This window comes from Halopseudomonas salina (assembly GCF_008641105.1).
In genome coordinates, this window is the sequence record NZ_VTTI01000005.1 from 1 (window position 1) to 110,030 (window position 110,030).

101 protein-coding genes, 1 other RNA gene, 1 pseudogene and 1 riboswitch are annotated in these 110,030 nt (G+C 57.8%); of the genes and pseudogenes, 49 read left to right on the forward strand and 54 right to left on the reverse strand.

What is annotated here, in order from left to right; all coding sequences use genetic code 11:
- Positions 1–215: 215 nt before the first annotated feature.
- From FZF01_RS09335 to lptD, 10 genes are all read right to left on the reverse strand, one after another.
- The gene (locus FZF01_RS09335) at positions 216–1,769 is read right to left on the reverse strand and encodes a SpoVR family protein (RefSeq protein ID WP_150277899.1); all 1,554 of its coding nucleotides are present in this window, start codon (positions 1,767–1,769) and stop codon (positions 216–218) included.
- Entirely contained in the window at positions 1,766–3,037 is a 1,272-nt protein-coding gene (locus FZF01_RS09340; protein ID WP_150277900.1) for a YeaH/YhbH family protein, read from the reverse strand. Before FZF01_RS09340 ends, FZF01_RS09335 begins: the two co-directional genes overlap by 4 nt.
- 138 nt (positions 3,038–3,175) lie before the next feature.
- Entirely contained in the window at positions 3,176–5,098 is a 1,923-nt protein-coding gene (locus tag FZF01_RS09345; protein WP_150277901.1) for a PrkA family serine protein kinase, read from the reverse strand.
- A gap of 307 nt (positions 5,099–5,405) precedes the next feature.
- A complete protein-coding gene (gene glpE / locus FZF01_RS09350; RefSeq protein WP_150277902.1) occupies positions 5,406–5,738 on the reverse strand; it encodes a thiosulfate sulfurtransferase GlpE in 333 nt (110 codons plus the stop codon).
- 3 nt (positions 5,739–5,741) lie between these two features.
- Positions 5,742–6,554, reverse strand: coding sequence for a symmetrical bis(5'-nucleosyl)-tetraphosphatase (locus tag FZF01_RS09355; protein WP_150277903.1), 813 nt, complete (start codon positions 6,552–6,554; stop codon positions 5,742–5,744).
- 31 nt (positions 6,555–6,585) lie between these two features.
- Complete coding sequence (gene apaG, locus FZF01_RS09360; protein ID WP_150277904.1) at positions 6,586–6,969, reverse strand: Co2+/Mg2+ efflux protein ApaG; 384 nt, start codon at positions 6,967–6,969, stop codon at positions 6,586–6,588.
- Complete coding sequence (gene rsmA, locus FZF01_RS09365; RefSeq protein ID WP_150277905.1) at positions 6,966–7,781, reverse strand: 16S rRNA (adenine(1518)-N(6)/adenine(1519)-N(6))-dimethyltransferase RsmA; 816 nt, start codon at positions 7,779–7,781, stop codon at positions 6,966–6,968. The genes apaG and rsmA overlap by 4 nt, the downstream gene beginning before the upstream one ends.
- The gene (gene pdxA / locus FZF01_RS09370; RefSeq protein WP_150277906.1) at positions 7,778–8,770 is read right to left on the reverse strand and encodes a 4-hydroxythreonine-4-phosphate dehydrogenase PdxA; all 993 of its coding nucleotides are present in this window, start codon (positions 8,768–8,770) and stop codon (positions 7,778–7,780) included. Before pdxA ends, rsmA begins: the two co-directional genes overlap by 4 nt.
- The gene (locus tag FZF01_RS09375) at positions 8,770–10,059 is read right to left on the reverse strand and encodes a peptidylprolyl isomerase (RefSeq protein ID WP_223825463.1); all 1,290 of its coding nucleotides are present in this window, start codon (positions 10,057–10,059) and stop codon (positions 8,770–8,772) included. Before FZF01_RS09375 ends, pdxA begins: the two co-directional genes overlap by 1 nt.
- Entirely contained in the window at positions 10,049–12,706 is a 2,658-nt protein-coding gene (lptD, locus tag FZF01_RS09380; RefSeq protein WP_150277908.1) for an LPS-assembly protein LptD, read from the reverse strand. The genes FZF01_RS09375 and lptD overlap by 11 nt, the downstream gene beginning before the upstream one ends.
- 151 nt (positions 12,707–12,857) lie before the next feature.
- On the opposite strand from lptD, the gene FZF01_RS09385 reads away from it, so the two are divergent.
- Genes FZF01_RS09385 through djlA form a run of 3 tightly spaced genes read left to right on the forward strand, consistent with a single transcriptional unit; the run spans position 12,858 to position 15,378 of the window.
- Positions 12,858–13,874 carry an aminoglycoside phosphotransferase family protein gene (locus FZF01_RS09385; protein ID WP_223825464.1) on the forward strand — a complete coding sequence of 339 codons (1,017 nt, stop codon included), beginning with the start codon at positions 12,858–12,860 and terminating at the stop codon, positions 13,872–13,874.
- A complete protein-coding gene (gene murU / locus FZF01_RS09390) occupies positions 13,871–14,548 on the forward strand; it encodes an N-acetylmuramate alpha-1-phosphate uridylyltransferase MurU (RefSeq protein WP_150277910.1) in 678 nt (225 codons plus the stop codon). The genes FZF01_RS09385 and murU overlap by 4 nt, the downstream gene beginning before the upstream one ends.
- A gap of 5 nt (positions 14,549–14,553) precedes the next feature.
- A complete protein-coding gene (gene djlA, locus FZF01_RS09395) occupies positions 14,554–15,378 on the forward strand; it encodes a co-chaperone DjlA (protein WP_150277911.1) in 825 nt (274 codons plus the stop codon).
- Here djlA and FZF01_RS09400 read toward each other — a convergent pair.
- Positions 15,375–16,289, reverse strand: a complete 915-nt coding sequence (locus FZF01_RS09400) for a DUF3530 family protein (protein WP_150277912.1) — start codon at positions 16,287–16,289, stop codon at positions 15,375–15,377. The two genes, djlA and FZF01_RS09400, sit on opposite strands and share 4 nt — an antisense overlap.
- Before the next feature lie 96 nt (positions 16,290–16,385).
- On the opposite strand from FZF01_RS09400, the gene rpe reads away from it, so the two are divergent.
- The 8 genes and pseudogenes from rpe (at position 16,386) to FZF01_RS09440 (ending at position 23,126) form a co-directional block, all read left to right on the forward strand.
- Positions 16,386–17,060 (forward strand): ribulose-phosphate 3-epimerase, encoded by a 675-nt coding sequence (rpe, locus tag FZF01_RS09405; RefSeq protein WP_150277913.1) that lies wholly within the window; start codon positions 16,386–16,388, stop codon positions 17,058–17,060.
- Positions 17,061–17,851: pseudogene (locus tag FZF01_RS09410) on the forward strand (phosphoglycolate phosphatase).
- A 70-nt stretch (positions 17,852–17,921) separates the two neighbouring features.
- Positions 17,922–19,400, forward strand: coding sequence for an anthranilate synthase component I (gene trpE / locus FZF01_RS09415; protein WP_150277914.1), 1,479 nt, complete (start codon positions 17,922–17,924; stop codon positions 19,398–19,400).
- Positions 19,401–19,410: 10 nt separating this feature from the next.
- Positions 19,411–20,007, forward strand: coding sequence for an aminodeoxychorismate/anthranilate synthase component II (locus FZF01_RS09420; protein WP_150277915.1), 597 nt, complete (start codon positions 19,411–19,413; stop codon positions 20,005–20,007).
- Between the two features lie 18 nt (positions 20,008–20,025).
- Positions 20,026–21,072 carry an anthranilate phosphoribosyltransferase gene (trpD, locus tag FZF01_RS09425; protein ID WP_150277916.1) on the forward strand — a complete coding sequence of 349 codons (1,047 nt, stop codon included), beginning with the start codon at positions 20,026–20,028 and terminating at the stop codon, positions 21,070–21,072.
- A complete protein-coding gene (gene trpC / locus FZF01_RS09430) occupies positions 21,069–21,863 on the forward strand; it encodes an indole-3-glycerol phosphate synthase TrpC (RefSeq protein WP_150277917.1) in 795 nt (264 codons plus the stop codon). Before trpD ends, trpC begins: the two co-directional genes overlap by 4 nt.
- A 115-nt stretch (positions 21,864–21,978) precedes the next feature.
- Positions 21,979–22,554, forward strand: coding sequence for a cytochrome b (locus FZF01_RS09435; protein ID WP_150277918.1), 576 nt, complete (start codon positions 21,979–21,981; stop codon positions 22,552–22,554).
- Positions 22,551–23,126 carry a YceI family protein gene (locus tag FZF01_RS09440; protein ID WP_150277919.1) on the forward strand — a complete coding sequence of 192 codons (576 nt, stop codon included), beginning with the start codon at positions 22,551–22,553 and terminating at the stop codon, positions 23,124–23,126. Before FZF01_RS09435 ends, FZF01_RS09440 begins: the two co-directional genes overlap by 4 nt.
- Positions 23,127–23,177: 51 nt before the next feature.
- Here the strand turns inward: FZF01_RS09440 and FZF01_RS09445 are convergent, their stop codons facing one another.
- Positions 23,178–24,074 carry a LysR family transcriptional regulator gene (locus tag FZF01_RS09445; protein WP_150277920.1) on the reverse strand — a complete coding sequence of 299 codons (897 nt, stop codon included), beginning with the start codon at positions 24,072–24,074 and terminating at the stop codon, positions 23,178–23,180.
- A gap of 254 nt (positions 24,075–24,328) precedes the next feature.
- Here FZF01_RS09445 and FZF01_RS09450 point away from each other — a divergent pair, with 254 nt between their 5' ends.
- Both FZF01_RS09450 and FZF01_RS09455 read left to right on the forward strand, forming a co-directional pair.
- Positions 24,329–25,513 (forward strand): acyl-CoA dehydrogenase, encoded by a 1,185-nt coding sequence (locus FZF01_RS09450; RefSeq protein ID WP_150277921.1) that lies wholly within the window; start codon positions 24,329–24,331, stop codon positions 25,511–25,513.
- A 163-nt stretch (positions 25,514–25,676) separates the two neighbouring features.
- Positions 25,677–26,861 carry a CaiB/BaiF CoA transferase family protein gene (locus FZF01_RS09455; protein ID WP_150277922.1) on the forward strand — a complete coding sequence of 395 codons (1,185 nt, stop codon included), beginning with the start codon at positions 25,677–25,679 and terminating at the stop codon, positions 26,859–26,861.
- A 13-nt stretch (positions 26,862–26,874) separates the two neighbouring features.
- Here the strand turns inward: FZF01_RS09455 and FZF01_RS09460 are convergent, their stop codons facing one another.
- Together FZF01_RS09460 and FZF01_RS19410 are read right to left on the reverse strand one after the other, a co-directional pair.
- Complete coding sequence (locus FZF01_RS09460) at positions 26,875–27,648, reverse strand: universal stress protein (RefSeq protein ID WP_150277923.1); 774 nt, start codon at positions 27,646–27,648, stop codon at positions 26,875–26,877.
- The gene (locus FZF01_RS19410; protein WP_188434464.1) at positions 27,642–27,785 is read right to left on the reverse strand and encodes a hypothetical protein; all 144 of its coding nucleotides are present in this window, start codon (positions 27,783–27,785) and stop codon (positions 27,642–27,644) included. The genes FZF01_RS09460 and FZF01_RS19410 overlap by 7 nt, the downstream gene beginning before the upstream one ends.
- Positions 27,786–27,963: 178 nt before the next feature.
- Between FZF01_RS19410 and FZF01_RS09465 the strand changes: the two genes are divergently transcribed.
- Positions 27,964–28,203: a hypothetical protein gene (locus FZF01_RS09465; RefSeq protein WP_150277924.1), complete on the forward strand. Its 240-nt coding sequence runs from the start codon at positions 27,964–27,966 to the stop codon at positions 28,201–28,203.
- 108 nt (positions 28,204–28,311) lie between these two features.
- On the opposite strand, the gene FZF01_RS09470 is transcribed toward FZF01_RS09465, so the two are convergent.
- The 6 genes from FZF01_RS09470 to FZF01_RS09495 form a co-directional block, all read right to left on the reverse strand.
- Positions 28,312–29,853, reverse strand: a complete 1,542-nt coding sequence (locus FZF01_RS09470) for a DEAD/DEAH box helicase (protein ID WP_150277925.1) — start codon at positions 29,851–29,853, stop codon at positions 28,312–28,314.
- Positions 29,854–29,994: 141 nt separating this feature from the next.
- Positions 29,995–30,759, reverse strand: coding sequence for a substrate-binding periplasmic protein (locus FZF01_RS09475; RefSeq protein ID WP_150277926.1), 765 nt, complete (start codon positions 30,757–30,759; stop codon positions 29,995–29,997).
- Between the two features lie 34 nt (positions 30,760–30,793).
- Complete coding sequence (metF, locus tag FZF01_RS09480; RefSeq protein WP_150277927.1) at positions 30,794–31,645, reverse strand: methylenetetrahydrofolate reductase [NAD(P)H]; 852 nt, start codon at positions 31,643–31,645, stop codon at positions 30,794–30,796.
- A 233-nt stretch (positions 31,646–31,878) separates the two neighbouring features.
- A complete protein-coding gene (gene ahcY / locus FZF01_RS09485; protein WP_150277928.1) occupies positions 31,879–33,288 on the reverse strand; it encodes an adenosylhomocysteinase in 1,410 nt (469 codons plus the stop codon).
- 21 nt (positions 33,289–33,309) lie between these two features.
- Positions 33,310–33,404, reverse strand: a riboswitch (S-adenosyl-L-homocysteine riboswitch).
- A 13-nt stretch (positions 33,405–33,417) separates the two neighbouring features.
- The gene (gene metK, locus FZF01_RS09490; protein ID WP_150277929.1) at positions 33,418–34,608 is read right to left on the reverse strand and encodes a methionine adenosyltransferase; all 1,191 of its coding nucleotides are present in this window, start codon (positions 34,606–34,608) and stop codon (positions 33,418–33,420) included.
- The gene (locus tag FZF01_RS09495) at positions 34,605–35,633 is read right to left on the reverse strand and encodes an ArsR/SmtB family transcription factor (RefSeq protein ID WP_150277930.1); all 1,029 of its coding nucleotides are present in this window, start codon (positions 35,631–35,633) and stop codon (positions 34,605–34,607) included. Before FZF01_RS09495 ends, metK begins: the two co-directional genes overlap by 4 nt.
- 212 nt (positions 35,634–35,845) lie before the next feature.
- Here FZF01_RS09495 and tkt point away from each other — a divergent pair, with 212 nt between their 5' ends.
- From tkt to FZF01_RS09530, 7 genes are all read left to right on the forward strand, one after another.
- Positions 35,846–37,843, forward strand: coding sequence for a transketolase (tkt, locus tag FZF01_RS09500; RefSeq protein ID WP_150277931.1), 1,998 nt, complete (start codon positions 35,846–35,848; stop codon positions 37,841–37,843).
- Entirely contained in the window at positions 37,843–38,871 is a 1,029-nt protein-coding gene (gene epd / locus FZF01_RS09505; RefSeq protein ID WP_150277932.1) for an erythrose-4-phosphate dehydrogenase, read from the forward strand. Before tkt ends, epd begins: the two co-directional genes overlap by 1 nt.
- A gap of 29 nt (positions 38,872–38,900) precedes the next feature.
- A complete protein-coding gene (locus FZF01_RS09510; RefSeq protein ID WP_150277933.1) occupies positions 38,901–40,076 on the forward strand; it encodes a phosphoglycerate kinase in 1,176 nt (391 codons plus the stop codon).
- 120 nt (positions 40,077–40,196) lie between these two features.
- On the forward strand, positions 40,197–41,261 hold the full coding sequence (gene fba / locus FZF01_RS09515) for a class II fructose-bisphosphate aldolase (protein ID WP_150277934.1): 1,065 nt from the start codon (positions 40,197–40,199) through the stop codon (positions 41,259–41,261).
- A gap of 38 nt (positions 41,262–41,299) precedes the next feature.
- On the forward strand, positions 41,300–41,578 hold the full coding sequence (locus tag FZF01_RS09520; protein ID WP_150277935.1) for a hypothetical protein: 279 nt from the start codon (positions 41,300–41,302) through the stop codon (positions 41,576–41,578).
- A 47-nt stretch (positions 41,579–41,625) separates the two neighbouring features.
- Complete coding sequence (locus FZF01_RS09525; RefSeq protein ID WP_150277936.1) at positions 41,626–42,096, forward strand: hypothetical protein; 471 nt, start codon at positions 41,626–41,628, stop codon at positions 42,094–42,096.
- A 23-nt stretch (positions 42,097–42,119) separates the two neighbouring features.
- Positions 42,120–43,235 (forward strand): PQQ-dependent sugar dehydrogenase, encoded by a 1,116-nt coding sequence (locus FZF01_RS09530; RefSeq protein WP_308420832.1) that lies wholly within the window; start codon positions 42,120–42,122, stop codon positions 43,233–43,235.
- Positions 43,236–43,268: 33 nt separating this feature from the next.
- Here FZF01_RS09530 and FZF01_RS09535 read toward each other — a convergent pair whose 3' ends face one another.
- From FZF01_RS09535 to FZF01_RS09545, 3 genes are all read right to left on the reverse strand, one after another.
- A complete protein-coding gene (locus FZF01_RS09535) occupies positions 43,269–45,065 on the reverse strand; it encodes a diguanylate cyclase (RefSeq protein WP_188434463.1) in 1,797 nt (598 codons plus the stop codon).
- A 38-nt stretch (positions 45,066–45,103) separates the two neighbouring features.
- Positions 45,104–46,939, reverse strand: coding sequence for a diguanylate cyclase (locus FZF01_RS09540; RefSeq protein WP_188434462.1), 1,836 nt, complete (start codon positions 46,937–46,939; stop codon positions 45,104–45,106).
- A 169-nt stretch (positions 46,940–47,108) separates the two neighbouring features.
- Positions 47,109–48,170 (reverse strand): helix-turn-helix transcriptional regulator, encoded by a 1,062-nt coding sequence (locus FZF01_RS09545; protein ID WP_150277940.1) that lies wholly within the window; start codon positions 48,168–48,170, stop codon positions 47,109–47,111.
- 255 nt (positions 48,171–48,425) lie between these two features.
- On the opposite strand from FZF01_RS09545, the gene FZF01_RS09550 reads away from it, so the two are divergent.
- Positions 48,426–49,517 (forward strand): alkane 1-monooxygenase, encoded by a 1,092-nt coding sequence (locus FZF01_RS09550; protein WP_223825477.1) that lies wholly within the window; start codon positions 48,426–48,428, stop codon positions 49,515–49,517.
- Entirely contained in the window at positions 49,514–49,690 is a 177-nt protein-coding gene (locus FZF01_RS09555) for a rubredoxin (RefSeq protein WP_150277942.1), read from the forward strand. Before FZF01_RS09550 ends, FZF01_RS09555 begins: the two co-directional genes overlap by 4 nt.
- Here the strand turns inward: FZF01_RS09555 and FZF01_RS09560 are convergent.
- The 5 genes from FZF01_RS09560 to FZF01_RS09580 form a co-directional block, all read right to left on the reverse strand.
- Complete coding sequence (locus tag FZF01_RS09560; RefSeq protein WP_150277944.1) at positions 49,687–51,612, reverse strand: SLC13 family permease; 1,926 nt, start codon at positions 51,610–51,612, stop codon at positions 49,687–49,689. The genes FZF01_RS09555 and FZF01_RS09560 overlap by 4 nt on opposite strands.
- A gap of 24 nt (positions 51,613–51,636) precedes the next feature.
- The gene (gene dbpA / locus FZF01_RS09565; RefSeq protein ID WP_150277946.1) at positions 51,637–53,016 is read right to left on the reverse strand and encodes an ATP-dependent RNA helicase DbpA; all 1,380 of its coding nucleotides are present in this window, start codon (positions 53,014–53,016) and stop codon (positions 51,637–51,639) included.
- 53 nt (positions 53,017–53,069) lie between these two features.
- On the reverse strand, positions 53,070–53,234 hold the full coding sequence (locus FZF01_RS09570) for a hypothetical protein (RefSeq protein WP_188434461.1): 165 nt from the start codon (positions 53,232–53,234) through the stop codon (positions 53,070–53,072).
- A gap of 205 nt (positions 53,235–53,439) precedes the next feature.
- Positions 53,440–54,399, reverse strand: a complete 960-nt coding sequence (locus FZF01_RS09575) for a GGDEF domain-containing protein (RefSeq protein WP_150277949.1) — start codon at positions 54,397–54,399, stop codon at positions 53,440–53,442.
- 21 nt (positions 54,400–54,420) lie between these two features.
- A complete protein-coding gene (locus FZF01_RS09580; protein WP_150277951.1) occupies positions 54,421–55,425 on the reverse strand; it encodes a response regulator in 1,005 nt (334 codons plus the stop codon).
- A 210-nt stretch (positions 55,426–55,635) separates the two neighbouring features.
- Between FZF01_RS09580 and FZF01_RS09585 the strand changes: the two genes are divergently transcribed.
- Together FZF01_RS09585 and ald are read left to right on the forward strand one after the other, a co-directional pair.
- Positions 55,636–56,694 carry a GGDEF domain-containing protein gene (locus FZF01_RS09585; RefSeq protein ID WP_150277952.1) on the forward strand — a complete coding sequence of 353 codons (1,059 nt, stop codon included), beginning with the start codon at positions 55,636–55,638 and terminating at the stop codon, positions 56,692–56,694.
- Between the two features lie 111 nt (positions 56,695–56,805).
- The gene (ald, locus tag FZF01_RS09590) at positions 56,806–57,927 is read left to right on the forward strand and encodes an alanine dehydrogenase (RefSeq protein WP_150277953.1); all 1,122 of its coding nucleotides are present in this window, start codon (positions 56,806–56,808) and stop codon (positions 57,925–57,927) included.
- Here ald and FZF01_RS09595 read toward each other — a convergent pair.
- Positions 57,891–58,862 (reverse strand): acyltransferase, encoded by a 972-nt coding sequence (locus FZF01_RS09595; protein ID WP_150277955.1) that lies wholly within the window; start codon positions 58,860–58,862, stop codon positions 57,891–57,893. The genes ald and FZF01_RS09595 overlap by 37 nt on opposite strands.
- A gap of 197 nt (positions 58,863–59,059) precedes the next feature.
- Here FZF01_RS09595 and lnt point away from each other — a divergent pair, with 197 nt between their 5' ends.
- Positions 59,060–60,694: an apolipoprotein N-acyltransferase gene (gene lnt / locus FZF01_RS09600; RefSeq protein WP_150277956.1), complete on the forward strand. Its 1,635-nt coding sequence runs from the start codon at positions 59,060–59,062 to the stop codon at positions 60,692–60,694.
- Here the strand turns inward: lnt and FZF01_RS09605 are convergent.
- A complete protein-coding gene (locus tag FZF01_RS09605; RefSeq protein ID WP_150277957.1) occupies positions 60,691–61,923 on the reverse strand; it encodes a BaiN/RdsA family NAD(P)/FAD-dependent oxidoreductase in 1,233 nt (410 codons plus the stop codon). The two genes, lnt and FZF01_RS09605, sit on opposite strands and share 4 nt — an antisense overlap.
- Before the next feature lie 51 nt (positions 61,924–61,974).
- Positions 61,975–62,502, reverse strand: coding sequence for an RNA methyltransferase (locus FZF01_RS09610; RefSeq protein ID WP_150277958.1), 528 nt, complete (start codon positions 62,500–62,502; stop codon positions 61,975–61,977).
- 116 nt (positions 62,503–62,618) lie between these two features.
- On the opposite strand from FZF01_RS09610, the gene FZF01_RS09615 reads away from it, so the two are divergent.
- Both FZF01_RS09615 and FZF01_RS09620 read left to right on the forward strand, forming a co-directional pair.
- Positions 62,619–62,879 carry an RNA recognition motif domain-containing protein gene (locus FZF01_RS09615; protein WP_150277960.1) on the forward strand — a complete coding sequence of 87 codons (261 nt, stop codon included), beginning with the start codon at positions 62,619–62,621 and terminating at the stop codon, positions 62,877–62,879.
- The gene (locus FZF01_RS09620; RefSeq protein ID WP_223825465.1) at positions 62,872–63,093 is read left to right on the forward strand and encodes a VF530 family protein; all 222 of its coding nucleotides are present in this window, start codon (positions 62,872–62,874) and stop codon (positions 63,091–63,093) included. Before FZF01_RS09615 ends, FZF01_RS09620 begins: the two co-directional genes overlap by 8 nt.
- A gap of 37 nt (positions 63,094–63,130) precedes the next feature.
- Here FZF01_RS09620 and FZF01_RS09625 read toward each other — a convergent pair whose 3' ends face one another.
- From FZF01_RS09625 to FZF01_RS09650, 6 genes are all read right to left on the reverse strand, one after another.
- Positions 63,131–64,486 (reverse strand): sensor domain-containing protein, encoded by a 1,356-nt coding sequence (locus tag FZF01_RS09625; protein WP_150278188.1) that lies wholly within the window; start codon positions 64,484–64,486, stop codon positions 63,131–63,133.
- Between the two features lie 158 nt (positions 64,487–64,644).
- Positions 64,645–64,887, reverse strand: coding sequence for a DUF1289 domain-containing protein (locus FZF01_RS09630; RefSeq protein WP_150277963.1), 243 nt, complete (start codon positions 64,885–64,887; stop codon positions 64,645–64,647).
- Position 64,888: 1 nt separating this feature from the next.
- Positions 64,889–65,722 (reverse strand): metallophosphoesterase family protein, encoded by an 834-nt coding sequence (locus FZF01_RS09635; RefSeq protein WP_150277964.1) that lies wholly within the window; start codon positions 65,720–65,722, stop codon positions 64,889–64,891.
- A complete protein-coding gene (locus FZF01_RS09640; RefSeq protein WP_188434460.1) occupies positions 65,719–66,738 on the reverse strand; it encodes a diacylglycerol/lipid kinase family protein in 1,020 nt (339 codons plus the stop codon). Before FZF01_RS09640 ends, FZF01_RS09635 begins: the two co-directional genes overlap by 4 nt.
- Before the next feature lie 56 nt (positions 66,739–66,794).
- Complete coding sequence (locus tag FZF01_RS09645; protein ID WP_150277966.1) at positions 66,795–67,061, reverse strand: DksA/TraR family C4-type zinc finger protein; 267 nt, start codon at positions 67,059–67,061, stop codon at positions 66,795–66,797.
- Positions 67,062–67,165: 104 nt separating this feature from the next.
- On the reverse strand, positions 67,166–67,942 hold the full coding sequence (locus tag FZF01_RS09650; RefSeq protein WP_150277967.1) for a sulfite exporter TauE/SafE family protein: 777 nt from the start codon (positions 67,940–67,942) through the stop codon (positions 67,166–67,168).
- A 239-nt stretch (positions 67,943–68,181) separates the two neighbouring features.
- On the opposite strand from FZF01_RS09650, the gene FZF01_RS09655 reads away from it, so the two are divergent.
- The gene (locus tag FZF01_RS09655) at positions 68,182–68,331 is read left to right on the forward strand and encodes a DUF3096 domain-containing protein (RefSeq protein WP_150277968.1); all 150 of its coding nucleotides are present in this window, start codon (positions 68,182–68,184) and stop codon (positions 68,329–68,331) included.
- A 107-nt stretch (positions 68,332–68,438) separates the two neighbouring features.
- On the opposite strand, the gene FZF01_RS09660 is transcribed toward FZF01_RS09655, so the two are convergent.
- The 3 genes from FZF01_RS09660 to FZF01_RS09670 form a co-directional block, all read right to left on the reverse strand.
- Positions 68,439–68,960 carry a GNAT family N-acetyltransferase gene (locus FZF01_RS09660; RefSeq protein ID WP_150277969.1) on the reverse strand — a complete coding sequence of 174 codons (522 nt, stop codon included), beginning with the start codon at positions 68,958–68,960 and terminating at the stop codon, positions 68,439–68,441.
- Positions 68,957–70,816, reverse strand: a complete 1,860-nt coding sequence (locus tag FZF01_RS09665; protein WP_150277970.1) for a cation:proton antiporter — start codon at positions 70,814–70,816, stop codon at positions 68,957–68,959. The genes FZF01_RS09660 and FZF01_RS09665 overlap by 4 nt, the downstream gene beginning before the upstream one ends.
- A gap of 114 nt (positions 70,817–70,930) precedes the next feature.
- The gene (locus FZF01_RS09670; protein WP_150277971.1) at positions 70,931–72,337 is read right to left on the reverse strand and encodes a mechanosensitive ion channel family protein; all 1,407 of its coding nucleotides are present in this window, start codon (positions 72,335–72,337) and stop codon (positions 70,931–70,933) included.
- A 185-nt stretch (positions 72,338–72,522) separates the two neighbouring features.
- Between FZF01_RS09670 and FZF01_RS09675 the strand changes: the two genes are divergently transcribed.
- Positions 72,523–73,974: an aldehyde dehydrogenase family protein gene (locus FZF01_RS09675; RefSeq protein WP_150277972.1), complete on the forward strand. Its 1,452-nt coding sequence runs from the start codon at positions 72,523–72,525 to the stop codon at positions 73,972–73,974.
- Between the two features lie 47 nt (positions 73,975–74,021).
- Here the strand turns inward: FZF01_RS09675 and chrA are convergent, their stop codons facing one another.
- Positions 74,022–75,326: a chromate efflux transporter gene (gene chrA / locus FZF01_RS09680; RefSeq protein WP_150277973.1), complete on the reverse strand. Its 1,305-nt coding sequence runs from the start codon at positions 75,324–75,326 to the stop codon at positions 74,022–74,024.
- 188 nt (positions 75,327–75,514) lie between these two features.
- Between chrA and FZF01_RS09685 the strand changes: the two genes are divergently transcribed.
- On the forward strand, positions 75,515–75,688 hold the full coding sequence (locus tag FZF01_RS09685) for a YqaE/Pmp3 family membrane protein (protein WP_150277974.1): 174 nt from the start codon (positions 75,515–75,517) through the stop codon (positions 75,686–75,688).
- 61 nt (positions 75,689–75,749) lie between these two features.
- Here FZF01_RS09685 and FZF01_RS09690 read toward each other — a convergent pair whose 3' ends face one another.
- Complete coding sequence (locus FZF01_RS09690; RefSeq protein ID WP_150277975.1) at positions 75,750–77,927, reverse strand: malate synthase G; 2,178 nt, start codon at positions 77,925–77,927, stop codon at positions 75,750–75,752.
- Positions 77,928–78,122: 195 nt separating this feature from the next.
- Here FZF01_RS09690 and FZF01_RS09695 point away from each other — a divergent pair, with 195 nt between their 5' ends.
- On the forward strand, positions 78,123–79,055 hold the full coding sequence (locus tag FZF01_RS09695; RefSeq protein ID WP_150277977.1) for an alpha/beta hydrolase: 933 nt from the start codon (positions 78,123–78,125) through the stop codon (positions 79,053–79,055).
- 18 nt (positions 79,056–79,073) lie between these two features.
- On the opposite strand, the gene FZF01_RS09700 is transcribed toward FZF01_RS09695, so the two are convergent.
- Positions 79,074–79,823, reverse strand: coding sequence for a DUF2059 domain-containing protein (locus FZF01_RS09700; RefSeq protein ID WP_188434459.1), 750 nt, complete (start codon positions 79,821–79,823; stop codon positions 79,074–79,076).
- Positions 79,824–79,988: 165 nt separating this feature from the next.
- On the opposite strand from FZF01_RS09700, the gene FZF01_RS09705 reads away from it, so the two are divergent.
- Positions 79,989–80,624 carry a 2OG-Fe(II) oxygenase gene (locus FZF01_RS09705; RefSeq protein ID WP_150277979.1) on the forward strand — a complete coding sequence of 212 codons (636 nt, stop codon included), beginning with the start codon at positions 79,989–79,991 and terminating at the stop codon, positions 80,622–80,624.
- 26 nt (positions 80,625–80,650) lie between these two features.
- On the opposite strand, the gene serA is transcribed toward FZF01_RS09705, so the two are convergent.
- Positions 80,651–81,880, reverse strand: a complete 1,230-nt coding sequence (serA, locus tag FZF01_RS09710; RefSeq protein WP_150277980.1) for a phosphoglycerate dehydrogenase — start codon at positions 81,878–81,880, stop codon at positions 80,651–80,653.
- Between the two features lie 177 nt (positions 81,881–82,057).
- On the opposite strand from serA, the gene FZF01_RS09715 reads away from it, so the two are divergent.
- Together FZF01_RS09715 and FZF01_RS09720 are read left to right on the forward strand one after the other, a co-directional pair.
- Positions 82,058–83,449 carry an FAD-binding oxidoreductase gene (locus FZF01_RS09715; protein ID WP_150278189.1) on the forward strand — a complete coding sequence of 464 codons (1,392 nt, stop codon included), beginning with the start codon at positions 82,058–82,060 and terminating at the stop codon, positions 83,447–83,449.
- Positions 83,450–83,480: 31 nt separating this feature from the next.
- Complete coding sequence (locus FZF01_RS09720) at positions 83,481–84,149, forward strand: fumarylacetoacetate hydrolase family protein (RefSeq protein WP_150277981.1); 669 nt, start codon at positions 83,481–83,483, stop codon at positions 84,147–84,149.
- A 132-nt stretch (positions 84,150–84,281) separates the two neighbouring features.
- Here the strand turns inward: FZF01_RS09720 and rpiA are convergent, their stop codons facing one another.
- Positions 84,282–84,956 (reverse strand): ribose-5-phosphate isomerase RpiA, encoded by a 675-nt coding sequence (rpiA, locus tag FZF01_RS09725; RefSeq protein ID WP_150277982.1) that lies wholly within the window; start codon positions 84,954–84,956, stop codon positions 84,282–84,284.
- Between the two features lie 121 nt (positions 84,957–85,077).
- Between rpiA and ilvA the strand changes: the two genes are divergently transcribed.
- Positions 85,078–86,592 (forward strand): threonine ammonia-lyase, biosynthetic, encoded by a 1,515-nt coding sequence (gene ilvA, locus FZF01_RS09730; RefSeq protein WP_150277983.1) that lies wholly within the window; start codon positions 85,078–85,080, stop codon positions 86,590–86,592.
- A 333-nt stretch (positions 86,593–86,925) separates the two neighbouring features.
- Here the strand turns inward: ilvA and FZF01_RS09735 are convergent, their stop codons facing one another.
- The 4 genes from FZF01_RS09735 to FZF01_RS09750 all read right to left on the reverse strand — a co-directional run bounded on the left by FZF01_RS09735 (position 86,926) and on the right by FZF01_RS09750 (position 88,260).
- A complete protein-coding gene (locus FZF01_RS09735) occupies positions 86,926–87,528 on the reverse strand; it encodes a 5-formyltetrahydrofolate cyclo-ligase (RefSeq protein ID WP_150277984.1) in 603 nt (200 codons plus the stop codon).
- A 3-nt stretch (positions 87,529–87,531) separates the two neighbouring features.
- Positions 87,532–87,711, reverse strand: a non-coding RNA gene (gene ssrS / locus FZF01_RS09740) — 6S RNA.
- Between the two features lie 40 nt (positions 87,712–87,751).
- Positions 87,752–88,054 carry a cell division protein ZapA gene (locus tag FZF01_RS09745; RefSeq protein WP_150277985.1) on the reverse strand — a complete coding sequence of 101 codons (303 nt, stop codon included), beginning with the start codon at positions 88,052–88,054 and terminating at the stop codon, positions 87,752–87,754.
- On the reverse strand, positions 88,051–88,260 hold the full coding sequence (locus FZF01_RS09750; RefSeq protein ID WP_150278190.1) for a TIGR02449 family protein: 210 nt from the start codon (positions 88,258–88,260) through the stop codon (positions 88,051–88,053). Before FZF01_RS09750 ends, FZF01_RS09745 begins: the two co-directional genes overlap by 4 nt.
- A gap of 218 nt (positions 88,261–88,478) precedes the next feature.
- Here FZF01_RS09750 and FZF01_RS09755 point away from each other — a divergent pair, with 218 nt between their 5' ends.
- The 12 genes from FZF01_RS09755 (at position 88,479) to FZF01_RS09810 (ending at position 104,430) form a co-directional block, all read left to right on the forward strand.
- Entirely contained in the window at positions 88,479–89,051 is a 573-nt protein-coding gene (locus tag FZF01_RS09755) for a UPF0149 family protein (RefSeq protein ID WP_223825466.1), read from the forward strand.
- Between the two features lie 14 nt (positions 89,052–89,065).
- On the forward strand, positions 89,066–90,406 hold the full coding sequence (gene pepP / locus FZF01_RS09760; protein ID WP_150277986.1) for a Xaa-Pro aminopeptidase: 1,341 nt from the start codon (positions 89,066–89,068) through the stop codon (positions 90,404–90,406).
- Positions 90,407–90,411: 5 nt separating this feature from the next.
- The gene (gene ubiH / locus FZF01_RS09765; protein ID WP_150278192.1) at positions 90,412–91,608 is read left to right on the forward strand and encodes a 2-octaprenyl-6-methoxyphenyl hydroxylase; all 1,197 of its coding nucleotides are present in this window, start codon (positions 90,412–90,414) and stop codon (positions 91,606–91,608) included.
- A 43-nt stretch (positions 91,609–91,651) separates the two neighbouring features.
- Positions 91,652–92,908, forward strand: a complete 1,257-nt coding sequence (locus FZF01_RS09770; protein ID WP_150277987.1) for an FAD-dependent monooxygenase — start codon at positions 91,652–91,654, stop codon at positions 92,906–92,908.
- A gap of 68 nt (positions 92,909–92,976) precedes the next feature.
- Positions 92,977–93,978 (forward strand): extracellular solute-binding protein, encoded by a 1,002-nt coding sequence (locus FZF01_RS09775; RefSeq protein ID WP_150277988.1) that lies wholly within the window; start codon positions 92,977–92,979, stop codon positions 93,976–93,978.
- Between the two features lie 145 nt (positions 93,979–94,123).
- On the forward strand, positions 94,124–95,737 hold the full coding sequence (locus FZF01_RS09780) for an ABC transporter permease (protein WP_150278193.1): 1,614 nt from the start codon (positions 94,124–94,126) through the stop codon (positions 95,735–95,737).
- Positions 95,738–95,855: 118 nt separating this feature from the next.
- Positions 95,856–96,941, forward strand: a complete 1,086-nt coding sequence (gcvT, locus tag FZF01_RS09785; RefSeq protein WP_150277989.1) for a glycine cleavage system aminomethyltransferase GcvT — start codon at positions 95,856–95,858, stop codon at positions 96,939–96,941.
- A 30-nt stretch (positions 96,942–96,971) separates the two neighbouring features.
- On the forward strand, positions 96,972–97,352 hold the full coding sequence (gcvH, locus tag FZF01_RS09790; protein ID WP_150277990.1) for a glycine cleavage system protein GcvH: 381 nt from the start codon (positions 96,972–96,974) through the stop codon (positions 97,350–97,352).
- A 192-nt stretch (positions 97,353–97,544) separates the two neighbouring features.
- Positions 97,545–100,430 (forward strand): aminomethyl-transferring glycine dehydrogenase, encoded by a 2,886-nt coding sequence (gene gcvP, locus FZF01_RS09795; protein WP_150277991.1) that lies wholly within the window; start codon positions 97,545–97,547, stop codon positions 100,428–100,430.
- Positions 100,431–100,568: 138 nt separating this feature from the next.
- A complete protein-coding gene (gene mgtE, locus FZF01_RS09800) occupies positions 100,569–102,194 on the forward strand; it encodes a magnesium transporter (RefSeq protein ID WP_150277992.1) in 1,626 nt (541 codons plus the stop codon).
- Positions 102,195–102,369: 175 nt separating this feature from the next.
- Positions 102,370–103,455, forward strand: a complete 1,086-nt coding sequence (gene parM / locus FZF01_RS09805) for a ParM/StbA family protein (RefSeq protein WP_150277993.1) — start codon at positions 102,370–102,372, stop codon at positions 103,453–103,455.
- A 207-nt stretch (positions 103,456–103,662) separates the two neighbouring features.
- Complete coding sequence (locus FZF01_RS09810) at positions 103,663–104,430, forward strand: SDR family NAD(P)-dependent oxidoreductase (protein WP_150277994.1); 768 nt, start codon at positions 103,663–103,665, stop codon at positions 104,428–104,430.
- 13 nt (positions 104,431–104,443) lie between these two features.
- Here FZF01_RS09810 and FZF01_RS09815 read toward each other — a convergent pair whose 3' ends face one another.
- The 5 genes from FZF01_RS09815 to FZF01_RS09835 form a co-directional block, all read right to left on the reverse strand.
- Positions 104,444–104,839 carry a CBS domain-containing protein gene (locus FZF01_RS09815; protein WP_150277995.1) on the reverse strand — a complete coding sequence of 132 codons (396 nt, stop codon included), beginning with the start codon at positions 104,837–104,839 and terminating at the stop codon, positions 104,444–104,446.
- Between the two features lie 20 nt (positions 104,840–104,859).
- Positions 104,860–105,207 carry a P-II family nitrogen regulator gene (locus tag FZF01_RS09820; RefSeq protein WP_150277996.1) on the reverse strand — a complete coding sequence of 116 codons (348 nt, stop codon included), beginning with the start codon at positions 105,205–105,207 and terminating at the stop codon, positions 104,860–104,862.
- Positions 105,204–106,724: a DUF1538 domain-containing protein gene (locus FZF01_RS09825; protein WP_150277997.1), complete on the reverse strand. Its 1,521-nt coding sequence runs from the start codon at positions 106,722–106,724 to the stop codon at positions 105,204–105,206. The genes FZF01_RS09820 and FZF01_RS09825 overlap by 4 nt, the downstream gene beginning before the upstream one ends.
- A gap of 98 nt (positions 106,725–106,822) precedes the next feature.
- A complete protein-coding gene (locus FZF01_RS09830) occupies positions 106,823–107,338 on the reverse strand; it encodes a glycine cleavage system protein R (RefSeq protein WP_150277998.1) in 516 nt (171 codons plus the stop codon).
- 36 nt (positions 107,339–107,374) lie between these two features.
- Positions 107,375–108,256 (reverse strand): HDOD domain-containing protein, encoded by an 882-nt coding sequence (locus FZF01_RS09835; RefSeq protein ID WP_150277999.1) that lies wholly within the window; start codon positions 108,254–108,256, stop codon positions 107,375–107,377.
- Positions 108,257–108,373: 117 nt separating this feature from the next.
- Between FZF01_RS09835 and FZF01_RS09840 the strand changes: the two genes are divergently transcribed.
- Positions 108,374–109,567, forward strand: a complete 1,194-nt coding sequence (locus tag FZF01_RS09840) for a class I SAM-dependent rRNA methyltransferase (protein ID WP_150278000.1) — start codon at positions 108,374–108,376, stop codon at positions 109,565–109,567.
- Positions 109,568–110,030: the final 463 nt, after the last annotated feature.

Here is a 110,030-nt window from a genome sequence, read left to right on the forward strand (position 1 = left end):
GGGGACGAGTAATACGGCCAACATAGGTGTTACCTATGTGGCCGGTTTGTGGTGTTACCTATGTGACCGGCTCAACAGGGGGAGGCTTTGGCTTTGGCTTGGCTTGGATTGGATTGGATTGGATTGGTTTGGTTTGGTTTGGTTTGATTTGGTTTGGTTTGGTTTGGTTTGAAGCTTGAAGCTTGAAGCTTGAAGCTTGCCGCTTGCGGCTTCCCCTAGATCGGCGGGATGTTGAGGTCGAAGCGCGGCAGCCGGTCGCCCATGCTGTCGGCGCGCGGTGGTATGTGCAGTTCATACACTACGTCATCGCCCTCAAGACTCTGCAGATGTATATCGAAGCCCCATAACCGGTGCAGATGGCGCAGCATCTTGCTGGTGCTTTCACCCAGGGGTTTGCCGTCATGTCGCTGGTGGTGAAGGGTCAAAGAACGATCACCGCGCCGGTCGACCGACCATACCTGGATGTTGGGTTCACGGTTGCCCAGGTTGTACTGTGCGGCCAGATGCTGGCGCACAGCGCGATAGCCGCTGTCGTCATGAATTGCAGCTACTTCCAGATGATCGTCTATTTCGTCATCGGTGATCGCGAACAGTTTCATATCACGGATCACTTTGGGCGACAGAAACTGCAGAATAAAGCTCTCGTCCTTGAAGGTACGCATGGCGAACTTGAGGGTCTCCAGCCAGTCACTGCCCGCTATGTCAGGAAACCAGCGTCGATCCTCCTCGGTGGGATTTTCGCAAATGCGGCGGATGTCGGTCATCATCGCGAAACCCAGCGCATAGGGGTTAATACCGCTGTACCACTGGCTATCGAATGGAGGCTGATAGATCACACTGGTGTGCGATTGTAGAAACTCCATAATGAAGCCTTCGTTTACCTTGCCCTCGTCATACAGATGGTTGAGCAGGGTGTAATGCCAGAAAGTTGCCCAGCCCTCGTTCATCACCTGGGTCTGACGCTGCGGGTAGAAGTACTGCGCCACCTTGCGCACGATACGCACAATCTCGCGCTGCCATGGCTCCAGCAGTGGTGCATTCTTTTCAATAAAATAGAGTAGATTTTCCTGAGGTTCGCTCGGGTAGCGTGGTTCTTCATGTTGACGCTGCTGGGCTTCGGCGGACACAGGTATGGTGCGCCACAGATCGTTGACCTGGCGCTGCAGGTGCTCTTCGCGTTCCTGCTGGCGTTGACGCTCTTCTTCCGCGGAGATCGGATAGGGCCGCTTGTAGCGATCGACCCCGTAGTTCATCAAGGCATGGCAGGAGTCGAGGATATCTTCTACTGCATCGATGCCATGACGCTCCTCGCATTCATTGATGTAGTGCCGGGCAAAGACCAGGTAGTCGATGATCGCGCTGGCATCAGTCCAGCTGCGGAACAGGTAGTTGCCCTTGAAGAAGGAGTTGTGGCCATAACAGGCGTGGGCGATGACCAGCGCCTGCATGGGCATGCTGTTCTCTTCCATCAGGTAGGCAATGCAGGGGTCTGAGTTGATCACAATCTCGTAGGCCAGGCCCATCTGGCCGCGCTTGTAATTTTTTTCGGTGTGCAGAAAATGCTTGCCATAGGACCAGTGGTGATAGCCCAGAGGCATCCCGACTGAGGCATAGGCGTCCATCATCTGCTCGGCGGTGATGACCTCGATCTGATTCGGGTAGGTATCCAGCCCATACACGTCGCGGGCGATACGGCCGATCTCCCGGTCGTATTCGCGGATCAGGTCGAACGTCCATTCCGAGCCCGTGGAAATGAATTGCCGGGTCATGTGGCCATCCTTTTCTGGAAAAGTTTGCGGAATACCGGATAGATATCGTTGGTGTCCACGATCTGCTGCTGGGCAAAGCCGTCAGGGAAGTGTGCGGCGACCTGCTCGTACTCGTACCAGAGTGCCTGGTGCTCGCGCGGGGTGATTTCAACATAACAGTAATACTGCATGGCCGGCATGATCTTGCGGATCAGTAGCTCGCGGCAGATCGGCGAGTCGTCGTTCCAGTTATCGCCATCGGAGGCCTGGGCGCAATATATGTTCCATTCATTGGGGGAGTAGCGCTGCTCGACGATTTCCTGCATCAGCCGCAGCGCACTGGAAACGATGGTGCCACCGGTTTCCCGGGAGTAGAAAAATTCCTCCTCGTCGACCTCCTTGGCGCTTGTGTGATGGCGGATGAAGACGACCTCGATACGCTCGTAATTGCGCTGCAGGAACATGTACAAAAGAATATAAAAACGTTTGGCCAGGTCTTTGGTGGCCTGGGTCATTGAGCCTGAGACGTCCATCAGACAGAACATCACGGCCTTGGAGCTAGGGCTGGGTTGCTGGGAGATCAGGTTGTAGCGCAGATCGAAAGTGTCCAGAAACGGGATGCGATCGATACGCTGGCGCAGCTGTCCGATTTCCTCTTCGAGCAGGCGTATGTCGGTGAAATTGTCAGGCTGCTCCAGTTTGAGTTGTTCTAGTTCCAGTGTTGCCTCGCGCAGTCGCGATCGGCTGCCGCCACTGAGGGCGATACGCCGGGCATGGGCCGAGCGCATGGAGCGCACTATATTTATCCGCGAAGGGTTGCCCTGGCTGCTGATGCCGGCACGCACGGGCTTGAAGGTATCGGTGCCGACCAGATGTCGCTTGACCAGGTTCGGCAGTGCCAGGTCCTCGAACATGAAGTCGAGAAACTCTTCCTGGGTAATCTGGAAGACAAACTCGTCCATGCCTTCGCCATTATCGCCGGCTTGGCTGCCGCCCCCTCCGCCCCCTCCACCTTCCGGGCGGGGGATGCGATCTCCCATGCTGAACTCACGGTTGCCGGGATGCACTCCGGTATTGCGTCCACCGCGGCCATGGTGAAAGATCGGCTCGTCGATATCGCGGCCGGGGATGCTGATCTGCTCGCCATGCTCAAGATCGGTGATCGACCGTCGCCCGACCGCTTCCTCGACCGCTTTCTTGATATGGGTCTTGTAACGGCGCAGGAACCGCTGACGGTTCACCGTGCTCTTGTTTTTGCCGTTCAGGCGTCGGTCAATCACATAGCTCATGGGCCCTCCAGTTCAAGCTGCAAGCCGCAAGCTGCAAGCTTGAAGCTGGCCTTGCTGAATTCTGACACTGATGTCTGCCTGCGCCTCCGAGGCATCTTTTCGCTTGAAGCTTGCGGCTTGAAGCTTGCCGCTCGCTTTTTACTGGGCTTTGCGCACCCGCAGATACCATTCCGACAGCAGACGTACCTGTTTCTCGGTATAGCCGCGCTCGATCATGCGGCTGACGAAATCGCCGTGTTTCTTCTGGTCTTCCTTGGAGGCCTTGGCGTTGAAGCTGATGACCGGTAGCAGGTCTTCGGTGTTGGAGAACATCTTCTTCTCGATCACCATGCGCAGCTTCTCGTAGGACAGCCACGAGGGGTTGCGTCCGTTGTTCTGGGCTCGGGCGCGGAGCATGAAGTTGACTATCTCGTTACGGAAGTCCTTCGGATTGCTGATACCCGCGGGCTTTTCGATTTTTTCCAGCTCCTCGTTGAGTGCCATACGATTGAGAATCTCGCCGGTATCGGGGTCGCGGTACTCCTGATCCTGGATCCAGAAATCGGCATACATCACGTAACGATCGAAGATGTTCTGTCCGTATTCGCTGTAGGACTCCAGATAGGCGGTCTGGATTTCCTTGCCGATGAAGTCTACGTAGCGTGGCGCCAGGTATTCCTTGATGAAGCGCAGATATCGTTCGCTCACCTCGTTGGTAAACTGCTCCTGTTCGATCTGCTGCTCCAGAACATAGAGCAGGTGCACCGGGTTGGCTGCGACCTCGGTATTGTCGTAGTTGAATACGCGGGACAGAATCTTGAACGCAAAACGTGTCGACAGGCCGTTCATGCCTTCGTCCACACCGGCGTTGTCACGGTATTCCTGGATCGACTTGGCCTTGGGATCGGTATCCTTGAGGTTCTCGCCGTCATACACCCGCATTTTGGAATAGACGTTGGAGTTTTCCGGCTCCTTGAGGCGCGACAGTACGGTGAACTGGGCCAGCATCTTCAACGTGTCCGGCGCACAGTGGGCGTGGGCCAGCGAGCTCGTGGTCAGCAGTTTCTGGTAGATCTGGATTTCGTCACTGACGCGCAGGCAGTAGGGCACCTTGACGATGTAGATCCGGTCGATGAAGGCCTCGTTGTTCTTGTTGTTGCGGAAGGTGTGCCACTCGGACTCGTTGGAGTGGGCGAGGATCACGCCGTTGAACGGGATCGCACCCAGCCCCTCTGTGCTGTTGTAGTTACCCTCCTGGGTGGCGGTCAGCAGCGGATGCAGTACCTTGATCGGAGCCTTGAACATCTCCACGAATTCCATCAGGCCCTGGTTGGCCCGGCAAAGTGCGCCTGAGTAGCTGTAGGCGTCGGGGTCGTTCTGCGGGAACTCCTCAAGCTTGCGGATATCCACCTTGCCCACCAGTGCGGATATATCCTGGTTGTTCTCGTCACCCGGCTCGGTCTTGGCGATCGCAACCTGCTGCAGGATCGAGGGGTACAGTTTGACCACGCGGAACTGGCTGATGTCACCGTTGAACTCGTGCAGCCGCTTGACCGCCCAGGGCGACATGATGCTGTTCACGTAGCGGCGTGGAATGCCGTAGTCCTCCTCCAGAATGGCGCCGTCCTCCTCGGGGCTGAACAGACCAAGCGGCGACTCGAAGACCGGCGAGCCCTTGATGGCATAGAACGGCACCTGCTGCATCAGTGCCTTGAGCTTTTCGGCGAGCGAGGATTTGCCGCCACCAACCGGGCCCAGCAAGTAAAGAATCTGTTTGCGCTCTTCCAGGCCCTGGGCTGCATGACGGAAGAAGGAGACGATATGCTCGATCGCATCCTCCATCCCGTGGAAATCGGCAAAGGCAGGATAGCGTTTGATGATCTTGTTGGAAAAAATCCGCGACAGGCGTGGATCCAGCGAGGTGTCGATCAGCTCCGGCTCGCCGATCGCCTTGAGTAGACGCTCCGACGCCGTGGCATAGGTCAAGGGGTCTGCCTTGCACAGGTCGAGATACTCCTGCAGGCTGAATTCTTCCTGCCGGGTGGTTTCAAAGCGGTTCTGGAAATGGCTGAATATGCTCATGACTCGACCTCGCTAGAGCTGGAATGAGGTCTGTGGCTTCCGGGAGGTAGCCAGCCTGACGGCCGGTAGAGGGCGACGGTATAAAATGAAGCATGAATCCCCCCAGCACCAACGCAACAGGCATGGTCGGGGAGTCTGTCGAATCGGCTAGCTGGCGAGGTAGTTGCCAGAAGTGACCCGGCAGGCTCCCGTTTTGGCGGAAGCCGGCAGACCGGCTTTCAATTAATGATTGCCTTGATCACAGAATAGTTGGTTTGCTCGTAGCTGACATCGATAAATTGGAAAAAATTGTAATACCCGCCAAACATCAGGCCTCGGGATCTGGTCGGGAAATATTATCCGGGAACTGATGGCTCCAGAGTTCATAACCGCCGTCAAGGCTGAACACACGGGCAAAGCCGAGGTCAGCAAAATAGGCCGCCGCCGATTGGCTGGAATTGCCGTGATAGCAACAGACGATGAGCGGTTGTTCTCGGTCTGCAGCTGCCACAAAAGCGGGCAGGGAATTGTTGTCCAGGTGTTTGGCGCCGCCAATATGGCCAGCAGCAAAACTCTGCGGATCACGGATATCAACCACGGCGGCACCCTGGCCGATCAATTGTCTGGCCGGTTGCGGTCCGATGCGCTCAAATTCACTCATTGTTCAATCTCCACAATCGCTCTGGTGGCGCTCGCCGGTGTCCAGGTTCATCAAGGTCATGCAGTTGCCCCATACGCAGCCGCTGTCCAGGGCATGTATGCCCGGGATACCGCTCTTGGCCTCCAATGCAGCCCAGTGCCCGAAAACGACCTGAATATCCGGGTCCTTGCGGGGGTAACTGAACCAGGGAGCAAAGCCATTGGGGGCCGTGTCCTGGCCTTCCTTGGTTTTCAGATCTAGGGTGCCGTCGGCCTTGCAGAAGCGCATGCGCGTCAGGTAATTGGTAATGCTTCGCAGGCGCTCTATGCCGGTCAGGGCGGCCGACCAGCAGTCCGGCTGGTTGCCGTACATGTGCTTCAGGAACTCGCTGGAGTCGGATTTGGAGCGTAACACCGCCTCTACTTCTGCAGCATGGACCATAGCCTGAGCGACCGTCCATATGGGCGGAATCCCGGCGTGAGCCATAAAAAATCCGCGCGTGGCATCGAAGTGAGCCAGCGGGCGCTGGCGCAAATTATCCAGCAACTGAACGCGGTCATCTGCTTTCAGGATGGAGAGCAGGGTGTCTGAATTGCGCAATCGGGTGGCGTCGTGGGCCGTTGCCAGCAGATGCAGGTCGTGATTGCCCAGCACCGCAATGCAAGCGCCGCCCAGACTATCAAGAAACCTCAGAGTGCCAAGAGAATCCGGGCCGCGATTGACCAGGTCGCCGACTGACCACAGGGTGTCGCGTGACGGATTGAAGTCGACTCTTTCCAGCAGGGTCTTCAAGGGTCCGAGGCAACCCTGGAGGTCGCCGACAGCGTAGGTTGTCATGCAATGGGCCTGTATGGTGCGCCAATGGGCTTCAGTTAAGGGCGTTGGGTTTGGCCAGCCTGAATAGCGCAATGGGTGCCTGGAAGCTGTGGCCATCTGTGGCGCGCATGCCGTAGCTGCCCTCCATCGAGCCGACCGGTGTCTCCAGCAGGCAACCACTTGTGTAAGTGTAGGTGGCAGATGGTTCAATCAACGGTTGCTCGCCGATGACGCCGGGTCCTTTGACCTCCTGGACCTTGCCGTTGCCATCGATGATCTTCCAGTGCCGGTCCAGCAATTGTGCCGGTACATTGCCACTGTTGCGGATGTGGATAGTGTAAGCAAAAGCATACCGGCTGGCGTGTGGATCGGACTGTTCGCTAAGATACCGGGTGTCGACGCTAATGCTGATGTCGTAGACAGGTGAGCCGCTCATGCCTGGGCATCCTCTGTGGCTTGCCGCGCCAGACGGTTGGCCAGGCGAACAAAGCCTGCCAGGTCAACCTGCTCGGGTCGCAGGGTGGGGTCCAGATCTTCGGCAATGATGTCTGCTTCGCTCAGCAGGGGCTTGAGCGTGTTGCGCAGCGTCTTGCGGCGCTGATTGAAAGCCTCTCTCACTACCAGTTCCAGCATGGCCGGATCCTCGGCAGGGTGTGGTAACTGTGCATGAGGGGTGAGGCGCACGATTGCCGAATCGACCTTGGGTGCTGGCTTGAAAGCACCGGGACCGACGTCGAAAAGATGCTCAACCTGGCAGTGGTACTGCACCATGATCCCCAAGCGTCCGTAATGATTCATGCCCGCACCAGCGGCAAGGCGTTGAACCACCTCTTTTTGCAGCATGAAGTGCATGTCGCCTATGCAGTCGGACTGCTTGAGAAGGTGAAACATCAGCGGGGTAGATATGTTGTAGGGCAGGTTGCCGACCACGCGGAGCTTTTCCCCGGCTGGCGCCAACTGGCTGAAATCGAACTTGAGGGCATCGCCCTTGTGCAGCTCAAAGCGTGTGTTGGCGCCAAAGCGGGCAAGCAGTAAAGGGTGCAGGTCGTGATCGAGCTCTACCACATCAAGCCGGGCGCCACTTTCAAGCAACCCTTCGGTAATCGCGCCCTGACCAGGGCCGATTTCCACAAGGTGTTGCCCCTCCCGGGGCGCCACGGCGCGCAGGATATTATTGATGACGCCTGGATCGTGTAGAAAGTTCTGACCGAAGCGTTTGCGAGCCCGGTGTGGTGCAAAATCGCTCATGCGGCCTCCCTTGCTTCGATCATCGTGATCGCCGTGTCCAGGGCAACCCGAAGGCTGCCTGGATTGGCTTTGCCGCTGCCGGCGAGATCGAGTGCGGTGCCGTGGTCGACCGAGGTGCGGATGATCGGCATGCCCAGAGTGATGTTCACCGCGTTGCCAAAGCCCATATGCTTGAGCACAGGCAGGCCCTGGTCGTGGTACATGGCGAGTACCGCATCGGCACGCTCCAGGTGCTTGGGCGTAAATAAAGTGTCTGCTGGCAAGGGGCCTTCCAGATGCATGCCCTGGGCGCGTAAACGCTCCAGAACGGGAATGAGGGTATCAATTTCTTCGCGGCCCATATGGCCGCCTTCGCCCGCGTGGGGGTTCAGACCACAAACCAGTATGCGCGGTTCCGCGATACCGAATTTGTTTTTCAGGTCGGCGTGGAGGATGTGCAGAACACGCTCGAGCAAAGACTGATCAATGGCGTCAGCCACCTCCCGCAACGGCAGGTGAGTTGTAGCCAATGCGACTCGAAGGCCGGGGCAGGCGAGCATCATCACCACCTGTGTGCTACCTGTCTGAGCGGCAAAAAACTCGGTATGGCCAGAAAACACCACGCCGGCGTCATTGATTACACCCTTATGCACCGGCGCGGTGACTACTGCGGCAAACTGACCGTCCAGACAGCCGCGGCCTGCGAGCTCCAGCGTGCTCAGTACATAGGTAGCATTGGCCGGGTTGAGGACGCCGGGCTGACAGGTCTCGGGCATTTTTACCGGCAGCACACTCAGTTGACCTGCAGCCTGTGGCTGGGGCAGGGCATCTGGATCAAAGGGCTTGAACTGGACGTTCAGGCCCAGCATGCGCGCGCGCTCAGCCAGCAGGCCAGGGTCGGCAATCACCACGCGCTCATGGGGGCAAGCCTGCATGGCTAGCATCAGACACAGATCGGGGCCGATGCCCGCGGGTTCGCCAGGCGTCAATGCTATGGCTTTGCAGGTCACTAGATGAGGATCTCGACATAGGCTTCGTCGCGAATTTCCATCAACCAGGTCTGCAACTCCGAGTCATACTTTCGTTCCTGCAACAGATTGGCTGCCTGCTGCTTGCGCATATCGTCAGTCATATCGACGCTGCGCTTACCCTCGACCTGCAGGATATGCCAGCCAAACTGGGATTCGAAGGGGCGAGAAACCTGACCCTCTTCGATAGAGGTCATGACTTCGCGGAATTCGGTCACCATTGTTTCGGGCATTACCCAGTCCAGCGAGCCGCCGTTAAGGGCTGAGCCTGGATCCTCGGAGAAGCCGCGAGCCAGTTTGGCAAAGGATTCGCCCGCCTGGATGCGCTCGTACAGGCGCTGCGACAATTTTGCGGTTTCTTCGGGGCTGCGGATTTCGCTTGGTTTGACCAATATGTGGCGAACGCTATATTCCTCGACCAGTTGCTCGCTTGCGCCGCGCTTGTCCTGGACCTGCAGAATGTGGAAGCCCACTGGTGAGCGCAGTGGCTCGGTCACTTCGCCGGGGTCCAGCGGGGCTATCGCACTGGCGAATGGGCCGGGTATTTCACTCGTCTTGCGCCAGCCAAGCTCACCACCTTCTAAAGCGGTATCGTCAGTGGAGCGGCTGACTGCCAGGGAGCTGAAATCAGCACCTTCGCGCAGCTCCTGATATATCTCTGCAGCCGTTTCGCCAATGCTCTGCACTTCGTCCTGGCTGGCACCCTCGGGTACCGGCAGTACGATCATCGCTAGACGATACTCGGGGGCAGTCTGCATCCGGCCGGCTTCGGAGTTGAGAAAATTGCGTATCTCCTGCTCGCTCACCTGAATGCGCTCGGCCACCCGACGTTGACGTACGCGGTTGATGATCATTTCACGGCGGATCTGCTCGCGGGCCTGTTCGTAGCTGATGCCGTCACGCTCGAGGGCAGCACGAAACTCCTCGATGGTAACGCCATTTCGCGCGGCCAATTGCTGCATGGTCTGGTTGAGGCTGGCATCGTCAATACGAATGCCGGCCCGCTCACCCATTTGCAGTTGAATGCTTTCGAGCACTAGCCGGTCGATAACCTGCTCGCGAAGGACGTCCTCTGGAGGCATCTGGACGCCACCCTGCTGCAGCTGGTCGCGAACGGCGGCCATGCGTTCAGTCACCTGGCTGGCCATCACCACGTCGTTATCGACAATGGCGGCTACGCGGTCGAGTGGAACAACCTGAGCCTGCACTGCACTGCTCAGTAAAAAGCTGGCGCACAGGCCGAGGAATGCTGTTTGTAACTTAGAAACCATTGTTTTCACGCTCTCTGTAACCAGGTATGCCTTCATCGAGAAGACTTTCAACACGGTTGCCTGTGACGCTGCCGAGGCCCTTGAGCACAATCTGCAGGAATATGCCGGTATTGCCTGTGTCATTGGCAACGGACTCGCGTTCGTTGTAGTCGAGCCAGTAGCGATTGATGAATCGCAGCTTCCAACAGCAGCTGTCGTATTCAAGACCACCAAAAGCTTCCAGGGTTCTGTCGCCGGCAAAATCATGCTGCCAACGTCCGATCACGCTCCATTGTGGGTTCAGCGGCCACATGAACGACAGGTCGGATTGATCGATCCGTTGATCCAGGTCGCTCAGGAAGTTACCGGTAAGAGAGTCAAAAGTATTGATTCGATTGCGGTAACGGTAGCCTGCGTTGAATACCTTTCCGTTGCCGGGCTGATAGTTCGCGATCAGACTGCCTGCGCCGTTCCTGCTGTTGTCCGGGTCCCATAAAACGTTGCCGCGCACGCGCCATGCCTGGTTGATCCGGTACATGGCTTCGGCGGCATAAGCTGATGACGACTCTGTTTCGTCCTCTGCCGAGGTGCCCTGATTGTCGAGTAGTTGAACACGACGGTCCTCGAAATAAAAGACCTGGCCCAGGCTGGCACGGGCACGTTCCAGACCATTTGTTTCCAGGGCTCGGCTGGTCACGCCGAGGGCCAGCTGGTTGGCATCACCGGTACGGTCATTGCCGCTGAAGCGGTCATCGCGGAACAGCGAATTATAGCTGAAGGTATTCGCGTTGGTATCAAACAGCGGCTGATCGCTCTGGTCCTTGTAGGGGGCATAAAGGTAGAACGCCCGGGGTTCCAGGGTTTGACGCAGGCTATTGCCGAACCAGCTGGTGTCGCGGTCGAAGTACAGGCCCGCGTCCAGACTGGCTACCGGAATGGTGCTGGAAGGGTTGGTATCAGCGCCGTCGTAATCGAACGGGTCAGCGGCTCGATCATCAAATTCCAGGTCGTAATACACTGACTGCACACGCGCGCCAGGGGTTACAAAAGCCCAGCTGTTGCGCCACGGGTAGCTGATGGCCGGGCTGACGCTGACACGATGCCCCGTCGCACGTTGCAGGCCAACCAGGTTTTCATCCGGCTCGGCAAAGGTAATGCCGTCCTCACCGGTAATGGTGCCGTTCTCCAGATCCCGGTCGAAGTAGCTGTACTCTGCGCGGTAATCGAGCTTGAAGCCGGAGCCGGCAAGATAGTTACTGCCATTCAGGCGCAACTGCGGGAGCCGCTGGTAAGGCGTGAGTGAGGCAATGGTGGCCAGCTCGTAGGCGTGCAGGGTGCCACGCAGGCTCCAGCTGTCGCCGCGGTAGGTGACAGCCGCTCTCTGATTGACGAAGGTGCCACTGCGGGTGTCCAGGGAGCTGTTCAGATCCTGGAAGTAAAACGGATCGCTGATGTTGGTGTAGTCGACCTCGGTCACGATTCTGCTGGCCAAACCGCCCTCATGGTTGACGCCGTAGAGCCAGCGGTTCTCGTCGTACTCGCGGTCATCCAGAAAGCTGGCGCTGAGCACCGTTAGCTCGTCCGGACGCATGTAGCGGAAGTCGCCTTCCATTTGCAGTCCGCGACGGGACATCAGCCGCGGGTAGAGGGTCGCGTCATAGTTGGGCGCTAGGTTGAAATAATAGGGCGTGACCAGTTCGGTGCCGTTGTCCGTGGAGTTGCTCATGCTGGGCGCCAGCAAACCGGTCTGGCGGCGGTCATCCAGTGGGAAATACAGATATGGCGTATAGAATACCGGCACATCCTTGACCCGCAGGGTCACGTGCCTTGCTTCACCCCAGCCTTTTTCCCGATCCAGCTCGATGTCATCGCTGTGCAAAGCCCAGGTATTTTCCCCCGGCTCACAGGTGGTATAGGTGCCTTCGGTCAGCACGATCACGGCATCATCGCGGCGCATCAGCTTGGCTGCAGTGCCCCGGGCACGCGCGTCGTGGACTACATAGTTTACCTGGTCGATGCGTGCTTCACCGCTATCAATCTGCATGCTTGCCTTGTCACCGGTGACCAGAACGCCCTGATCGCGCAAGCGCACGTTGCCGTCTAGCAGGATCTGGTTGTTCGGCTGGTCAAAGCTGGCGAGATTGGACTGCGCCTGCAGGCGACCCTGGCTCAGCAGAACGTCGCCCTCCAGCGTGCCGGTCTGGGTGCCCTGTTCAAAGCGACTGGAGTCAGCGCTGGCGTAGATCGGCAACTGGTCGAACGGAGTGGCATCATCACGCCCTTCCCGGGGCGGCTCCACGTAGGCTCCACCGCAGTAGGAGGCAATCTGGGCACGCTGCTCGTCGTTGAGCTGGTCGCGGGGGACCCAGTCCATCTCGGCGGCGGGCAGGGACGCCGAGCGTGCCGGCCTTGCAGGGGCCGTTTGCACGACTGCTTCACGGCGGTCCTGTGTGGGCTCGGGTGCGGGGTCTGCTACGGTGGGCCTGACTGGTCGCGGCGGCAGGTTGGCTGGCGCGGCTGTGGGCTCGCAGCTCCAGCCGGTGCCATCGGCACTGGGGCGACAATCGACCTGTGTATTGGCCAGACTGGTCAGGGGCTGAGTTATCAGCAGACCGCTGACCAGCAGCAGGGGGAAAGCGGGACGAAACGGAGGAGTTCGGTTGGCCATATTGTAGTTATCCGGGCTTCCAGTCGGTTGTTGCGCGCGACGGCTTGTGCGTGGTGAATGCAATATGCATGCTGCGTGTATCCAGCAAGATAAGGGATAATAAAGCATTGTGTGACGCCAGAGCCAGCGTCGGTCGGTACAGGATGGAATGATGGATTCAAGATGGGTGTTACTCAAGGCCTGGTTGCCTTCGGTATTGGGCCAGGCGTATCAGGCGCAGGGGTGGGGCGAGGTGGGTGAAGGTCGGCTCGAGCCAGCCAGCGCGGATGCCAGTTTTCGTCGGTATTTCCGCTGGACGGACGGCGCCCACAGCCTGATCGTCATGGATGCGCCGCCGGACCAGGAAGATTCTCGACCCTTTGTACGGATCGCTGGCTTGCTGGACGACGCAGGCGTGCGCACACCGCAAATCTTCGCCAGCGATCTCGATCAGGGTCTGTTACTGCTTGAAGACATGGGGGCCAGCACCTACCTGCAGACGATTCAGGCAGGTGTGGAGGAAGAAGAGCTGGAGCGCATGTTCGATACCGCCGTGAACACCTTGGTTCGCTGGCAGCTCAGCAGCCGGCCCGGGGTGTTACCCGAATATGATGAGGCGGTACTTCGGCGGGAGCTGCAGCTGTTCCCCGACTGGTTTGTGACTCGGGTAAAAGGCCGCGATCTGACTGCCGGTGAGTTTGAGGATTGGGTGTCGTTGTGCCGATTGCTGCTCGACAGCATCCTGGCGGAAAACCGTGTTTTCGTGCATCGGGACTACATGCCCCGCAACCTGATGAGTGGTTCGGGTGATCCCGGGGTGCTGGATTTCCAGGACGCCTTGTACGGCCCGGTCAGTTATGACGTCACTTCGCTGTTTGCCGATGCGTTCTTCAATCTGCCGCCTGTGCGCCGTGAGGCCTGGCTGGAGCGATACTGGCAGCGGGCATGGGACGCTGGTGTTGGCGTACCGGACAACTTTTCAACCTTCCTCGATCAGTCTCGATTGATGGGCGTGCAGCGACACCTCAAGGTGCTGGGTATCTTTGCCCGCATTTGTCACCGTGATGGCAAGCCCCACTACCTGACCGACGCGCCGCGTTTCATCAACTACCTGCATGAGGCCTGTTCCCGGGATGCGCGCCTGGCCCCGCTGCAGCGCCTGCTGGGCAGTCTGGAGATGCCTGCATGAAAGCAATGATTCTTGCAGCAGGTAAAGGCGAGCGCATGCGCCCCTTGACCCTGCACACCCCCAAGCCGCTGCTCCCGGTTGCGGGCAAGCCACTGATTTTCTGGCACCTGGAGGCTCTATCGCGGGCAGGGTTCAAAGATCTGGTAATCAATCATGCCTGGCTGGGAGAGCAGCTGGTAGCGGCGCTGGGCGACGGCGCCGCGCTGGATCTAAGAATATGCTGGTCTGCCGAAGACGAACCCCTGGAAACCGGTGGAGGCATACAGCGCGCGCTTCCCTTGCTTGGCGATGAGCCCTTCGTGCTGGTAAACGGTGATATCTGGACCACCTTCAGCTTTGACCAACTGAGTCTGCCAGTCGGCAAACTGGCGCACCTGGTGTTGGTGGATAATCCTGCCCATAAGGCCGTAGGCGACTTCAGTCTGCATGACGGCCAGGTGGCTAACCCGGCAAGCTCGGGGGAGTATCCACCGGTTTTGACCTACTCGGGCATAGCGGTTCTCAGCCCCCGGCTGTTTGCCGAGCAGAAAGCTGGCGCTTATGCACTTGCGCCTTTGCTGCGTGAGGCGGCAGAGCAGGGGCTGGTCAGCGGCGAATATTTCGCCGGTGACTGGCTGGACGTAGGAACCCCGGAGCGTCTGAGCGAGGCTGACCGCCTGGCTGGAGGGATCTGAGCCCTATGCTTTGGCCAATGACTGTCGCCGGTGCCCTGCTCGGTGCGTGGGTGGGCGATGTGCCCGGTGCGATTCTCGGCGCAGTACTTGGCCACGCGCTGGATCGACATTGGCGACTCAAGCGCTGGTCTGAACTACCGGTGCGTGTTCGTCAGACCTTTGCTGCAGAACGGGTCAGCTTTGAGCAGATTCTTTTCCTGTGCCTGGGGCGCATCGCCAAGTGCGAAGGTCGAGTGATCCCCGAGCACCTGCAGCTGGCGCGGGACCTAATGCAGCAGTATCGCCTGGATGAAGAGGGGCGTATTCGTGCGATGCGCTGGTTCAATGAGGGCAAGGAGGCTGGTGACAGGCTGGATGGGATGGTGCGCAAGCTTTTGCGCAGCGAGCCGGAACGCAGTGCTGAATTGCTCGACTGTTGCTGGCGAATGGCGTTGGCCGATGGCAGTCTGGGTGGCCGCGAACGGCAACTGCTTGACCAGTGGGCCAGCAAGGCTGGTGTCGGCAACGCTGAACAGCAGCGAATGCATCAGCGTCACCAACGCCAACGCACCGATCGCACGCAACGCACAGATCGAACTGATCGACGCAAGCGGCAGGCGCCGGTCACCAGTCGAGACAGTCTCAAGGATGCGGCACTGCTACTGGAGGTTGACCTTGATGCCAGTCCGGAGGAAATCAAGCGCGCCTACCGTCGCCAGATGAGCCGGCATCATCCGGACAAGTCGATGGCGCGGGGCGACGGTGAAAAAGAACAGAATAGTGCCGGCGAGCGAATTCACCGGATCCAGGATGCCTACGAGCGCCTCAAGCGTTACCGTGGTTTTCGCTAGGGCTGCTGCGGGGGTATATTCTTTTCCAGCCAGCCCTGAATCCGTTTGGCAAGCATGCGCTGGCCCAGTTCCGATTGATCCTGTTTGATCAGCAGCAGTTGGTCATAGCGTTGGTTGGCCAGGCGTTGGGCGTTCAACTTCCGATCTTGTGCCTGCTCGCGGCTGACCTGATCCGTGCCATCGAATATCTCGTAAGCCGGCTTTTGCCACAGGGCCAGCAGGCCATCCAGTTGGGCGTGTCGCTCAGGGCTGTAGGTTGGTGGCCGGGACTGCATCAGAATCAGCGCGGCAGCTTCTGTCCGGGGGGAGGCGTCCGCTGCCGTGGCCTGCAATACCCAGAATGCGGCTTCGCCGCGACCCAATAGCACCAGGGTTTCAGTGCCCTCTGCCTGCAGAGCCTGGGCGGCCACATTGATTCGCCCAGTGGTGCGTTCCGCTGTTTCAGCCAGCATTCCATTGTTGGCCGCTTCATCCAGAGCTGGGTCAAGCCGTGGTGTTTCCGGCAACGTAATCGCCAGGGTGTGCCAGCCCTGACTGCTTAGATAGCGGCGCGCCGGGCCGATCAGCTCTGGCCAGTCGGCATGTTCGTTTTGATCAGCTATCAGCATGATGCCCCCGCGGGGCTGCGGCTGTGCTGCAGGCAGAAATAAACCCAGAAAGGCATCCTCACCTGACTCCAGCTGGCGAAGCTGTGCAGTCGGCAGCTTTCTGTGCAGGGCTTGTTCCTGGTTCTGGGCCCGGGAGATATCCGCTTCAGGCTGTTCATCCGGTTGCGCTGTCGCTGGTTCGGCAGGGGTTTCCGTAAGTTGCTCTGTCTGATTTGTCGGCGACTCGGCGTCCTGGGATAGCACCGCTGGCGCCTGCAGAGTAAAGGCAAGGCACATGCATGCTAGTAGAATCGGATGGCGCATCGGAAGGTACCCGTGTGGGATAAAGTGCCAGTATAACAGCGCATAAGCGGCCTGCTGGGGTAGACTAGGCCATCCGTTTTAACCCCGAGGTCCGTTATGTCTGACTATGCGATTGCCCCCTCCATACTCTCCGCCGATTTCGCCCGCCTGGGCGAAGAGGTCGACAAGGTGCTGGCCGCTGGTGCCGACATCGTACATTTCGATGTGATGGATAATCACTATGTGCCGAATCTGACAATCGGTCCGATGGTCTGCAGTGCGCTGCGCAAATACGGCATCACTGCGCCGATCGATGTGCATTTGATGGTCAAACCGGTAGATCGCATTATCGGTGATTTCCTCGAGGCGGGAGCCTCGTATATCACCTTCCACCCCGAGGCCAGCGAACATATTGATCGCTCTTTGCAGTTGATTCGGGAAGGTGGCGCCAAGGCGGGTCTGGTATTCAACCCGGCAACCTCCCTGGACAGCTTGAAGTACGTAATGGACAAGGTCGACATGGTGTTGCTGATGAGCGTAAACCCCGGTTTCGGTGGGCAGAAGTTCATCCCCGGCACCCTGGACAAGTTGCGCGAAGCCCGTGCGCTGATCGACGCCAGTGGACGGAGTATTCGGCTGGAAGTGGACGGGGGCGTCAATGTGCAGAACATTCGCCAGGTTGCAGAGGCTGGCGCGGATACCTTTGTAGCCGGCTCTGCCATATTCAACCAGCCTGATTACAGGGCCGTAATAGATCAGATGCGCGCCGAGCTGGCCCTGGTGAGGCGCTGAGTGAGCCAGCTTCGGCATATGTTTGAGGGTCGGCTGCCGACCCTGGTGATCTTTGATCTGGACGGAACGCTGCTTGACTCCGTGCCTGACCTTGCTGCTGCAGTCGACACCATGCTCGCTCTGCGTGGGCGCCCACCCGCGGGGGTAGAAAGAGTCAAGGACTGGGTGGGCAATGGCTCGGAAGTACTGGTGCGCCGGGCCCTGGCAGGCAGCCTTGAGTATGCGGGAGTAGAAGATGCAGAGGCTGCGCCGGCACACCAGGATTTCCTTCAGGCCTATGCCGGAGAGCATCATCTCACCCGGGTTTATTCCGGCGTACAACCCCTGCTCGAGTGGTTGCAGCAGGAGGGTGTGACGATGGCGATTGCGACCAATAAGCCCGAACGCTTTGTTGCTCCGCTTTTGCAGGAAAAAAACCTGGGCAGGTATTTTCGCTGGCTGGTAGGTGGCGATACGCTCGCTGCGCAAAAGCCTGATCCGGCTGCGCTGCACTGGATCATGGAGCTGGCTGGTGTGACGGCGAACGAAACACTCTTCATTGGTGACTCACGCAACGACGTGATCGCCGCCAGAGCGGCTGGCGTGAAGGTCGTTGCGGTCAGTTATGGCTACAACCATGGCGAGCCCATAGCCGCGCAAAACCCGGATTTGCTGGTTGATTCACTGGACGCGCTCATATAGTCTTTCAGCCTGACTTTAGACCCTTTCGAGACGGATCAGCCGTGTTTGTCAGCAACCGCAAACTGATGAGAGTGATCAAGGCGCTCGCCCGCTGGCGTTGGCGCACCTGATTCTGCCTGCCTGCGCTCGGCGCGGGCCTTCTCCGTTTGTGTGACAATTACCCGCCCCATGAGGCTGATCATGACCCAAGACGATTTTTTACGCCTGGCTGACCAGGGCTTCAACCGTGTACCCGTGGTACGTGAAGTGCTGGCCGACCTGGACACCCCGCTGTCCACCTACCTGAAATTGGCCGACGCGCCATACTCCTATCTGCTCGAGTCCGTGCAGGGCGGTGAAAAATGGGGACGCTACTCCATTCTGGGGCTGCCGGCCCGCACGGTATTACGTGTTTACGGGCACAGCGCCCGGGTGCTGGTCGATGATGTGGAGACCGAACGCCATGAGTGCGATGATCCGCTGGCCTTTGTCGAAGAATTCAAGGCGCGCTACAAGGTCCCGAGCATCCCCGGCCTGCCCCGCTTCAACGGCGGTCTGGTGGGCTACTTCGGTTATGACTGTGTGCGCTATGTCGAACCGCGTCTGGCCCATTGCCCCAACCCTGACCCCTTGAACAACCCTGACATCCTGTTGATGGTGTCCGATGAGGTTGTGGTATTCGACAACCTGGCCGGGAAGCTGCATGCGATCGTTCTGGCCGACCCCTCAGTCGAGAATGCTTTTGACCAGGCCAACAAGCGCCTGGAGGAGCTTCTGGACAAGCTGCGTCAGCCGCTGGCCCAGCGCCGTCCCCTGTCGCTGGATAATCCGCCTGACCGTGATCTGGATTACCGCGCCAGTTTTACCCGCGAGGATTACGAGCGAGCCGTGGATACGGTCAAGGAATACATTCTGGCCGGTGATTGCATGCAAGTAGTGCCCTCCCAGCGCATGAGCATCGACTTCGCTGCCGAACCGATCGATCTGTATCGCGCGCTGCGTAGCCAGAATCCGACGCCTTATATGTATTTCTTCAATTTTGGTGATTTTCACGTGGTGGGCAGCTCACCGGAAGTGCTGGTACGGGTCGAGGACGGCGAAGTCACCGTGCGTCCGATCGCCGGCACGCGCCCGCGCGGCGTCACGGAAGAGGATGACCTGGCGCTGGAACGCGATCTGTTGGCCGACCACAAAGAGATTGCCGAGCACTTGATGTTGATTGATCTGGGGCGTAACGACGTGGGTCGTGTAGCCAAGATCGGCCAGGTCAAGGTTACGGAAAAGATGGTAATCGAGCGCTATTCCAACGTGATGCACATCGTCTCCAACGTGAAGGGCCAATTGCTTGAAGAGCTGAACGCGATGGACGCGCTACGCGCTATTTTGCCCGCCGGCACCTTGTCCGGTGCGCCGAAGATCCGTGCGATGGAAATTATCGATGAACTGGAGCCGGTCAAACGCGGCGTCTACGGCGGCGCGGTGGGTTACTGGGCCTGGAACGGCAATATGGACACCGCGATCGCAATCCGTACAGCGGTAATCAAGAACGGTGAGCTGCACGTGCAGGCCGGCGGCGGTATCGTCGCCGACTCCGTGCCGGCGCTGGAATGGGAAGAGACGATCAACAAGCGTCGTGCGATGTTCCGGGCCGTAGCCCTGGCTGAACAGTCGGTAGAGTGAGGAGCACCCTATGTTACTGATGATCGATAATTACGACTCCTTCACCTACAACGTGGTGCAGTACCTGGGAGAGCTGGGTGCAGAGGTCAAGGTGATCCGCAACGACGAGATGAATGTCGGGCAGATCGAAGCACTGCAGCCGGAGCGCATAGTTATTTCTCCCGGTCCCTGCACGCCGAATGAAGCAGGGGTCTCTGTCGAGGTTCTCAGGCATTTTGCCGGGAAGTTGCCGATTCTCGGTATCTGTCTGGGTCACCAGGCGATCGGCCAGGCTTTTGGTGGCGATGTGGTACGTGCTCGCCAGGTGATGCACGGCAAGACCAGTCCGGTTTTCCACGAATTCCAGGGTGTATTTGCCGGTCTGGCCAACCCTCTGGTGGTTACCCGCTATCATTCATTGGTGGTGAGCCGAGAAACCTTGCCCGATTGCCTGGAAATCACCGCCTGGACGCAGCACGAGGATGGTTCAGTGGATGAGATCATGGGTGTGCGCCATCGCGAACACATGATCGAGGGCGTGCAGTTCCACCCCGAGTCCATTCTCACCGAGCAAGGCCACGAATTGCTCGCCAATTTTCTCAAGCAGCAGGGCGGCCAGCGCGGCTGAACAAGACAGGGAGTATCTATGGATATCAGGACGGCACTGGCTCGAGTCGTTGATCACATTGACCTGGGCACCGAAGAAATGCGCGAGGTGATGCGCTCCATCATGACCGGCCAATGCACTGACGCGCAGATAGGCGCCTTTCTGGTCGGTCTGCGCATGAAGGGCGAGAGCATTGACGAGATTACCGGTGCCGCCATGGTGATGCGTGAGTTGGCATCGGGTGTGGTTGTTACCGGCGACCGGGTGGTAGATACCTGCGGCACCGGTGGAGATGGTGCCAATATTTTCAACGTCTCCACTGCGGCCGCTTTGGTGGTTGCCGCTGCCGGAGGCAAAGTAGCCAAGCACGGCAATCGCGCAGTATCGGGCAAAAGCGGCAGTGCTGATCTGCTGGAGATCGCGGGAGTGAATCTGAACCTCACGCCTGAGCAGGTCAGTCGCTGTGTGGAGGCGGTAGGGGTCGGCTTCATGTTTGCCCCAGCGCACCACAGCGCCATGAAATATGCGGTAGGCCCGCGCAAGGAGCTCGGTCTGCGCACCCTGTTCAATATGCTCGGGCCGATGACCAACCCGGCCGGTGTGCGCCATCAGGTGATCGGCGTGTTTACCGACCGGCTGTGCCGACCCATGACCGAGGTGCTCAAGCGTCTGGGCAGCGAACATGTGCTGGTGGTGAGCGCCCGCGATGGCCTCGATGAGGTCAGCCTGGCAGCGCCAACCCATGTCGCGGAGCTGAAGAACGGCGAGATACTCGAGTACGATATCAGTCCCGAGGATCTGGGCATTGCCAGCCGCAGCCTGATCGGTCTGAGCGTCGAAGACGCGGCGGGCTCTCTGGCGCTGATTAATGATGCCCTGGGTAAGCGCAAGACCGAGGCGGGCGAGAAAGCCGCTGACATGATTATTCTCAATGCCGGTGCCGCTTTGTACGCCTGTGACCAGGCGGCAACCTTTCTCGAGGGGGTGCAGTTGGCGTCCGATGCCTTGCACTCCGGCCTGGCCCGGGAAAAGCTCAATGAGCTGATTGCCTTTACCGATATCTTCCGCGAGGACAGCGCCCAGTGAGTATTCCTACCATTTTGCAGAACATCATTGCCCGCAAGCATGAGGAAGTGGCGGAACGTAAAGGTCGTCTTTCGCTGGCCGATCTGGAGCGCACAGCCGCCAGCGCCGATGCACCACGTGGATTTGCTGCTGCGATGCAGCGAGCTGCTGCAGCGCAGCGGCCAGCGGTGATTGCCGAGGTCAAGAAAGCCTCTCCAAGCAAGGGCGTGTTACGTGAACACTTCGATCCGGCCGAGATCGCAGCAAGCTATGAGCAGGGCGGCGCGGTCTGCCTCTCTGTCCTGACCGATATCGATTTTTTCCAGGGCAGCGATGACTATCTGCGCCAGGCCCGTGCGGCCTGCAGTCTGCCGGTGATCCGCAAGGATTTTCTGATTGATCCGTACCAGGTGGTCGAGGCGCGTGCCATGGGTGCCGACTGCGTGCTGTTGATCGCCTCTGTGCTGGATGATGCGCAGCTGGCGGACCTGGCTGCTGTGGCCCGTGAGCAACAGCTCGATGTGCTGGTAGAAGTGCATGACGAGACCGAGTTGGTGCGCGCCCTGAAGCTCGACACGCCCCTGATAGGTATAAACAATCGCAATTTGCATACTTTTGAAGTCACCCTGGACACCACTCTGGAGCTGCTACCCCAAGTGCCCACTGATCGGCTACTGATCACGGAAAGTGGCATTCTCAGTCGTGCTGATGTGGAATTGATGCTAGCCCATGAAGTGTATGGGTTCCTGGTCGGGGAAGCCTTCATGCGTGCGTCGAACCCAGGTGGCGAGCTGAAGCGATTGTTCTTCTGAGTCCAATGGCGTTGCTGAAGTATCTATTATACTGATTGTTTCCAACTGAATATTGCGCTTTCAGTTTGCCTGGACCGATGTGAGAATCATTCCACAATAACTCGGGATCGGCAGTATGCAAGTAAGGAACACAAAAGAGACCTATGGTCTTGTCGCGGTCGTTTTGCACTGGGTCATTGGGCTGGGGGTGATAGGTATTGCCATCCTTGGGCTGTGGATGACCGGTCTGGATTACTACAGCAACTGGTACCAGCGCGCGCCTTTCTGGCATAAAAGTATCGGAATAACGCTCGCTGCTCTTATTGTCCTGCGCCTGTTCTGGCGCCTGGCCAATCCGAAACCGGTTCCCTTGCCGCATCACAAAGGCTGGGAAATCAATCTGGCCAGAGTGATTCACTGCCTGCTCTACGTTCTTCTGTTCATCATTGTTACCAGTGGGTACCTGATCTCCACCGCCAAGGGTCGAGGTGTCAGCGTATTCGGCTGGTTTGAAGTGCCTGCACTGATTACCGGTTTGCCTTCGCAGGCTGACCGTGCCGGCTTCGTGCATTACTGGCTGGGCGTTACCTTGCTTGGGTTGGTTGCGTTGCACGCCCTGGGCGCCCTCAAGCACCATTTTCTGGATCACGATAGTACCTTGCGGCGCATGCTAGGCATGCGGCCGCGCTCAACCGAGGAGAAAAAACCATGAAGAAAGTGATTGCTGGTATAGCCCTGAGCGGATTGGTCGCCCTGAGCGGCGGATTGCAGGCCGCTGAATACGCGATCGACAAGGAAGGCCAGCATGCCTTTATCAACTTCAAGATCAGCCACCTGGGCTACAGCTGGTTATATGGCGGTTTCAACGACTTTGATGGCTCCTTCAGCTGGGATGCGGACAAGCCCGAAGAGAGCTCCGTCAATGTGGTCATCAACACTGCCAGCGTGGACTCCAATCATGCCGAGCGGGACAAGCACCTGCGCAGTGATGACTTCCTGAGTGTCGACGACCATCCCCAGGCTACGTTCAAGTCCACGTCCGTGGAAATGACCGGTGATGAAACTGCAAACATTACAGGTGATCTGACGCTTAACGGGGTTACTCGGCCGGTAGTGCTTGCCGCTCAGTTCATCGGCGAGGGCGAGGACCCATGGGGTGGCTATCGCGCAGGCTTTGCCGGGACTACTACATTGAAACTGACCGACTTTGATATCACCAAGGATCTTGGGCCTGCTTCCCAGGAAGTGGAGTTGATTCTCAGTGTTGAAGGTGTTCGTCAGTAATCATGCCCGAACACAAGCCGGAGACCCGCTCAGGTCGCCAGGTTGTGCATTTCAGGTCGCCCGGTAACGGGCGGCCTCTTCGACTATCCAGTCCCTGAATGCCTGCAATGTAGCGGATTCTGCCTTACGCTCTGGTATGACCAGATGGTAGGCATGATCGCTGTCAAAGCTGTGGGCGCAAGGTGTGATCAGGCGGCCGCTGTCCAGCTCATCCCGAATCAGGAACGGCGGAATCAATGCCACCCCCATCCCGTGAATTGCCGCCTTGGCAAGCATCGAGAACAATTCCAGGCGGGTGCCGTTCAGATCGTGTTCTATCCGCATATCCAACGAACCGAACCATTGCCTCCAGGCATAGGGGCGGGTGGTCTGTTGCAGTAACGGCAGTTCTGCAATCTGCACAGGCTCCAAATGAGTGTGCGGAGCTATCAGGTCGGGGCTGCAGACGGGTATTGGTGATTCCTGCATCAGAAAATGTGCTTCGGTACCCGACCAGTCGCCATCACCAAAATAGATGGCAGCGTCGAATTCGGTATCGGCAAACAGGAATGGACGCGTGCGGTTGGTCAGGTTTACCGATACGTGCGGATGTTTCGTCAGAAAATCCCCCAGACGGGGTAGCAGCCACTGGGTGCTGAAGGTGGGGACTGCAGCCAGCTCCAGGGTTGCGGTGCCCTGGTTCCCCATTACGGAGAGCGTATCCCGCTCGACCGCATCCAGCCTGCTGCTGATGCGTCTACTATAGGTTTGTCCGGCCTCGGTCAGCTTCACTCCACGGCGGGTACGACGAAACAACTGCACATCGAGAAATTCTTCCAGATTGGCAATCTGGCGGCATACTGCACTCTGTGTCAGCGAGAGTTCCTCTGCGGCCTTGGTAAAACTTTCATGCCGGGCAGAGGACTCGAAACAAACCAGAGCCTGGGTCGGGGGGATCTTGCGGCGCATGTTAACTCCTCTGGAGCAGCGGCAACCTACAAGTTACAAGCTGCAAGTTGGTCGTGCAGTTACGAATCGGCGCGTTAGGCACGAACAAGCTTCACTTGCAGCTTGACGCTTGTAGCTTGAAGCTGTTTTTCGGAGTTCCAAAATAGCACAGGTAGCTGAAAAAAAGGCGTTTGCTGCCAGGGCTCTTCAGGTCTAGTCTGTACCCATCCACGGCGCTTGACGCGTTTCTGTCCCTACATCTTTACGGAGCTCACATGGCCGACTCAAAAGCACAATTCAACTGGATTGATCCCCTACTGCTTGAGCAGCAGCTCACTGAAGAAGAGCGCATGGTGCGTGATTCAGCCGCTTCCTATTGTCAGGAGAAGCTGATGCCGCGTGTGCTCGAGTCGTTTCGTCACGAACAGACCGACGCTTCTATCTTCCGTGAAATGGGTGAGCTTGGTCTACTCGGTGCCACTATCCCCGAGCAGTACGGCGGGAGCGGCTTGAATTACGTCTGCTACGGCCTGATCGCCCGTGAAGTGGAGCGGGTCGATTCCGGTTACCGCTCGATGATGAGCGTGCAGTCTTCCCTGGTCATGGTGCCGATCAACGAGTTTGGCAGCGAGGAGCAGAAGCAGAAATACCTGCCCAAGTTGGCCAGTGGCGAGTACATCGGTTGTTTCGGTCTGACCGAGCCAGATCACGGCTCCGACCCGGGTTCGATGGTCACTCGTGCGAAGAAGGTTGATGGTGGTTATAAGTTGAACGGTGCCAAGATGTGGATCACCAACAGCCCTATTGCCGATGTGTTTGTGGTCTGGGGCAAGACCGAAGATGACGTGATCCGCGGCTTTATTCTGGAGAAGGGTTGGAAAGGCCTGAGCGCTCCGGCAATCAAGGGTAAGGTGGGTCTGCGTACATCCATCACCGGCCAGATCGTGATGGAAGACGTATTCGTTCCGGAAGAAAACCTGATGCCCGGCGTAACCGGTCTGAAAGGGCCTTTCACTTGCCTTAACTCTGCCCGTTACGGCATATCCTGGGGCGCCCTGGGAGCCGCTGAATTCTGCTGGCACACCGCGCGCCAATACACCCTGGACCGTAAGCAGTTTGGCCGCCCGCTGGCGCAGACTCAGCTGATCCAGAAGAAACTGGCCGACATGCAGACTGAAATCACCATGGCGCTGCAGGGCTGTCTGCGCCTGGGTCGCATGAAAGATGAAGGCACTGCAGCGGTGGAAATCACTTCGATGATGAAGCGCAATTCCTGCGGCAAGTCCCTGGACATTGCTCGGGTGGCCCGCGATATGCTTGGCGGTAACGGCATCTCCGATGAGTATGGCGTGATCCGTCATGTGGTCAATCTGGAAGTGGTGAACACCTATGAAGGTACCCACGATGTGCACGCGCTGATTCTGGGTCGGGCACAAACGGGTTTGCAGGCGTTCTTCTAAGACATAGCTGCAAGCTACAAGCCATAAGCGGCAAGTCAAACCGAGCAGGTGGACTTGCCGTTTTTGTATAGGGCTACTCAATGACGTGTTCAGATACCTCGACAACAGATCGTATGGGCCACTTGTTGCTTGCAGCTCGGGGCTTAAACCGAGGACTGCACGCATGAGCGCATTGTCTGGCCTGCGTGTCCTCGACCTCTCCCGCGTTCTTGCTGGCCCATGGGCTGGGCAGCTGCTGGCTGATCTGGGCGCAGATGTGGTCAAGATCGAGCGGCCTGGATCTGGGGATGATACCCGAGCCTGGGGACCGCCCTACCTTCAGGATACAGAGGGGCGGGATACATCCGAGGCAGCGTATTTTCTGTGTGCCAATCGCAACAAGCGTTCGATGGCAATCGATTTCACCCAGCCTGCCGGTCAGGAAACCATACGGCAGCTCGTTGCTGAGGCTGATGTGTTAATCGAGAACTTCAAGGTAGGCGGCTTGGCAGCCTATGGCCTGGATTATGCGAGCCTGAAGGCGCTCAATCCGCGGCTGATCTATTGCTCGATCACCGGTTTTGGGCAGAACGGTCCCTACGCCGAACGAGCTGGATATGACTTCATGATCCAGGCGATAGGTGGATTGATGAGCGTGACGGGGCGCGCCGATGACGAGCCCGGTGCGGGGCCAGTCAAGGTGGGTGTGGCCGTTACCGATATTCTGACCGGTCTCTATGCGAGCAATGCAGTGCTCGCGGCACTGGCAGAGCGCGAGCGAAGCGGTTTGGGTCAGCATATCGACCTGGCGTTGCTTGACGTTCAGGTAGCCTGTATGGCCAACCAGAGTCTCAACTACCTGACAACCGGGCAGGCGCCAGCTCGCATGGGTAATGCCCACCCCAATATTGTGCCTTATCAGGATTTCCCCAGTGCTGATGGCGACTTCATACTCACTGTGGGCAATGATGGTCAGTTCCGGCGCTTCTGTGAGGTAGCGGGGTATCCGGAATGGGCGGATGATTCGCGCTTTGCGACAAACGCCCAGCGGGTAGGTAATCGCAAGATTCTGATTCCGCTGATTCGACAGGTAACCGTATTTCGCTCCACAGAGCAGTGGATGGCTGACCTCGGCGCTGCGGGTGTGCCCTGCGGACCGATCAATAATCTGCAACAGGTTTTTGAAGATCCTCAAGTCCGTGCCCGTGGGTTAAGGATTACGATGGATCATGCGCTATCCGGACAGGTTGATCTGGTTGCCAATCCCATAAGACTGTCGCGCACTCCTGTGCGGTATCGCTCGGCGCCGCCTTTGCTTGATCAGCACGCCGCGCAAGTGCGGCGTGACTGGCTTGGCAGCGCCGATTAGGGTGGCAGGCTGATCAGGGTATAAGCATGACCGGATTGTGGCTCTCACGGGCAACGTATTCGGCAACGCTGCCTAGCGGCAGTTCGTTGATGGGTGTGGCGCCGCGCTTGCCCATGAGGAGTAGGGTAACTTCTTCACGTTGAGCGGCCTTCGCCACTTCCTTGCCAGGCGTTCCCTTGAGACGCTGCACCGAGACGTTGCTGTGATCGCTGCAGAGGCCATCGAGCAAGCTGTTGGCATCGTTGTCGCCTTCGTCTACCCAAACGACCAGTCCCTGGTTACCCCTGCCCATTAACTCCCGGAAAAACCTCTCGGCATGCTGCCCGGAGTTTGAGCCATCTGTTGCGAGCATTATGCCGCCGTCAGGCTCGGCTACCTTGCTGTCCATAGGCAAGATCAACAGGGGGATTCGCGTCATCCGCGCCAGATTCAATGCAATGTTGCCGCGAAACAGATCGCGGCCGGACGAATGGCTTCGGTTGAGGGCCACCACCACATCGGCTCCCACTTTCCGTGCCGCATTCAGTAGCTCCGATGCCGGGAAGCCGTGGTGTAGCCGATAATCCACAGACATGCCCGAGTCATTGGATATTTGCTCGGCAAGGTTTTTCAGTCGTCCTTCGATTGCACCATCGCTGTCTTCGATGTGCTGGCGTTTGTGGGTCTCAATTACATGGACCAGGGTTACCCGGGTCAGACCGAGTAGTTTGGCAATCACAGGAAGATGATCCAGGGTTCTCTCCCAGCCTTCGGAATAATCTACGCTCAACAGACAGTGTTTCAGCATGGAAAAACTCCTTTGATCAGGGCTATCGGGCCACGGCGCAGCAGTTCTGGTTCAGGTTCTTGGGAATGAATATCGGCTGTAGACGAGATCAGGCAGGGCAATGTAACCATGCTGCTCAGCCGGGTACGATGCTTCATGCGGGGACTCCCTGTCGTTAGGGGCTTTCTGAGACTATAGTCCGTGGGGCGGTTGCCAGCCAGGTTGCGTCGACCTTCATGGGTCTGTAACGGGGTGCGTCGGTAGGCTGGCGCTCCCGATAGTGGAGCTATACTGCAGTGGTTGGAACCTGTATCCATAATGAATGAGGAGCCAGATATGAAGCGTTTAACGCTGTTTTTTGCGGCTGCGGTGATCAGCACGCCGTTGTTTGCGATGCATTGTCCCGCGGATATGGCCAAGATCGATGCCCAGTTGCAGAGCAATCCGCCCTCCGACCCTGCGGTTCTCGAACAGGTTCAGAGTCTGCGTGCCGAGGGACAGGAGCTGCATGAAGCAGGAAAGCATGGCCAATCGGTCGAGGTGCTTGGTCAGGCCATGGAGCTGCTCGAAGGCTGAGGTAGTGAAGTTCTACAGATCTGCTGGCTGGGTGAGTACACATTGTCTGTCAGAAACTAAAAAGCGGGCCTGATCTCAGGCCCGCTTTTTTGTGTTGCAAATACAGATCTAGCGGCCAAACAGCGCCGGCTTCTCACGCTGAGGGCGATTGCCTGCAGGTTTGCGCGGCGCATCGGATGCCGGTGTGCTTGGTGCCATCCGGTTGCCCAGAGCCTGGTGACGGCGCTCTTCGCTCACGCTGTCCTGTGGTTCGCTGTTAGGGCGGGCGGCACGGGGTGGCTGATTGCTGCGCGGCCGATCAGTGCGGGGGCGGTCGCTACGCGGCTTTTCGCTGCGGGGTTTATCGCTACGGGGTTGGTCGCCACGCGGCTTGTCACTCCGCGGCTTGTCGCCCCGGGTCTGTTGAGTCCGGGCTGCGCCACCGGCCGGACGTTGGCCCCGGCCGCTGGAAGGGGCGCCACGGGCGCGCTCCGGGCGGTCGCTGTTCATCTCGCTCTGGGCTGGCGGCTCGAAACCTTCCAGGCTGCCTTCCTCGATTTTCTGCTTGGTCATCCGCTCGATATCGCGCAGAAGCTTCTCTTCGTCAGGGCTGACCAGTGATACTGCGCCGCCGCTACGGCCGGCACGGCCGGTACGACCGATCCGGTGTACATAGTCTTCCGAGACGTTTGGCAGTTCGAAGTTGACCACATGTGGCAACTGATCGATATCCAGGCCGCGGGCGGCGATATCGGTTGCGACCAGAATACGCAGCTTGTTCGCCTTGAAATCGGCCAGTGCCTTGGTGCGGGCGCTCTGGCTCTTGTTGCCGTGGATAGCTGCGGCTGGCAGACCGTTCTTGTCCAGGTACTCGGCCAGGCGGTTGGCGCCATGCTTGGTGCGGGTGAATACCAGGACCTGCTCCCAGGCACCCATGGTAATCAGGTGCGCAACCAGCGCGCGCTTGTGACCTGCCGGTACGCGGTACACGGTCTGCGAAATGCGCTCGACTGTCGTGTTGGGCGGCGTTACCTGAATGCGGGCCGGGTTGTTCAGCAGTTTGTTCGCCAGGTCGGTAATGTCCTTGGAGAAGGTGGCCGAGAACAGCAGGCTTTGACGCTGAGTTGGCAGTTTGGCAATGACCTTCTTCACGTCGTGCACAAAACCCATGTCGAGCATGCGGTCCGCTTCGTCCAGTACCAGGATTTCGACCTTGGACAGATCCACTGCGCGCTGCCCGACTAGATCGAGCAAGCGGCCGGGGCAGGCTACCAGTACGTCCAGACCCGGTGCGATAGCCTTCATCTGGGGATTGGCGCCTACACCGCCGAATACACAAGCCGTTTTCATTGGCAGCTCGCCGCCGTAGGTACGAAAGCTTTCGTGCACCTGGGCCGCGAGTTCGCGCGTGGGGGTCAGAACCAGTACGCGAACCTGTTTCGGCGCGCGACGCTGGGCTGCGTCAGCCTGGCCGCCCGGGTACAGTTTCTCGATAATCGGCAGTGCAAAGCCTGCTGTCTTGCCGGTACCTGTCTGGGCGGCAACCATCAGGTCGCGACCTTCGAGCACTGCGGGGATGGCCTGGGCCTGTACGGGGGTTGGTTTGGTATAACCAGTGGCTGCAACGGCGCGCACTAGCACGTCGGACAAGCCGAGAGTAGCAAAGGACATTCAGATATTCCTGTGATGGCCGTTTGCGGAGCTGATTTGCCCGTGCGGCCGATGATGAAAAAATTGAAGGAGCGAGAGTCTAGCAGAAACCGGACTGAACTGCAGCTAAAACCTCGAACCGCGGTTTTGCGGCACACGCCTTCAGTGTGTCAGGGTAAGAGTGCCGTCGTTTACTGCCAGACGATACCTTTGCAGGATTTGTTCATACTCTTCGGTGTGCTTGAAAGCTCTAAGGGCCTGGGAGAATGCCTGGGCTGGCTCCTGCCATCGGGGCGCCTGGTGGAAAGCCAGGTAGAAATTACTTTGACTCAAGGGTAGTGGATGGTAGCCGACCTGTTCAGTGATGCCCAGGATGCTGCTAGTGTAGAGCCCGACCGGGCGGCTCATTGCAACCATGTCTACCCGGCCTCGTAACAGCTTCTGGAAGTTGGCAGCAAAGCTGGGGGCGGGCTCGCGAAAAAAGGTATCTGAAGCAATGAAGTCATCGTTGTTGTAGAGGTACCCGGGGGATACGCCGATAACCAGCCCCGTCAGATCATTGAGACTGTCGAACGCGAAGGGTCGGCGACTGTCATGGAAGAGTACCGTCTCATGACTGGACAGTGGCTCGCTGGTGAACAGGAACCTGGCCAGATAATCCGGGTGAGGAGCAATATCCAGTACGGCATCGGCTGTGCCTTTCTCTACGTCCTGCAAGACTCGCCGCCATGGTTTGAGCTCCCATTCCACCTGATAGCCAAGTTGAGCTAGCAGGTGCTCGGTAATTTCCTTGTCAGCACCTTTGATAATGCCGTCTTCGACGTATACGAAAGGAGGCCACTCTTCAGTGACTATGCGCAGGGATTCCGCCCACGCTACGCTCATCGTCGTTAATGACGCGAGAAATAGACATATTTGCAGCTTCATCACTGGCAGCACTCCTTGACGGGCGAGCTTCGGCTCAGCTCCCGCGCAGATTCCGCCACACGGCAAGGCTGGGTTCAGCCTGATTGAGAGTATAAAAGTGCAGACTTGGTGCTCCGCCGTCAATTAGCCGTTGGCATAACTGGGTTATTACTTCGTTCCCAAAAGCTGCGATGCTCTCACTGTCATCACCGTAGGATTCCAGCTGTTTGCGTATCCAGCGGGGGATTTCTGCGCCACAGGCGTCGGAGAATCGTGCCAGCTTGCTGTAATTGGTGATCGGCATAATGCCCGGCACTATGGGTATGTCTACCCCAGCCTTGCGTACCCGCTCAACAAAATGAAAGTAGCAGTCAGCGGTGAAGAAGTACTGGGTGATGGCGCTATTGGCGCCCGATTTGGCCTTGCGGATAAAGTTCTCAAGGTCCGCCTCAAAATGTCGAGCCTGGGGGTGAGCTTCGGGATAGGCGGCCACTTCAATGTGGAAGTGATCACCGGTTTCATTGCGGATGAATTCCACCAGCTCGTTGGCATATCGCAACTCGCCGGAGGCTTGCCCCATGCCTGAGGGTAGATCGCCGCGAAGCGCGACGATACGCTTGATGCCGGACTCCCGGTACAGGTTCAGCAGGTTGCGCAGGTCTTCCTTGCTGTCGCCGACGCAGGATAAATGCGGTGCGGTGGGTACCTGGACCTCCTGGTCAAGTTGCAATACGGTCTTCAAGGTGCCATCGCGGGTCGATCCGCCCGCACCGTAGGTCACCGAAAAGAACTCGGGATTTTCAGCAGCCAGCACTTTTCCGGCAGCGATCAGCTTCTGGTGCCCGGCCTCGGTCTTGGTCGGGAAGAACTCGAAGCTGACCGGAGCCTTGCTTGTAGTATGTGTCATGTCGTTCCTGCCCTTATTGATGTGGGCTTTTTTGAATGGTTGTTGGCTGAAGGCTGAAGGCTGAAAGCTTGAAGTGATCCGAGTTGAGGCACTGTTTACCGTCAGGCACTAACAAGTGCTTGTCGGGCAGGAGACAAAACCCACACCGTTCAGCTTTCAGCTTTCAACTAAAAGTAGAGGGTGCTGGCTGCACCCTCCACTTGCCGCTTGTAGCTTACCGCTTGCCGCTTCGTTTAATAACGATAGTCTTCCGGCTTGAAAGGTCCTTCAACAGCGACGCCGATGTAGTCGGCTTGCTTGCTGGTCAATTTGGTAATCACGCCACCGAAGCCCTTGACCATTTCCAGCGCGACTTCTTCGTCCAGTTTCTTGGGCAGCACTTCTACGCGGAGCAGTTCGGCTTTCTGTTCGGTCGACAGTTTGGCATAACCCTGACCAAACAGGTGGATCTGGGCCAGCACCTGGTTGGCGAAAGAGCCATCCATGATTCGGCTTGGGTGGCCGGTGGCGTTGCCCAGGTTGACCAGACGACCTTCGGCCAGCAGGATCAGGTAGTCATCGTTGGCCGCATCGAAGTTGTCCTTGCCGGTGCGGTGCAGCTTGTGTACCTGCGGCTTGACCTCTTCCCAGTGCCAGTTGGCGCGGGTGTAGGCGGTGTCGATTTCATTGTCGAAGTGGCCGATGTTGCAGACGATGGCGCGCTTCTTGAGGGCGTTGAGCATGTTGGCATCACACACGTTGACGTTACCGGTGGTGGTTACCAGCAGGTCGGTGCGTCCGAGCACCGCGGTGTTGATGCAAGCGGGAGTGCCGTCGTTGATGCCGTCATTGAACGGTGAAACCAGCTCGAAGCCGTCCATGCAGGCCTGCATCGCACAGATGGGATCGACTTCAGTAACCTTGACGATCATGCCTTCCTGACGCAGGGACTGGGCCGAACCCTTGCCCACATCGCCATAGCCGATAACCAGTGCCTGCTTACCGGACAGCAGGTGGTCGGTGGCCCGCTTGATGGCGTCGTTGAGGCTATGACGGCAGCCGTATTTGTTGTCGTTCTTGCTCTTGGTCACCGAGTCGTTAACGTTGATTGCCGGGATCTTCAGCGTGCCTTTCTTGAGCATCTCCAGCAGGCGATGTACGCCAGTGGTGGTCTCTTCGGTGACGCCGTGAATCTTGTCGAGCATTTGCGGGTACTTGTCATGCAGGATGCCGGTCAGGTCGCCGCCATCGTCCAGTACCATGTTGGCGTCCCATGGCTTGCCACCGTGCAGGATGGTTTGCTCGATGCACCACTCGTACTCGTCTTCGGTTTCGCCTTTCCAGGCAAACACCGGAATACCCGCGGCGGCTATGGCTGCGGCAGCGTGATCCTGGGTAGAGAAAATGTTGCAGGATGACCAGCGGACTTCAGCGCCAAGCTCGATCAGGGTTTCGATCAGTACGGCGGTCTGAATGGTCATGTGGATGCAGCCAATGATCCTGGCACCCTTGAGTGGTTGCTCGGCCTTGTATTTGCGGCGCATGGCCATCAGCGCAGGCATTTCCGATTCAGCGATGATGATTTCACGGCGACCGTAGTCAGCCAGATTGATGTCGGCAACTTTATAGTCGTTGAAACCGGCGGGTTTGATTACAGCACTCATGCGATTACTCCATTCGTAGTTAGCGAATGGGCGCGGTTACGTGTTTAGTGACACCATCCGAGCCTGACGACCTGTTGGCAGTAAGTTGCCTGGTCGCTGCAGCGCCCCTCGGATGGGGTCAGAATCTGTTTACAATCCGGCGTCGGCTTTCAGGGCCTCGGCGCGGTCGGTTTTTTCCCAGGGGAAAGTAATGAAGGTATCGCCATTCACGGTGACTTCCTCTGGCGTGCGGCCAAAGTGACCGTAAGCCGCGGTTGCCCGGTACATCGGATGCAAAAGATCGAGCATGCGCGTAATGGCATAGGGGCGCAGGTCGAAGTGCTCGCGCACCAGCTTGATGATCTTGTCATCGCTGATCTTGCCAGTGCCAAAGGTGTTGATCGACATCGATGTCGGCTGGGCTACGCCGATTGCGTAGGAAACCTGGATTTCACAGCGCTCGGCCAGGCCGGCGGCGACAATGTTCTTGGCCACATAGCGGCCGGCATAGGCGGCACTGCGGTCAACCTTGGACGGATCCTTGCCGGAAAATGCGCCGCCACCGTGGCGCGCCATGCCGCCGTAGGTGTCGACGATGATTTTCCGGCCGGTAAGGCCGCAATCGCCCACCGGGCCGCCGATCACGAACTTGCCGGTCGGGTTGATATGATATTGAGTGTCGGCATGCAGCAATTCGGCCGGGAGCACATGGCGGATGATGTTCTCCATCACGGCTTCGCGCAGGTCGTTGAGGCTGATTTCCGGATTGTGCTGGGTCGATAGCACGATCGCGTCTATGCCCACCACCTTGCCATTGTCGTAGCGGCAGGTGACCTGGGATTTTGCGTCCGGGCGTAACCATGGCAGGGTGCCATTCTTGCGGATTTCAGACTGACGCTCGACCAGGCGATGGGCGAAGGTGACCGGAGCTGGCATCAGTACGTCGGTTTCGTTGCTGGCATAGCCGAACATCAGGCCCTGATCGCCCGCGCCTTGATCCTCGGGCTTCTGCCGATCCACGCCCTGGGCAATATCCGGAGACTGTTTGCCGATGATGTTGATTACGCCGCAGGTATCGCCGTCGTAACCGACATCGGACGAGGTATAGCCCACGTCCTTGATCACGTTGCGCACCAGGTCCTCGAGGTCGACCCAGGCGCTGGTAGTCACTTCACCACCCACAATGGCGACACCGGTTTTCACCATGGTTTCACAGGCAACGCGCGCGTGTTTGTCTTCGCTGATGATGGCGTCGAGCACGGCATCGGAAATCTGGTCAGCCAGCTTGTCCGGATGGCCTTCGGAGACCGATTCGGAGGTGAATAACGAGTAATCGCTCATGGTGCCATCCTTCCTGTTGATAATTCATTTGTTGAGAATTCGGGGGTGAAATACTGCTGTACCTGTATCTGGAATCCGTTGCGCAGCCCTATATAGAGGCTGCCGCCCGCCGTCAGGCCGGCGCCAGCTGCCCAGTGACTCAGGTCTTCCTGATCGAAGCCGAGCCAGAGATCGCCGCAGGTATCGCGTACCCAGCTCTGGTCATGGCTGCACAGCTCGGTCAGGATCAGGCTGCCACCGGGCTTGAGCAGGCGGGTGAAGCGCTTCATGGCCTCCGCTGGCGCTGGCATGTGATGCAGCACCATGTTGCACACCACGCAATCGGCCAAGGGTAGTGATGGTTGCGCTGCCAATGCGTCTGCAAGCAGACATTCCACATTGTCCAGACCGGCCTCGGCACATTGTTGACGCGCGCGGTCGAGCATGGAGGCGGCGTTATCCATGCCGATTACCCGGTCGAAGCGGGTTGCCAGTTCCGGCAGGAATCCGCCTTCACCCGGGCCGACCTCTATGGCCAGTTCCCGTGCGGGCAGCCGCAGGCCGTCGATCAGTGCCAACAATGGCTCGCGATAGAGGCCGAAGTGCGCAATCAGGTCCTGCTGCGCGGGTGTGCCTTCAGCGAAGCGGGCGAAGAACTGGCGGGACATCTCTGCCCGCTGGCCATGAATTACCGCAATTGACTGCTGCAGGCCGATGCCAAGAGGCAGATCGTCCAGGCCGCAAAGCAGCCTTTCATGCACGCCCGACCAGTGGCTTGAGACATCAGGCAGGCTGCGTCGATAGAAGATCGAGTTCCCCTCGCGCCGAGTGCTGACCAGGCCGGCGTTGGCAAGTACCTTGAGATGGTGGCTCATGCCGGACTGACGCATGGCAAAGATTTGTGCCAGCTCCAGCACACCGAACGAATCGTTGCGCAATGCGCGAAGAATATCCAGACGCAAAGCATCACCGGTGGCCTTGCAGAAGGCTGCCAGTTGATCGGTAAGGCTGGGAGGTTGCGGCGCAAGCTGCGCAATTTGTGTCATGCCGGCAGTTTAGGGGTGCGACCGGAATCGTGCAAGATCTATATCAAAATAGTTTGATATAGGGCGGAGTCGACCGAAGGGCGCCCTACGGATCAATCCACCTCGGGGTTTTCATTGCCCGCCGACGCTGTTTGCGCGAAAATGCCGGGCCTTGCAACTAGCCGGTGATTATCCGCTGGCCAGCCAATCTGTCAGCCTCACAGGAGTTACCCATGCCCAGCCGTCGTGATCGAGCCAATGCCATTCGTGCCCTCAGCATGGATGCAGTGCAGAAAGCCAATAGCGGCCACCCCGGTGCGCCCATGGGTATGGCTGACATAGCCGAAGTTCTGTGGCGTGACTATATGAAGCACAATCCGATCAATCCCCAGTGGGCGGATCGCGATCGATTTGTGCTGTCCAACGGCCATGGTTCGATGTTGATCTACTCTCTGCTGCACCTTACAGGCTATGACTTGCCGATCGACGAGCTGAAGAACTTCCGCAAGCTGCACAGCAAGACCCCGGGTCACCCCGAATATGGCTATACGCCCGGTGTGGAAACCACAACCGGGCCGCTGGGTCAGGGGCTGGCCAATGCGGTAGGTTTCGCACTGGCCGAGAAGATCATGGCTGCCCAGTTCAACCGCCCCGGACATGACGTGGTCGATCACCACACCTATGTTTTCATGGGTGATGGCTGCCTGATGGAAGGCATTTCCCATGAGGTCTGCTCGCTGGCCGGCACCCTGGGTTTGAACAAGTTGATCGGCTTTTATGACGACAACGGCATTTCCATCGACGGCGAAGTGCATGGCTGGTTTACCGACGACACACCCAAGCGCTTCGAGTCCTACGGCTGGCTGGTCATTCGCAACGTCAACGGTCACGACGCCGACGAGATCAAGACTGCGATCGAGACTGCACGCAAGAGCGACAAGCCGACCCTGATCTGCTGCAAGACCATCATTGGCTTCGGCTCGCCTAACAAGCAGGGCAAGGAAGAGTCCCACGGCGCTGCTCTGGGTGAAGACGAAATCGCACTGACGCGGGAAAAACTGGGCTGGAAACACGGTCCCTTCGAGGTTCCCGCGGACATCTATGCCGAGTGGGATGCCCGCCAGTCCGGCAGCCAGGCTGAGCAGCAGTGGGATCAGCGCTTCGCCGCCTACCAGTCGGAATTCCCGGAACTCGCCGCCGAATTCCTGCGCCGTATGGCCGGTGAGTTGCCGGAGGATTTCTCCGAGAAAGCCGCGGCATACATTCGTGATGTGGCAGACAAGGGTGAGTCGATCGCCAGCCGCAAGGCTAGTCAGAACAGCCTGAACGCCTTTGGTCCGTTGCTTCCCGAGTTGCTGGGCGGCTCTGCAGATCTGGCCGGCTCCAATCTGACGCTGTGGAAAGGTTGCAAGGGCGTCAGCAAGGAAGACGCAGCAGGCAACTACATGTATTACGGGGTGCGCGAATTTGGTATGAGCGCGATCATGAACGGTGTCGCACTGCACGGCGGCCTGATTCCCTACGGCGCTACCTTCCTGATGTTCATGGAATACGCGCGCAATGCGGTGCGCATGTCGGCGCTGATGAAGGTCCGGGTGCTCTATGTATTTACCCACGACTCGATCGGTCTGGGTGAAGACGGTCCGACGCACCAGCCGGTCGAGCAGCTAACCAGTCTGCGCACCACGCCAAACCTCGACACCTGGCGTCCGGCCGATACCGTCGAGGCGGCCGTGGCCTGGAAATGCTCGATCGAGCGCAAGGGTGGCCCAAGCGCCCTGATTTTTTCGCGTCAGAATCTGCCGCATCAATTACGTGACAATGAAACCGAGGCAGCAATCGCCCGCGGTGGTTATGTACTCAAGGCCTGCGAGGGTGAGCCGCAATTGATTCTGATTGCCACCGGTTCTGAAGTCGGCCTGGCCATGCAGGCCCATGCCAAGCTGACCGAGCAGGGTTATCGGGTACGTGTGGTTTCCATGCCCTGTACCAGCGTATTCGACCAGCAGGACGCCGAGTACCGTCAGGCGGTGTTGCCCCTGGAAGTAGGGGCACGTATCGCGATTGAAGCTGGTCACGCCGACTTCTGGTACAAGTATGTGGGTCTGGACGGTCGGGTCATCGGCATGAACAGCTTTGGTGAATCGGCTCCGGCTGCGGCCTTGTTCGAAGAGTTCGGCTTTACTGTAGACAATATTCTTGCCGCAGCCGATGAGCTGCTCGAGGAGTGATGCCACAGCGCGCGCCCTTTCGCATTGCTATCAACGGTTACGGCCGGATAGGGCGCTGCGTTCTGCGCGCGCTGCATGAGCGTGGGGGCGAGGGTATGCAGATCGTGGCACTCAATGATCTGGCCGATCACGCCAGTATCGAGTACCTGACCCGTTTCGATTCGACCCATGGCCGATTTCCGGGAGCGGTGTCGTTCGAGGGTCAGCACTTGCAGGTAGATAATCAGTCTATCCAGGTGTTACGCCAGTCCGAGCCTGAGGGTGTTGACTGGCGTGCACTGGATATCGACATGCTGCTGGAATGTTCCGGGCAGTATACGACCCGCGATCAAGCGCTGCGCTTTACCCATGCAGGCATTCCTCGCGTACTGTTCTCCCAGCCCATGGTCAACGCCGAAGCTGTTGACGCCACCATTGTGTTTGGGGTCAACCAGGATCAACTGGACGACAACGCGCGACTGGTTTCAAACGCATCCTGCACCACCAACTGCAGTGTGCCGGTTCTGAAGCTGCTCGATGAAGAGATAGGTCTGGATTTTGTGTCGATCACCACTATCCACTCGGCGATGAACGATCAGCCGGTCATTGACGCCTATCACCATGATGACCTGCGTCGCACTCGCTCTGCATTTCAGTCGATGATCCCGGTTTCCACCGGCCTAGCCCGTGGCATTGAACGACTATTGCCGGAACTGTCGGGCCGGATCCAGGCCAAAGCGATACGTGTGCCCACGGTCAATGTGTCGGCGCTGGACATCACGCTGCAAACTCGACGTGATACTTCTGCGGAGGAGATCAATCGTCTGCTCGAGGGCGCTGCCCGGGGCACCTATCGTGGGCTGCTTGACTATACCGAGCTGCCCCATGCCAGTTGCGACTTTAATCATGACCCCCACTCGGCGATTGTGGATGGGAGTCAGACGCGTGTTTCCGGTCCACGGATGGTTAACCTGTTGATTTGGTTCGACAACGAATGGGGCTTTGCCAACAGGATGATCGATGTGGCCGGCTACTGGCTGAGAAAGTGAATATTGTCTTTTAAATCAAGGAGTCGGTAATGAGCGTATTGACGATGGGCGAGCTGGATCTCAAAGGTCAGCGGGTGTTAATTCGCGAGGATCTCAATGTGCCGGTCAAGGATGGCAAAGTGCAAAGTGACGCGCGCATCCTGGCGGCACTACCAACAATCAGACAGGCTCTGGACAAGGGCGCTGCAGTGATGATCTGTTCACACCTGGGGCGTCCCGAGGAGGGTGTGTTCACTGAAGCCGACAGCCTGGCGCCGGTGGCGGCTTACCTATCCAAGGCCCTGAGCCGCGACGTACCGCTAGTCACCGATTATCTGGCTGGCGTCGAAGTAGAGCCGGGCCAGGTCGTTCTGCTCGAGAATGTGCGTTTCAACCGCGGCGAGAAGAAGAATGACGATGAGCTGGCGCAGCAATATGCTGCGCTATGCGATATTTTCGTCATGGATGCCTTTGGCACCGCGCACCGCGCCCAGGGGTCGACCCATGGCGTCGCCAAGTTTGCCCGCGTGGCCTGCGCAGGCCCGCTGCTTGCAGCCGAGCTGGACGCGCTGGGCAAGGCCCTTAAAGAGCCGGCCCGGCCGATGGCGGCGATCGTTGCCGGCTCCAAGGTCTCGACCAAGCTGGACGTGCTCAACGCCCTGTCGGAAAAATGTGATCAGTTGATTGTCGGTGGCGGTATCGCCAATACCTTTCTGGCTGCTGCCGGTTATCCGGTCGGTAAATCACTGCATGAGGCGGATCTTCTGGACACCGCCCGGGATATAGCAAAACGCGTCAGCGTGCCTTTGCCGACCGACGTGGTGGTGGCCAAGGCGTTCGCCGAGGATGCCGAGGCGACCGTCAAGCTGGTTGACGATGTGGCCGATGATGACATGATTCTCGATATTGGCCCGCAAACGGCCAGGCACTTCGCCGAACTACTGAAATCTGCCGGGACTATCCTCTGGAATGGCCCGGTGGGCGTATTCGAGTTCGATCAGTTTGGCGAAGGCACTCGTGCCCTGGCGTTGGCGATTGCCGAAAGCCCGGCCTTTTCCATTGCCGGCGGTGGAGACACCCTGGCAGCCATCGACAAATACGGCGTGGCCGACCGCATATCCTATATTTCTACCGGTGGCGGTGCCTTCCTGGAGTTTGTCGAGGGTAAGGTACTGCCTGCAGTTCAGGTACTCGAAGAAGCTGCCCGAAGCGCGACTGACTTTTAATCTAAAGACACCCGCAGCGCGGACTGTTCCCAGTCCAGCGCTGCTGACAACTTGCAGCCATCCGCGTGGTGCGGCAGGCTAATATTCAACATTTGCACGATTTAGTTCAGGAGAACATTCATGGCTCTTATCAGTATGCGCCAGATGCTGGATCACGCGGCCGAGTACGGCTATGGAGTGCCCGCTTTCAATATCAACAACCTCGAACAGATGCGCGCAATCATGGAAGCGGCCGACAAGACCGATTCACCGGTCATTGTCCAGGCTTCAGCCGGTGCCCGCAAATACGCTGGTGCGCCGTTTCTGCGTCACCTGATTCTGGCGGCTATCGAAGAATTCCCGCACATCCCTGTTGTGATGCACCAGGACCATGGCACCACGCCGGCAATCTGTCAGCGCTCCATTCAGCTGGGTTTTTCCTCAGTGATGATGGACGGCTCGCTGTGTGAGCTGGGCAAGAATCCGACTGACTATGATTACAACGTCGATGTGACGCGCCGTACGGTCGAAATGGCTCACGCCTGTGGGGTATCAGTGGAAGGCGAACTCGGTTGTCTGGGTAGCCTGGAGACGGGGCAGGCTGGTGAGGAGGATGGCATTGGCGCGACCGGTATTCTGGATCACAGCCAGATGCTGACCGACCCGGAAGAGGCGGCTGATTTCGTCAAGCGCACTCACGTTGACGCGTTGGCTATTGCGATCGGTACCAGTCATGGTGCCTACAAGTTCACCAAGCCGCCCACCGGTGACACCCTGGCAATCGACCAGATCAAGGCGATCCACGCGCGCATTCCCGATACTCATCTGGTCATGCACGGCTCTTCTTCGGTCCCACAGGAGTGGCTGGCGATCATCAATCAGTATGGTGGCGACATCAAGGAAACCTACGGGGTTCCGGTCGAGGAAATCGTTGAAGGTATCAAGCATGGTGTGCGCAAGGTGAACATCGATACTGACCTTCGGTTGGCGTCCACTGGTGCAATGCGTCGACATATGGCTCAGAATCCGAGCGAATTCGATCCACGCAAATTCTTTGCAGAAACCGTCAAGGCCATGCGTGATGTATGCATCGCCCGCTATGAGGCGTTTGGCGCCGCAGGCAATGCATCGAAGATCAAACCAGTGAGCCTGGAGGTCATGTATCAACGTTATGCGACCGGTGAGCTGGATCCGAAGATCAACTAAATCCGTCTACTGGGTAGTGTCTGCTGCAAGGAGTAACCATGCGAGCCCCTGAAGAAGAGCCAGATGAAATTTTTGCCCGGGAGCGCCTGGTTGAGGCGGTTGAGAATCAGCTTGCAGCCGACCAGCCACCCTCTGCTCAGGCTACCCTTAACAAGCTCACGCTGGTGGGTTATGCGCGAGAGGAGAGCATTGAGCTGATGGCCAGCGTACTGGCCCACAGTATCGGAGTCATGCTCGATAACGACGCACCCTTTGACATGTCTGCTTACGAGCAGGCTTTGCGTAACCTGCCCGAGCTGCCTGAAACTACTGATTAACAACAGAGCGGCGCCGGGCCTGCACAACAAGAACAGGAACACGATCGATGTTATTGACGATCTTGCGGGTAGTTTTTTTCTTTTTCGTTAGTGTGTTGGTGGCTACCGCTCTGGGGACTATCGCACAAACCCAGATCAACCTTTGGGAGCTCCAGCAGCTGGGGGTTTCGATACCCTGGTCGGAGCGATTGACAGTCACCTTGCGCGACCTAGGTGGCTTCACGCCCTTTTTTGGTGCGATGGTAGCAGCGGCCTTTATTGTGGCGTTACCAGCGGCCCATGGCCTCGGAAAGATCTTCAAACCCTGGCGCTGGCTATTGTTTTTTCTCGCTGGCGGGGTGGGCATATGGGTGGCGTGCCTGGTTGCCAACTACGTCCTGCCGATGCCGACTTTTATCGCGGCCACGCGTGAAACTCCGGGCCTGCTGATCGTCGCGGCATCGGTAGGTGTTGGTAGCTGGCTGTTCGGAAGGTTCACTCGTCCACCGGCCCGACGCGGTTTGCGCGTTCTGGGTTGACACCTTCCATGGGAGATTTGAGCATGAAGAGCAAGAGCATGTTATTGACTGCGACCGTGGCGATGGCTTTTGCCGGCGCTGCACAGGCAGTCGACTACCAGATTGAAACCGTAGCCGAGGGGCTTGAGTTTCCCTGGTCCCTGGCATTCCTACCCGATGGCGGGATGTTGGTGACCGAACGGCCCGGCCGTCTGCGGCATATCAATGCCCAGGGAGAATTGCAGGACGCAGCAATCGAGGGTGTTCCCGAAGCTTTTGTCAGTGGCCAGGCTGGGCTGTTTGAAGTCGCATTGGACCCCGATTATGCGAACAACAAGCGCATCTTCCTCAGTTATGCCTGCGGCACTCTTGAAGCCAACCATACGTGTCTGAGCAGTGCCACCTTCTCCGAGGCTGGTCTGCAGGACGTGGATGAGATTTTCCGTGTACAGCCTGCCAAGACGGGCAGCGCCCACTACGGCGGGCGCGTGGCTTTTTTGCCGGACAACACCCTGCTGCTGACCCTGGGCGATGGTTTTGATTATCGCGAAGAAGCGCAAAAAACGAGCAGTCACATAGGTTCGATCGTACGCTTGAACCGTGACGGCTCGGTGCCCGAAGATAACCCCTTTGCAGGTGGGGGTGATGCGTTGCCGGAGCTCTACAGCATCGGCCATCGCAATGTGCAGGCGATTGTATATGATGCGCAGAATGATCGAGTCCTTGCCCATGAGCATGGCCCGCGCGGCGGCGACGAGCTGAATCTGATCGAGCCAGGCAATAATTATGGCTGGCCCAAGATTACTTTTGGTGTGGATTACAACGGTTCCACCATCAGCCCCTATACCTCTTTGCCGGGGCTCGAGCAGCCGATGTTGCAATGGACACCCTCGATTGCTCCATCGGGTATGACACTCTATCGAGGCGAGCAATTTCCTGCCTGGAAGGATAGCCTGATGATCTCGACGCTGGCAGCGCGGAACGTCCGCAGAGTCGAGTTGGACGGTAATGAAGTGATGGCTCAGGAGACACTGTTCGATGAATTGGGCAGCCGCTTCCGTGACGTTCGTACCGGCCCGGACGGCGCGCTGTATCTACTTACTGACGCCGCGGCTGGCCAGGTTCTGCGTGTCGTTCCGGGGGCTGTTTCGGCGCAGTGATTCAGATGTACAGTGGCTCCTTACATCGGTTGTTCAGGCAACCGGTTCGGAGTTGTGAAAACTGACGCCGCCCCGGCCGCTGGTTTTGCGTGAATAACGGGCCGAGTCGGCCTGCCTCAGCAGCAGCGGCAGATCCAGGTCTGCGGCGTGGGACAGAGTAACACCGATGTTGATCCCTACAGAGATGCTCTGATCTTCCAGTTCAATGCTGGGCGCCAGGGCATCAAGCAATCTCTCTGCAATTATCTGTGCCTGTTGTGAATCTGCGACGTCATCGGCTACCAGAACAAACTCGTCACCCCCGAGGCGCGCGACAAAATCAGTCTCCCGGGCAGTGCTGGACAACCGCTGCGCAATGACACAGAGAATCTTGTCTTCGGTATCATCCCCCAACTGATCATGCAGCTGTCTGAATCCATCGAGGTCTACAAGCATGACCGCAAGGGGGGCCGGTCGTCGTCTGCTACGGCGTAGTGCATGGTTGATATGCCGATCGAGCGCAGCGCGGTTGGGTATGCCCGTGAGGGGGTCTTCCAGAGCGGCATTCTGTAGCTTCAGGTTAGCTTCATTGCGCTGGCGCGTAGCTTCCTGTAACTGCTGTTGCGTCTGTTCTTGGGCGTTGGTCAAGCGCTTGATCTGAACGTCTCCCGCATCCAGCTGGGCTCTGTTCTGTGAGTGTGTTCGCCAGGCTAGCGCCATCGAAATGACCAGCATGCTCGCGGCGCTGCAACTCTGGATAGCCAGATCGGCAAGTAGATAGGTCGGTACGAGGCCGGTTGCTCTGAGAGCAAACAGACCAATGCCGGAAGCGATCAGTACTGCGCCCAGCAGGAAAGGTCTGGCTGAGGGTAGCCGCAAGCGAACGGCACGCACAAGACAGATAGCGGCAAAGACAGTGCTTGTAATCGCCAGCCAGGGTATCGCACGGCTGACCCAGCTCGCGGAGACAAACAGGCTTGCCAGGGCCAGTACCACACTGATGATAGCCAACACATCAAAGAGTACGCGCCAGGTGCTCGCCTGTGTCCTGTCGAGGAAAAGGTTGCGCAATAGCAGCAAGGCACAGCCATTTGCAGCGGTCAGGCCAAAAGGCAGCAGCCGGGTACCCCATTCGCCGGCTTCGGGCCACAGATACCGGGCCCCAAGTCCGGAAAAAGCCACTACGCCAAGCGCGAACAAGACCAGGTGTGAGCCATACAGAAGGTAGTTCTGATCGCGCAACACTCCAGCTACCAGCAGATGGTAAAGACCCAGGCCCAGCAGTAGTCCACAGTAGAGTGCAACCATTGCTGTGCTGCTGACGCTATGACTGGCGAAGGCTGAGCGTGACCAGAGCTGACTTGTCACACCGAGACTGCCCGCTGATTCAGCTCGGAGATACAGAGTGGCCTGTTCTCCGGGTGCCATCTGGAGCATGAATACTGCATTGCGGTGCGGAAAGTCGCGTTCGGATAAGGGCACTCCCAGGCCGCTTATTCGTTCAGGTTGGCCCTCGCGGTAAAGGGTCACCCTGCTCAGGGAGGAATAGGGGAAATACAGATGCCAGAGGGTCTCTTGCTGCGCAACGGACTGCACATTGATCTTCATCCAGAGGGCGTCGGAGCTGTAACCGAAATGCATATTGCTGTAGTTGGATGCAGCAGTCCATGCCCCTGCGCCGGAAAGAATTTGCTCGAATGTTGTCTGCGCATCGGTGCGTCTGAGCTCTAGCCAGGGCTGCAGATCCAGGGTTTGTTCGCTACCTTGAAGCTGCAGAACACGCGATTCGGGTTGCGCAACGGTCCAGCACGCCCAGCTCAGGAGAAGCAGGCTGCAGAGTGCGAAGACCAAGCGCCCGGTGATGCATCGACTCCTTTGTCGCAGGGCCCTCATGCCTTGATTTTCTCGGGCGGGGAGGCGGTATGCAAGACAACACCGTGTCGGCCGCTTCGTTTGCGTTGGTACATGGCCTGGTCTGCCTGGCGCATCAGAGTCTCTATATCGGGCTCGACCCCGTTGCTCAGGCTGATGCCCACGCTTGCGCCAACGCTGACACTGACGCCCTCCAGCTCCAGCGGCATACTCATGACATCGAGTAGTCGTTGCCCCTGTTGCAGGGCGTCTTCCTGATCGGCGATTCCTTCACTGATCAGGATGAACTCATCGCCACCAAGCCGGGCCACCAGGTCGGTCTGCCTGGCGCAGCCGGAAAGACGCGAAGCGATACCAACCAGCACCTGGTCTCCTACATCGTGGCCCAGCTCGTCGTTTATCGCCTTGAAGCCGTCAAGGTCAATCAGTACCAACGCAAGTAATTCGCCTCGCCGGGCTGTGCGTTGCATCGCCTGGGGCAAATGGCGGCCAAGGGCGCTGCGGTTGCCCAGTCCGGTCAGAGGGTCCTGCATGGCCAGCAGCTCCAGCCGCTTGTTGGCCTCTGCCAGCGCTTCGGTGCGTTCCGCTACGCGCAGTGCCAGAATACGCTCCTGGTGGACCAGGGACTGGACTACCTGTTTCTGGGCCGATAGCGCCTGCAATTGAGCCTGCTCCTTGAGACGCTTGAGCTCGTTGAAGCGTGCAGCCAGACCGAGGGAAAGGAGAAGCATCTCCACAGCCGAACCGATCTGCATCGCATTGACGGTAACAAAGTTGGAGGGTATCAGGCCGAAATTGCGCAGCCCCAGCAACATGCCGCCTACCAGCAGCATCAGCCAGGCGATTACAAATATGCGTGCACCCGGTATGCCCTTGACGACGCAGATCATGCCGGCGGTGAAAAGTACCAGGGTGGTCAGCAGCCCGGTGACCGACATCAATTGCAAAGCGGGCTGAATGGGGATGATCAGTGTGGTCAGCGTCGCCAGCATCGCCATCCATGCAAATATGGCCAGGAACGAATCCAGTAGTGGTGTTCGCCGAGCGGTATCCAGGAATGACCGGGCGAAGAGCACACCCACCGCGGCGGATAGACTGAGGCTGAAAGGCAGGATGCGGTTGCCATGCTCGCCAAGGTTGGGCCAGATGAACTGGGCCCCTAGTCCGTTGATTGCAGCAACTCCGGCACCGAAGGCAACTACGAAGCAGACATACAGCACGAAGGAGCGCTCACGCAAGACGGCAAACAACAGCAGGTTGTAAATGGCCAGCGCCAGCAACATGCCGAAGTAGGTCGCCAGGATGGCATAGCTTGCCTGGCTGTTTTCATAGAAGTGCTCCGCTTGCCACAACTGGGCATCCAGCGTCAGACTACCCTCTGAATGTGCGGCGACGAATAGCGTGCGGCTTTCACCGGGCTCCAGATACAGCTTGAAGATTGGATTGCGATGCTTCATGTCCCGCTGCTGGTATGGCAGCGTGTCACCCTGATGCTGGATGACGGTACCGTCTGCCCCTACGTTATACAGGGTAACCCTGTCCAGAGACGGGTAACGCATTTCGAGAATCCAGTCGGTACGGCGGTCGGCCGTGGACGTCACGGTCGCCTTCAACCAGAGACGGTCGCGGGTGTAGCTGAAATTAAGACCTTCTCGTTGGGAAGCAGGTTGAAACAGGGAGGGTTGCTCCATTACCTGGTCAGGTAGAAGCTGGCGTTCCTGGTCACGGAAGTAGCTTACATGGGGCTGCAGATCAGAAATTACCCGAGTCGCATTATCGACTATCAGGGGCGCTGAGGCCTGAGCGGTGGTGCCTGTGAGCAGGAATAGCCAGATCAACGCGAAACAACGCATTGCTGAGCCGCGCAGGCCCCTGGAGGGTCGAACGTGCGTTAAAAGGACCATATGCGAAGTGTGACCTGAATCCCTGGTGTTTCATCATCGGTGGCCGGCTTGTTCTGCCTGACGGGTTGATACCTTGATCGGTATCGGCTGTGATTTGAATGGCTTTATCCAGCCACGACTATAGGTCTGTGCTGGTGCTGGCGTCAAATTCTGCAGTTGACCGTTGAGCCTGCTGACGGAAGCCCCGTGGCGTGACTCCCAGCCAGCGGCGGAAGGTTCGACTGAAATTGGTTGGATCCAGATAGCCCAGGCGCTCTGCCACATTCTCGATACTCAGGCTGGTCTGTGAGAGAAGCCAGCAGGCCAGGTCACAACGCACATCGTCGAGCAAGGTCTGATAGCGAACACCCTCGTCGCTTAGGTGACGAATAAGCGTGCGCGGGGCCATATGCTCCTGGGCGGCCATTTGCTCCAGGGTCGGATATTGACTGTCGCAACTCAGTAAGCGTTTTTTTATACGTTCGCTCAGGGAACCACCGCGGACCAAGCGTTGAAGCTGGTTTTCGCAGTCACGCAGAGCCAGTCTGTGGGCTTCAGGATCTGCCGCCAGACAGGGGCTTTCCAGGTAGCCGGCCGGCATCTCGAGCCGTAACTGATCGCTACCGAACCTGACTGTCCCGGCTACCTGACGATAGGCAGCAGACCAGTCTGTCTCGGCCATGGGCCAGTGCAGGATCAGATCCTGATACACGGGTAGTCCGGTGGCAGTTTCGAGCAGGCGCAGAACGCCGGTAGTGAAGTGCCCCAGCAGGTACTCGCGCAGCTCCGGCAGAATCAGGCGCTCGTCGAGGACCAGCATCGTTGTGTGCTCCGGGTCGATTCTGAAGGCGGCGATGTTCTGGCGCAAACTGGAGTACCGATTGATAACCCCCACAGCCGCCCGGACGTTGCTGGTCAGAATGCTGGCGTAGCCGGCTGCGCCATGGGCGGAGACGTCGGTGTGCCGGCCCACTTCGATACCCAACCACGGACATTGACTGAGCGAGAGCGCATGCAGCACCAGGCGATGCATCTGGTCGAAGCTCAGAAAGTGATTGTCGTGGTGCAGGTTGTTCCAGTCGAGACGGGTTCCTTCCAGAATGCGGCTGTCGGAGAACCCGCGACGCCGCAGCTCGGCACAGATAAGACGGGCATATACGGGATGAATCGAGGGGCTGAGCCAGAGCTGCTGGTTGAACATGGGCCGGACCGAAGAAAGGATCAGTTGTCACAATATGACGATTTATTGCCCGTTGCAACGGTAGGCGGCCTGCCAGGCGGGGAGGATGATCATCAAGCAATCGTCGAATAACCGTCATAACAATAAAAGGTATTCAAGATGAATAGCTCGGCCTCTGTGTCTCCGGCATCTTCAGCTTACGTCGACAGAAAACGGCATCTATGGTTATTTTCTCTGCTGGTGCCCTGTATAGCGCTTATCGGTCCACTCATGTACATGTTTGTGTCGCCCAATCTCTTGTGGTTATGGTTGCCGACACTGTTCAGTTATCTGGTGATTCCCTTACTGGATGCGATCATCGGGGAGGACCAGAGTAACCCGCCGGAGGAAGCTGTTCCGGCACTCGAGGAAGACCGATTTTACCGTTACGTTACCTATGCCCTGGTGCCTGTTCTCTGGGCCAGCTTCCTGGTCAGCGTGATCTTCGTAGGTACGCATGAGCTGCCCTGGCACGGCGTTCTAGCGGTGATACTTGCTGCCGGTGGCACTCTTGGCTATGGCCTTAACCTTGGCCATGAAATGGGCCACAAGAAAACCTCACTCGAGCGCTGGCTGGCCAAGATTACCCTGGCTCTGGGTTTTTATGGCCACTTTTTTGTCGAGCACAACCGTGGGCACCACCGCGATGTAGCGACTCCGGTTGATCCGGCGTCCTCACGCATGGGCGAAAGTATCTACCGCTTTGTTTTCCGGGAAATGCCAGGTGCATTTTTTCGTGCCTGGGATCTTGAGGCCGAACGCCTCGAGCGCTGTGGCAAGTCGGTATGGAGTCTGGAGAATGAGATTATTCAGCCGGCCCTTATAAGTCTCGTGCTCTATGGCACACTGATCGCGTTCCTCGGCGTACAGATGATACCTGTGTTGCTGCTGATTGCATTCTGGGGTGCATTCCAGCTTACCCAGGCTAACTACATCGAACACTACGGGCTTTTGCGCAAGCTGCAGGCCAACGGCCGATATGAGCGCTGCCAGCCGCACCATTCATGGAACAGCAATCATCTGTTTTCCAACTGGGCCCTGTTCCATTTGCAACGCCACTCCGATCATCACGCACATCCGACGCGTCGCTATCAGTCGCTGCGTGATTTTCCCGATCTGCCGCGGCTGCCCAGTGGCTATTTCGGGATGTATGCGATTGCCTATGTGCCGGCGATCTGGTTCAAGGTGATGGACAAGCGCCTGCTTGATGCGGTCGATCGAGATCCGTCACGCATCAATTTCGAACCGGCCAAGCGTGATCGGTTGATGCGCCGCTACCGGCTTGGGGATGCGCAGGAGACAACGACGGGCGCCGGGGTGGCAGCATGAGCCGCTACCTGTGTCCTGAATGTGGATATGTATATGACGAAGCCGCAGGCGATGCCCATATGGGTTTCGCCGCAGGCACCGCCTGGTCCGAGTTGCCGGAAGATTTCGTCTGTCCCGATTGTGCGATCAGTTACAAGGACGACTTCACCCGGAGTGATGAAGGCGCGGTCTAGAGCGGCCATACCCAAAGCAGCATGGGTACGCTGACCGCGACAACGAGTATCGCCAGTGGAAGCCCCAGCGGCCAGTAGTCGCCAAATCGGAAGCCGCCCGGGCCCAGAATCAACGTGTTGTTCTGGTGCCCGATGGGCGTCAGGAAAGCGCAGGAGGCGCCAATAGCGACGGCCATCAGAAAGCTGTCGGGATTGACTTCCAGTTGATGCGCGATACCGATTGCGATCGGGCACATGATCGCCGCCGTGGCGGCATTATTCATGAAGCTCGACAAGATCAGCGTCACCACCAGCATGAGGCTAAGGGCGATGACTGGATTGCCCTGGGCCAGTTGCTCGAGCAGTGAGCGCGCCAACAGATCCGCGGCCCCCGTAGTTGCCATCGCATCTGCCAGTGGCATCAGGGCGCCGAGCAAAACGATGATAGGCCAGTCGACAGCCTCATAGATGCGGCGCATGGGCAGGACGCGTGTGAGCATATAGCCGACGACCCCCAACACGAACGCGATCGCTGTCGGCAGGACCCCGAGAGCTGCGAGCAGCACTGCAGCCAGCATGATGCCCAGGGCGGTATAGGCTTTCTTCCGATCGGGAATCAGGATGGCTCGCTGGGCGAGGGGTATACAGCCCATGTCATTGGCAAAATGGCTGATCGCATCGGGCGTGCCCTGCATCAGGAGCACATCCCCTGCCTGCAAATCAGTCCAGCGCAATCGTCGGATCGAGCGGTGGCCCTGACGGGAAATTGCCAGCAGATTGACCGAGAACCGGGTGCGGATCCTCACATCCGTAGCGCTACGTCCGGTGAGTAACGACGTCGGCTGTACCAGCAGCTCCTGTATGGTGATCTCGTCTGCCTGAGCGTTGCTTTTCTCGTTCTCTTTGTTCTTTTCGTCCTTGCTCGCTTCCCTGATCTCTTGATCGTTCTCGCCCTCGTCCTCAGATACCGATATCTGAGCATCAGTCTTGGATTCTGCCTCGGCTTTAGCCTCTGTCTCGGCGTCGTCGTCCGTGTCCTCCTCGATCGGCTCACTTGGAACATCTTCTTCCAGCTTCAGGCCCAGTCGTGTCAGAGCGGGGCCCAGTGCTTCCGGCTCTGATTCCAGTACCAGGATATCTCCGGCCTGAAGTCGCTGACCGGCGCGCGGCGCGGTGACCCGGAAGTCGTTGTGTACCAGGCCGACGATCTGGGTGTCGGCGTCCAGGCGCTCCTCGACTTCGCCCAGCCGCTGGCCAACGACTTTGGAATCCCTGCCGATGCGCACTTCCGTGATATAGGTGCCGGTATCGAAGCTACCCGCATCCGAACGGGTTCTCTTGGGCACCAGCCAACGCCCGGCGAGGACGGTAAAGAGTATGCCGGCCAGGGCGACGGCGATCCCCACCGGGGCGAAATCGAACATGGCGAAGGGGCCCTGTGCATCTTCGGCCCGGAACCCGGAAACGATCAGGTTTGGCGGCGTACCTATCAAGGTGGTCATGCCACCGAGAATGGTGCCGAAAGCCAGGGGCATGAGCACTTGTCCAGGCTGGATATTCTGCTTGGCGGCAAGCTGAATGGCGATCGGCATCAGCAGTGCCATGGCGCCGACATTGTTCATGAAGGCCGAGAGAAAGGCGCCGAGCAGCATCAAAGCAGCAATGCCCAGGGCCGGTCCGCCGCCGGTAGGGAGAATGCGCTGGGCCAGGGCATCCACCGCGCCAGTTGTCTGCAGGCCGAAACTGAGTATGAGCACCGCGGCCACGGTGATCACCGCGGGATGGCCGAATCCTTCGAATGCCGACTCGGCCGGCACCAGTCCGAGAATCACGCAGGCCAGGAGTGCGGCCAGGGCTACCAGGTCATACCGCCACCGGTCCCAGAGGAAAAGACCAACGGTCACCAACAGTACGACGAAGAACAAAACCTGATCGAGACTCACTATCCAGACTCCTGTAAGCGTGTGTCAGAGCAGCCGGATTTTGAATCGACGACCCTTTATCTTTCCCTGCTCCAGTCGCTGATGGGCGGTGGGGGCGAGATCCCTTTTGACGGCTACCAGTGCCTGGTAGTCGGTGATACTGATCTTGCCGATCGCATCGGCCGGTAGGCCGGCGTCGCCAGTGAGTGCGCCCAGCAGGTCGCCAGGTCTAACCTTGTCCTTGCGCCCACCGGCCACCGCCAGCGTGCGCATAGGTGCAATTAACGGCGTATCCAGACCCGCAGGCAACTGTGCGATCGGGTGCCATTCCAGGGGCTGGCCGCGAGCGGCTTCGATTGCATTGGCCCGCCCGCCTTCAGACGGGGCGACCAGGCTCAACGCCAGGCCGGGTTCCCCAGCACGTCCGCTGCGACCGATGCGGTGAGTATGGACCGCCGGGTCCGGGGAGAGTTCGACATTGATCACCGCAGCGACGCCGGCAATATCGATCCCCCGGGCGGCCACATCGGTAGCCACCAGTACGCTGCAGCTCTGATTGGCGAACAGAGCGAGTACTTCGTCCCGTTCCCGCTGTTCCATGTCGCCGTGCAGCGTCAGTGCACTGATTTTGTGAGCCTGCAAATGTTTGAGAACATCCTGGCACTGCTGGCGGGTATGGCAAAACGCGATACAGGGTTGCAGGCGTTCAGCGGCAAGGAGTCTGACTACCGATTGCAGGCGCTCACCAGGGGTAATTTCGTAGAAGCGCTGGGTAATCGGATTTTCCGGCTCGGTCTCTTCAATGCTGATACGTTGTGGTGACTGCATGAAGCGACCGGCAAGCGCTTCGATTGACGGGGGGTAGGTTGCCGAAAACAATAGGGTCTGCCGTCGCTTGGGTGCCAGCTCAATGATTGCGCTGATCGCATCAAAGAATCCCATGTCGAGCATCCGGTCTGCTTCATCGAGTACCAGGCAGTTGAGGCCTTTGAGCTCCAGAGTGCCGCGGTCCAGGTGATCCTTTATACGTCCGGGTGTCCCAACCACCACGTGGGCTCCCTGTTCGAGGGAGGCGGCTTGGGGACCAAAAGGCGTACCGCCGCAGAGCGTAACGATCTTGATATTGGGCATGCCACTGGCCATAGTGCGTAATGCGGTTGCGGTCTGCGCGGCGAGCTCCCGCGTGGGGCTCAGGACCAGCGCCTGACAGCCAAGAAAGGCCGGGTTCAACGGCACCAGAAGGCCGATGCCAAAGGCTGCGGTCTTGCCGCTACCGGTGCGCGACTGAGCTATGAGGTCGTTGCCGGTGAGGATCACCGGGAGCGCTTGCGCCTGTACCTGCGTCATCTCCTTGAAACCAAGATGCTCAAGGGTTTGCAGGAGTGCGGTGGGCAGAGACAGGCTGGAAAAGGAAGTCGATTGCACTGGCGGCACCTGATGCTTGATGGCCGCTCAGTGTAGCAGAATGGTCTATGGCGTCAGCGCTTGATTCTGGACTTGCGAAACCCTCCGTGGCTAGTGAAAGAGCCGGTATCGCCGAAAATCGAGAAACGCGTTGCACGGAAAAACGCCGTTGCGCGGGAAACATGATAGCTGCGCGCCTTGTTATACGCCCAGATCCAACCGCGGCTGTTACTGCTCATGATAATCACTCCATGATGACCATTGGTTTCGGTGTTCAAGATAGTACGGGCAGGATGTGACAAGGTAACGTCAGAGGGGAAAGGCTTGACTCTTCTTGTGTCTGTTTATTGGCACATCCTGTTCGAGCGCATATTACGTCAATGGCCCGGCGTAAGAAAAGGAAACATTTTGTTTCGCATCCAGATTGTCGATAACTGACGTGAATTAGTCATTTTCGGCAACAGATGTGCGATTTCGTCCATTTTCCTTGGACTGATACAAAGCCTTGTCAGCAGCCTCGATCAATTGGGTGTGATTGAGCATGGCATCATTCAGTTCGGCGACGCCCAGGCTGATGGTGACATGCAGGATCATGTTTTCGTGGGGGATCTTCAGCGCTGCTATGGCTTTGCGCAAGCGCTCGGCAAACTGATAGGCGCCATCTTCGGGGGTGTCGGGAAGGAGCACGGCAAATTCTTCCCCACCGTATCTGCCGGCGAAGTCGGTTTCCCTGGCAAATAGCCGGGTAAGTCGGGCTACCTCGCGTATCACTTCATCACCTAGTTGGTGACCATAGGTATCGTTGAAATTCTTGAAGTGGTCTATGTCAAACATCAACAGACTTGCGGGGTGCTCGTACCGCTGATGGCGGGAAAATTCCTGCTCCAGGCACTGCTCCCAGTAACGACGATTGAGCAGACCGGTGAGTCCGTCACGCAGGGCAAGTTCCTGAAGTTGGTTGTTGGCCGACTCCAGCTGTCGCTTGTTGACCGCGACACTGGTTACGTCGTAAATGATCAGGCATACATGATCGCTGACGCCACTGGTGCTGCGCAGGGGGAGGATAGTGACATTCTGGTACATCTCGTCCGCCAGGCCAGTGATTGGCTGATAGCTCTTGAAATGCACCAGGTTGGGCCGCTGCTCCCAGATTGTGAACGCCCGGGTTCCCAGCATGACGGCAGTTTCCACTTTGCGACTGAACCAGTTACGTTCGATCTCGGGGAATACGTCGAACAGGGTCCGGCCAGCAACCTCATCTGCGCCCAGTCCGGAGTGGTTCTCCATGAAGCTGTTCCAGACATCGATCTGATAATCGCGATCCATGACAACCACGCCGACATCGATGCTCTGGACCACATCCAGAAGCCAGTGAAGTTCAGTGATGTCAAACTGGGCGGGCATGTTCCTGTCCTTTTGATGCGTTCAATTGATCATGAAGTCGAGTTTTTCGCGCAGCCGGGGTACGGAGTCCTCGGTGAACAGCAGTAGCAGGTCGAAATGAATATCCAGGTCTTCCAGTCCGTAGCTGATTTCCACGGCGAGAGTGCGTTTCCAGCGGCGTTGATTGATGCGTACCAGATCCTCAATCGGGCAGTGTTGCCCGAGTACCAATGGATGACTCTGCGACAGACTGATATTAAGCTGTTCCGACAGACCATTGAGACAGGCGCCTATTATGATGCTGGCAAGATCAAGGAGCATTTCCAGTCTTGCAGACTCATCCTCCTGGGTCTCGAGAAGCTTGGCGACGTCGTTGATTTCGGCATCATGGAAAATCAATAGCGCCTCGCCCGCAATACCGCCACCGATATATCCCTGGCATATCGCAGTCAGGCTCTGACCGCGCTGGGCATCAGCCAGCGTCATGTGCAGTTCACCGACTTCCAGAATATTGACGTTTGGAATCGGGAGCTGAATAAATACACCGAGCACCTTGCTCAGCAGGTTGGCGGCCCGCCCCATGGCAATGTTGGTCACTTCACGGAAAGCGTCGCGGAAGGAGACATTGGGCAAGTCGGAGAATTCGGAGGTATGCTCAGCGGCTGCTGGAGTGAGGGGGATCTCGACTCCGAGCGCATTCAAAGCGTCGGCCAGTTGCATGGGGTCAGCCGGCTTCTTGATGAACGCCTTGGCACCAAGTGCCTTGGCTCGCCGAACCGCTTCATCCTGAACGTCGCCGGAGACGACTATAACCTCCGCTTGCAAGCCTTCTTCGCGCAACCGGGCAAGTACTCCGAAGCCATCGAGCTCAGGCATGGTCAGGTCGAGCAAAACGATTTGGCCAGCGCCCTGGCGGATGGCTTCTAGGCCTTCGATTCCGTTGGTCGCCTGGGTTATCCGCAACGGCCAGTTTGATGGCAGTGACCGGATAAGCTGCTTGCGCGCCATGTTCGAATCGTCGCACACCAGCAATGGTATGGTGCTCACATCCACTATCCTTGTTACATTGGGCGATTTAAATGAACTTGTCGCTAATTGGCGCTTGCCTGGAGCAGGCATTTGGCCATACTTTGCGCAAGAATGCCAAAACGCGGAGTTATTGAGAAGCGATTGAGCGGAAAAGTCGAGCCTTTTTTCGCGTGCCTCGAAAAGTGGCATGCCGCCGGGTAATAAGCAAGCCGATTCAGGAGTGAACGGATGAAGGTGGGATTGGAAACCGACCAACAACACAGACGCCTGGTGCTCAAGGCGCTGTTATGGATGACGGTGGCGGCAGGCAGTCTCTTCGCGAGCCTGAATATCGGCCGCGAGCTATGGCTTCTGGCCGCCGGCGAAGCCTTTTTTGTTCTGTTTGCCCTTTCTATATTGCGTATTGTGGATCGCACCGAGCATCTGAAGTGGGTGATGATCGCCTATCTTGTACCGTTTTTTTCCTTGATGGTGCTGGCCATGCTGCTTCCGGGTACGTCCAGCACGGTTTTTGCCTGGATCCAGACCATTCCCATAATCTGCTACCTGTTGCTGGGCCTGCGCGGCGGGTTCTGGATGTCTCTTGTCTTCATCAGTCTGGGGGTGAGCGCGTTCAGTTATCATTTCGGCGCCCAGGAATCGTTACTTACCATGATGATGCTGGCGAACGTGGCGATCAGCAGTATGGCCATTATGCTCTTTTCGCATATTTACGAGCGCAGCCGCATAAAGAATGAAGCGCGGCTCATCGAGCTGGCGAGTACCGATAATCTGACCGGGCTGGCAAACCGTATGAAGCTTGCGGAAGTGCTTGAGCGCGAGCGCAGCCATGCAATGCGCGATAACAAGCCGTTGTCATTGATCATGCTTGATGTGGACTACTTCAAGCGCATCAATGACCAGTTCGGACACGAAGCGGGAGACCGAGCCCTACGCCATCTGGCCTCTGTACTCTCCAGCCGATTGCGGGAAACTGACTTGCTTTGCCGGCTCGGTGGAGAAGAGTTTGCCGTGTTATTGCCTGGCGCCGCGTTGGAGCAGGCAGCTGACCTGGCAAATGACTTGCGTCGGCACCTGAGTAAACGTCCTCTGGAGCTGGGCTCTGGCCAACAGACCATGACATTCAGTGCCGGAGTGGCAACGCTGGGAGAGGATGGTCAGAGTCTTGACCAACTCATGCAAACGGCTGATCGCCGTATGTACGAAGCCAAAGCCGCAGGCCGTGATCAGGTTGTTGCTGCGGGACAGCAGTATCCCCTGAAGGCGCCGGATCCGCTCCTGTCTTGACTCGTCTGTAGTTAATAACGCACATCCGTAAAATAAAATTGAATATGTGTTGAGCTCTTCTACACTCAATATCGGGTCGACGGTCCCGACCGTGAGATTGAGGAGAGTGTTATGCGCATCGGTGTTCCGCGGGAAATCAAGAATCATGAGTACAGGGTGGGGCTCACCCCTACGGCGGTAGCCGAGCTGGTCCGTCATGGGCATGAGGTGCGGGTGGAATATGAGGCAGGGGCCGCCATCGGCTTTGCCGACAGTGATTACCTTGCAGCCGGGGCTCGGATGGCAGGCGTCGAAGAGGTGTTCAGCCAGAGCGAAATGATCGTCAAGGTCAAGGAGCCGCAGGAAGTTGAGCGGGGCCGGCTGGGGCCGCAGCATGTGTTGTTTACCTACCTTCACCTGGCGCCGGACCGCCCCCAGACCAAAGGTCTTCTGGCCTCCGGTGCGTTGTGCATAGCCTATGAAACAGTTACCGATAGCCGCGGTGGTTTGCCCTTGCTGGCGCCCATGTCGGAAGTGGCTGGGCGGATGGCGGTGCAGGCCGGAGCGGGTTGTCTGGAAAAGGCGCGTGGCGGGCGTGGCGTGCTGCTTGGTGGCGTGCCCGGAGTACCCAGGGGGAAAGTGGTGATTCTCGGTGGCGGTGTAGTTGGCAGTAATGCGTTGGCCATGGCGGTTGGTCTGGGAGCGGATGTAACCGTGCTGGACAAGAATCCTGACGTGCTTCGACAGCTGGATGCACGCTATGGCAATCGCATCAACACGCTATATTCCACCGCGGGCACCTTGGAAGAGCAGCTGTTGGGGGCTGACCTGGTCGTCGGTGCTGTCCTGGTGCCGGGCGCTGCTGCGCCCAAATTGATCAGCAAGGACCTGGTGTCACGCATGCAGGCCGGAGCGGTATTGGTGGATGTGGCCATCGATCAGGGGGGCTGCGCTGAAACATCCCGTGCCACCACCCATGCTGATCCTACCTTTATTATTGATGGGGTGGTGCATTACTGCGTTGCCAACATGCCCGGGGCCGTGGCGCGCACAGCGACCCAGGCTCTGAACAATGCCACGCTGCCATTCGTGCTGGCGCTTGCCAACAAGGGAGCGAAACGTGCCCTTGAGGAGGACGCACATCTGCGGCAGGGGCTTAACGTGGCGGCGGGGAAGCTTGCCAATGTCAGCGTAGGCGAGGCTTTGGGTATGCCGGCTCAATCCCCTGACGTCGTTCTGGCATCACTTTCCTGATTGATTGCGGCAGGCATTTGCGTCTGGTTCGTCTTTGAGCTGTAAGGCAAAAGCTCGGCATGTAGTTGCTCAATGCGCTCGTCTTTCGTCTGCCACAAATCATTAACCCATTTCTGGAACCGGTTCCGGAACTGGACATCATTCTGGTAGTCCCCGGCGAACAGTTCAGGGGCGAGCTCGACCTGGCGTATGTCTATCACCACTCGATCCACCCTGCCGCTCAACAGCGCCCAGAATCCAGGGGGCTTGCCCTGCGGGTAGACAATGGTGACGTCGAGCAACGAGCGCATCTGCTCGCCCAGAGCTGCCATGACAAAAGCCACTCCTCCTGACTTGGGTTTCAGCAGATGCCGGTACGGAGAGTTCTGCGCTCGATGCTTGGCTGGTGTCAGGCGCGTTCCCTCAAGATAATTGACGATAGTGACGGGAAGCTTGTTGAACTTGCGGCAGGCGCGCCGGGTAATTTCCAGGTCCTTGCCCTGGTCTTCCGGGAATCTGGCGAGATGAGCCTTGCTGTACCGTTTCATGAATGGGTAGTCCAATGCCCAGAAGGCAAGACCAAGAAACGGGATCCATACCAGCTCACGTTTAAGAAAGAACTTGAAGTAGGGCGTTTTGCGGTTGAAAGCCTGCAGCAGCGCAGGAATATCGACCCACGACTGGTGATTGGAAATGACCAGGTAGGAATGTTGGGGTGCCAGTACACCCTCACAACGAATATCCCATTGGGTGCCAGTCATCCGGTTGATCGTGGCGTTGACGCCCGCGGCCCAGGTTTCCGCGATCCACATCACAATACGGGAGCAGTGCCGTTGGAAACCCCTCAGGGGTATGGCAACCTTGAGCAGTCCTACGACCAGCATTGGTCCGATGCCAATCAGCGTATTGAACAGAATAATCAGACACGTCAACGTGCCGGTTAACCAGTGTGGCATGTAGCTGTTTCCAATCCGTGACGTTTGAAGAATAACGTCTTTTGTCGGCGCTGACAGCCCCGAGGTTTCAAAGGCAGTGTGATATCACCCGTTAAGGCGATTGCCCGTATTCGGGGTTCTCCTTAACGTGTCTGATCAAGAATCTGTAAGCGCAATTGCAGTTGATCTGTACAGGCGTGCCCTGGAGCTCCTATTCCATGTCCCGGCAATTCATTTTTTCACAGGCCATAGACGACGCCTCTGTGCGTGCAGACTCGCGGTCAAGGGTGTTGCCGCTGCTGCTGCGACTCGTGCTTGCGATCACTGCCGGCGTCCTGGTGGGGATTCCCTGGTTGAGCCCGGCGCTATTCTGGACCGCCTGGCTTGGCTGGGTCCCTTTGTTGTTTGCGCTGCGCCATGCCGGCCTTTGGGGCACCCTGATCGTAGGCTGGACCGCAGGCACCGTCTGCTTCGCCATAGCCAGCCACTGGATGCTGAATTTTGTCGGCCATCTCGATGATTATTCTGCTTTGCTGACAGTGCTGCTGAGCCTGGGCTTCTGGGTCTATGCTGGCCTGGCTCTGGGTCTGGGCTGTCTGTTGTTTCGCTGGCTGACCCTGCACCTGCAGGGTTGGGAGCTGTTGAGCTTTCCGTTGAGCCTGGTCAGCGTGATGGCACTCTATCCGCTACTGTTCCAGACCCACTTCGCCGAGGCCCAGGCTGAATTTCTGACCGGGCTGCAGGGGGTCGATCTGTTAGGTGCCAAAGGCCTGGATATGATGATGCTGCTGTGCAGCGTACTCATCTACCGTGTCCTTACAGGGTCCTCGCGTATGCACGCCTGGCGAGCCAACGCACTGGCGGTGTTCGTTTTGCTGTGCTGGTTTGCCTACGGCGCCTTCAGTGTGGCGCATTGGGACGCGCAAATGGAGGATTGGCAGGTTCGCCGTATTGGTCTCGTGCAACCCAACGATGCGGTCTCCTTGAAAGTGCCTGAGCCGCCCAAGGGTTTCAGTCGTGAAAATCCCGAAGAAATGGCTGCAACGCTAAGGCTGGCCCAGGCCGGTGCTCAATTGGTTATCTGGCCCGAAGCGCGTTACAAGGGTTACTTTGACCATTTCAGCGTGCGACAGGCCTATTCCAAAGCGTTGGCTCAGAACGGCGTGGGACTGGTTTTTCATGATGCTGAAAAGCGTTGGAAAGACGGCGAGGAGGTCTTCTACAACACGGTTATGCATATTGACCGACAAGGCAATGAGGTGGGTCAGTACCGTAAGATGCGCAGAATGCCTTTCGGCGAATACCGTCCCGCGTTCTTCAGCCTGCCGGGCCTGGACTGGCTGACGACGCAGCTGTTTGGAGAGTTTCTGCGGCCCCTTGCAGCGGGCTTGGAGCATGCTGAGTTCGCCGTGGATGGCATGCGCCTGGTACCCAAGGTGTGTTACGAAACAGCGTTTCCTGCAGATGTGGCCGATGCTATCGGAAATGATGGGGCGGGCAAGGTGCTGCTGTTCGTTTCACAGGACAACTGGTTTGGCGAGACTACGCAGCCGTTTCAACATCGTGCGATGTCAGTCGTGCGCGGGGTGGAAAATCGGGTGCCGATGATACATTTGATTAATAATGGCCCGTCGATTGTGGCCGCGCCCAATGGTCGGGTTCTGGCTTCGACATCGGCCTTTTCCCGGGCGGAACTGATGGCTGACCTGCGTTTTTCACCCACTGCCGGTGGCAGTTTGTACAGCCGTTATCCGGGTATCGTTGAGTGGCTGATATACGGAGTTCTCGCAGGGCTATGCATCGCCGCAATTCTGTCTGGTCGCCGCCGCTCAGGGATCGAGGTGGAGCGTTAAACGAAAAGTCCTGCGGTGTGGCCTGATGACCAGGCCCACTGGAAGTTGAAGCCACCCAGGTGGCCGGTGACATCCAGTACCTCACCAATGAAGTAAAGGCCGGGCTGCTGTTTGGCCTCCAGGGTTTTTGAGCTGATGCCGCTCGTATCCACACCGCCCAGAGTCACTTCCGCCGTGCGGTAGCCTTCGGTCCCGGACGGCTTGAGGGTCCAGCCGTTGAGCTGTTGGCCGATCTGCTCAAGCTGGCGGTCGCCCATTTCCGCTAATGGCAGGTCCTGTGATTGTGGCCACCAGAGGGTTTGCAGCTCCGCTATCAGGGATTTGGGTAGTTTTTGTCCAAGCAGAGTACGCAAGCGGCTTTTAGCCTGTTGCTGCTTGGCCAGAATCAGCCACTGATCCGCAGCCACGCCTGGCATAAGGTCTATCAGTAGCGGGTCGCCAGGGAACCAGTAGTTGGAGATCTGTAACATGGCGGGGCCGCTCATGCCGCGATGGGTAAACAGCATGTTTTCGGTAAAGCTTCTCCCGTTGCATGTTGCCGTGACCTCTACTGCCAGGCCGCTGAGACGCTCACACATCAACTTAGTGGTGTCACTGAACATGAACGGCACCAGCCCCGCACGCCGCTCCGTCACAGGGAGGCCAAACTGCCTGGCTATTTCGTAGCCGACACCGCTGCCGCCGAGAGTTGGAACCGAAAGGGCTCCGGTTGCCACCACCAGTGAAGTGCATGTCAGCTTTCTTTGTATGCCGGCCTGGTCCAGGGTCAGGCTGTAACGCGATGGCCCGGCTTGCAGCGCCTCAACATGGCCAAGGGTGCAGTGGGTCTGTATTTCGACCCCGGCCCGGTCGCATTCCTTGAGCAGCATATTGACAATATCCTTGGCTGAATCCAGACAGAACAGCTGACTGTGGCTGCGCTCTTCGTAGGCAATGCCATGCTGCTCTACCAGGGCAATAAAGTCCCACTGGGTGTAGCGGCTAAGGGCGGATTTGCAGAAATGGGGGTTGGCGGAGAGGAAGTTATCGGCCTCGACGAAATGGTTGGTAAAGTTGCAGCGTCCGCCACCGGACATGAGAATCTTCTTGCCGACCTTGTTGGCTTTTTCCAGTACCAGTACTCGACGTCCCCGCTGGGCCGCAGTGAATGCGCATAGCAACCCCGAAGCGCCTGCTCCTAGAACGATGACATCATATGGTTGAGCAGGGGGGCGAGCTGATTGTGACACGTGATATCCATCGACAATGGCGTTTTAGTATAACCCCTAATGCTCAGGGGTTCAGGGCCTCTCAGGGGCTTTCGATGCTTTTACCCGCACGCGATTGTTTGCGTCCCGGCTCTCGCGTATCAACTGATCGCTGCCTGAGGCATTAGCCGACTTTGCCATACGGTCGTATAGCACCACGTTAACGGTCGCCGCGAGGTTCATGCAGCCGAAGGTCGGAACGTAGACGACCGCATAGGCACGGTCAATCAGGGCCTGCTCGAGGCTGCCATCCTCAGGACCAAATACATACAGCGCTTTATCAGGGTGGTCGAAATCAGGCAGGGCAGTGGCGCCCTCAACCAGCTCTACGCAGACTACTTTCACTTCTGCAGACAAACCGCTGAGCATATCCTTTACAGGTAGTAGCGGAATGCGTGATGCGACTCCCTTGGTATCGGTATTAAAGCGTGCCGCGCGATCATAACGCTGGCCAGTATAACGAACGGTGTCGGCGCCGTAGCAGCCAGCAGCGCGCATGACAGCGCCGACATTGGTTGGGCTCTTGGGGTTGACCAGGCCGATGCATATTGAGAGATTCATAGGGTCGGATTCGTGGGACATCGGCAGCCGTTGGTCGGGGAGTAAAATGCGCTCGACGTGCCGCCAGGGCCGACAGGATGTATAGTGCGCTGATCGAATTCTAGCACGGTAATCCCATGAAACTACTGATCCGCAATCTGTCTCGCACAACCACTGAAACTGAAATGCGCAATCTGTTCGAAGCGCACGGCCTGGTGCAATCCTGTGTCCTGGTAATGGACAAGCAAACCGGCGGGTCCAAGGGTTTTGGTTTTGTCGAGATGCCCCGTCACGATGACGCCAAGGCGGCGATCAAGGCCTTGAATAACCTGGAAGTTGCTGGAAGCCGTATTCGTGTCAAGCGTGATGAGTCCGAAGAGGCTGGCAAGGGTGCCTGAGCAACACGGGCACGATCCGCTGCACGGCTTGACCCTGAAGCGGATACTCGAGGAGCTGGTAGAGACCTACGGCTGGGAGGAGCTTGGACGGCGTATACGCATCAATTGCTTCATGACCGATCCGAGCATCGCGTCCAGTCTGAAATTCTTGCGCAAGACACCCTGGGCCCGCGAAAAGGTAGAAGCTCTCTATGTGGAGACGCAGTACTCCTGAGCGGTGCAGGCGCTGTCTGGCCTAGCGTACAGATAGTTCAAGATGGATCGAGTGTGGGTGAATCCGGGGTTGAGTCGGCGACGCGCTGTGCACGATTGCCCCCCAACCGTTTGGCTCGATACATTGCGCTGTCTGCGAGGTCCAGCAGTTGTTTTTCTTCATCCGCGTCATCGGGGTAAAGCGCGATGCCGATGCTCGGAATAATGATCAGCTCCAGTCCCGCGAGAATGAGGGGCAGATTCAGTGCCTCGCGGATTTTGTCGGCGATAACATGGGCCTGCTGCGGTTGATCGAGAGCCTCGAGCAGTATCACGAACTCATCCCCGCCGATGCGCGATACCGTGTCCGATTCACGGACACAGCGTATAACCCGGTCCGCCACAGCCTTGAGCAGTTGATCGCCAATGGCATGGCCATGGGTATCGTTAACCAGTTTGAACTTGTCCAGGTCCAGGTACAGCACCGCTGCCTTGCCCTTTTCGCGTCGTGCTCTGGCCAGCGCAGTGTTGATCCGATCGCTAAGCAGTGCTCGGTTTGGCAGGCTGGTCAGTTGGTCATAGCGGGACAGGTACTCCAGGCGTTCGCGCATACTGGCTCGGTGAATGGCGGCGGCGATCTGGGTTGAGATGTAATGCAGTAACTGCTGATCTTTATCACTGTAGGCAGGCGCTGACCGTCGGTTCTGAATGACCAGTGCACCGTGAATTCCCTCGATTGTTGCCAGGGGCACTGCCAGCCAGTCCAGGCTGCGATCGCTGACATTCTGCGTGGTGCCGGATATGACGGCTGCACCGCGCTTGGCTTCCAGGCGGATCGGCTGGCCACTTCGAATGACGGCATTGCTCAATGTCAGGGTGTCGGCATTGGCCGAATCCGAGTACGGACTCTTCTCGTCTGCACTGTAAGGAAAGTGGGTTTTGCCATCCTGTGGGTTGTGCAGGGCAATGCAGAAGACGCTGGCCGGCAGCAAGCCGCCAATGATTTCGTGGATATTGCGAAAGAGTATAGGCAGATTTGCTGCGTTGGAAGCGGCCTCGGAGATCGCATACACCGCAGCTTGCATGGCTTCGGTGTGTTTGCGTTCGGTAATGTCGTGGGCCACTGCAACACGTAACTGGTCCTTCTCCGACCAGTTCGCGGACCACATGATATGAGCCACGCTACCGTCTTTGCGAATATAGCGGTTCTCGAAATGGTTGGTCAGGCGGCCAAGCATGACTTCACGGGCAATGGCCACGGTGGCGTCCAGGTCATCAGGGTGGACCAGGTCAAGAATCGCCCTGCCGATCATCTCCTGGGGCTGGTAGCCGAAAATCCTTTCACAAGCGCCGCTGACATAAACGAGCCGCCCTGCCGCATCCACGACACATATCGCATCGAGTAGCAAGTCCATCACTGCGGGGGAGAGCTGAAAGCTGCGTCCTTGCTCAGCGCCTGCCGTTCCGTGTTCTGTTTTTTTCAACGGCTGCCTCCCTGAAACTACTGAGCCTGAAGTAGGAAAGATACCTCAGGCATCAGGCAGAGTCCCGGAAAATGCATCAAATTGAGGCATTACTGACTGTCCTTGCGCTTTTTTTCAGCCTTGCGGTACAGCGCTCGCAGTGCTTTGGATTCTTTGCTGGCGCCGCTGCCATGGGACGCCAGGATGCGGTGCCAGACAGCCTGTTTCTGTTCTGGTGAAAGACGTTTCCAGGATTTCTTTTCCTCGTGCGTACGCCCGCATGCCTTGCAGATCTGATACTTGTTGAAGTCGCACAAATCTATACAGGGTTTTTTGGTAATGGGCTCGCTCATGTCACTCCTTCTTGTTTACAGGCTCAACCTTCCGGCTGATAGCCAGAGTGTCAGTGTGGGAGACAATAAAGAGGTCCTCTTCTGCCTTGTAGTCCCACCTCTCGACTTGGCAGCTGTGCTGGCCCTGCTCGCAGGTATGTCTGATCAGGTTGACCGAGTTGGGGATGCTGCCGCGCACCCGGGTTGACAGGGCTGTACCAGCCTGTGCGGTCCAGCCGCTGCGGCCTGAATCGCCGTGCCGACCATGCAGAGGCCAGACATAGGGCAGGTGAATATGGCCGCCTACCAGCAGATCCAGCCCCGCATCGACCCATCGCGGTACAGCTTCTTCGTGGCCAATCAGCAGGTTGGTCAGGTCGGACTGTTCGCGGGCGCGTACAGGGTGGTGCTGCATAACCATGCGCAACTGTTCAGGCCTGGCCTGGCCAAGCCTGGCTGCAACACGCTCGATTTGCGCCTTATTGACCGCTCCGTCCTTGTGCCGGGAGGGGCGCGATGTATTAAGGCAGAGAACCAGTAATCCAGCGCTTTCGTATACGGGTTCCAGTTCGTTGCCAAAGGCGCGCCTGTAATTACCGTACGGGTTGAATGCCCGTGCGAAAAGATTGAATAGGGGTATGTCGTGGTTGCCTGGTACTGCGAGTACCGGAGCGGGCAACTGTGTCACAAAATCCTGCGCTGCGGCGAATTGCGCTCGGCGTGCCCGTTGGGTGATGTCGCCGGACAGTAGAATGACTTCGGGTTGCTGCTCTCGGGCGAGGCGCAGCAGTGCACTCATCACGCGCGGCTGTTCAGTGCCGAAATGCGGATCGGATATTTGCAGTACGCAGGTCATTCACGCTCTCGCTTGGAAGGGTCCCGAGGCACCAGCAAGGGTAATTTGTCAGGAGCCACACGAAATGTCAGAGGGGCGCTCATCCAGCAGATTTCGCCATCCATCGCCACCTTGAGGCGCTTGCGGCTGCGACGTGGCCGCACTGTCATGGTATCGAAACCGAAACTGATCACATTTTCTGCATCTCCCAGCCGCCTTAAAAGTCCCCGGATCAGCAGGCCATAAAGCGCCATGGTGCCGCGTGATCGGGACGTCATTGCAACGAGATGGTGACGCTCGATCTCGTCCACCTGATCAAACCCCAGCTGCTCGAGCTGCAGGGCGTTGTTGCCGACCACGATGGTAGGCGTGGTCAGATGGCGTCGGGGCTGGCCTTCAAGATCAATCTGCACGTTCAGGGAGCGGTGTGCATGCATCAGAGTCACCAGGGCTGACCACAGCGCGATCAACCGACTCCGCCCGTAGCGGCGCTTGTAGGCTTCCCGGTCTTCGAGCAATTGTGGATATAGCCCCAGACTTGCGTTGACCAGAAAGGTGCGGCCGTTGAGCATCCCGATATCCACCGGTTGGATGACTGCATCCAGCAGGCAGGCCAGCGCCGCTTCGGTGTCCTGTGAAATGCCGTAAGTACGACCAAAGTAGTTGAAAGTGCCCTGGGGCAGAATACCAAATGGCACCCCGCTGCCTAGCACGACCTCGCTTACCGCGCTCAGGGTACCGTCACCCCCGACTGCCACAACAATGCCATTTTGCTCGATGGCAAGTTGCAGGGCCCGTTTGGCGGTGGCAATCAACTGCGAGGCATCGTCCACAGGCATCAGCTCAAAGCGTCTGCCAGCCCGGGCAAGCGTAATTTCAATGGTCTCGCGTGTTTCGGCTGCGTCGCGGCTTCCCGAGCCGTTGTTCATTACCAGGAAAAAGGGTTCAGTACCGGTCAGTGACCTTGTCGGGTCAAGATTCTTTACTGCCGGTGCACCGGCCTCTGCTGGGGAGTAGTCCTGACAGGGTTTCGACATGCTGAGTGAATGATCCATGGCTGAAAGGACGTTGGAGCCTGTTTGGCCGGGGAGGTTCAACGCAGCTGACTATCCTTGCTTCCCCGGCGGTTGTAGCTCGAGTCGCCGGCTTCGGCCCTGTCATGTGCCTCCTGGCAGTTCACGCACAGATGTACGCCTGGGACCGCCTTGCGGCGAGCCTCCGGAATCTGCACTTCGCATTCCTCGCAGTGCGTCAGGCTCACGCCTTTCGGCAACTTGTTACGCGCCCGCTGTACCGCTTCATCCACTGTATCGTCTATCTGGTCCTGCACCGCTCCATCCTGAGCCCATCCGGTTGCCATGGCTGTCTCCACATTTCTGTGCGCTGCCGACCCTGATTGCCTGCAGCTGCTTTATCAACAGCATAGACGCTTTACCAGGTCGTTGCCGGGTACCGCACCCTGCCTCAGGCAGCCAACATCGTCCAAATGCCAACCAGGCTCACGGCCAGCAATACGCTGCCCAGGACGCGGAAAAATACTGGTGTTTCGGCATGCATGATGTGCGCATGTGCCCGCAGACCGATCACATGGCCGACTGCCGCGCAGGGTAGCAGCCATAGATGATGGATCAGCTGCAAATCGACTCCGGCATACAGAAACGCAGCCATCTTGATGGTGACCAGAATAAACCAGAGGGCAAACAGGGTATCGCGGAACTGCTCTTTGGCCAGGTGCTGGGCGGCCACAGCAATGATCAACGGCGCGCCAATCAGCGAGGTGCCACTGACATAACCGCCAAGCATCAGAAAGCAGGTATCTACTACGCGGCTGCGGCTGCGAAAGGGGCGGTTGGTGATATACGATAGGGAGTAGGCGGCCACGATCACGAAGATGATGATGCTCATGATGTTGCCCGGGAGCGTCAACAGGCCGAGCACGCCGATCATTTTGGGGACAATCATGATACCCAGCATGCGCCCCAGATATCGCCAGTCGACCGTTCCGCCGTTACGGCGTAGTTCTGGTGCCTGCCGGCGATTATTCAGCGCGATGGTCAGCGACGAGAAAAACAGCAGGTGCATTGCGATAAGCGGCAGAAAAACCAGGGGGTCGTTATGCACCAGCAACAGGAAGGGCAGTGAGAGCACCGCGCCGCCAAACCCCAGCCCTGAACGGACGAAGCCGCTCCAGACGAAAATCAGACCGATAAGCGCGTATTGATAGGGTAACAGCTCGGCCATAAAACACATCTCGAGACAGGGCGGCTTGCCAGTGTAAACCCTAACCCGGGTCAGGATCTCGGCAAACGCCTGGAAGGCTTCGCAGGGTTGGTCCCGGATCACCAGCGAAAACGCTGGCTGGTCTTGTGTTGAGCAAATGCGGATGCCGGGCATGGAACTAAAGGATCAATTGCAGGTCAAATATGCAGCGCAAGTATGCGCCAAGCCGAACCGGTCTGATCCCTCCGCAGGAGCACTTCATGAATATCGCATTGACGCCCTTGATCTCCCTTATTGCCGGCATCCTGATTCTGGTAGTTCCCCGTTTGCTGAATTACATCGTGGCAATCTATCTGATCATTATCGGTCTGGTAGGTATCTTCGGTGGTGGATTCAATCTGCGCATGTAGAATCGGTAGGCCGGCCGGGTTTCCGGTCGGCTATTTGCCTTTGCCGCGCTATCTCCTGGTGCGGTTGCTTCGGTTAAACCTGGTGCTGCTGATCAGTCCTCCTTGAGTCATTTAACGTCCAGTTTCTTTTCCCAGAACATTGCCTTGCCCAGCTGTGGATCGAGTTCATATCCGTTGAAACCAAAAGCGCGATAGGCTGACTGGGCAACCGTATTGCCTTCAAGGACCTCCAGAGTCATCTTGCAGCAGCCCAGCTCGCGGGCCAGTGCTTCTGCTTCTTCGAACATCATCCTGCTCAGGCCTTTGCCGCGGTGTTGCGCGGCCACAACAACGTCATGAATATTCAGCAGAGGGCGGCAGGCGAAGGTTGAAAAGCCTTCAAAGCAGTTTGTCAGTCCGGCCGGCTGACCATCAACCAGCGCCAGAATGACGTGGGCGGTATCGCGCTTGCGCAATTCGCTTATTAGATTCTCGCGTGTACTGGCGGCTAGAGGGGCACCGCCCCCCATCGGATCGCGCGCATACTGATCGAGCAAAGTGATAATGCCAAGGGCATGCTCTGGGGAATCGAGATCAGCTCTGACAATCTGTATGGTGAAATTGCCGCGCGCTGGCTGTGAGGAGGTCATGGTATTTTTTTCTCCCTGGAGTCGTCGGTCATCGTGGTTTGCGCTACCTTTTTGGCTTCCTCATTCTTGGGCGGGGTCAGGCTCAGTACCTGCCAGCCCGGCTTGGGATCCAGCGTGCCCTCGTCGACAAAAACCTCTAGCCGGCCCTTGGGTGATATGGCGAACAACGGCACTACCTTGCCTTCATGCAGTTGCGCAAGATTGGTGAAATCAAATTCTTCGCTCAACTTGGTGGTGCGTATTTCCCAACCTTTGCTGAGCAGGCTGGCCAGCTTGCTGTAGCTCATGCCCTTGTCAAACAGCGTATGGCCGCGATGTTCGGTACCCAGTTTGTGTTTTTCGGCCGTATCGGTTTCGGTTGTCGACAGCAGGGTATATACCTTTTTGGCGCCAAACTCGCTGCCATAGCGCATGCTGGCCACCACATTGATTCCCAGGCTGGGGGAAAGCGCAAGTAATCGGCCTACACCCACCAGGTCCAGATGCTGGTCGGCATAGGCCGAAACGGCATTGCCATAGAATGTTTCCAGGCCCTCCATTCTTGCATCGCGAATATGCTCCCACTGGGTGTCGGTCAGCACCACGCGTACACCCTGCTTATGCAGTGCGCGGGCAATGCTTCTTGCTACGGGATTGGCTCCTACCACCAGGAAGCCTGCGGCTGCTGGCTCAGCGACTTTCAGTAGCCGGGCGAGGCCCCGTGAAGTAGCGCTTTGCAGCACCACCGTGCCGATGATGATGGAAAACGTCAGTGGTACAAGAATGCCTGCGTCGACCTGTCCCGCTTCCTCCAGGCGAATCGCGAACAGGGCGGATACCGCCGCTGCAACGATGCCGCGCGGAGCAATCCAGGAGAGCAGAGATTTTTCCTGCCAGGTCAGGCTGGATCCGATGGAAGAGATCCATATGGAGGCAGGACGGGCAATCAGTTGCATGACCAACAGCAAAAGGAGAGGGGTCCATCCCAGGGCAAGAATATCGTCGAGAGTCAGTCTTGCCGCCAGCAGAATGAACAGGCCGGAAATCAGTACAACGCTGAGGTTCTCCTTGAAGTTGAGAATCTCGTTGATATGCAGGTCCTTCTTGTTGGCAAGCCACATACCCATCAGTGTCACTGCCAGCAGACCCGACTCGTGGGCTAGAGAGTCGGAAATACTGAAGGCGGCGAAAACCACGGAGAGCGTCGCCAGATTCTGCAGATAATGTGGTACCCAGCCGCGCTTGAGAACGAAGCCCAGGAACCAGCCACCGGCGATGCCAAGAATAGTGCCAACCGCAATAATCTCGAGGAACGCAAGCAGACCATGGGCAACTCCCGCGCTTTGACTCTGGGCCACTATAAACTCGTAAACCACAACTACCAGCAGGGCGCCGATAGGATCGATGAGGATGCCTTCCCAGCGCAGGATGTTGGATATGTTGCGATTGGGTCTGACGGTGCGCAACATCGGTACGATTACGGTAGGGCCGGTGACCACCGCCAGTGCGCCGAAGAGGATGCTCAGCTCCCAGCCGACGCCGATCAGAAAATGGGTGGCAATGGCCACGATCAGCCAGGTAATACCTGCGCCCAGGGTGATCAGACGCTGCACCACCGCTTTCTGGCTGCGTATTTCGCTCATGTTGAGCGTCAGGCTGCCCTCGAAGAGAATGATCGCCACGGAGAGACTGATCAACGGAAACAGTAGATCACCAAAAAGCTGGTCCGGGTCGATAACGGATGTAAAGGGCCCGAGTACGATGCCGGCGGCGAGTAGAAACAGAATGGCGGGGAGCTTGACGCGCCATGCCAGCCATTGGCAACCAAACGAAATGAGGCCAATGACCGCGATGCTCAGACTTGCCGATAACAACATAGGTGTTCCTTGGGTGCGCGAATCAGCCCACGAGTTTAGCGGCAGTGCTACCTATGTCCAGCGTTGCCAGGCGACGGAAGTCATTGATCGATACCGAATTAATGTGTTCACAGGTCAGTCTGCGGCTGGGGGGAGTTTGTCTTCACCGGCGGCGGAGTCGGTAGCCGGCCGTGAACGATCATCCGGATCGGGCTTGCGCTGGGTCAGGCCTTCAGCGGAAATGATATGCAGATCCCGTTGCGGGAAAGGAAACTCGATGCCGTTCTGGTGAAACAGATCCCAGATCGCCAGGCGTACCTTGCTGGCCACATTGACCAGTCCCTGCTGCGGATCGCTTACCCAGATGCGTAGCTCGAAATCCACTGAGGAGTCGCCGAACCCTGACAGGTGAGCCTGTGGCGCATGTATGCCATCGCGCAATATTCGGGGCTGGGTCAAAGCAGCTTCGACCATTAACTCGATTGCCCGGTGTACATTCGAGCGATAGGAAATGCCAACCTCTATTTTCAATCGTACGGCAGTGTCGGAGTAGCTCCAGTTGATCACCTGTTCGGTAATCAGGTTTTCGTTAGGGATCAGATATTCCTTGCCGTCACGGGTGGCTACAGTGGTGTACCGTGCGCCCATTTGCCTGATCCAGCCGTAGGCGTCGCCAATCTCTATTACATCGCCGGGTTTCAGTGACCGATCCAGAAGCAGGATGATGCCGCTGAACAGGTTGGAAACGATCTTCTGCAGGCCGAAACCGAGGCCGATGCCCAGCGCGCCGGAAAAGACTGCCAGGGCCGTCAGGTTGACGCCGACAAAGGTTAGCGCCACCACGACGGCCACCAGATACAGCACAATACGCAGTACTTTGCCGATCAGGACACGCGCTGCAGGTGTCACTCCCTCCAGATAAATCAGTCGGCTGTCTACCAGACGAGCGACCAGGCTCGATAGCCAGATAAACAGGGTCAGCAACAGGATGCCATTGATGAAGCCCATCAGTGACAGCCGCATTTCACCGATATTGAACGCGATGGAATCAAGCAGATCCAGAAATGCCTGTAGCCAGCCGAGAATGGCCAGCGCTGCTACGAACCAGACAACGGCGGTAATGAGCTTTGCCCACCCAGGCTGGCGCAGAAAGCTGGTGGCCAGCCGTATGACTACCCAGGCCGTAAGCAGGTTTGCTGCAATGCGCAGCAGCTCGCCGTCCAGCCCTGCCGATTGACTCGCGCCGTGGGCGATCCAGGCCAGTAACGCGCCCATGCCGGAGCTGGCCACCAGCAGCAGCCGATGCAGCGTATGACGCATGCCGGGTAGCAGCGTTTCACGTGCCAGTATGGTGTCGACACGCGGCACCATTACCCGGCGCAGCGCAAAGCTGGCTAGCAGAATGCTCACCAACACCAGAGCCTCAATCAGCGTACCGCTAGTAAGCAGATGGTTCTCGGCCCAGCTGCCTACCACTTCGATGCTTTGCTCGATGGTAATGGGTGGTATGTCTAAAGGGTCCGAACTTTTTTCTTGGGCCATACACTCAGTGCAGCACCTATACCCGTTGTTGTCGAGGCGAAGCGCATGAGGCAGGCCGCCCCGCCCCGCTGACACCCTGGGTTAGAAGAGCCGGGTTGCTGGGCTAGAGTATGGGCGTCCATACTGACACCAAGTCCGCAATGGCGGTCTTCTAAAATAAAAACAAGCAATCAAGGAGTACCATCATGGCTTTCATCGAGCGTGAAGCTCTGGTTTTTTCCGATGAGGTGGCGATTGCCGAACTGCAGAAGGTGTTCGCTCTGCAGAAAAAGGCTTTTCTGGCCAATACCTCACCCACCCTCAATGAGCGGCTTGCACTGCTCCAGGCACTTGCCGATATGATGCTCAATTACCGTATCCGGATTCAGGAGGCGGTTGCTTCAGACTTTGGCTCCCACCCCGCTCAATTCTCCGACCTTGTAGAGTGCCTTGGTGTGGCTGGTCGGGCGAAGTTTGTTGCCGAGCGCCTTGCTGAGTGGGTCAAGCCGCATGCACGGGAGGTCGACCCGGCGCTGTTCGGCAATGCGCGGGCTTATGTCCAGCAGCAGCCCAAGGGTGTTGTGGGTAACATGGTGCCATGGAATTTCCCATTCGATATCGGCATCGGCCCGGTCGTGGAAATGCTCGCGGCAGGCAATAGGGTTATCGTCAAACCTTCAGATCTGACCCCGGCTTGCAGTGAGCTGACGCTGGAAATGATCAGAGCGACCTTCGATCAGGATCAGGTGGCGGCTGTGGCTGGCGGTATCGAGTTGGCCAAGCATTTTCCGACCCTTGAATGGGATCATCTGATGTACACCGGCAGCACCGAGGTGGGTCGGCTGGTAGCGGTTGCGGCCGCGCAGAATCTGACGCCGGTCACTCTGGAGCTGGGCGGCAAGTGTCCGGCCCTGGTCGCTGAGGACGGCATAAATTATGCCACCATCGAGCAGATCATCGGTTGCAAGACCATCAAGAACGGGCAGATGTGTGTGACCGTGGACTACGTTCTGATACCCGAGGCGCATCGAGACCATCTCGTTGATTTGCTGCGTCAGAGGCTGGAATCCACTGTGCCTGATTACGCCAAACATAAGGATGTTACCGGGATTATCAATGAGCGGCACATGGATCGATTGCAGCGCTACCTCGATGACGCCAGCGAAAAGGGCGCAACACTATTGTCGATCGGTGGCGAATCGGACCGCGCGACGCGTCGCATGCCATTGACGCTGGTGCTCGATCCCAGCGATGACATGGAGGTAATGCGTAACGAGATCTTCGGTCCGATTCTGCCGATCAAGACCTACCGTACCCTGGATGAGGCAATCGATTACATCAATGCCCATGATCGGCCACTGGGAATTTACGTATTTACCGAAACACCTTCGAGTGCTCAGCAAATTCTCGACAGGACTGTGTCCGGTGGCGCTTGCGTAAATGCTGCGGCAATGCATGCAGCCCTGCCTTCGTTGCCCTTTGGGGGTATTGGCAAGAGTGGTACTGGCCGACACCATGGGCTAGAGGGATTTCTTGAATTTTCCAACCCTCGGGCAGTGTTTGAACGTGGCAATGAGGACCTGATCGCAGCAATGTATGCGCCCTACGGGGAACTTGCTGATGCGGTCATTAGCGGTGCATTGGAGAGCGATCACTAGGTCTTTCCATTTGGCTGAAAGACTGATGCAGCTCTGGAGTGGGCGTTCTAACCGACTGCCGGTGCGAGGAGCGTCCACCCAATTCCCAGCGCCGCGCAGATGCCCAGTAGGGGTAGCATGCGCATTTTCAATACAAAGGTCATTACACAGGCGGCCAGAGTGATGCCCAGCAGGGGCAAGTCTAAGCTGGCTGGTTGCGGGATCAGCAAATCAAGCCCATGGCGCGTAATACGATGGTTTTCTGCAAAGAGCGCATTGAGGGCAAACCACAACGCCAGGTTGGCGATCACGCCGACAACTGCGGCGGTTATGGCGGCCAGGGCCGCGGACAGTGCGCGGTGCCCACGCAGCTTCTCCACATAGGGCGCGCCGGCAAATATCCAGAAAAAACATGGCAGGAAGGTAACCCAGAGCGTTAATAGAGCGCCAGCGGTCGCAGCCAGCAGGCTGGGTTGAGGTAATCCTTCGCGATATCCTGCAAGAAAGCCGACAAATTGGGTAACCAGAATAAGGGGTCCCGGCGTCGTCTCGGCCATCGCCAGACCATCCAGCATCTCCCCGGGCTGCAGCCAATGGTAGTGCTCCACGCCCTGCTGGGCCACATAGGTAAGCACCGCATAGGCACCGCCAAAGGTGATCAGCGCCATTTTCGAGAAGAATGAGGCGATCTGGGTAAACACGTTTTCGCTGCCCAGAAGTCCATGGAATCCGAGCAGGGTGCCGGCCCAGAGCAACATGCAGATGATGGCAGCGGTGCGGGTTCCCGGGCGTACCTGGACGATCATTTCTGCTGTATGTAACACGCCGTCATTGGCTGGGAACAAGCGGGCTCCCAGGTAGCCGAGCAGGCCCGCACCGATGACCACCAGCGGGAACGCGAGACCAAACACGAAGAGAGCAATAAAGGCGGCGGCGGCCAGCAGGGGCTTGACTGTGCCTCTTAGTGTGCGCGCCGCAATGCGTAGTAGTGCCTGAACAACAATGGCCAGCACCGCGGCTTTGAGTCCGAAAAACAAGCCCTCTACCAGGGTCAGATCGCCGAGCAGAACGTATAGCCAGGACAACGCCAGAATGGCTGCTGCGCCGGGCAGGATAAACAGCAGGCCGGCGATCAGGCCGCCGCGCACGCCATGCAGCAGCCAGCCGACATAGGTTGCCAACTGCTGAGCCTCCGGGCCGGGCAGCAGCATGCAGTAATTGAGTGCGTGGAGGAAACGCGCTTCGTCCAACCAACCCTTTTCCTCGACGATGATCCTGTGCATCAGCGCAATCTGGCCCGCAGGGCCGCCGAAGCTCAACAGGCCGATACGCCACCAGATAACTATTGCTTCGTGAAACGGTATTTGCGCCATGGGGAAATTGAACCTGTATATGCGTTTGCTTGTCTGTAGCTTATGGCTGGCATTTAGGGCTGAGCTTAACGCAACGATAGTGCATTGACTGTTGCAGTTGAGCTGGCACGGGATCTTCCGTTGCCCTGCCAGGTTACCAATCAGCGTTCAGGCTGAAATTCATATCAAATGCAAATAGAGGACATACCATGGCAGTTACAGCGACCGATCCGATCAAGATCCTTTTCGCGATACTCTTGCCGCCCCTCGGCGTATTCATGGAAGTGGGCTTCAAAGGTCACTTCTGGTTGAACATTCTGCTTACGCTGTTTGGTTTCATTCCGGGCATCATCCATGCCCTGTACGTGATCCTCAAGCACTGAGCATGTTGTTCGAGAGTGTGTAAAAAAACCCGGCCTGAGCCGGGTTTTTTATTGCTGCTGATCAGCAGCCGTAGCGGGCCTTGAACTCGCGGCGACGGCGGTGCAGAACCGGCTCGGTGTAACCGTTTGGCTGTACTGTGCCTTCAACACACAACTCGACTGCTGCCTGGAAGGCGATGCTGTCATCGAAGTTCGGTGCCATTGGTTTGTAGGCCGGGTCGTGCTCGTTCTGGCGGTCAACCACGCTGGCCATGCGCTGCATGGTTTCCATCACCTGCTCCTTGGTGCAGATACCATGGCGAAGCCAGTTGGCGATGTGCTGGCTGGAAATGCGCAGCGTAGCGCGGTCTTCCATCAGGCCTACATCGTTGATGTCGGGTACCTTCGAGCAACCGACGCCGTGATCGATCCAGCGCACGACGTAACCCAGAATACCTTGGGCATTGTTGTCCAGTTCCTGCTGGATTTCTTCAGCGGACCAGTCGGTCCGTTCTGCCAGCGGGATGGTCAGGATGTCGTCTACTGACGCGGGCTGGCGCTTGGCCAGTTCATCCTGACGCTCGCTCACGTTGACCTTGTGGTAATGCAGGGCGTGCAGTGTTGCTGCAGTGGGAGAAGGCACCCATGCAGTGTTGGCGCCGGCCATTGGGTGGCCGATCTTCTGCTCGAGCATCGCAGCCATAAGGTCAGGCATGGCCCACATACCCTTGCCGATCTGCGCCCGACCCTTGAGCCCGGTAGCCAGGCCGATATCCACGTTGCTGTTCTCGTAGGCGGCAATCCACTTGGCGCCCTTGATCTCGCCCTTGCGAATGAATGCGCCGGCTTCCATGGAGGTATGAATTTCGTCACCGGTGCGGTCAAGAAACCCGGTATTGATGAAGGCCACTCGCTCGCTGGCCGCCTTGATACAGGCTTTGAGGTTGACCGTGGTGCGGCGCTCTTCGTCCATGATGCCAACTTTCAGCGTGTTGCGCTGCATACCCAGCATGTCTTCCACTCGTCCGAACAGCTCGGTAGTGAAGGCGACTTCCTCGGGGCCATGCATCTTCGGCTTGACGATATAGACTGAACCGGTACGCGTGTTCTTGCGCGTGGTGTTACCGTTGAGGTTGTGCAGGGCAATCAGACTGGTGATCGCGCCGTCCATGATGCCTTCTGGGGTTTCGTTGCCGTCCTTGTCGAGAATGGCATTGTTGGTCATCAGGTGACCCACGTTGCGTACGAACAGCAATGAGCGGCCATGCAGGGTCAGGGTGGAACCATCGGCACGGGTGTAATCACGATCCGGGTTCATCGTGCGGGTGAAACTGCTGCCGCCCTTGGCAACACTTTCTGCCAGATCGCCCTTCATCAGGCCGAGCCAGTTGCTGTAAATGACGGTCTTGTCATCAGCATCTACTGCCGCGACTGAGTCTTCACAGTCCATGATGGTTGTCAGGGCAGACTCCATCAGCAGGTCTTTCACGCCGGCGGCGTCGGTCTGTCCCACATTGCTGGTCGGGTCGATCTGGATTTCGAAATGCAGGCCGTTGTGCTTGAGGAGTACGCCCTGTGGCTGGCCCGGCTCACCGGTAAAGCCGATGAACTGCGCAGTATCCTTGAGGCCGGTCTGGGCGCCATTCTTCAGGGTGACGACCAGTTTGCCGTTCTCGATCACGTAGCTTGTAGAGTCTACGTGGGAACCTTCGGCCAGTGGTGCTGCCTCATCTAGGAACCCGCGTGCCAGCGCAATGACCTTGTTACCGCGAATTTCGTTATAGCCAGGGCCCTTGGTGGCGCCGTCGGCCTCGGAAATCGCATCGGTACCATACAGGGCGTCGTACAATGAACCCCAGCGAGCGTTTGCCGCGTTGAGCGCAAAGCGGGCATTCATGACCGGCACAACCAGCTGCGGGCCAGCGAGGGTCGCGATTTCTTCGTCGACATTGCTGGTGGTGGCCTGGAAGTCGTCCGGTTCGGGCAGCAGGTAACCGATCTCCTGCAGGAAAGCCTTGTATGCAACGGCGTCGTGGGCCTGGCCGGCACGTTTCTGGTGCCAGGCATCGATTTGCGCCTGCAGATCGTCGCGCTTGGCGAGCAGCGCCTTGTTCTTTGGTGCCAGATCGTTGATAAGGGCTTCGAAACCTGTCCAGAAGGAGGCGGTATCGACGCCAGAGCCGGGAATGGCCTGATGATTGATAAAGTCGTGAAGTACCCTGGCAACCTGGAGGCCGCCAACTTGGACGCGTTCAGTCATGGAAAACCCTCACTCTGCTGACAACCTTCGCGAACGTGCGTAGGTCGTGGAATTTGGAGACGCGGTATGTTACACGATGATCGATTGCAAATCATGTTCAGGACGTGGAATTGTGTCGCGGTCCATGTCGTTAAAAGATAAATGTAGCCGACTTCTTGGTAACCAATACTCACCTTTTGATCAGTTGAGAAGTGAATGGATCAGGTTTTTTTGGATGTGCTGGTCGAGCAATTGCCAGAGTTGGAGCCTGGGCGAAAGCTGGACGAATCTGCGCGACGTTATGCGTCTTACTACGGCATCGACTTCAGTGATCGTGCGCCTCAGCATCTGGGCCGCATCCAGGTCGACGAATTTGCCGTGGCGGTGCAGGTCTGGTTGCCGCCGCAGGCTAGGGGCACCCTCATTATCCTGCATGGATATTACGACCACATGGGTCTGTATCGCCACCTGATAGATTGGGCTCTGCAGCGGGGGCTGGCGGTCATGGCGTTTGATCTGCCGGGCCATGGCCTGTCCAGTGGTGAGCGGGCCAGCATTGATTGCTTCCTGCGTTATCAGAAAGTGCTCGACGAGGTATTGATACATGCCTCTGGCTGGGGTCTGCCTGCGCCCTGGCACCTGTTGGGGCAGAGCACGGGTGGTGCAATTCTGATCGACAAGCTCCTGCATGGCCCGCTGCCTGAAGAGTTGGGGCGCACGGTGCTGATGGCGCCGTTGGTCAGGCCTCGCAAATGGGGCGTGTCGCAGGTCAGCTTGCGCCTGCTGGGGGGCTTCGTGCAGCAATTGGGTCGCCGTTTTACCGAGAATTCCACCGATCAGGCGTTTCTTGACTTCATCCGCGAGCGCGATCCCCTGCAGGCGCAGTTTCTGCCCGTTGCCTGGGTGCAGGCGTTGGAGAAGTGGATACCCCGGATCGAGCAGGCGAGCCCCAGCGGGCTCAGCCCGCTGATTGTACAGGGTCAGTTGGATGGCACTGTGGACTGGCAGCACAACATGCGTGTGCTTGAGCAGAAATTCGATAGGCCGCAGGTTTTTTATCTCCCCGAGGCTCGCCACCACCTGGCAAACGAGGACGAGCTGATTCGTCGTCAATATCTTGCGTGGCTGGCGCGGCAGCTGGATATCTGAACCGGGCCAGTCGCCTTTTCAGGGGTTCAGTGCATCCTTGGTCGCCTGTGTCATGGCCTGGTACGTCGCCACGCCAGCTGCGGTCTGGGTCCATTGCAGGTACTGCTCAAGCTCCTGGTCGTTGAGGTCGCGATACACATAGGCAAGGGTGTTCGGCAGATCGGGCGCCATCTGACTGCGTATATTTTCCCGGCGCGCACTGACCAGATCTACCGGGACCTGGAACAGGCCGCCCAGCAGCTCGTTGGCGCTGTCGGTCGCAAGATTGGCGAGGGCCATCGAGACTTCGACCCCTACCTCCAGCGCGGGGAGGGTAGAGCCCAGTTGGCGCAGCAATGTGTAACGCTGGGGCTCAATCTGCTGCTGGGCAACACCGCGTTGCATTTCCTTGACTGCCGCAGGGGCGGTTGCCTGGGTTTCCAGTGCAACGACCTTGCGACCCAGTGGGCTGCGATAAAACTCAATGGCCTCTTCGTGGGCAGCATCGGGCAGCGATACCGCAAGGCGGCTGCGAGCACGGTCCTGCATGGCTTGTGCCTCGAAGCGCTGATTGCTCTTGTTGACCAGGCTGGCGTGTACATTGGCGGGTAGCTGCTGGGCATAGCGTTGTTGCGCGGCGCTCAGGGCGCTCTGGAAATGCCGTTGGTGGGTTGCCATACCCGACAGATCATAGAGCTGTTCGGGCGCTTGAGCCCTCACGCTCATGGCGATGAGAGCGACACTGATCAGCAGCGTCATGGCCAGCAGGTGTATCGATTTGAGGCGCATAGGTTCTCGCATTGGGGGGTTGGGGTTAATCCAGGCTATTTGCCGGACTTGTCGTGCCAGCGGCACAGGATACAATGCGTCGTCTGGCAGCCTGATTCGTCAAACTGGGTCCGGGCGTCAGGTTTTCCTAGCGTAGCATTAAACGCAACATTCGAGTTCATAACCATGTCCGAGTTCCCGCTTGCCCTGGGCGATTGCTTCGAGCGTATCGCCGATGATCTGGTGGCCCGTCGCTGGTCCGTTCAGGAACAGGCGTTGTCCGATAAGCTTGTCGGGCAACTTGGCGCGGTCTGTCGGCAGCTATGGCATCGGGACGATCTGACCCCGGCGGCGGTAGGTCCAGCGGGAGAAGAACTGATCATTCCCTCGATCCGGGGTGACTACACGCGCTGGCTCGATGATTGCCCGCCAACGGCGGCTGGAGCGGCTTTTCTGCAGGTCATGGATGATCTGCGTGCGGCGCTTAATCGCAATCTCTTCGTCGGGCTCGATAGTTTTGAGACCCATTACGCACTCTATCCCCCTGGTGCGGGATATCGTAAGCATCTGGACCGGTTCAAGGGAAGCCCCCTGCGACAGGTGTCGGTCGTGGCTTATCTGAATCAGGCCTGGCAGCCTGGAGACGGTGGGGAATTGCGGCTGCATCTGGAAGAGGGCATGCACGACGTCGCACCGCGGGGCGGTACCCTGGTGGTGTTCATGAGTGACAGTGTTGTGCATGAGGTGCTACCCGCTAACAGGGAACGGGCCAGTCTGGTGGGGTGGTTTCGCCGAAGACCGGACAATCCGCTATTGCGTTAGCAGATTACCGGTCTGTTACTGGCGGATCAGAACAGTACGCGGGCACGGATGGTGCCCTTGACCTGCTGGGCCTTTTCCAATGCCAGCTCGGAGGCGTCGGCGGACACGTCGATCACTACGTAGCCGACCTTTTCGTTGGTCTGCAGGAACTGACCACAGATGTTGATGTTGTTCTCGGCAAATACACGGTTGATCTCGCTCATCACGCCGGGCACGTTCTGGTGAATGTGCAACAGGCGGTGCATGCCGGGATGTGAAGGCAATGCGACCTCCGGGAAGTTGACCGACGTGATGGAGGTGCCGTTGTCGCTGTAGCGCACCAGCTTTTCAGCCACTTCCAGGCCGATATTGGCCTGTGCTTCCAGCGTCGAGCCGCCAATGTGGGGCGTGAGGATGCAGTTGTCGAACTCGCGCAGCGGGCTGACAAACTCTTCCTTGTTGGAGCGTGGCTCGACCGGAAATACGTCGATAGCCGCACCATTGAGGTGCTTGTCGCGCAGCGCGCCGGCTAGCGCGTCGATGTCCACCACGGTGCCGCGGGCAGCATTGATCAGGATCCCGCCGGGCTTGATTGCGCGGATTTCCTTCTCGCCCATCATCCACTTGGTTGCAGCGGTTTCCGGTACGTGAAGGGTCACGATGTCGCACATACCCAGAAGTTCGTTCAGCGAGCCGATCTGGACAGCATTGCCCAATGGCAGCTTGGTAACCACGTCGTAGAAGAACACCTGCATACCCAGGCCTTCAGCCAGCACGGACAGCTGTGTCCCGATCGAGCCATAACCGACGATACCCAGTTTCTTGCCGCGGATTTCATAGGAGTTCTCGGCGCTCTTGATCCAGCCGCCACGGTGACAGGACGCATTCTTTTCGGGTATGCCACGCAGCAGCAGGATTGCTTCGGCCAATACCAGCTCAGCTACTGAACGGGTATTGGAGAAGGGGGCATTGAATACCGCCACGCCCATTTCCATTGCTGCAGTCAGGTCTACCTGGTTGGTGCCAATGCAGAAGCAGCCGACCGCGACCAGTTTGTGGGCGTGGCTGAAGATCTCGGCAGTCAACTGGGTGCGCGAGCGGATGCCGATAAAGTGGGCTTCGGCAATCGCTTCCTTGAGTTGCTCTTCGGGCAGGGACCCGACGTGGTACTCGATATTGGTGTACCCGGCAGCCTTCAGTGTGTCGACGGCAGTCTGGTGGACGCCCTCGAGGAGCAGAAACTTGATCTTGCTTTTGTCCAGCGAGGTTTTGTTCATGGTGTCGGATACCCGCAATGCTGTTTAAGATAAGCCTTCAGGATTCTGTGACGCTTTTTGTCGCAGCAAGAGTCCTGTTTCGGAAGCCGCGTATGCTAGCATAATCTCCCTTTTTTGATGCCTGTACCTGTATGAAAAGTCTTCAGGTGCAGCATGAATTCCGTTCGAGAGCCGCCCATGACCCCAGATGCCATTATCAATACCCTGAAAACGCTGGTAGATGCCGACAAGGTGCGCACCGACGCGGAGTCGTTGAATACCTGGGGCAAGGACTGGACCAAGCATTTCGAGCCCGCGCCGCTGGCGATCGTCTTTCCCAAAAGCGCCGAACAGGTACAGGCGCTGGTCAGATTTGCCAATGAGCAGAAGCTGGCTCTGGTGCCCTCCGGGGGACGTACGGGACTTTCCGCCGCCGCAGTGGCGGCCAACGGAGAAATAGTTGTCTCCTTTGACTACATGAATCAGATCACCGAGTTCAACGAGTTTGACCGCACTGTTGTCTGCCAGCCCGGAGTCGTCACCGCTCAGCTGCAGCAGTTCGCCGAAGACAAGGGCCTGTATTATCCGGTGGACTTTGCCTCCGCCGGGTCCAGCCAGATTGGCGGCAACATCGGCACCAATGCCGGTGGTATCAAGGTGATTCGCTACGGTATGACCCGCAACTGGGTGGCTGGCCTCAAGGTGGTTACCGGCACGGGCGAATTGCTGGAGCTGAACAAGGATCTGATCAAGAACGCCACGGGCTATGATCTGCGCCAGTTGTTTATCGGCGCAGAGGGCACCTTGGGGTTTGTTGTCGAGGCGACCATGAAGCTGGAGCGCGCGCCGCGCAACCTGACAGCCATGGTGCTGGGCACCCCGGATTTTGATTCGATCATGCCGGTGTTGCACGCTTTCCAGAACCGGATCGACCTGACTGCTTTCGAGTTTTTCTCCGACAAGGCCATGGCCAAGATCATGGGGCGCGGTGATGTACCCGCGCCATTCGAAACCGATTGCGCTTTTTATGCGTTGCTTGAATTCGAGGCGCTGAACGAAGATGTCGCCAACGATGCTCTGGCCACCTTCGAGCATTGTGTCGAGCAGGGCTGGGTACTGGACGGGGTGATGAGTCAGAGCGAGCAGCAACTGCAGAATCTATGGAAGCTGCGCGAGTTTATCTCAGAGACCATCTCGCACTGGACTCCCTACAAGAACGATATTTCGGTCACCGTGGGCAAGGTGCCGGCCTTTTTGCACGATATCGATGCGATTGTGGCCGAACATTATCCGGATTTCGAAATTGTCTGGTTTGGTCATATAGGTGACGGCAATCTGCACCTGAATATCCTCAAGCCGGAAGCACTGTCCAAGGATGAATTCTTCAGTCGCTGCGCCAGCGTCAACAAGTGGGTGTTTGAGATCGTGCAGAAGTATAACGGTTCGATATCCGCCGAACATGGTGTTGGCATGACCAAGCGCGATTATCTGAGCTATAGCCGCAGCGAAGCTGAAATTGCGGTGATGAAGTCGATCAAGCAGGTGTTCGACCCGAATGGCATCATGAACCCGGGCAAGATTTTCCCCTGACTCTGCCGCTTACAGTCCATTAGGAGTGCCTATGTCCTATCAACACCGTTTCGCCGATGGTTCTCCTGTTGATCTGCCTGTGGGCAAGGTCGTGTGTGTGGGGCGCAACTATGCTGAACATGCTAAAGAGCTCAACAATCCGATACCCACCGAGCCACTGCTATTTATCAAGCCCTCGACGTCGATCGTGGCTCTGGGCGAACCGATACCGCTGGTGCCATCGCGCGGACCGGTGCACTACGAGACAGAAATTGCTCTTCTGATCGGTAGCCCCCTGACGGGAGCGGTGAATGAGACGCAGGCAAAAAATGCGATTGCCGGCGTGGGGTTGGCGCTGGATCTGACCCTGAGAGAACTGCAGGATCAGCTGAAAGCCAAGGGCCACCCCTGGGAGCGGGCAAAGGCTTTCGACGGCGCCTGCCCCTTATCGGAGTTCGTTCCGGCGGCCCTGACTCCGGCGCTTGATGATATTGGCATGCAGCTGAAAATCAACGCAGAGGTGCGCCAGCTGGGTAATAGTTCGCAGATGATCACCCCCATCATTACCCTGCTACAGCAGATAGCAGCCGTGTTCACGCTCTTGCCCGGCGATGTTGTCATTACCGGTACGCCAGCGGGCGTGGGTAAATTGCAGGCAGGTGATTTTTTAAATCTGTCGATCCCGGGTCTTCTGGAACAATCAGCCCAAGTGGTCGCCTGAAAAAGCTTTCCGGTCACCGTCAAGCGCTTTCAGGCAGGCTAAGTCGCAATCCTGCCGACATGCTCAACGGGATTCTGGTATTGAAAACTGTCCTCGCGTTGTTCATTTTGCGCCCGCCCATTAGCTATTCGTTCAGGCCCGTTTCAGTGTTTTCACCCCTTCGGCGGTGCCCAGCAGCAATATGTCGGCCGGTCGGGCTGCAAACAGTCCGTTGCACACCACGCCGACGATAGCGTTGAGTTGTTCTTCCAGTTTGCGCGGGTCGTGAATCTGCATGTTGTGCACATCCAGAATCACATTGCCGTTATCAGTGATCACCCCTTCGCGGTAGACCGGATCGCCACCCAGTTTGACTATTTCTCGCGCCACGTGACTACGGGCCATTGGAATCACTTCCACGGGTAATGGAAATTCGCCGAGGGTGTCTACCAGTTTGCTGGCATCGGCGATGCAGATAAAGGTGCGCGCTACTGCGGCAACGATCTTTTCCCGGGTCAGGGCTGCGCCGCCACCTTTGATCAGTTCCAGATGCTTGTTTGCCTCGTCGGCGCCATCCACGTAATAGTCGAGCCTGCCAACACTATTTAAGTCGTGTACCTGAATGCCATGCTGGCGCAGCCGCTCGGCCGTGGCTTCAGAGCTGGCCACTGCGCCATCGAAAAACCCCTTGTGTTTTGCCAGGGCATCAATGAAAAAGTTGGCTGTCGAGCCGGTGCCTATACCTATCACGCTGCTGTCTTCCAGGTCCGGCAGTAAAATATCTACGGCGGCTTGGCCGACGGCCTGTTTCAATTCATCCTGGGACATGGTGATACCTCTGGGTGATATTCGAAGTGGCAAATTATACGCGCCAGGGTGAGGCGGCGTGTAGTCGCAGGCCGGTCGATTCGCTAGACTGCTGGTTTTCCCCGGAACAAGCCGAAGCCCCATGCTGGAAACCTACGTCAAGAAGATCCTCAGCTCCCGCGTTTACGATGTCGCGGTGGAGACCCCGATTCATGCCGCACCTTTCCTGTCTGAGCGGCTGGACAATACGGTTCTGCTCAAACGTGAAGACCTGCAACCGGTGTTTTCGTTCAAGATTCGTGGGGCCTATAACAAGCTGGCGCTGCTCACCGACGAACAACGTGCCTGCGGCGTGGTAACGGCCTCGGCAGGCAACCATGCTCAGGGCCTGGCCTACGCCGCCCGTCACCTGGGGGTCAAGGCCACTATTGTGATGCCGCGTACCACACCGGAAATCAAAGTGCGTGCTGTGCGTGCACGCGGCGCCAAGGTCGTGCTGCACGGTGATGCCTTTGATGAGGCGTTGGCCTATTCGCAGAAGCTGATCAAGGAAAAGGGGCTGGTATACATCCATCCCTTCGATGACCCCGATACTATCGCTGGCCAGGGTACTATCGCGATGGAAATCCTGCGTCAACACCAGGGGCAACTGGACGCGATTTTTGTGCCGGTTGGCGGTGGCGGTCTGATCGCCGGTATCGCGGCTTATGTCAAATACCTGCGTCCCGAAATCCGCGTCATCGGCGTGGAGCCAGCGGATGCGGCCTGTCTTCAGGCCGCGATGGCGGCTGATGAGCGCGTGGTTTTAAGTCAGGTAGGCTTGTTTGCTGATGGAGTGGCGGTTGCGCAGATAGGCCAACATACCTTTGAGGTCTGTCGTCATCATGTGGATGAGGTGATTACTGTATCTACCGACGAGATGTGCGCTGCAATAAAGGATATCTACGATGACACCCGGTCGATTTGTGAGCCGGCTGGCTGTCTCGGGGTCGCGGGTATCAAGAAATACGTCGAGCGCGAGGGGTGTAGTGGCAGGGTGTTCATAGCCATTGACTCCGGTGCCAACGTCAATTTCGATCGCCTGCGCCATGTCGCCGAGCGTGCCGAAATCGGTGAAAAGCGCGAAGCGTTGTTGGCTGTGACCATTCCGGAGAAGCCGGGTAGCTTCAAGGCATTCTGTCAGGCCATTGGCAAGCGCTCGATTACCGAGTTCAACTACCGCTATCACGACAACGCGCAGGCGCACATCTTTGTTGGCGTCCAGACCCATCCGGAACTCGATCCCCGTGATGCGCTGGTAGCCATGCTGGCGGATCAGGGATTTCCGGTGTTGGACCTGACTGATAACGAGCTGGCCAAACTGCATATCCGCCACATGGTAGGGGGGCACTGCGAGCAGGTTACCGACGAGGTGGTCTACCGCTTCGAGTTTCCGGAGCGCCCAGGCGCGTTGTTCAATTTCCTCAACAAGCTGGGTGGGCGCTGGAATATCTCTATGTTCCACTACCGTAATCACGGGGCTGCCTACGGTCGGGTCGTGGTGGGGCTGCAGGTAGCCGAGGCCGAGAGACATAAAGTACCGGAGATTCTGGACAGTATTGGCTACATGTACTGGGATGAAACTGACAACCCTGCCTACAAACTGTATCTGGCCTGAATGCCGACCTTCGACGCTTTTTTCAGCCAGATTTGACATAGGTCCGGGCAGGGGCTAAAAAAGAACTTGATTCATGGTTCTCTTTTGTCTCGCTCGCTGACTTCACATGATATTGCGGTCTGCTGAGTCGGGCTTCATCTGTGCTTGCACCTACAAAACAACGATTCGAATAATAATAATGTACTGAATTTGGGGGTAATTGTGCGGCGTAAACCTGATTTGCTCTGGGTATTGATCATTGTTTTTGGCCTTGGGGTTGTGACTACTGGCTACACCCAGGGCTTTCTGGAAAGCAGGCCTGCGAGCGAGCGCAGTCAGCAATAGCAATAGCAATCAGGGCCTTGCGACCATGATGCATTCTGCGTCGCTCACGATGCCGTCAAGCGGTATGTCCCAGGGCGCAACCGGTAAAAAGTCCACTTTCTGACATTTGTGTGCGAGTCCAATCAGGCTGGGCGCAAACCAGGTCTGCCTTCTGCGCAGATAGGCAAAGGTCCGGTCATAGAAACCTCCGCCCATTCCCAGGCGGTTACCTTGCTGGTCATATCCCACCAATGGCATCAACACCATATCCAGTCGCCATGGCCGTGTCTGGCCGCTAGCCCTGGCCCTGGGTTCGGCGATACCAAACCGATTGCGTGTCCATTGCTGGTGCTTGTGGATGCGCTGGAACTTCATGCTGTTGCGTGGCCATCCGCTCACCACGGGCAGGTAGCAGGCCTTGCCCATGCGGCAAGCGTGGCGCAAAAGCAGCGCGGGATCTATCTCGCCATCGTTTGCCAGATAGAAAGCAATATGGCGACTGCGTATGAACAGCGGGTGCTGTGCCAGCATCCGGAAAAGCTTGCGGCTGGCAACATGCTGCTGGGAGGGGGTCAGTGCCCGGCGTGCGGAACGCAGATCCTTGCGTAGCGCCTTACGTCGGGTTGGAGTCATGTGAGAGTCCCCGGAGATGCCGCTGCCGGGTTAGCCCTTGAACCCGAAAGTTCAAGGTGGGGGACACGGCACTGTCTCAGGCTTTCCGTCATGCGGACATGCACACTGACAGTGGCGCGTGGCCTCCTTCTACAGGAGTATCGGCTCAGGGACATCACCGACTGGCAAACATCCCAGGGACAGAAGAGACTATACAGAAAAGTGCGCACTAATTCACTGCCGATCAGGATTGATGGCGCGAAAGTGCCTGATCAAGGCGGCTGACAAGATCGCCGATCTGCTGTTGCTGCCGATCCAGTTCGCCGTCCTGTTTGCGGCTACCGGTCAGCATCTCGTGGCTGATATTGAGCGCGGCCATAACGGCTATGCGCTCCACGCCGATAACTTTGCCGCTGTTGCGGATGTCCCGCATGGTGCTATCCAGGTGTCGGGCAGCCTGCTCCAGATTGCTGCGTTCTTCGGGAGGGCAGCTGACCCGGTATTCCTTGTCGAGAATGTTCAGGGTGACGGTCGTGGCGGTGCTCATGCATCATGCTCCAGGGATTTGAGACGCGATATCATGGCTTCGACCTTCTGACGGGCCAGATCGTTCTTTTCAATTAACTGCATCCGCTCTTCTCTCCAGGATTTTTCCTGTAATTGCAGATGCTGATTCTGCTGCTGGAGGCGGTCGCACAAGTCGATCAGTTGGGCCACTTTCAGTGTCAGGGTATTGATGTCGGGTGCTTCCATTTTCGCCATTCTGTCTTCCCGGTGTTGGGCAACTATAGAGTGGCGCCGCAAGCCGGTCAAACCTGTGTCAGGCAGATGCCCGGGTCCCGGCTTGATGCCTGAGGTTCGCTGCGCTGGACCCTGCCCGCGCGGGGCAGTAGATTACGCAACATATATGCTCCGCCGCCGCAGTCATCTGCTTTTATACTGTCCTGGTAAAACCCTGGAGGCTCCGATTTATGGCACTCATGCCAGCTGTATTCGATTTTGACCGTTATGCTCAACTGTTCACTGATCTGGGCGCGGCAGCTTTTCCTGCCGAATTACATGGCCACCTGGTAGGGCGGTTGTCGGCCGGTGCCCGTTATGATCATGGCACCTGGCTGAACGTAGCCCAGGAATTACTCGATACCCGAGGCACCCTCTCCGAGGCTGGCAAGGTTCAACTTATCCTGTTACACGATGCCAGCCTGGCGGAGCTGACCGGAACCGGCTTCGATATCACACTGTTGTTGCCGGACGACGGCGCGACCGTCGACAGGCGCACCCAGGCGCTGGGCCAGTGGTGCGAAGGATTTCTTGGTGGTTTCGGACTGGTCGAGCGCAACAACGAACTAAGCGAGGAAGCGGATAGCGCCCTGCGTGACTTTGCTGCCATTGCTCAGGTGCAGACTGATCTGGAGGAATCGGAAGCCAATGAAGTGGATTACATGGAAGTAATGGAGTACGTGCGCATGGCGGTGCTGATGCTCTTCAGTGAGTGCCAGCCCGCTTCCGACAGCGAGACCAAGCCCCCGGCATCATTGCACTGACATCAGAGGTAGGCATGCACATATCCAGACAGGAATACGCCCGACGCCGCAAGGCGCTCATGGCGCAGATGGAGCCCAACAGCATCGCAGTGCTGCCTGCCGCTCCGATGCGCGTGCGCAACCGGGATGTGGAATACCAATACCGTCAGGACAGCGACTTTCAGTACCTGACCGGCTTTCCCGAGCCTGAAGCGGTGGCAGTGCTCATCCCAGGGCGAGAGCATGGCGAATATGTGATTTTCTGCCGCGAGAAGGACAAGGAGCGGGAGCTCTGGGACGGTTATCGCGCGGGGCAGGATGGCGCGGCTACGGAGTACGGAGCGGATGATGCCTTTCCGATTGCCGATGTAGACGACATTTTGCCGGGACTGATCGAGGGTCGCGAGCGAGTGTATTACGCCATGGGCGCCAATCCGGACTTCGACCGCCGATTGACCAACTGGATCAATGTCATTCGCAGCAAGGCTCGACTCGGCGCCACTCCGCCGAATGAATTCGTCGCTCTGGATCATCTGCTGCATGATATGCGTTTGTACAAGAGTGCGGCCGAGGTCAAGGTGATGCGTGAGGCGGCGCAGATCTCTGCCAAGGCGCACACGCGGGCCATGCAGGTATGCCGGCCGGGAAGCTGGGAATACCAGCTGGAGGCTGAGTTACAGCATACCTTCATGCGCCATGGAAGCCGTTATCCGGCCTATTCCTCTATTGTTGCTGCGGGCCGAAACGGGTGCATCCTGCATTACACCGAAAATAATGCGCAGATTCGCGACGGTGATCTGGTGTTGATAGACGCCGGGTGCGAACTGGACTGTTACGCAAGTGATATCACTCGCACCTTTCCCGCCAATGGACGCTTTACTGCCGAGCAGCGCGCCATTTATGACATTGTGCTTGAGGCTCAGGCGGCGGCGTTCGAGGTGATTGCTCCAGGCCGCAACTGGAACGAAGCGCACGAGGCAACGGTACGAGTGATTACCTCGGGGCTGGTTGATCTGGGTTTGCTGCAGGGCGACGTCGACGAGCTGATTGCCGGCGAGGGCTACAAACGCTTCTATATGCACCGCGCCGGGCACTGGCTGGGTATGGACGTGCATGACGTGGGTGACTACCGTGTGGGTGGCGCCTGGAGAGAGCTTGAAGCCGGTATGGTGATGACCGTTGAGCCTGGGATATATATCGCCCCTGACGACGAGACGGTGCCACGCAAGTGGCGGGGCATTGGCATCCGGATTGAAGATGACGTGCTGGTGACCAAAGCAGGTTGCGATGTGCTTAGCGCGGACGTGATCAAGGATCCGGATGAAATCGAGGCCTTGATGGCCAGTTCACATGAAGACGCAGGGGCGCTTGCGTGAACACCATGGTTAGCAGTGATCTGACCATTGTCGGCGGTGGCATGGTAGGCGCCTGCCTGGCGCTGGCTCTGCAGAGTTGTGCGCGCCAGGCCGGCTGGCGTATTCGTTTGATTGAAGCCCAGCCACCAGGCGTCGGCCAGGTCCAGCCCAGCTATGACGCGCGCTCAACGGCTTTATCACATGGCAGCCGCCTGCTTCTGGAGCGACTCGGCGTATGGTCGCAGCTGGCGCCGAACGTCGAGCCTATCCGGCAAATCCACGTGTCTGATCGTGGCCACCCGGGTGTAACCCGGCTATACGCGGACAAGGAGCGCGTGCCGGCGCTGGGTTATGTGGTGGAAAATGCCAGGCTCGGCGAAGTACTGCTGGCTGCGCTGGATTACCAGACAGTTGAATGGATTGCCCCGGCCCGGGCCACATCCGCCAGGGCAATACCGGGGGGCTACTCACTGGAGATCGATGTTGACGGATCGAGCACTGTGCTGGAAACCGATCTGCTGGTGCTGGCCGACGGTGGGCGTTCCGGCTTGCTTGATCAACTGGGTGTGCACCGGGATGTCAGCCCTTATGGTCAGACGGCGATCATCGCCAATATCACCACCGCTCTGGGTCATGGCTCGGTGGCCTACGAACGCTTTACCGAATCCGGCCCGCTGGCGCTTTTACCGCTCGCTGGGCAGCGCAGCGCGCTTGTCTGGACCTTGCCGGAAGAGCAGGCTGAGGATATTGCTGCCCTGCCGGAGTCGGCGTTTCTCGCAGCGTTGCAGCGGGCCTTTGGTTTTCGCATGGGTGCATTGACGCGGGCAGGTTCGCGAGCTTCCTATCCGCTCAAGCTGACCGAGGCTCAGGAGCAGGTCCGCGCGCATCTGGTGGTACTTGGCAACGCTGCCCATAGCCTGCACCCCATTGCTGGTCAGGGCTTCAACCTGTCTCTGCGCGATACGGTAGCCCTGGCAGACAAGCTGATTGCTGCTCAAGGTTGCCGCAGGCCCCTGGGTGACCTGGCTGTATTGCAGGACTACCTGGACAGCCAGCGCGCCGATCAGCGGATGACCGTGGCATTCAGTGATTATCTGACCCGCCTGTTCAGCAATCGCCAACCAATGCTGACCCTGGGCCGTAATCTTGGTCTGCTCGGTCTGGATTTGCTGCCGCCGGCGCGACGCATGTTCGCGAGACAGGCGATGGGACTGAAGATCTGATTGCTTAGATCGCTTTGCAGTAAAGTTATTCGAGGTGGGTTTCATGCCGCAAGACTATGATTTGATAATTGTTGGTGCCGGCATGGTGGGCGCAACGCTGGCATTGGCCCTGGCTGATACGGAGTTGAACATTGCGCTGGTTGATGCTCTGCCGCTGCAGGCCAAGGTAGCCGAATCGTCACAAACCGTTTCTGGTTACGACCCGCGCGTGAGCGCGCTCAGCGCCGCGTCCGAGCGCATATTCACACAACTGGGTGTATGGCCGCTGATTGATAGTGCGCGTCGCTGTGCCTATCAGCACATGTGTGTTTGGGACGCCGAGGGCACCGGTGAAATCCGATTTGATGCCAATGCTCTCAATGAAAGCCGTCTTGGGCACATCGTGGAGAATACGGGTATACAGCAAGCATTGCTGCGCAGGCTTGAGCAGACTTGCGTGAATATGCTCGGCGAGCGCAGGATCGAAACCCTGGTACGCGAGGAGGCCGGCTGGCGGGTCAAACTGGTTGGCGGCGAGGCCCTGCGTGCCCCATTGGTGGTGGCCGCCGATGGGGCGCGCTCCAAGGTGCGTGAGCTTGCCGGGTTTGCGCTCCGGGAGTGGGATTATCTGCACCATGCAATCGTCACCACCGTGCAGGTGGCCGAGCCGCACCAGAACACCGCGTGGCAACGGTTTCTGCCGACCGGTCCTCTAGCCTTTCTGCCTCTTCCAGACCAGGCAGGGGCGCACTACTGCTCGCTAGTCTGGTCGTTGTTGCCCGAAGCAGCAGACCGGGTCATGGCGCTGGATGATGCGACCTTCGCGCTGGAGGTCGGTGCGGCTATAGAGGGTAGGCTTGGACAGGTCGTCGCAGTGGATCCGCGGCACCGTATCGAGCTGCGGCAACGTCATGCCAAGACCTACGCGATGCAGGGGCTGGTGCTGGTGGGGGATGCGGCGCATACCATCCACCCGCTGGCAGGGCAGGGAGTGAACCTGGGGCTGCTTGATGCAGCTGAACTCAATGATGTCCTGCGTGCGGCAATTCAGCGCGGTGAGCCGCTGGCTGACCTGGCTGTTTTACAACGCTACGAACGCAGGCGCATGGGTGCGAACCTCGGCATGATGGCGGCGATGGAAGGCTTCGAACGGCTCTTTCATGCTGATGCGCTGCCGCTACGCTGGCTGCGCAATGCGGGCATGCAATGGCTGGATCAGCAGGGGAAGCTTAAATCTGTGGTCATACGCAGGGCGATGGGGCTCGACGGTGACCTGCCTTCCCTGGCAGGGGATCCTGAGCTGAACAGAGAGAGCAGCTGAACCCTGTTGCTATTCTAAATTCGAATCATTAACATCTAGGCTTTGCTTACTATCGAGAGGCCTAGTCCATGTCCGTCATTCGTTCCGTTACTGCGCTGAGTCTGGCTTTGACCACCTTCGGCAGCATTGCCCAGGCCAAGGAGTTGGTCGTCTATTCTGCACGTCAGGATCATCTGATCCAGCCAGTTTTTGACCTCTACACCAAAGAAACCGGCGTAAAGATCAACTTCATCACGGACAAGGAAGCACCCCTTTTGGCGCGTTTGCAGGCCGAAGGCAAGAACACGCCGGCTGACATGCTGATCACTGTGGATGCTGGCAACCTCTGGCAGGCTGAGCAGCAGGGCGTGCTGCGGGAAGTGAAATCGGATGTGATCGAAGAAAATATTCCGGCTCAGTATCGAGCCGAAAGCGGCAAATGGGTTGGCCTTTCGCTCCGCGCGCGCACTATTGTCTATTCGACCGAACGGGTCGATCCCGCCGAGTTGAGTACTTACGAGGCGCTGGCCGACGACAGCTGGAAAGGTCGGGTATGCCTGCGTACGTCGAAGAAGGTCTATAACCAGTCCCTGACAGCTACCATGATCGAAACCCTGGGCGAAGAGCGCACCGGCGAGGTCATAACAGGTTGGGTGAATAACCTGGCCACGCCCGTTTTCCCCGACGACACCTCTCTGATCCAGTCAATCGACGCAGGTCAGTGTGATGTGGGGATCGTCAATACCTACTACTTTGGTCGTCTGCAGAAAACCGAACCGGATCTCAAGGCGGCGTTGTTCTGGCCGAACCAGGAAGACCGTGGTGTGCACGTCAACATTTCGGGAGCTGGTGTAACAATGCACTCCAAGCAGCCCGAGGAGGCGATAAAGCTTCTAGAGTGGATGACTACACCTGCGGCGCAAGAGGTATTTGCCGAGGTCAACCAGGAATTCCCGGCCAACGAGAGTGTTAAACCTTCGGACGAGGTGGCAGCCTGGGGTGAGTTCAAGGCGGACCAGATCAATGTCGAGGTCGCAGGGCGCTTGCAGGCCGAGGCCATCATGCTGATGGATCGTCAGGGCTGGAAGTGAGCTGATCTGCAGCGCTGGCCGAAGCCATAGCTGTTTTTTCCCGATATACTGCACGCCCGGCCCAGCGCCGGGCGTTTGCATTTTTCCGGCACGCTGACATCCGGCGAGCCTGTCACCAGCCCCAGGAGCATATGTGCCTCAGGTCATGATCAGCAAAATGCCTTACTGGCGCGCGGTGGCTTATGGCTCGGCTGCGCTGGTGGTGATGCCGTTGCTGGTGCTGGTGCTCAGTTGGCAGAGCATAGATGCCCCTATTTGGGCGCACCTGTTGCAGACCCAGTTGCTCCAGTTGATTGGCAATACTCTGACGCTGGTTGCCGGGGTTGGGGTAGGCGTGATTGTGCTGGGAGTGAGCCTGGCCTGGCTGACCAGCATGTGCGAATTCCCCGGGCGACGCTGGCTGGACTGGGCGCTGATGTTACCCTTCGCGATTCCGGCCTACGTGCTGGCATTTGTAATGATCGGGTTGCTGGATTTCTCCGGTCCCGTGCAAACGCTATTGCGTGACTGGTTGGGTAATGATTTCCGAATGGTATCCATCCGCTCCACCGGTGGTGTCATCCTCGTTCTGGTACTGGTTTTCTATCCCTATGTCTATCTGCTTGCCCGCAGCGCCTTTATGGCTCAGGGGCGCGGTCTGATGGAAGCGGCCCGTGTGCTGGGACAGACACCATGGCAGGGCTTCAGCAAGATTGCGCTACCCATGGCGCGGCCGGCCATAGGCGCAGGGGCCGCGTTGGCGATCATGGAGACACTGGCTGATTTCGGTGCGGTATCCGTTTTTAACTATGACACCTTCACCACGGCGATTTACAAGACCTGGTATGGCTTCTTCAGCTTGCAGACAGCCACCCAACTGGCCAGTGTGTTATTGCTTTTTGTCTTTCTGGCGCTGTTTGCCGAACGCAGGGCTCAGGGCAGTAAGCGATTCCCTGGGGTTGATCGGCCAAGGCCCGGCGCAATATACAGGTTGCGCGGGATCAAGGCGTGGCTGGCAAGTGTTTATTGTCTGCTGGTGCTGTCCATCGCCTTCATCATTCCGGTTAGCCAGCTGGTCTACTGGTTGCTCGAAGGTGGCATGGCGCACCTTGACAGTCGCTATTGGTCGCTGATTCGCAACACCCTGATGCTAGGTGCCATGGCAGCCGTTCTGACTGTCAGCCTGGGGATTCTCCTCGCCCTGGCCCGTCGGTTGCAGCCCATCAAACGCGTACGTACTGCAGTAGCGGTGTCGAATCTGGGTTATGCCCTGCCCGGATCGGTGCTGGCGGTGGGTATCATGTTTGCGTTCAGCTGGATCGATAATGCCTTCTTGATTCCGCTGCGAGGCTGGCTGGGCGCCGAACAACCTACGCCCTTGCTGCTCGGTAGCCTGTTTGCGCTATTGCTGGCCTATCTCATACGCTTCATGGCTGTAGCTTACGGCCCCCTGGATACGTCCCTTGCGCGCATAAAGCCCTCGTTACCAGAGGCCGCCCAGAGCCTTGGGCAGTCGGGTTGGGCAGTCCTGCGGCGCATCTATCTGCCTCTGCTGTTGCCGGGCATTCTCAGTGCAGGGTTGCTGGTCTTCGTCGATGTGCTCAAGGAGATGCCTGCTACATTGCTGATGCGCCCCTTCGGTTGGGATACCTTGGCCGTGCGCATTCACGGGCTGACTACCGAGGGTAACTGGGAGCGGGCGGCGTTGCCGGCCCTGACGCTGGTACTGGTGGGGCTGCTTCCGGTCATAGTGCTGATCAGGCGTTCCGCGCGGCGATAGCATTGCCGGGATCCTCGGCTCTGGCTTCTATCAATTGTCACCAAAGGCTGCACAGTAGGCTTATTTCTGGCTACAATTCACAGCCTGACACTCCTCCCAGTATCAAGGAATAGGCCACATGGGTTTGCGCACTCCGCTTTATGAGCAGCACCTGGCCGCCGGCGCCAAGATGGTTGATTTTGGCGGGTGGGACATGCCGTTGAATTACGGCTCACAGATGGAAGAACATCATCACGTACGCCGCGATGTAGGCATGTTTGACGTGTCTCACATGACGGTAGTCGATGTGGCGGGTACCGAAGCCAAGGCGTTTCTGAGATATCTGCTGGCCAACGATGTGGAAAAGCTGACCACTGCCGGCAAGGCACTGTACAGCGGCATGCTCAACGAGAACGGTGGGGTGGTCGACGATCTGATCGTCTACCTTTGCAGGGATGGCTACCGGTTGGTGGTGAATGCGGCCACCCGGGACAAGGATATAGCGTGGATGAATAGCCAGGCAGAGGGTTATGCGGTGACCCTGCAGGAGCGTGATGACCTGGCTATGATCGCCGTGCAGGGCCCGCGTGCCATAGATGTCGCGGCCTCCGTAGTCAGTGATGCCTGCGCTGCGCTGATCGGCGACCTCAAGCCCTTTCAGGGGCTACCCAGCGGCGACTGGTTCATTGGCCGCACAGGCTATACCGGTGAAGACGGTCTTGAAGTCATCTTGCCCGCCGATCAGGCAGCTGGTTTCTGGAACGCGTTGTTGGCGGCAGGTAGTCACCCCTGTGGCCTGGCGGCGCGTGATACGCTGCGGCTCGAGGCTGGCATGAATCTGTACGGTGTAGATATGGACGAGAGTGTGTCACCACTGGCTGCCAACATGGCCTGGACGATCGCCTGGGAGCCTGCTGAGCGTAACTTCATTGGTCGCAAGGCGCTCGAGGCCCAACGTGCAGCCGCAGATCAGCCCAAGCAGGTCGGGTTGGTGATGGCCGAGCGAGCTGTGCTGCGTGGTCATCAAAAAGTCCTGGTCGACGGTATCGGCGAGGGCGAAATCACCAGCGGCACTTTTTCTCCCACGCTGGGATGCTCCATAGCACTGGCCCGCGTGCCACGTGAGACGGGCGATAGCGTTCAGGTCGAAATCCGTGGCAAATTGCTGAGTGCGCGGGTCGTCAGGCCAGGCTTCGTGCGTAACGGCAAAGCCGTATTCGAATAACTTTCAGATCATTTTTCCGAGGACAGCCCCATGAGCAATACTCCCGCCGAGCTGCGTTATACATCGAGCCACGAATGGACCCGCCAGGAAGCTGATGGCTCCATCACGGTCGGTATTACCGATCATGCTCAGGATCTTTTGGGCGATGTCGTCTTTGTCGAATTGCCGGAAGTTGGGCGCGAAGTGAGTGCGGGCCAGGAATGCGCCGTGGTCGAGTCAGTCAAGGCTGCCTCCGATATCTATGCTCCGGTCAGCGGCGAAGTCATTGCGGTCAATGAGGCGCTCACCGAAAGCCCTGAACTGGTTAACAGCGAGCCCTATGCCGGTGCCTGGTTCTTCAAAGTCAAACCCAGCGACGCTGCCGAGTTGGACAAGTTGATGGATGCCGACGCTTACAGCGCGTCGATCTGAGTCCCCGCGGAGTTGCCAGCAAGGCGGCTCCGCTCGACTGTATGTGCTGACAAGTTATTGATGCTGGCTGGCGCCGACGCTGTGATCCGTGTCGCTCCGATGAGCCGAACCCTATAGCCCAGCCTCCTTCGCGAGGCATGCGGGGCCATTCTGGTCCAACCTATCGCATTTCAATCTTTGACAGGTATTTCCATGAGCCACACGCCAAGTCTCCACGATCTGGAACAGACAGATGCCTTCTTGCGCCGCCACATTGGTCCGGATGCCGCTGAACAGCAGGCAATGCTGGATGCCCTGGGCGTCGAATCGCTGGATGCGCTGATTGGGCAGACAGTTCCACGCACTATCCTGCGCGAGGAATTGCTGGATATTCAGGGGCCGCGCAGCGAGGCTGAGGTATTGGCGTATCTCAAGGAAATAGCGGGTCGCAACCAGATATTTACCTCCTGTATTGGTATGGGGTATCACAACACGCTGACCCCTACGGTGATATTGCGCAATGTGCTGGAGAATCCGGGCTGGTACACGGCTTACACGCCTTATCAGCCGGAAATTGCCCAGGGCCGGTTGGAGGCGCTGCTGAATTTCCAGCAGGTTTCCATCGATCTGACAGGCATGGAGCTGGCCAGCGCATCTCTGCTGGATGAGGCGACTGCAGCGGCCGAGGCCATGGCGTTGGCCAAGCGCGTAGCCAAGAGCAAGAGCAATCTGTTCTTCGTTGACCATGATTGCCACCCGCAGACAATCTCGGTCGTGCGCACCCGTGCCGAAGCCTTCGGTTTTGATCTGGTGGTGGACGACGTATCTACCCTCGCCAAGCATGATGTTTTCGGTGCTCTTTTCCAGTATCCCGACACCTGGGGCGAGATTCGCGATCTCAAGCCGTTGATCGATGAGGTACATTCCAAACAGGGCCTGGCCTGTGTAGCGGCTGATCTGCTCAGCCTGGTGCTGCTGACCCCCCCGGGTGAGCTGGGAGCAGACGTGGTGTTTGGTTCTGCACAGCGTTTCGGGGTACCGATGGGCTATGGCGGTCCTCACGCGGCATTCTTTGCTACCCGCGATGCCTATAAGCGAGCCATGCCCGGCCGGATCATCGGTGTGTCTGTCGATGCTCGCGGTAACCGTGCTCTGCGTATGGCGCTGCAGACCCGTGAGCAACATATTCGGCGGGAAAAGGCCAACTCGAACATCTGTACTGCTCAGGTGCTGCTGGCCAACATGGCCAGCTTCTACGCTGTATATCACGGGCCCGAGGGGCTGCGAACCATTGCCGAACGAACTCACCGGTTGACTTCAATTCTCGCCATTGGTCTGGAGGCCGCTGGCTTCCAACGGCGCAACGCGACTTTCTTCGACACCCTGACCCTCGAGGTTCCCGGACAGGCAAGAGCCATTGTCGAGCGGGCACGGGCGGCCAGAATCAACCTGCGGTTGATTGATGGCGATAGTCTGGGGATCAGTCTGGATGAAAGCAGCACCCGCACCACAGTCGAGACTTTGCTGGCTGTTTTCGCGGACGAGCAGCCGCTGCAGGCGATCGAGGTGCTGGATGCCAAGGTGGCTGGCAAGGACGTCGGTATCCCTGCCGGCCTGCGTCGCCAGTCGGCCTTTCTCACCCACCCGGTATTCAACAGTTATCACTCCGAAACCGAGATGCTGCGGTATATCAAGTCGCTTGAAAACAAGGATCTGGCCCTGAACCATGCCATGATTCCGCTGGGCTCTTGCACCATGAAATTGAATGCCACCACCGAGATGATTCCGGTTACCTGGCCCGAATTTGGTCAGATTCACCCCTTCGTACCCTTGGCCCAGGCCGAGGGCTATAAGGTGATGATCGATGAGCTCGAGGAAATGCTGAGGCAGATCACCGGTTTCGATGCCATTTGCATGCAGCCCAACTCGGGTGCTCAGGGTGAATATGCCGGTTTGTTGGCAATTCGCAATTTCCATGAGGCCAACGGCGACGAGCACCGCAATGTGTGCCTGATTCCGACCTCTGCCCACGGTACCAATCCGGCATCGGCCATGATGGCCAGCATGCGTGTGGTTCTGGTGGGGTGCGATAACCAGGGCAACGTGGATATTGCCGACCTGCGCCAGAAGGCTGAAGACAATGCCGACAACCTGTCCTGCCTGATGATTACCTATCCGTCTACCCACGGGGTGTATGAGGAAGGTATACGCGAGATCTGCGATATCGTTCACCAGCACGGTGGGCAGGTCTACATGGACGGTGCCAACCTGAATGCGCAGGTAGGTCTGACCCGTCCGGCGGATATCGGCGCCGACGTCTCGCACATGAATCTGCACAAGACGTTCTGTATTCCCCACGGTGGTGGCGGTCCCGGCATGGGTCCCATCGGTGTCCGGGCACACCTGGCGCCCTATGTTGCCAATCACCCGGTAGTGCCGCTGGACGGCCCCAACCCGGAGAATGGTGCTGTTAGTGCAGCGCCCTGGGGCAGTGCCAGTATTTTACCGATCAGTTGGACCTACATTGCGTTGATGGGCGCAGCCGGCCTGCGCCAAGCAACCGAGGTGGCGATTCTCAATGCCAACTATCTTGCCAAACGCTTGGGTGAGGCGTATCCGATTCTCTACAGCGGTGCGAACGGCCGGGTTGCCCATGAATGCATTATTGATATTCGGCCGCTCAAGGCGGCAAGCGGCATCAGCGAAGAGGATGTTGCCAAGCGCTTGATGGATTTTGGCTTTCACGCGCCGACCATGTCGTTCCCGGTTGCCGGTACGCTGATGATTGAGCCCACCGAGAGCGAGTCCAAAGCCGAACTGGATCGTTTTGTCGACGCAATGCTGACTATTCGTAACGAAATCAGCCGGGTTGAGCAGGGTGAATGGAGCGCTGAAGACAACCCGCTGCATCACGCTCCGCACACGCTCGCCGATATCACCGGTGACTGGGATCGCGCATACTCGCGGCAACAGGCGGTTTTTCCGCAACCCTGGGTGGCAGCCAACAAGTTCTGGCCAAGCGTGAACCGGATAGACAATGTTTACGGTGACCGCAATCTGTTTTGTGCCTGCCCACCGATCGAAAGCTACGAGGACTGAGACTCCTGCGCGCCCCGGCGCCGACAATGGGCGAGCCTTGCAGGCCCGCCTTCGCCGCTGCAGAGCTGTTGCAGCTTCAAACGGTGCGCAAACTGCGTCCGGGCCTGGCCGGATGCAAGACAGGAGTTGGCAATTGCTATGACTGACGATACCCGCAACTCGATTCATACCGGCCAGGACGCGATTGTCGAAGCCCTTGGCAAAGGCAAGCTCAAGCGCGTGCGCAAGCTGGTGCGGCCGATGCACCCGGGTAAACTGGCGAGTCTGCTTGAGGCTCTGGAGCCGGATCAGCGTCAGACCGTATGGCAGCAGGTTGCCGACGAAGATGAAGCCGCGGTGCTGCGCCATCTCGACCCGCAAATGGCTGCGACTCTGCACCGCGACAGCGATCATGGTGACGTTGATGCTGACCTGCACGATCAAGAAGAAAACGTCTTCACTCATATCGGCAGCGTTCGTGACGCTCTCCAGGCCGGGAAGTACAAGCGCGTAGGCAAGGTCTTCAGGCACATGCATCCGGCCAAAGCCGCCGGTCTGCTTGAAGCCCTGCCACCGGATGAACGCAGTGCGGTCTGGGAGACGCTCGACAGCGAACGTTCGGGCAAGGTGCTGGTCCATCTGCACGAGGAGGTCAGGGCCAAGTTGGCCCTGGAAATGGACGATGAGGAGCTGGTTGCCGCTGCGCGCAAGCTCGACCTCGATGATCTTGTCGATCTGATTCAGGCCTTGCCAAGTGGCTCGGGGCGTCAACTGCTGCTGTCGATGGATGAGCAGAAACGCAAACAGATTGCCGAAATGCTGTCCTATCACGAGGACTCGGCCGGCGGTCTGATGAACGTGGACCATATTTCGGTGCGTGCGGACGTGCGGATCGGCTCGGTATTGCGTTATCTGAGATTGCTGGAAGATCTGCCTGACCACACCGACAAGGTCATGGTCGTGGATCGCAAGAATCGCTACCTGGGCGTATTGCGCCTGAGCCGAATGGTGACCAGCCTGCCGGAGGCCAAGGTCAGCGAAGTGATGGATGATGAGTTCAAGCCGATCAGTGTCGAGTCCTCGAGTCACGAAGTCGCGCGCCTGTTCGAAGATCTCGACATGCTGTCCGCCGGTGTAGTCGATGGTGATGGTCTTTTATTGGGGCGCATTACGGTTGATGACGTGATGGATATCATTCGTGAAGACTCGGAACGGGCCATGATGAACATGGCAGGTCTGGACGAAGAAGCTGACATGTTCGCCCCGATTCTCACCAGTACCCGGCGCCGCTCGGTCTGGCTGGGCATCAATCTGATTACAGCCTTTCTTGCTGCATGGGTCATAGGCCAGTTCCAGGGGACGCTTGAACAGATTGTGGCGCTCGCGGTACTGATGCCGATTGTTGCCAGCATGGGAGGTATTGCCGGCAGTCAGACCCTGACGCTGGTCATCCGTGGTCTGGCACTTGGGCAGGTGGTGGGCGGCAACGCACGGGTGCTCTTGATCAAGGAGCTGGGCATTGGATTGCTTAACGGGGTGTTGTGGGCTCTGGTGGTCGCTGCCCTGGCGATTCTCTGGTTCGGGAGTTGGCAGATCGGTGGGATCATAGGCGCGGCGATTCTGCTCAACCTTGTCTGTGCAGCCCTCGCGGGACTGGTAATTCCCCTTGTTTTGCGGCGTTTTGGTATTGATCCGGCCCTGGCTGGTGGGGTTATTCTTACCACTGTCACCGACGTGGTGGGTTTCTTTGCTTTCCTCGGTTTGGCGACGTTACTGCTGATCTGAGCGCCGCGATACAATATTCCGTATGTCAGCCTGGGCTGGCATACTCCGTCACACAGGCTGGATGGTCCGCGATTGCCGGGTTGGGTTCTTTCTGGGTTAAGCTTGCATATCTTCGGGAACGGACGCAGCCGGACTTCGTGCGGCGCTCACATTTGAATGGATTGGGGAGAGTGACATGGCAGAGGTAACACTGGTCGTCGATGACAACGGGTATGCAGATCACAAGCTGGCCTGGCTCGACGCCGAAGGGAAGATCCAGACCCTCAAGGTACCGACGATTATCGGTACTGATCGGCTGAGCTCAAACAGCGGCGAGACCGTCGACCGTTACCGGGCTGATGGGGTGGATTACACCTGCAAACCTTCCGTGCGTTCCCCGATAAATCTGCGTAACGCCAATTACCCTGCTTCAGTCGAGAACCGCGTGCTTGTCACCCACGCGCTGCGCAAGGCCAAACTACTCAACAAGCCTCTGCACCTGGGAGTAACTCTGTCCTTTCGCGATTATTTTTCCGAGCAGGGCAACCAGATAACCGAGAACAAGGTAGCCACTATTGCCAATTTCAATGGCAGTAAAGGCACGGTTGAGGTTATTGGCAGTGATGACAAGCTGAACATTGACCAGGTCGACTGCTATTCCGAAGCCCTGTCCGCCTTCTTCGATTTTGTACTTGATGACGAAGGTGAGTTCACCGATGCGGCAAAGTACACCAAAGGTGACGTGGCGATAATCGATATTGGTGGCTCCACCACCGACGTGGTGAACCTGATTGTCGATGACAGCATCACTATCAACAATACCTATTCTGGTACCGACAAGGTCGGCGTGCTGGATCTCAAATTTGCCCTGGAAAAGGCCATCAAGCAGGAGCTCATCGATCTGGGGTTGCTGGAAAACTCCCATGATGCCGAGATTCCACCCAATCTGGTCAGCGAAGTACTGGAAACAGGTTCCACTTTCTATGCAGGTGAAGTGCGCAATTTCGAAGTGTTGCGTGACGACGTAGCTTGTTCGGTAGCGACCAAAATCATTAACAACGTCAAGTCCCGACTCGGCTCCATCGGTATTTACCGCGCCATTATCATTACCGGGGGCGGGTCGGTGGTGTTCCACCACTGGCTGACCCAGGCATTCCCCAATCCGGTCATGCTGGATGAGTTCTCCAACGCTCGAGGCGCGCTCAAGTTCATGCGTAATGTGGCTGCTGCAAAGGCGAAAGGCAAACCCTCGAAGGCTTCAGCCAAACAGCTGGAAGTCTGACGCCTTCGCCGGCGTCCTGCCTGGGCGTCGGCGTCTCAGGGTATTTGCAACTGTATGTTTCCCTGCTCTGATGTGGTTCGTGATTACGCTAAGGTAATGGCTCGATCACAGCAGGAGACATCCTCGATGCTATTTATAAAGATGCTAGCTGCTCCGACCAGAGCAGCGGCTGGTTTTTGGGTCGCGCTGACGACAGGTGCGCTGGCCATGCTGATAGCACAGTTCAGCCTTGCCGAGCAGGCGCCTACCTCCCCCCAATACCACGACAAAGTCGCCATTGTGACCGGTAGCAGCTATGGACTGGGCCACGAGCTTGCACTCCTGGGTGCAGAAAAAGGCATGAAATTGGTGCTGGCAGACATTCGCCCTGACCAATCCGAGACGTTGGCCGAACAGATTCGAGCGAAGGGTGGTCAGGCCATCGTGGTTGAAGTGGATCTCGCCGATGCCAAACAGCGGCCTGATGTGATCGAGGCGGCGATGGATGAATTCGGTCGAATCGATTATCTGTTCAACAACGCTGGCTATTCCTATCTGGCCACTCTGGAGCAGATGGACAGCGTGGAAGCCCACCGTCTTTTCGAAGTCAACTACTGGGCCTACGCCGATCTGGCGCAGCGGGTCATTCCCATCATGCGCAAGCAGGGCGGCGGTACCATCGTCAATGTCTCCTCGATCCTGGGCATGCGGGCCGCGCCTGCAAATCTGGGGCATTACGCAGCCACCAAACATGCGCTCCATGGCCTGTTTCAGAGCGTTGCACAGGAAGTTCAGGGAGATAACATCAGCGTATTTCTGGCTGCTCCCGGTGGTATGAAAACCAAAATCAGTCAGCACTCCACCGGGCCTATGGCCGATCCCGAAAACGACCGCGCAGCCAATTGGGAAGACCCAGCGATTGCCGCAAAGGATATCTTCGAGAACATGCAGGGTGAGGCCGTGATCTTCAATCCGGGTTACGTCGGGCGACAGTAGCCGGGTCGGCCGCCTAATCCATTGCGTCGGCCATCTCCAGGATCGCGCTGACAATATCGTTCATGGTGATGATCCCGACCAGTTCGTTGGCATTGGTTACCAGAATGCGGTGGATGCCCATGGTCACCATCAGGCGTGCCACATGCTTTACAGCCAGCTCGCGCGAAACGATCAGCGCGGGCTTGCTGCAGATGTCGTAAACGTTGATCAGATCAATATCGCCTTCCTCGGCCACAATGGTCTTGAGAATGTCGTTATAGGTCAGCAAACCATAGGCATCGTGCTCGTTGTTCTTGTTGACCACCAACGACTTTATATTGTGTTCACGCATTTTCAGCATCGCCTCTCGCACAGTGGCAAATGCCGAGATGGTGATCACGCTGGTTTTCATGATGTCCTTCACCAACATGGCAGGGCTCCTTGGAAGCTTCAGATGTCTTTGCGAATCAGTTGTTCGAACTGCTCTACCTGGGTGGGGTCGATACCGGCGATATGATCCAGCGGCAGGGTGAAAACTACGCCTCGACTGTCGTTGTTCAGATCCAGATCCCGCACCAGGCGTTTCATCACCTGCAGCGAGAGTTTCTTTTCCAGTACCAGAATCAGTACCGACTGACTGCCTTCATAGGTCAGGCCGAAGAATGTCTTTTTCTGCTCCGCCCCTAGCCCGCGTCCGTTGAGGATGGTTATCCCTCCGGCGCCTGCGGCCTTGGCGCTCTTTATGGCTGTTTCTTCCAGATCTTCGGCCAGAATGGCTACCAGAACCGAGAATTTCATTGTGCATCTCCTCCAGCGGGTTTGAGCCGCTCCATCACGATAGCGTAGAGCAGAACAGTAACAATCGGGAATATCGACGCGAAGGCAATCAGCCCGAAGCCATCAATCAGCGCGCTGCGGCCTTCGATCTGGGTGGCGAGTCCAATTCCCAGTGCAGTGACCAGGGGCACCGTGACTTCAGAAGTTGTCACCCCGCCCAGGTCAAAGGCGAGCGGCACGATGAAGCGCGGTGCGAGCCAGGTCAGGAATATCACCAGAGCGTATCCGCCCATGATGTAGTAGTGGATGGAGTCGCCGGTAATGATCCGGTGCACCCCTATGGCGATGCCGATGGCAACGCCCAAAGCGACCAGCAATCGAATATGCTTTGCATTCAGCTTGCCGTGGGCAGCCTCCTCGGCCTGACCGCCAATCGCGATCAGTGCCGGCTCGGCCATCGTAGTGGCAAAACCGATGGCCAATGCGAACAGGTAGACGTAAACCAGGGTATCTAGCCCGATCAATTGTTCTGCCATGCTGCGGCCAATCGGAAACAGGCCGAGCTTCAGTCCAATGACAAATGCATACAGGCCCAGAATAACCATCGCAAAGCCCATGATGACTCGACGCACGTAGGGAAGAGGCTTGCGGATCACTGCATACTGGAAAAACAGAATCACGATGATGATGGGCAGAACGTCGCGCAGCATCATGAGCAGGTCGATCAGCATGCCCACCAGCACAGAGCCGGATGTCTTCGTTATGATCTCTGCCGTGTCGCCCGCTTGCAGGGCGATATTGGACGCGGCCTCAACAGCGGCCTCAACGGGAAACAGGGTATAGACAACGATTCCGTAAAATTGCACCGCTATCATCGGCACCATGACGGCGAGAGCCACCAGGCCGAATCCATGGGCCAGCGGATTGCGCCCTTTGATTGATGCCGCCAGACCAATACCCAGTGCAGCGATGAGCGGAACAGTGACAATATTGGTGGTTACCCCTCCGGAGTCGTAGGCCAGACCCACGATCTCCTCGGGAGCAAAGAAGGTCACGCAACTGACCAGTAGATAACCAATGATCATGTACCAGTGCAGGGGATGACCAAGCAGGGTGCGCAGCACGCCGAGTGCTACCACCAGTCCGACCGAGAGGGCTATGAGTAGGCGCAGGGTTAGCCCCTTGATTCTCCCATCGCTGATGTCTTCTGCCTGCTCAGCGACCGCAATCAGAGCGGGTTCAGCAATCACCGAGGAAAACCCCAGGCAAAACCCGAAGCCCATCAGCAACGGCAGAGAACCACGCCTGGCAAAGGCGTTCGACAGGCTTTTGCCTACCGGGAAAACACCCAGCTCCAGCCCCTGCAGAAAAACGGCTACGCCAAAAATGACCACGGCAAGACCCAGCAACATCTCGGTGAGCCCATTTGGTAACTCCCGGATCACTGCCGCCTGAAACACACCCACCACCAGGATGATTGGTAATAGGTTGCCAAAAGCGTGCCGCAGGTTGTACCAGAAGGTATGCAGGTGATTCATTCGAGGCGTTTCCAGGCGCTTTGCAGTTATCGTGTCAGGCTAGCGAAATCATTGCGACTGGGTGCTGACCTCGATCAATCAAGTACCTGCAATACTGATCAGCGCTCCTGTGTAAGCTCCACCATCAGGTCGTCGGCCAGGTTCTCCAGGTCATTGCGTAATGCCTCGAGATCGGTCTGGGGGTGAATGCCGAGACGGGCGCTGGCCTTGAACAGCAGATCTGCACTCATGGGGGCCGGACTGCACTCGGTTTCCAGCTGCTCTACATTGACGCCGTTGCGCGCCAGGACCTGTGATACTTCATGCACGATGCCGGGGCGATCGTTACCCAGCAGGGTCAGGTGCAGTATTTCCAGTTCGGGCTCATCTGCCTGACCGCTGACCGCAACCTGAACGTTAATGCCCAGGCTGGTCAGTCCGTCAAGGTCTATACGTAATCCTTCGACCTTCTCTGGCGCGATGTCGACCCGCAGAATGCCCGCGAACTGACCGGCCATGCGTGCCATACGGCTTTCCAGCCAATTACCGCCGTGGCGATTTATAACCTGGGCGATGCTTTCCACCAGGCCTGACTTGTCGGCGGAAATTACCGTGATAACGAGGGGTGTCGACATGCATTACTCCTTGAAGCAGTGTTTGAGACGTTGCGTTCAATCCTGATAATACCGGCCCTCGCCGGTCACCATCATTTCACGGCAATTGATCTCCAGATTTTCGTAATCGTATTCGGTCAGGCCAACATATTCGAGAATCTCGTGGCCTACCGCGTTCCATTCATGGTCAACAGCCTGGTTGGCCAGCACACGATGAGCCTGACAGATATGCTCTGCCATCTTCAGAATTGCCAGCAGGTTTTTCAGCCCCGGATCGTAGTCGTCCTGAGTAAAGATCTGTTCCACATTGTGATGACTGGCAATGGCTTCACACAGGTGTTTGGGAAGCAGCCAGGATTTGGCAGTAAAGTATCCAACCACTGCGTGGTTGGTGTTGAGCCGCTGGTTCTCTACATCAACAATACGTTGCCCTGCCTGGGAGTAGGACTCCTCCATTACTTCAATGTAATAGGGGAAGCGCCTCAGCATCAGGGGAATGCCACAATTGTGGAACAGCCCCAGGGCATAGGCTTCATCCGGTTCGATACAGCCAATTTTTTTTGCCAGGGTCATGCATGTCATCGCAATGTCCTGGGCGCTGTCCCAAAAGCGATTGAGGTTGACGATGTTTTCATCGGTCATCTCACTCCGTATGGACTGGGCGTTGATGATGTTGATCACTCGCTTTACACCCAACAGGTTTACCGCCTGCTGAATTGAGGAGATCCGGTTTGCCAGCCCGAAAAAAGGCGAATTGACCACCTTCAGCAAGCTTCCCGAGAGCCCTGGGTCCTGGCTGATAAGCCGAGCAATCACCTTCAAATCCGGGTCAGGCATCACCTGTTCCATCTGCAGGTCCACCATGATCTGGGGCTGTGGCGGCACACTGATGCCCTGCAGGGCACGCCTTATCTGCTCTTCCGAAAGATCGTCTATCATGCAAGCTGGTCCGATATCATGCTGGATATTCGAGTTTAGCCGCAGACTGCCGGACTGGACAGCCTGTATACTGCCCGCCCGGTGGAATTCACTGCCGACTGAAAGAGGAGCTCCCCGATGACACTGCCCAGCCTGCGTCTGAAATCCAATAGCGACCGCCGTATCAAGGCCGGACACTTGTGGGTTTTCAGTAACGAAGTGGATACCGCGCAGACGCCTCTGACAGCCTTTGAACCGGGCCAGGAAGTGCAACTCGAAAGCGCCACTGGCAAACCCTTTGGTCTCGTCACCATGAGCCCGACCAATCTTATTTGTGCGCGTATGCACAGCCGCGATACCGGCACGCTCCTGAACAAGTCATTGCTTGTGCACCGTATTCAGGTCGCGCTCAGCCTGCGTGAAAAACTTTTCGACAAGCCGTTCTACCGCCTGGTCTACGGCGATGCAGACCTGCTACCGGGGCTCGTGGTAGACCGCTTTGGGGACTATCTTGTGGTGCAGATCGCCACCCCCGGTATGGAGCGGGTGCGCGGCGAGATCGTCGAGGCCCTGGTTCAGGTACTCAAGCCAGCGGGTGTGCTTTTCAAGAATGATAGCGGTGCGCGCAGCGCCGAAAACTTGCCCTCCTATGTGGAAGCAGCCCACGGCGATGTGCCCAAGCGCGTGGCCCTGGAAGAAAACGGAGTGCAGTTCGAGGCGCCGGTATGGGAAGGGCAGAAGACCGGCTGGTTCTACGATCACCGCATGAACCGCGCACGCCTGGCACCCTACGTGAAGGGCAAGCGGGTGCTCGACCTATACAGCTACATTGGCGGCTGGGGCGTGCAGGCAGCAGCCTTCGGCGCCAGCGAAGTCATGTGCGTTGACAGTTCTGCGCCGGCGCTGGACCTAGTCGAACATAACGCGGGCCTTAATGGCGTCGCGGACCGCATGTCAGTCGTTGAAGGCGACGTGATGGATGCCCTGCGCGAGCTCAAATCGGCGGGCGAGAAGTTCGACGTGGTCATCGCTGATCCGCCAGCCTTCATCAAGAAGCGCAAAGATCAACGCAACGGCGAAGCTGCCTATCGCCGCCTGAACGAACAGGCCATCAGGCTGCTTAACAAGGACGGTATCCTGGTCTCGGCATCCTGCTCCATGCACCTGGCGGAAGAGACGTTGCGCGACATCCTGCTGGCCTCCAGTCGGCACCTGGATCGTCACCTGGTCATCACTGAACGCGGCTTCCAGGGCCCAGACCACCCATTGCATCCCGCAATCCCTGAGACTGGCTACATCAAGTCGCTGTTCTGCAGGGTTTTGCCGGTCTGAAGCACCCGTAACAGGTTTTGCTTTTGCTTTTGGACAGCAAACCCCGCATCACTCCGATGTCGGCTGAGCGCCCAGCCTGGTGGGGTGGAGAAAGTGTCTGAAACAGGGACGTTTCTGACAAGCCTCCATGGATGGATTCCCGGCGGCTTTCGGAACCCTGCCAGGCTGGGCGCCTTGAGCCCCAGGCTCGCCATCGAGAAAAACCGTTTCTTAAATACCGAGCAAGCAGATGCAGGCCGTGAGTCCACGCCGACACGCTGCAAGTACGTCCCTGTAGGCTCGACGCTGGCATCCCTGCCAGCGACGGTCGGCTTAGTCCTCTCGTCCTGCGTCTGCAGCTAGCTCATCATTTGCCGGCGAGAAAAGCAAAACCACTAAAAGCGTTCATCAAAAAACGGTGTTTGTTTTTGCCCTTGGACAGCAAACCCCGCATCACTCCGATGTCGGTTGAGCGCACAGCCTG

Excerpts from the sequence above, each read along its gene's own strand:
- FZF01_RS09475 (WP_150277926.1), bottom strand. The coding sequence starts at position 30,759 with ATGAAGCTGCAAATATGTCTATTTCTCGCGTCATTAACGACGATGAGC.
- murU (WP_150277910.1), top strand. The coding sequence starts at position 13,871 with ATGAAAGCAATGATTCTTGCAGCAGGTAAAGGCGAGCGCATGCGCCCC.
- FZF01_RS09700 (WP_188434459.1), bottom strand. The coding sequence starts at position 79,823 with ATGCGCCTCAAATCGATACACCTGCTGGCCATGACGCTGCTGATCAGT.
- FZF01_RS09635 (WP_150277964.1), bottom strand. The coding sequence starts at position 65,722 with ATGACCTGCGTACTGCAAATATCCGATCCGCATTTCGGCACTGAACAG.
- FZF01_RS09750 (WP_150278190.1), bottom strand. The coding sequence starts at position 88,260 with ATGGAAGCACCCGACATCAATACCCTGACACTGAAAGTGGCCCAACTG.
- FZF01_RS09625 (WP_150278188.1), bottom strand. The coding sequence starts at position 64,486 with ATGGACTTGCTACTCGATGCGATATGTGTCGTGGATGCGGCAGGGCGG.
- FZF01_RS09755 (WP_223825466.1), top strand. The coding sequence starts at position 88,479 with ATGGCACTCATGCCAGCTGTATTCGATTTTGACCGTTATGCTCAACTG.
- gcvP (WP_150277991.1), top strand. The coding sequence starts at position 97,545 with ATGAGCCACACGCCAAGTCTCCACGATCTGGAACAGACAGATGCCTTC.
- FZF01_RS09770 (WP_150277987.1), top strand. The coding sequence starts at position 91,652 with ATGCCGCAAGACTATGATTTGATAATTGTTGGTGCCGGCATGGTGGGC.
- FZF01_RS19410 (WP_188434464.1), bottom strand. The coding sequence starts at position 27,785 with ATGAAGCATCGTACCCGGCTGAGCAGCATGGTTACATTGCCCTGCCTG.
- FZF01_RS09455 (WP_150277922.1), top strand. The coding sequence starts at position 25,677 with ATGAGCGCATTGTCTGGCCTGCGTGTCCTCGACCTCTCCCGCGTTCTT.
- FZF01_RS09375 (WP_223825463.1), bottom strand. The coding sequence starts at position 10,059 with ATGGTTTCTAAGTTACAAACAGCATTCCTCGGCCTGTGCGCCAGCTTT.
- FZF01_RS09650 (WP_150277967.1), bottom strand. The coding sequence starts at position 67,942 with ATGGCCGAGCTGTTACCCTATCAATACGCGCTTATCGGTCTGATTTTC.
- rsmA (WP_150277905.1), bottom strand. The coding sequence starts at position 7,781 with ATGAGCGATTTTGCACCACACCGGGCTCGCAAACGCTTCGGTCAGAAC.
- FZF01_RS09685 (WP_150277974.1), top strand. The coding sequence starts at position 75,515 with ATGGCAGTTACAGCGACCGATCCGATCAAGATCCTTTTCGCGATACTC.
- FZF01_RS09575 (WP_150277949.1), bottom strand. The coding sequence starts at position 54,399 with ATGCCCGCCCAGTTTGACATCACTGAACTTCACTGGCTTCTGGATGTG.
- gcvH (WP_150277990.1), top strand. The coding sequence starts at position 96,972 with ATGAGCAATACTCCCGCCGAGCTGCGTTATACATCGAGCCACGAATGG.
- FZF01_RS09355 (WP_150277903.1), bottom strand. The coding sequence starts at position 6,554 with ATGACAACCTACGCTGTCGGCGACCTCCAGGGTTGCCTCGGACCCTTG.
- ahcY (WP_150277928.1), bottom strand. The coding sequence starts at position 33,288 with ATGAGTGCTGTAATCAAACCCGCCGGTTTCAACGACTATAAAGTTGCC.
- FZF01_RS09440 (WP_150277919.1), top strand. The coding sequence starts at position 22,551 with ATGAAGAAAGTGATTGCTGGTATAGCCCTGAGCGGATTGGTCGCCCTG.
- FZF01_RS09460 (WP_150277923.1), bottom strand. The coding sequence starts at position 27,648 with ATGCTGAAACACTGTCTGTTGAGCGTAGATTATTCCGAAGGCTGGGAG.
- chrA (WP_150277973.1), bottom strand. The coding sequence starts at position 75,326 with ATGGCGCAAATACCGTTTCACGAAGCAATAGTTATCTGGTGGCGTATC.
- fba (WP_150277934.1), top strand. The coding sequence starts at position 40,197 with ATGGCTCTTATCAGTATGCGCCAGATGCTGGATCACGCGGCCGAGTAC.
- FZF01_RS09705 (WP_150277979.1), top strand. The coding sequence starts at position 79,989 with ATGTCCGAGTTCCCGCTTGCCCTGGGCGATTGCTTCGAGCGTATCGCC.
- pepP (WP_150277986.1), top strand. The coding sequence starts at position 89,066 with ATGCACATATCCAGACAGGAATACGCCCGACGCCGCAAGGCGCTCATG.
- FZF01_RS09470 (WP_150277925.1), bottom strand. The coding sequence starts at position 29,853 with ATGTCCTTTGCTACTCTCGGCTTGTCCGACGTGCTAGTGCGCGCCGTT.
- parM (WP_150277993.1), top strand. The coding sequence starts at position 102,370 with ATGGCAGAGGTAACACTGGTCGTCGATGACAACGGGTATGCAGATCAC.
- FZF01_RS09655 (WP_150277968.1), top strand. The coding sequence starts at position 68,182 with ATGAATATCGCATTGACGCCCTTGATCTCCCTTATTGCCGGCATCCTG.
- FZF01_RS09660 (WP_150277969.1), bottom strand. The coding sequence starts at position 68,960 with ATGACCTCCTCACAGCCAGCGCGCGGCAATTTCACCATACAGATTGTC.
- FZF01_RS09610 (WP_150277958.1), bottom strand. The coding sequence starts at position 62,502 with ATGAATCTCTCAATATGCATCGGCCTGGTCAACCCCAAGAGCCCAACC.
- FZF01_RS09775 (WP_150277988.1), top strand. The coding sequence starts at position 92,977 with ATGTCCGTCATTCGTTCCGTTACTGCGCTGAGTCTGGCTTTGACCACC.
- FZF01_RS09815 (WP_150277995.1), bottom strand. The coding sequence starts at position 104,839 with ATGTTGGTGAAGGACATCATGAAAACCAGCGTGATCACCATCTCGGCA.
- FZF01_RS09465 (WP_150277924.1), top strand. The coding sequence starts at position 27,964 with ATGAAGCGTTTAACGCTGTTTTTTGCGGCTGCGGTGATCAGCACGCCG.
- metK (WP_150277929.1), bottom strand. The coding sequence starts at position 34,608 with ATGAGCGATTACTCGTTATTCACCTCCGAATCGGTCTCCGAAGGCCAT.
- FZF01_RS09835 (WP_150277999.1), bottom strand. The coding sequence starts at position 108,256 with ATGATAGACGATCTTTCGGAAGAGCAGATAAGGCGTGCCCTGCAGGGC.
- FZF01_RS09780 (WP_150278193.1), top strand. The coding sequence starts at position 94,124 with ATGATCAGCAAAATGCCTTACTGGCGCGCGGTGGCTTATGGCTCGGCT.
- FZF01_RS09735 (WP_150277984.1), bottom strand. The coding sequence starts at position 87,528 with ATGACTCCAACCCGACGTAAGGCGCTACGCAAGGATCTGCGTTCCGCA.
- FZF01_RS09825 (WP_150277997.1), bottom strand. The coding sequence starts at position 106,724 with ATGAATCACCTGCATACCTTCTGGTACAACCTGCGGCACGCTTTTGGC.
- FZF01_RS09520 (WP_150277935.1), top strand. The coding sequence starts at position 41,300 with ATGCGAGCCCCTGAAGAAGAGCCAGATGAAATTTTTGCCCGGGAGCGC.
- FZF01_RS09745 (WP_150277985.1), bottom strand. The coding sequence starts at position 88,054 with ATGAGCACCGCCACGACCGTCACCCTGAACATTCTCGACAAGGAATAC.
- FZF01_RS09720 (WP_150277981.1), top strand. The coding sequence starts at position 83,481 with ATGTCCTATCAACACCGTTTCGCCGATGGTTCTCCTGTTGATCTGCCT.
- FZF01_RS09385 (WP_223825464.1), top strand. The coding sequence starts at position 12,858 with ATGGATTCAAGATGGGTGTTACTCAAGGCCTGGTTGCCTTCGGTATTG.
- FZF01_RS09630 (WP_150277963.1), bottom strand. The coding sequence starts at position 64,887 with ATGAGCGAGCCCATTACCAAAAAACCCTGTATAGATTTGTGCGACTTC.
- FZF01_RS09820 (WP_150277996.1), bottom strand. The coding sequence starts at position 105,207 with ATGAAATTCTCGGTTCTGGTAGCCATTCTGGCCGAAGATCTGGAAGAA.
- rpe (WP_150277913.1), top strand. The coding sequence starts at position 16,386 with ATGTCTGACTATGCGATTGCCCCCTCCATACTCTCCGCCGATTTCGCC.
- FZF01_RS09830 (WP_150277998.1), bottom strand. The coding sequence starts at position 107,338 with ATGTCGACACCCCTCGTTATCACGGTAATTTCCGCCGACAAGTCAGGC.
- ilvA (WP_150277983.1), top strand. The coding sequence starts at position 85,078 with ATGCTGGAAACCTACGTCAAGAAGATCCTCAGCTCCCGCGTTTACGAT.
- rpiA (WP_150277982.1), bottom strand. The coding sequence starts at position 84,956 with ATGTCCCAGGATGAATTGAAACAGGCCGTCGGCCAAGCCGCCGTAGAT.
- FZF01_RS09530 (WP_308420832.1), top strand. The coding sequence starts at position 42,120 with ATGAAGAGCAAGAGCATGTTATTGACTGCGACCGTGGCGATGGCTTTT.
- FZF01_RS09695 (WP_150277977.1), top strand. The coding sequence starts at position 78,123 with ATGGATCAGGTTTTTTTGGATGTGCTGGTCGAGCAATTGCCAGAGTTG.
- trpD (WP_150277916.1), top strand. The coding sequence starts at position 20,026 with ATGGATATCAGGACGGCACTGGCTCGAGTCGTTGATCACATTGACCTG.
- FZF01_RS09495 (WP_150277930.1), bottom strand. The coding sequence starts at position 35,633 with ATGACACAAATTGCGCAGCTTGCGCCGCAACCTCCCAGCCTTACCGAT.
- FZF01_RS09675 (WP_150277972.1), top strand. The coding sequence starts at position 72,523 with ATGGCTTTCATCGAGCGTGAAGCTCTGGTTTTTTCCGATGAGGTGGCG.
- FZF01_RS09445 (WP_150277920.1), bottom strand. The coding sequence starts at position 24,074 with ATGCGCCGCAAGATCCCCCCGACCCAGGCTCTGGTTTGTTTCGAGTCC.
- FZF01_RS09715 (WP_150278189.1), top strand. The coding sequence starts at position 82,058 with ATGACCCCAGATGCCATTATCAATACCCTGAAAACGCTGGTAGATGCC.
- FZF01_RS09345 (WP_150277901.1), bottom strand. The coding sequence starts at position 5,098 with ATGAGCATATTCAGCCATTTCCAGAACCGCTTTGAAACCACCCGGCAG.
- ubiH (WP_150278192.1), top strand. The coding sequence starts at position 90,412 with ATGGTTAGCAGTGATCTGACCATTGTCGGCGGTGGCATGGTAGGCGCC.
- FZF01_RS09670 (WP_150277971.1), bottom strand. The coding sequence starts at position 72,337 with ATGGCCCAAGAAAAAAGTTCGGACCCTTTAGACATACCACCCATTACC.
- FZF01_RS09585 (WP_150277952.1), top strand. The coding sequence starts at position 55,636 with ATGAAGGTGGGATTGGAAACCGACCAACAACACAGACGCCTGGTGCTC.
- FZF01_RS09400 (WP_150277912.1), bottom strand. The coding sequence starts at position 16,289 with ATGCGCCATCCGATTCTACTAGCATGCATGTGCCTTGCCTTTACTCTG.
- FZF01_RS09595 (WP_150277955.1), bottom strand. The coding sequence starts at position 58,862 with ATGCCACACTGGTTAACCGGCACGTTGACGTGTCTGATTATTCTGTTC.
- FZF01_RS09540 (WP_188434462.1), bottom strand. The coding sequence starts at position 46,939 with ATGCGTTGTTTCGCGTTGATCTGGCTATTCCTGCTCACAGGCACCACC.
- trpE (WP_150277914.1), top strand. The coding sequence starts at position 17,922 with ATGACCCAAGACGATTTTTTACGCCTGGCTGACCAGGGCTTCAACCGT.
- mgtE (WP_150277992.1), top strand. The coding sequence starts at position 100,569 with ATGACTGACGATACCCGCAACTCGATTCATACCGGCCAGGACGCGATT.
- FZF01_RS09525 (WP_150277936.1), top strand. The coding sequence starts at position 41,626 with ATGTTATTGACGATCTTGCGGGTAGTTTTTTTCTTTTTCGTTAGTGTG.
- FZF01_RS09665 (WP_150277970.1), bottom strand. The coding sequence starts at position 70,816 with ATGTTGTTATCGGCAAGTCTGAGCATCGCGGTCATTGGCCTCATTTCG.
- metF (WP_150277927.1), bottom strand. The coding sequence starts at position 31,645 with ATGACACATACTACAAGCAAGGCTCCGGTCAGCTTCGAGTTCTTCCCG.
- gcvT (WP_150277989.1), top strand. The coding sequence starts at position 95,856 with ATGGGTTTGCGCACTCCGCTTTATGAGCAGCACCTGGCCGCCGGCGCC.
- FZF01_RS09435 (WP_150277918.1), top strand. The coding sequence starts at position 21,979 with ATGCAAGTAAGGAACACAAAAGAGACCTATGGTCTTGTCGCGGTCGTT.
- FZF01_RS09555 (WP_150277942.1), top strand. The coding sequence starts at position 49,514 with ATGAGCCGCTACCTGTGTCCTGAATGTGGATATGTATATGACGAAGCC.
- FZF01_RS09690 (WP_150277975.1), bottom strand. The coding sequence starts at position 77,927 with ATGACTGAACGCGTCCAAGTTGGCGGCCTCCAGGTTGCCAGGGTACTT.
- FZF01_RS09450 (WP_150277921.1), top strand. The coding sequence starts at position 24,329 with ATGGCCGACTCAAAAGCACAATTCAACTGGATTGATCCCCTACTGCTT.
- serA (WP_150277980.1), bottom strand. The coding sequence starts at position 81,880 with ATGAACAAAACCTCGCTGGACAAAAGCAAGATCAAGTTTCTGCTCCTC.
- ald (WP_150277953.1), top strand. The coding sequence starts at position 56,806 with ATGCGCATCGGTGTTCCGCGGGAAATCAAGAATCATGAGTACAGGGTG.
- FZF01_RS09545 (WP_150277940.1), bottom strand. The coding sequence starts at position 48,170 with ATGTTCAACCAGCAGCTCTGGCTCAGCCCCTCGATTCATCCCGTATAT.
- FZF01_RS09335 (WP_150277899.1), bottom strand. The coding sequence starts at position 1,769 with ATGACCCGGCAATTCATTTCCACGGGCTCGGAATGGACGTTCGACCTG.
- FZF01_RS09340 (WP_150277900.1), bottom strand. The coding sequence starts at position 3,037 with ATGAGCTATGTGATTGACCGACGCCTGAACGGCAAAAACAAGAGCACG.
- FZF01_RS09510 (WP_150277933.1), top strand. The coding sequence starts at position 38,901 with ATGAGCGTATTGACGATGGGCGAGCTGGATCTCAAAGGTCAGCGGGTG.
- lnt (WP_150277956.1), top strand. The coding sequence starts at position 59,060 with ATGTCCCGGCAATTCATTTTTTCACAGGCCATAGACGACGCCTCTGTG.
- FZF01_RS09420 (WP_150277915.1), top strand. The coding sequence starts at position 19,411 with ATGTTACTGATGATCGATAATTACGACTCCTTCACCTACAACGTGGTG.
- FZF01_RS09570 (WP_188434461.1), bottom strand. The coding sequence starts at position 53,234 with ATGAGCAGTAACAGCCGCGGTTGGATCTGGGCGTATAACAAGGCGCGC.
- epd (WP_150277932.1), top strand. The coding sequence starts at position 37,843 with ATGCCACAGCGCGCGCCCTTTCGCATTGCTATCAACGGTTACGGCCGG.
- FZF01_RS09810 (WP_150277994.1), top strand. The coding sequence starts at position 103,663 with ATGCTGATAGCACAGTTCAGCCTTGCCGAGCAGGCGCCTACCTCCCCC.
- lptD (WP_150277908.1), bottom strand. The coding sequence starts at position 12,706 with ATGGCCAACCGAACTCCTCCGTTTCGTCCCGCTTTCCCCCTGCTGCTG.
- apaG (WP_150277904.1), bottom strand. The coding sequence starts at position 6,969 with ATGAGCGGCTCACCTGTCTACGACATCAGCATTAGCGTCGACACCCGG.
- FZF01_RS09840 (WP_150278000.1), top strand. The coding sequence starts at position 108,374 with ATGACACTGCCCAGCCTGCGTCTGAAATCCAATAGCGACCGCCGTATC.
- djlA (WP_150277911.1), top strand. The coding sequence starts at position 14,554 with ATGCTTTGGCCAATGACTGTCGCCGGTGCCCTGCTCGGTGCGTGGGTG.
- FZF01_RS09645 (WP_150277966.1), bottom strand. The coding sequence starts at position 67,061 with ATGGCAACCGGATGGGCTCAGGATGGAGCGGTGCAGGACCAGATAGAC.
- glpE (WP_150277902.1), bottom strand. The coding sequence starts at position 5,738 with ATGAGTGAATTTGAGCGCATCGGACCGCAACCGGCCAGACAATTGATC.
- FZF01_RS09550 (WP_223825477.1), top strand. The coding sequence starts at position 48,426 with ATGTTTGTGTCGCCCAATCTCTTGTGGTTATGGTTGCCGACACTGTTC.
- FZF01_RS09615 (WP_150277960.1), top strand. The coding sequence starts at position 62,619 with ATGAAACTACTGATCCGCAATCTGTCTCGCACAACCACTGAAACTGAA.
- tkt (WP_150277931.1), top strand. The coding sequence starts at position 35,846 with ATGCCCAGCCGTCGTGATCGAGCCAATGCCATTCGTGCCCTCAGCATG.
- FZF01_RS09640 (WP_188434460.1), bottom strand. The coding sequence starts at position 66,738 with ATGTCGAAACCCTGTCAGGACTACTCCCCAGCAGAGGCCGGTGCACCG.